101 protein-coding genes, 1 tRNA gene and 1 pseudogene (1 of these 103 only partly in view) are annotated in these 114878 nt (G+C 64.3%); 61 read left to right on the top strand and 42 right to left on the bottom strand.

What is annotated here, in order from left to right; translation table 11 throughout:
* The 8 genes and pseudogenes from SE92_RS27940 to SE92_RS27905 form a co-directional block, all read left to right on the top strand.
* Positions 1–269, top strand: partial view of an A24 family peptidase gene (locus SE92_RS27940; RefSeq protein ID WP_063200751.1) — the 3' portion only. Its footprint begins 256 nt before the window's first position; 269 of the gene's 525 nt are visible here — the last part of the coding sequence; the start codon falls outside the window, past its left edge; the stop codon is at positions 267–269.
* A gap of 128 nt (positions 270–397) precedes the next feature.
* The gene (gene cpaB, locus SE92_RS27935) at positions 398–1195 is read left to right on the top strand and encodes a Flp pilus assembly protein CpaB (RefSeq protein ID WP_063200747.1); all 798 of its coding nucleotides are present in this window, start codon (positions 398–400) and stop codon (positions 1193–1195) included.
* Between the two features lie 11 nt (positions 1196–1206).
* The gene (locus SE92_RS27930; protein ID WP_063203800.1) at positions 1207–2682 is read left to right on the top strand and encodes a type II and III secretion system protein family protein; all 1476 of its coding nucleotides are present in this window, start codon (positions 1207–1209) and stop codon (positions 2680–2682) included.
* Positions 2683–2702: 20 nt separating this feature from the next.
* Entirely contained in the window at positions 2703–3437 is a 735-nt protein-coding gene (locus SE92_RS27925) for a CpaD family pilus assembly protein (protein WP_063200744.1), read from the top strand.
* Positions 3434–4702, top strand: coding sequence for a CpaE/TadZ family protein (locus SE92_RS27920; protein WP_063200741.1), 1269 nt, complete (start codon positions 3434–3436; stop codon positions 4700–4702). The genes SE92_RS27925 and SE92_RS27920 overlap by 4 nt, the downstream gene beginning before the upstream one ends.
* Positions 4703–4723: 21 nt before the next feature.
* Positions 4724–6192: pseudogene (locus SE92_RS27915) on the top strand (TadA family conjugal transfer-associated ATPase).
* A 16-nt stretch (positions 6193–6208) separates the two neighbouring features.
* Positions 6209–7186 carry a type II secretion system F family protein gene (locus SE92_RS27910; protein WP_063200736.1) on the top strand — a complete coding sequence of 326 codons (978 nt, stop codon included), beginning with the start codon at positions 6209–6211 and terminating at the stop codon, positions 7184–7186.
* Positions 7187–7195: 9 nt separating this feature from the next.
* Positions 7196–8170, top strand: coding sequence for a type II secretion system F family protein (locus SE92_RS27905; protein WP_063200733.1), 975 nt, complete (start codon positions 7196–7198; stop codon positions 8168–8170).
* A gap of 54 nt (positions 8171–8224) precedes the next feature.
* On the opposite strand, the gene SE92_RS27900 is transcribed toward SE92_RS27905, so the two are convergent.
* The 3 genes from SE92_RS27900 to SE92_RS37480 all read right to left on the bottom strand — a co-directional run bounded on the left by SE92_RS27900 (position 8225) and on the right by SE92_RS37480 (position 11104).
* Positions 8225–9055, bottom strand: coding sequence for a tetratricopeptide repeat protein (locus SE92_RS27900; RefSeq protein WP_063200730.1), 831 nt, complete (start codon positions 9053–9055; stop codon positions 8225–8227).
* Between the two features lie 71 nt (positions 9056–9126).
* Positions 9127–10656 (bottom strand): metallophosphoesterase family protein, encoded by a 1530-nt coding sequence (locus tag SE92_RS27895; protein WP_063200727.1) that lies wholly within the window; start codon positions 10654–10656, stop codon positions 9127–9129.
* Between the two features lie 244 nt (positions 10657–10900).
* On the bottom strand, positions 10901–11104 hold the full coding sequence (locus SE92_RS37480) for a hypothetical protein (protein ID WP_063200724.1): 204 nt from the start codon (positions 11102–11104) through the stop codon (positions 10901–10903).
* Between the two features lie 200 nt (positions 11105–11304).
* Between SE92_RS37480 and SE92_RS27885 the strand changes: the two genes are divergently transcribed.
* A complete protein-coding gene (locus SE92_RS27885) occupies positions 11305–12678 on the top strand; it encodes a leucyl aminopeptidase family protein (RefSeq protein WP_063200721.1) in 1374 nt (457 codons plus the stop codon).
* Entirely contained in the window at positions 12671–13513 is an 843-nt protein-coding gene (locus SE92_RS27880; RefSeq protein WP_063200718.1) for a C40 family peptidase, read from the top strand. The genes SE92_RS27885 and SE92_RS27880 overlap by 8 nt, the downstream gene beginning before the upstream one ends.
* Positions 13514–13519: 6 nt before the next feature.
* Here the strand turns inward: SE92_RS27880 and SE92_RS27875 are convergent, their stop codons facing one another.
* From SE92_RS27875 to SE92_RS27850, 6 genes are all read right to left on the bottom strand, one after another.
* A complete protein-coding gene (locus SE92_RS27875) occupies positions 13520–15157 on the bottom strand; it encodes an ABC transporter ATP-binding protein (protein WP_063200715.1) in 1638 nt (545 codons plus the stop codon).
* Positions 15158–15161: 4 nt separating this feature from the next.
* Positions 15162–16340, bottom strand: coding sequence for an ABC transporter permease (locus tag SE92_RS27870; RefSeq protein WP_063200712.1), 1179 nt, complete (start codon positions 16338–16340; stop codon positions 15162–15164).
* A complete protein-coding gene (locus tag SE92_RS27865) occupies positions 16340–17449 on the bottom strand; it encodes a microcin C ABC transporter permease YejB (RefSeq protein WP_063200709.1) in 1110 nt (369 codons plus the stop codon). Before SE92_RS27865 ends, SE92_RS27870 begins: the two co-directional genes overlap by 1 nt.
* A gap of 2 nt (positions 17450–17451) precedes the next feature.
* Positions 17452–19326 carry an extracellular solute-binding protein gene (locus SE92_RS27860; RefSeq protein ID WP_063200705.1) on the bottom strand — a complete coding sequence of 625 codons (1875 nt, stop codon included), beginning with the start codon at positions 19324–19326 and terminating at the stop codon, positions 17452–17454.
* A 14-nt stretch (positions 19327–19340) separates the two neighbouring features.
* Positions 19341–21236, bottom strand: coding sequence for an extracellular solute-binding protein (locus tag SE92_RS27855; RefSeq protein WP_063200702.1), 1896 nt, complete (start codon positions 21234–21236; stop codon positions 19341–19343).
* 213 nt (positions 21237–21449) lie between these two features.
* Positions 21450–22004, bottom strand: a complete 555-nt coding sequence (locus SE92_RS27850; RefSeq protein ID WP_063200699.1) for a c-type cytochrome — start codon at positions 22002–22004, stop codon at positions 21450–21452.
* Positions 22005–22251: 247 nt separating this feature from the next.
* On the opposite strand from SE92_RS27850, the gene SE92_RS27845 reads away from it, so the two are divergent.
* Positions 22252–22992 carry a 3-deoxy-manno-octulosonate cytidylyltransferase gene (locus tag SE92_RS27845; RefSeq protein ID WP_063200696.1) on the top strand — a complete coding sequence of 247 codons (741 nt, stop codon included), beginning with the start codon at positions 22252–22254 and terminating at the stop codon, positions 22990–22992.
* Between the two features lie 39 nt (positions 22993–23031).
* Entirely contained in the window at positions 23032–23892 is an 861-nt protein-coding gene (locus tag SE92_RS27840; protein ID WP_063200694.1) for a prephenate dehydratase, read from the top strand.
* Positions 23893–24020: 128 nt separating this feature from the next.
* Here the strand turns inward: SE92_RS27840 and SE92_RS27835 are convergent, their stop codons facing one another.
* Complete coding sequence (locus SE92_RS27835; RefSeq protein WP_063200692.1) at positions 24021–25034, bottom strand: LLM class flavin-dependent oxidoreductase; 1014 nt, start codon at positions 25032–25034, stop codon at positions 24021–24023.
* A gap of 382 nt (positions 25035–25416) precedes the next feature.
* Here SE92_RS27835 and metF point away from each other — a divergent pair, with 382 nt between their 5' ends.
* Both metF and metH read left to right on the top strand, forming a co-directional pair.
* Complete coding sequence (metF, locus tag SE92_RS27830) at positions 25417–26328, top strand: methylenetetrahydrofolate reductase [NAD(P)H] (RefSeq protein ID WP_063200689.1); 912 nt, start codon at positions 25417–25419, stop codon at positions 26326–26328.
* A 6-nt stretch (positions 26329–26334) separates the two neighbouring features.
* A complete protein-coding gene (gene metH, locus SE92_RS27825) occupies positions 26335–30180 on the top strand; it encodes a methionine synthase (RefSeq protein WP_063200686.1) in 3846 nt (1281 codons plus the stop codon).
* 372 nt (positions 30181–30552) lie between these two features.
* Here metH and SE92_RS27820 read toward each other — a convergent pair whose 3' ends face one another.
* Positions 30553–31182 carry a glutathione S-transferase family protein gene (locus tag SE92_RS27820; protein WP_063203799.1) on the bottom strand — a complete coding sequence of 210 codons (630 nt, stop codon included), beginning with the start codon at positions 31180–31182 and terminating at the stop codon, positions 30553–30555.
* Positions 31183–31248: 66 nt separating this feature from the next.
* Between SE92_RS27820 and SE92_RS27815 the strand changes: the two genes are divergently transcribed.
* Positions 31249–31719 (top strand): DUF6636 domain-containing protein, encoded by a 471-nt coding sequence (locus SE92_RS27815; protein WP_245324727.1) that lies wholly within the window; start codon positions 31249–31251, stop codon positions 31717–31719.
* Positions 31720–31950: 231 nt separating this feature from the next.
* On the opposite strand, the gene SE92_RS27810 is transcribed toward SE92_RS27815, so the two are convergent.
* The 9 genes from SE92_RS27810 to SE92_RS27770 all read right to left on the bottom strand — a co-directional run bounded on the left by SE92_RS27810 (position 31951) and on the right by SE92_RS27770 (position 43673).
* On the bottom strand, positions 31951–32544 hold the full coding sequence (locus SE92_RS27810) for a GNAT family N-acetyltransferase (RefSeq protein WP_063200682.1): 594 nt from the start codon (positions 32542–32544) through the stop codon (positions 31951–31953).
* 236 nt (positions 32545–32780) lie between these two features.
* The gene (glpK, locus tag SE92_RS27805) at positions 32781–34286 is read right to left on the bottom strand and encodes a glycerol kinase GlpK (protein WP_063200679.1); all 1506 of its coding nucleotides are present in this window, start codon (positions 34284–34286) and stop codon (positions 32781–32783) included.
* Between the two features lie 295 nt (positions 34287–34581).
* Positions 34582–34989 (bottom strand): endonuclease domain-containing protein, encoded by a 408-nt coding sequence (locus tag SE92_RS27800; RefSeq protein WP_063200676.1) that lies wholly within the window; start codon positions 34987–34989, stop codon positions 34582–34584.
* A 119-nt stretch (positions 34990–35108) separates the two neighbouring features.
* On the bottom strand, positions 35109–35882 hold the full coding sequence (locus SE92_RS27795; protein ID WP_063200673.1) for an SDR family NAD(P)-dependent oxidoreductase: 774 nt from the start codon (positions 35880–35882) through the stop codon (positions 35109–35111).
* Positions 35883–36032: 150 nt separating this feature from the next.
* On the bottom strand, positions 36033–37175 hold the full coding sequence (gene pimD, locus SE92_RS27790) for a pimeloyl-CoA dehydrogenase small subunit (RefSeq protein WP_063200670.1): 1143 nt from the start codon (positions 37173–37175) through the stop codon (positions 36033–36035).
* A gap of 182 nt (positions 37176–37357) precedes the next feature.
* Positions 37358–38548 carry a pimeloyl-CoA dehydrogenase large subunit gene (gene pimC, locus SE92_RS27785; protein ID WP_063200667.1) on the bottom strand — a complete coding sequence of 397 codons (1191 nt, stop codon included), beginning with the start codon at positions 38546–38548 and terminating at the stop codon, positions 37358–37360.
* A gap of 16 nt (positions 38549–38564) precedes the next feature.
* Complete coding sequence (locus tag SE92_RS27780; protein ID WP_063200664.1) at positions 38565–39752, bottom strand: acetyl-CoA C-acyltransferase; 1188 nt, start codon at positions 39750–39752, stop codon at positions 38565–38567.
* Entirely contained in the window at positions 39749–41428 is a 1680-nt protein-coding gene (gene pimA / locus SE92_RS27775; protein WP_063200661.1) for a dicarboxylate--CoA ligase PimA, read from the bottom strand. Before pimA ends, SE92_RS27780 begins: the two co-directional genes overlap by 4 nt.
* Before the next feature lie 148 nt (positions 41429–41576).
* Positions 41577–43673, bottom strand: a complete 2097-nt coding sequence (locus SE92_RS27770) for a 3-hydroxyacyl-CoA dehydrogenase NAD-binding domain-containing protein (protein ID WP_063200658.1) — start codon at positions 43671–43673, stop codon at positions 41577–41579.
* 131 nt (positions 43674–43804) lie between these two features.
* On the opposite strand from SE92_RS27770, the gene SE92_RS27765 reads away from it, so the two are divergent.
* From SE92_RS27765 to SE92_RS27725, 9 genes are all read left to right on the top strand, one after another.
* Complete coding sequence (locus tag SE92_RS27765) at positions 43805–44671, top strand: IclR family transcriptional regulator (protein ID WP_063200655.1); 867 nt, start codon at positions 43805–43807, stop codon at positions 44669–44671.
* A gap of 66 nt (positions 44672–44737) precedes the next feature.
* Positions 44738–45535, top strand: coding sequence for an ABC transporter ATP-binding protein (locus SE92_RS27760; protein ID WP_063200652.1), 798 nt, complete (start codon positions 44738–44740; stop codon positions 45533–45535).
* Positions 45532–46245, top strand: coding sequence for an ABC transporter ATP-binding protein (locus SE92_RS27755; protein ID WP_063200650.1), 714 nt, complete (start codon positions 45532–45534; stop codon positions 46243–46245). Before SE92_RS27760 ends, SE92_RS27755 begins: the two co-directional genes overlap by 4 nt.
* A 12-nt stretch (positions 46246–46257) precedes the next feature.
* Positions 46258–47136 (top strand): branched-chain amino acid ABC transporter permease, encoded by an 879-nt coding sequence (locus SE92_RS27750; RefSeq protein WP_063200647.1) that lies wholly within the window; start codon positions 46258–46260, stop codon positions 47134–47136.
* Between the two features lie 2 nt (positions 47137–47138).
* Positions 47139–48158 carry a branched-chain amino acid ABC transporter permease gene (locus SE92_RS27745; protein ID WP_063200644.1) on the top strand — a complete coding sequence of 340 codons (1020 nt, stop codon included), beginning with the start codon at positions 47139–47141 and terminating at the stop codon, positions 48156–48158.
* 38 nt (positions 48159–48196) lie between these two features.
* The gene (locus SE92_RS27740; protein ID WP_063200641.1) at positions 48197–49432 is read left to right on the top strand and encodes an ABC transporter substrate-binding protein; all 1236 of its coding nucleotides are present in this window, start codon (positions 48197–48199) and stop codon (positions 49430–49432) included.
* Positions 49433–49553: 121 nt separating this feature from the next.
* On the top strand, positions 49554–50786 hold the full coding sequence (locus SE92_RS27735) for an ABC transporter substrate-binding protein (RefSeq protein ID WP_063200638.1): 1233 nt from the start codon (positions 49554–49556) through the stop codon (positions 50784–50786).
* 239 nt (positions 50787–51025) lie between these two features.
* Positions 51026–52255 carry an ABC transporter substrate-binding protein gene (locus tag SE92_RS27730; protein WP_063200635.1) on the top strand — a complete coding sequence of 410 codons (1230 nt, stop codon included), beginning with the start codon at positions 51026–51028 and terminating at the stop codon, positions 52253–52255.
* Positions 52256–52447: 192 nt separating this feature from the next.
* A complete protein-coding gene (locus tag SE92_RS27725; RefSeq protein WP_063203797.1) occupies positions 52448–53731 on the top strand; it encodes a glycerate kinase type-2 family protein in 1284 nt (427 codons plus the stop codon).
* 31 nt (positions 53732–53762) lie between these two features.
* Here the strand turns inward: SE92_RS27725 and SE92_RS27720 are convergent, their stop codons facing one another.
* Positions 53763–54296, bottom strand: coding sequence for a MarR family winged helix-turn-helix transcriptional regulator (locus SE92_RS27720; protein WP_063200632.1), 534 nt, complete (start codon positions 54294–54296; stop codon positions 53763–53765).
* Positions 54297–54475: 179 nt separating this feature from the next.
* Between SE92_RS27720 and SE92_RS27715 the strand changes: the two genes are divergently transcribed.
* Genes SE92_RS27715 through SE92_RS27705 form a run of 3 tightly spaced genes read left to right on the top strand, consistent with a single transcriptional unit; the run spans position 54476 to position 58019 of the window.
* Positions 54476–55516: a branched-chain amino acid ABC transporter permease gene (locus tag SE92_RS27715; protein WP_063200629.1), complete on the top strand. Its 1041-nt coding sequence runs from the start codon at positions 54476–54478 to the stop codon at positions 55514–55516.
* A gap of 5 nt (positions 55517–55521) precedes the next feature.
* Positions 55522–57291: a branched-chain amino acid ABC transporter ATP-binding protein/permease gene (locus SE92_RS27710; RefSeq protein ID WP_063200626.1), complete on the top strand. Its 1770-nt coding sequence runs from the start codon at positions 55522–55524 to the stop codon at positions 57289–57291.
* On the top strand, positions 57288–58019 hold the full coding sequence (locus tag SE92_RS27705; RefSeq protein ID WP_063200623.1) for an ABC transporter ATP-binding protein: 732 nt from the start codon (positions 57288–57290) through the stop codon (positions 58017–58019). The genes SE92_RS27710 and SE92_RS27705 overlap by 4 nt, the downstream gene beginning before the upstream one ends.
* Positions 58020–58181: 162 nt before the next feature.
* Here SE92_RS27705 and SE92_RS27700 read toward each other — a convergent pair whose 3' ends face one another.
* Positions 58182–58805 carry a pyridoxamine 5'-phosphate oxidase family protein gene (locus SE92_RS27700; protein WP_063200620.1) on the bottom strand — a complete coding sequence of 208 codons (624 nt, stop codon included), beginning with the start codon at positions 58803–58805 and terminating at the stop codon, positions 58182–58184.
* A 120-nt stretch (positions 58806–58925) separates the two neighbouring features.
* Between SE92_RS27700 and SE92_RS27695 the strand changes: the two genes are divergently transcribed.
* On the top strand, positions 58926–59810 hold the full coding sequence (locus tag SE92_RS27695) for a LysR family transcriptional regulator (RefSeq protein ID WP_063200618.1): 885 nt from the start codon (positions 58926–58928) through the stop codon (positions 59808–59810).
* 144 nt (positions 59811–59954) lie between these two features.
* Here SE92_RS27695 and SE92_RS27690 read toward each other — a convergent pair whose 3' ends face one another.
* Positions 59955–60374: a PaaI family thioesterase gene (locus SE92_RS27690; protein WP_063203796.1), complete on the bottom strand. Its 420-nt coding sequence runs from the start codon at positions 60372–60374 to the stop codon at positions 59955–59957.
* A 256-nt stretch (positions 60375–60630) separates the two neighbouring features.
* On the bottom strand, positions 60631–61800 hold the full coding sequence (gene pobA / locus SE92_RS27685; protein WP_063200615.1) for a 4-hydroxybenzoate 3-monooxygenase: 1170 nt from the start codon (positions 61798–61800) through the stop codon (positions 60631–60633).
* 265 nt (positions 61801–62065) lie between these two features.
* Here pobA and SE92_RS27680 point away from each other — a divergent pair, with 265 nt between their 5' ends.
* From SE92_RS27680 to SE92_RS27630, 11 genes are all read left to right on the top strand, one after another.
* Positions 62066–63082 carry a TRAP transporter substrate-binding protein gene (locus tag SE92_RS27680; protein WP_063200612.1) on the top strand — a complete coding sequence of 339 codons (1017 nt, stop codon included), beginning with the start codon at positions 62066–62068 and terminating at the stop codon, positions 63080–63082.
* Positions 63083–63288: 206 nt separating this feature from the next.
* Entirely contained in the window at positions 63289–63798 is a 510-nt protein-coding gene (locus SE92_RS27675; RefSeq protein ID WP_063200609.1) for a TRAP transporter small permease, read from the top strand.
* 2 nt (positions 63799–63800) lie between these two features.
* Positions 63801–65120 carry a TRAP transporter large permease gene (locus tag SE92_RS27670; protein WP_063200606.1) on the top strand — a complete coding sequence of 440 codons (1320 nt, stop codon included), beginning with the start codon at positions 63801–63803 and terminating at the stop codon, positions 65118–65120.
* A gap of 206 nt (positions 65121–65326) precedes the next feature.
* A complete protein-coding gene (locus tag SE92_RS27665; protein WP_063200603.1) occupies positions 65327–65788 on the top strand; it encodes a DUF3237 domain-containing protein in 462 nt (153 codons plus the stop codon).
* A 70-nt stretch (positions 65789–65858) separates the two neighbouring features.
* Entirely contained in the window at positions 65859–66155 is a 297-nt protein-coding gene (locus tag SE92_RS27660; protein WP_063200600.1) for a type II toxin-antitoxin system RelE/ParE family toxin, read from the top strand.
* A gap of 3 nt (positions 66156–66158) precedes the next feature.
* Entirely contained in the window at positions 66159–66458 is a 300-nt protein-coding gene (locus SE92_RS27655; RefSeq protein ID WP_063200597.1) for an addiction module antidote protein, read from the top strand.
* Between the two features lie 178 nt (positions 66459–66636).
* Positions 66637–67446 (top strand): crotonase/enoyl-CoA hydratase family protein, encoded by an 810-nt coding sequence (locus tag SE92_RS27650; RefSeq protein ID WP_063200594.1) that lies wholly within the window; start codon positions 66637–66639, stop codon positions 67444–67446.
* Positions 67443–69326 (top strand): feruloyl-CoA synthase, encoded by a 1884-nt coding sequence (locus tag SE92_RS27645; RefSeq protein WP_063200591.1) that lies wholly within the window; start codon positions 67443–67445, stop codon positions 69324–69326. The genes SE92_RS27650 and SE92_RS27645 overlap by 4 nt, the downstream gene beginning before the upstream one ends.
* 25 nt (positions 69327–69351) lie before the next feature.
* A complete protein-coding gene (locus SE92_RS27640) occupies positions 69352–70113 on the top strand; it encodes an SDR family NAD(P)-dependent oxidoreductase (RefSeq protein WP_063200588.1) in 762 nt (253 codons plus the stop codon).
* Positions 70114–70125: 12 nt separating this feature from the next.
* A complete protein-coding gene (locus tag SE92_RS27635; protein ID WP_063200585.1) occupies positions 70126–70545 on the top strand; it encodes an acyl-CoA thioesterase in 420 nt (139 codons plus the stop codon).
* Between the two features lie 78 nt (positions 70546–70623).
* Positions 70624–71775: an ABC transporter substrate-binding protein gene (locus SE92_RS27630; protein ID WP_063200582.1), complete on the top strand. Its 1152-nt coding sequence runs from the start codon at positions 70624–70626 to the stop codon at positions 71773–71775.
* 150 nt (positions 71776–71925) lie between these two features.
* Here the strand turns inward: SE92_RS27630 and SE92_RS27625 are convergent, their stop codons facing one another.
* Both SE92_RS27625 and SE92_RS27620 read right to left on the bottom strand, forming a co-directional pair.
* On the bottom strand, positions 71926–72654 hold the full coding sequence (locus SE92_RS27625) for a glutathione S-transferase family protein (RefSeq protein WP_063200579.1): 729 nt from the start codon (positions 72652–72654) through the stop codon (positions 71926–71928).
* A 37-nt stretch (positions 72655–72691) separates the two neighbouring features.
* Complete coding sequence (locus SE92_RS27620) at positions 72692–72952, bottom strand: hypothetical protein (RefSeq protein WP_063200575.1); 261 nt, start codon at positions 72950–72952, stop codon at positions 72692–72694.
* Positions 72953–73066: 114 nt separating this feature from the next.
* Here SE92_RS27620 and SE92_RS27615 point away from each other — a divergent pair, with 114 nt between their 5' ends.
* Positions 73067–73765 carry a helix-turn-helix transcriptional regulator gene (locus tag SE92_RS27615; protein WP_063200572.1) on the top strand — a complete coding sequence of 233 codons (699 nt, stop codon included), beginning with the start codon at positions 73067–73069 and terminating at the stop codon, positions 73763–73765.
* A 16-nt stretch (positions 73766–73781) separates the two neighbouring features.
* A complete protein-coding gene (locus tag SE92_RS27610; protein ID WP_063200569.1) occupies positions 73782–74096 on the top strand; it encodes a YkgJ family cysteine cluster protein in 315 nt (104 codons plus the stop codon).
* 83 nt (positions 74097–74179) lie between these two features.
* On the opposite strand, the gene SE92_RS36820 is transcribed toward SE92_RS27610, so the two are convergent.
* Both SE92_RS36820 and SE92_RS27600 read right to left on the bottom strand, forming a co-directional pair.
* Positions 74180–74578, bottom strand: coding sequence for a hypothetical protein (locus SE92_RS36820; RefSeq protein ID WP_063200566.1), 399 nt, complete (start codon positions 74576–74578; stop codon positions 74180–74182).
* Between the two features lie 258 nt (positions 74579–74836).
* The gene (locus SE92_RS27600) at positions 74837–75184 is read right to left on the bottom strand and encodes a DUF3307 domain-containing protein (RefSeq protein WP_063203795.1); all 348 of its coding nucleotides are present in this window, start codon (positions 75182–75184) and stop codon (positions 74837–74839) included.
* Between the two features lie 416 nt (positions 75185–75600).
* Here SE92_RS27600 and SE92_RS27595 point away from each other — a divergent pair, with 416 nt between their 5' ends.
* From SE92_RS27595 to SE92_RS27580, 4 genes are all read left to right on the top strand, one after another.
* On the top strand, positions 75601–77046 hold the full coding sequence (locus tag SE92_RS27595) for a TAXI family TRAP transporter solute-binding subunit (protein ID WP_063200563.1): 1446 nt from the start codon (positions 75601–75603) through the stop codon (positions 77044–77046).
* A 122-nt stretch (positions 77047–77168) separates the two neighbouring features.
* Positions 77169–77387 carry a hypothetical protein gene (locus tag SE92_RS27590; protein ID WP_063200560.1) on the top strand — a complete coding sequence of 73 codons (219 nt, stop codon included), beginning with the start codon at positions 77169–77171 and terminating at the stop codon, positions 77385–77387.
* 221 nt (positions 77388–77608) lie between these two features.
* On the top strand, positions 77609–78715 hold the full coding sequence (locus SE92_RS27585) for a cyclic nucleotide-gated ion channel (RefSeq protein ID WP_063200557.1): 1107 nt from the start codon (positions 77609–77611) through the stop codon (positions 78713–78715).
* Positions 78716–78728: 13 nt separating this feature from the next.
* Positions 78729–79514, top strand: coding sequence for an enoyl-CoA hydratase/isomerase family protein (locus SE92_RS27580; protein WP_063200554.1), 786 nt, complete (start codon positions 78729–78731; stop codon positions 79512–79514).
* Positions 79515–79610: 96 nt separating this feature from the next.
* Here SE92_RS27580 and SE92_RS27575 read toward each other — a convergent pair whose 3' ends face one another.
* The gene (locus tag SE92_RS27575) at positions 79611–80255 is read right to left on the bottom strand and encodes a glutathione S-transferase family protein (RefSeq protein WP_063200551.1); all 645 of its coding nucleotides are present in this window, start codon (positions 80253–80255) and stop codon (positions 79611–79613) included.
* Positions 80256–80343: 88 nt separating this feature from the next.
* Here SE92_RS27575 and SE92_RS27570 point away from each other — a divergent pair, with 88 nt between their 5' ends.
* A complete protein-coding gene (locus SE92_RS27570) occupies positions 80344–81324 on the top strand; it encodes a helix-turn-helix transcriptional regulator (protein ID WP_063200548.1) in 981 nt (326 codons plus the stop codon).
* A gap of 137 nt (positions 81325–81461) precedes the next feature.
* The gene (locus tag SE92_RS27565; RefSeq protein ID WP_063203794.1) at positions 81462–81710 is read left to right on the top strand and encodes a hypothetical protein; all 249 of its coding nucleotides are present in this window, start codon (positions 81462–81464) and stop codon (positions 81708–81710) included.
* 56 nt (positions 81711–81766) lie between these two features.
* Here the strand turns inward: SE92_RS27565 and SE92_RS27560 are convergent, their stop codons facing one another.
* The 4 genes from SE92_RS27560 to SE92_RS27545 form a co-directional block, all read right to left on the bottom strand.
* The gene (locus SE92_RS27560; protein WP_063200545.1) at positions 81767–82999 is read right to left on the bottom strand and encodes an EAL domain-containing response regulator; all 1233 of its coding nucleotides are present in this window, start codon (positions 82997–82999) and stop codon (positions 81767–81769) included.
* 273 nt (positions 83000–83272) lie between these two features.
* On the bottom strand, positions 83273–84238 hold the full coding sequence (locus tag SE92_RS27555) for a fatty acid desaturase (protein ID WP_063200543.1): 966 nt from the start codon (positions 84236–84238) through the stop codon (positions 83273–83275).
* Positions 84239–84253: 15 nt separating this feature from the next.
* A complete protein-coding gene (locus SE92_RS27550) occupies positions 84254–85264 on the bottom strand; it encodes an alpha/beta fold hydrolase (protein WP_063200540.1) in 1011 nt (336 codons plus the stop codon).
* A 151-nt stretch (positions 85265–85415) separates the two neighbouring features.
* A complete protein-coding gene (locus SE92_RS27545; RefSeq protein ID WP_063200537.1) occupies positions 85416–86219 on the bottom strand; it encodes an MBL fold metallo-hydrolase in 804 nt (267 codons plus the stop codon).
* Positions 86220–86393: 174 nt separating this feature from the next.
* On the opposite strand from SE92_RS27545, the gene SE92_RS27540 reads away from it, so the two are divergent.
* Positions 86394–87596, top strand: a complete 1203-nt coding sequence (locus SE92_RS27540) for an MFS transporter (protein ID WP_063200534.1) — start codon at positions 86394–86396, stop codon at positions 87594–87596.
* A 21-nt stretch (positions 87597–87617) separates the two neighbouring features.
* Here the strand turns inward: SE92_RS27540 and SE92_RS27535 are convergent, their stop codons facing one another.
* Entirely contained in the window at positions 87618–88469 is an 852-nt protein-coding gene (locus SE92_RS27535; RefSeq protein WP_063200531.1) for an outer membrane protein, read from the bottom strand.
* Positions 88470–88829: 360 nt separating this feature from the next.
* Entirely contained in the window at positions 88830–89015 is a 186-nt protein-coding gene (locus SE92_RS37225) for a hypothetical protein (protein WP_245324723.1), read from the bottom strand.
* Here SE92_RS37225 and SE92_RS27530 point away from each other — a divergent pair.
* Positions 89014–89703, top strand: coding sequence for a helix-turn-helix transcriptional regulator (locus SE92_RS27530; protein ID WP_245324721.1), 690 nt, complete (start codon positions 89014–89016; stop codon positions 89701–89703). The two genes, SE92_RS37225 and SE92_RS27530, sit on opposite strands and share 2 nt — an antisense overlap.
* On the opposite strand, the gene SE92_RS27525 is transcribed toward SE92_RS27530, so the two are convergent.
* The gene (locus tag SE92_RS27525) at positions 89700–90707 is read right to left on the bottom strand and encodes a zinc-dependent alcohol dehydrogenase family protein (protein WP_063200525.1); all 1008 of its coding nucleotides are present in this window, start codon (positions 90705–90707) and stop codon (positions 89700–89702) included. The genes SE92_RS27530 and SE92_RS27525 overlap by 4 nt on opposite strands.
* A gap of 14 nt (positions 90708–90721) precedes the next feature.
* Entirely contained in the window at positions 90722–92335 is a 1614-nt protein-coding gene (locus tag SE92_RS27520) for an acyl-CoA synthetase (protein WP_063200523.1), read from the bottom strand.
* Between the two features lie 210 nt (positions 92336–92545).
* On the opposite strand from SE92_RS27520, the gene SE92_RS27515 reads away from it, so the two are divergent.
* The 4 genes from SE92_RS27515 to SE92_RS27500 all read left to right on the top strand — a co-directional run bounded on the left by SE92_RS27515 (position 92546) and on the right by SE92_RS27500 (position 98951).
* The gene (locus SE92_RS27515; RefSeq protein ID WP_157095702.1) at positions 92546–93748 is read left to right on the top strand and encodes an ABC transporter substrate-binding protein; all 1203 of its coding nucleotides are present in this window, start codon (positions 92546–92548) and stop codon (positions 93746–93748) included.
* 252 nt (positions 93749–94000) lie between these two features.
* Positions 94001–95068: an HlyD family secretion protein gene (locus tag SE92_RS27510; RefSeq protein WP_063200517.1), complete on the top strand. Its 1068-nt coding sequence runs from the start codon at positions 94001–94003 to the stop codon at positions 95066–95068.
* Positions 95065–97836 (top strand): ribosome-associated ATPase/putative transporter RbbA, encoded by a 2772-nt coding sequence (gene rbbA, locus SE92_RS27505; RefSeq protein WP_063200514.1) that lies wholly within the window; start codon positions 95065–95067, stop codon positions 97834–97836. The genes SE92_RS27510 and rbbA overlap by 4 nt, the downstream gene beginning before the upstream one ends.
* 2 nt (positions 97837–97838) lie before the next feature.
* The gene (locus SE92_RS27500) at positions 97839–98951 is read left to right on the top strand and encodes an ABC transporter permease (protein WP_063200512.1); all 1113 of its coding nucleotides are present in this window, start codon (positions 97839–97841) and stop codon (positions 98949–98951) included.
* A gap of 153 nt (positions 98952–99104) precedes the next feature.
* Here the strand turns inward: SE92_RS27500 and SE92_RS27495 are convergent, their stop codons facing one another.
* On the bottom strand, positions 99105–102161 hold the full coding sequence (locus SE92_RS27495) for an ATP-binding protein (RefSeq protein ID WP_063200509.1): 3057 nt from the start codon (positions 102159–102161) through the stop codon (positions 99105–99107).
* A gap of 250 nt (positions 102162–102411) precedes the next feature.
* On the opposite strand from SE92_RS27495, the gene SE92_RS27490 reads away from it, so the two are divergent.
* From SE92_RS27490 to SE92_RS27480, 3 genes are all read left to right on the top strand, one after another.
* Positions 102412–102903: a hypothetical protein gene (locus SE92_RS27490; RefSeq protein ID WP_063200506.1), complete on the top strand. Its 492-nt coding sequence runs from the start codon at positions 102412–102414 to the stop codon at positions 102901–102903.
* A 77-nt stretch (positions 102904–102980) separates the two neighbouring features.
* Positions 102981–104384: an MATE family efflux transporter gene (locus tag SE92_RS27485; protein ID WP_245324719.1), complete on the top strand. Its 1404-nt coding sequence runs from the start codon at positions 102981–102983 to the stop codon at positions 104382–104384.
* 177 nt (positions 104385–104561) lie between these two features.
* Positions 104562–105107 carry a hypothetical protein gene (locus SE92_RS27480; protein ID WP_063200503.1) on the top strand — a complete coding sequence of 182 codons (546 nt, stop codon included), beginning with the start codon at positions 104562–104564 and terminating at the stop codon, positions 105105–105107.
* An 89-nt stretch (positions 105108–105196) separates the two neighbouring features.
* On the opposite strand, the gene SE92_RS27475 is transcribed toward SE92_RS27480, so the two are convergent.
* Both SE92_RS27475 and SE92_RS27470 read right to left on the bottom strand, forming a co-directional pair.
* Complete coding sequence (locus SE92_RS27475) at positions 105197–106201, bottom strand: quinone oxidoreductase family protein (protein WP_063200500.1); 1005 nt, start codon at positions 106199–106201, stop codon at positions 105197–105199.
* Between the two features lie 5 nt (positions 106202–106206).
* Entirely contained in the window at positions 106207–107310 is a 1104-nt protein-coding gene (locus SE92_RS27470) for an alkene reductase (protein WP_063200497.1), read from the bottom strand.
* 154 nt (positions 107311–107464) lie between these two features.
* Between SE92_RS27470 and SE92_RS27465 the strand changes: the two genes are divergently transcribed.
* Entirely contained in the window at positions 107465–107950 is a 486-nt protein-coding gene (locus tag SE92_RS27465) for a winged helix-turn-helix transcriptional regulator (RefSeq protein WP_063200494.1), read from the top strand.
* A 28-nt stretch (positions 107951–107978) separates the two neighbouring features.
* On the opposite strand, the gene SE92_RS27460 is transcribed toward SE92_RS27465, so the two are convergent.
* Both SE92_RS27460 and SE92_RS27455 read right to left on the bottom strand, forming a co-directional pair.
* Positions 107979–108830, bottom strand: a complete 852-nt coding sequence (locus tag SE92_RS27460) for a hypothetical protein (protein WP_063200491.1) — start codon at positions 108828–108830, stop codon at positions 107979–107981.
* Between the two features lie 910 nt (positions 108831–109740).
* A tRNA-Met gene (locus SE92_RS27455) sits at positions 109741–109817 on the bottom strand.
* Positions 109818–110177: 360 nt separating this feature from the next.
* Between SE92_RS27455 and SE92_RS27450 the strand changes: the two genes are divergently transcribed.
* From SE92_RS27450 to SE92_RS27435, 4 genes are all read left to right on the top strand, one after another.
* Entirely contained in the window at positions 110178–111554 is a 1377-nt protein-coding gene (locus SE92_RS27450) for a coniferyl aldehyde dehydrogenase (protein ID WP_502686799.1), read from the top strand.
* Between the two features lie 122 nt (positions 111555–111676).
* A complete protein-coding gene (locus SE92_RS27445; protein ID WP_063200486.1) occupies positions 111677–113269 on the top strand; it encodes a GMC family oxidoreductase in 1593 nt (530 codons plus the stop codon).
* Positions 113270–113367: 98 nt separating this feature from the next.
* Entirely contained in the window at positions 113368–113880 is a 513-nt protein-coding gene (locus tag SE92_RS27440; RefSeq protein ID WP_063200483.1) for a CvpA family protein, read from the top strand.
* A 125-nt stretch (positions 113881–114005) separates the two neighbouring features.
* Complete coding sequence (locus SE92_RS27435) at positions 114006–114788, top strand: SDR family oxidoreductase (RefSeq protein WP_063200481.1); 783 nt, start codon at positions 114006–114008, stop codon at positions 114786–114788.
* Positions 114789–114878 lie beyond the last annotated feature (90 nt).

The following is a 114878-nucleotide window of genomic DNA, read 5'->3' as shown; positions in this document are numbered from 1 at the left end:
CTTCCGTCGCGCTCTGGTTCGGGTTCGGCCCGTTGATGAACTTCCTGCTCTACGCCTCGCTGTTCGGCGGCGCGCTGACGCTGCTCCTGCTCCAGTTCCGGCAATGGCCGCTGCCCTATGGCCTCGCGGGTCAGGCCTGGCTCGCGCGACTGCACGCCAAGGAGAGCGGCATCCCCTACGGCATCGCGCTCGCCCTGAGTGCGCTGATGGTCTACCCCGAGACCGAATGGGTGAAGGCGATCGACCTCGCTCACCTCGCACTGCGCTGAACGTACCGGGTAAACCCGGCGTTAAGCCGATTTAGATACGCCTCATTAACCATGCTTTGACGAATAGCTGGTCAACTGCCGATTACGGCGGCGGCAGCGTCGCGGCGTTTTGTTGGAAAGTGAAGCGTATGAATAGGGCACGCATTGTCGTCCTGACGGTCGCCATCTGCGCCGGCGGCGTCGCCGCGTACCTGGCGAGCGGCTCGGACAATTCTGCGCCGCCTCCGGCCCCGGTCGCGCAGCTTCCGACCGTCGACGTCCTCGTGGCCAAGAACGACATCGGCCTCGGCCAGACCGTGAAGCTGGAAGACGTGCAATGGCAGACCTGGCCTGCCGCGACCGCCAGCGCCGCCTTCATCCGCCGCAACGAACGTCCCGAGGGCGCCACCCAGGTCGCCGGTTCGATTGCGCGCGCCCCCTTCATTCAGGGCGAGCCGATGCGCGACCAGAAGCTGGTCAAGCCGGAAGGTTCCGGCTTCATGGCGGCGATCCTGCCCACCGGCATGCGAGCAATTTCGACCGAGATCTCGCCGGAGACCGGCGCAGGCGGCTTCATCCTGCCCAACGATCGCGTCGACGTCCTTCTCACGCGCCGGCTGAAGAACCCGGACCAGAGCAGCGGCGCCCCCGACGTCGTCACCTCCGAGATCATCCTGGCCAATATCCGCGTCCTCGCCATCGACCAGGCTCCGAAGGAGAAGGACGGCCAGAACGCGGTGGTCGGCAAGACCGTCACCCTCGAGCTCAATCCCGCGCAGACCGCGACGCTCTCGGCGGCCCGCCAGAGCGGCACGCTGTCGCTGGCTCTGCGCAGCATCGTCGACGTCAAGATGAGTGAAATCACGCTCGATGACTCCGCGCAGAAGCGGGACGGTATTTCGATCATTCGCTACGGCATTCCGAGTCAGACGGCGAAGGCAAGATGAAGACAGTCGATATGAAATGCAGGGTGGATTTGGCGATGCTGCGAACCTCCATGGTCCGCGCCCTGTCGTTTTCGGCCGCTCTCGCGCTGACGCTCAACCCGGTCCTGACCCCCGTGGTCGCCGCCGATTACCGCCCCGTGGCGTCGGGCGCCGCAGACGGCCAGATGAACGCGCGCTTCCTCTCGCTCGGCGTCGGCAAGTCCATCGTGATCGACCTGCCGCGCGACATCAAGGACGTCCTGGTTGCCGATCCCAAGATCGCCAATGCGGTGGTCCGCTCGGCGCAACGCGCCTATATCATCGGCGCCGCGGTCGGCCAGACCAATATCGTGTTCTTCGATTCCGCCGGTCAGCAGATCGCAGCCTATGACATCGCGGTCAAGCGCGACCTCAACGGCGTGCGGGCCGCGCTCAAGCAGGTCCTGCCCAATGCAGACATCCAGATCGACGGCCTCGGCGACGGCATCGTCCTGACCGGCACGGCGGCGAACCCGCTGGAAGCGCAGCAGGCCAACGATCTCGCCGCGCGCCTCGCCGGCGGCGCCGACAAGGTGGTGAACTCGATCGTGGTCCGCGGCCGCGACCAGGTCATGCTCAAGGTGACGGTGGCCGAGGTCCAGCGCAGCATCATCAAGCAGCTCGGCATCGACCTGACCGCCAACCTCAACTACGGCACCTCCGTGGTGAGCTTCTCCAACTCGAATCCGTTCACGGCTCTCGGCAAGAACCTCGTGGACGGCAACAATCTGACGACGAAGTTCGGCGCCGCGCCGTCCGTGCAGGCCACCCTGCGCGCGATGGAAACCGCAGGCGTGATCCGTACGCTGGCCGAGCCGAACCTGACTGCGATCTCCGGTGAATCGGCAACGTTCATCGCCGGCGGCGAATTTCCGGTCCCGGCAGGCTATGCGTGCGATCCCACCACGCATGTCTGTACCACCCAGATCAGCTTCAAGAAGTTCGGCATCTCGCTCAACTTCACCCCCGTGGTGCTGAGCGAAGGCAAGATCAGCCTGCGGGTGATGACCGAGGTCTCCGAGCTGTCGAACGAAAATGCGATCACGCTGTCGCAGGCCGTGACCTCGACGTCTGTGAACTCGCTGACGGTGCCTTCGATCAGGACCCGCCGCGCGGAGACCTCGCTGGAAATTCCCTCCGGCGGCGCAATGGCGATGGCCGGCCTGATCCAGCAGCAGACCAAGCAGGCCGTCAGCGGACTGCCGGGACTGATGCAGCTCCCGATCCTCGGCACGCTGTTCCGCAGCCGCGACTTCGTCAACAACGCGACCGAGCTGGTCGTGATCGTGACGCCTTACGTGGTTCGCGCGGTGGCGCCGAAGGACCTGTCGCGGCCGGATGACGGCTTTGCCCCGCCCGCGGATCCGCAGGCCCAGCTGATCGGCAACATCAACCGCCTCTACGGCGTGCCTGGCCGGACCGAACCGGCCAAGAACTACCGCGGCACCTACGGCTTCATCACCGATTGAGGCGGAACGGGGATTTCACGATGATCACAAGACCACCCCAGCTTCGCAAACGCGCCATCCGCCTCGGTGGCGCGCTCGTCGGCATGGCGCTTGCGCTCGGCGGCTGCCAGCACGACGAAATCGCCACCGCCTCCATTCCCGACGACTACAAGAAGCGCCATCCGATCGCGGTCGAGGAGCAGAACCGCTCGATCGTCGTCTTTGTCGGCCATGCCCGCGGCGGATTGACCGCCGCCCAGCGCGCGGACGTGATGGGTGTCGCATCGGCGTGGTTGTACGAAGGCACGGGCGCGATCCGTATCGACGTGCCGTCCGGCACGCCCAATGCGCGTCCGGTCGCGGACACGATGCGTGAAATCCAGGCGATGCTCGCAGGAGCAGGCGTACCGCCGCGCGGCGTGAACGTTCGCCCCTACCAGCCTGAGGACAAACGCTTCCTGCCGCCGATCCGGCTCACCTATTCCAAGATCGCCGCGGTCGCGGGTCCTTGCGGCCTGTGGCCGGAGGACATCGGTCCTTCGATGAAGAACAAGAGCTGGTTCGAGAACAAGGACTACTACAATTACGGTTGCGCCTATCAGCGCAACCTCGCGGCGATGGTCGACAACCCGTCGGACCTCGAGCAGCCGCGGCCTGAAACGCCGTCCTACACGGCCAGGCGCATCACCGGTCTCGAGAAGTATCGCAAGGGCCTCTCGACGGCGACCACCTATTCCGACGCCGACAAGGCCAAACTCAGCGACACCGGCAAATGATCAGCTACGCTCGCCAGACACACGAAGAGCAGCCGGACGCAGCTCCTCCGCCGGTCGAGGAGCATATTGCGCCCGCGCCGCGCGTCTCCGTTCAGGCCTTTTGCGAGACCGTGGAAACTGCTGCCGCGGTCCAGTCGGCCGGCGAGGACCGCCGCCTCGGCAAGGCCCATCTGAAGATCCAGATGGGCGGCATGGCGGCCGCGATCGAAGCCTACCGCTCGGCTCCCACGCCGAACGTGATCGTGCTCGAGAGCGACGGCCGCAACGACCTCTTGAGCGGGCTCGACCAGCTCGCCACCGTCTGCGACGCCGGCACCCGCGTGGTCGTGATCGGCCGCATCAATGACGTCACGCTCTACCGCGAGCTGGTGCGCCGCGGCGTCAGCGACTACGTGCTCGCGCCGGTCGGCGCGATCGACGTCGTGCGCTCGATCTGCAACCTGTTCTCGGCACCGGAAGCCAAGGCAGTCGGCCGCATCATCGCCGTGGTCGGGGCCAAGGGCGGCGTCGGGGCTTCCACCATCTCCCACAATGTGGCCTGGGCGATCGCGCGCGATCTCGCAATGGACGCCGTCGTCGCCGATCTCGACCTCGCCTTCGGCACCGCCGGGCTCGACTACAACCAGGATCCGCCGCAGGGCATTGCCGACGCCGTGTTCTCACCCGATCGCGTCGACACCGCCTTCATCGACCGCCTGCTGTCGAAATGCACCGACCATCTCAGCCTGCTGGCGGCACCGGCGACGCTCGACCGGGTCTATGATTTCGGCAGCGACGCATTCGATTCCGTGTTCGACACGCTGCGTTCCACCATGCCTTGCATCGTGCTCGACATTCCGCATCAATGGTCGGGCTGGACCAAGCGCGCCTTGATCGGAGCGGATGACATCCTGATCGTGGCCGCCCCCGACCTCGCCAATCTGCGCAATACCAAGAACCTGTTCGATCTTTTGAAGGCCGCGCGCCCCAACGACCGGCCGCCGCTCTACTGCCTGAACCAGGTCGGCGTGCCCAAGCGACCCGAAATCGCGGCCGCGGAGTTCGCCAAGGCGATCGAGAGCCAGCCGATCGTCTCGATTCCGTTCGAGCCGCAAGTGTTCGGCTCGGCGGCCAACAACGGCCAGATGATCGCGGAGATCTCCGCCAACCACAAGTCGATCGAGATGTTCCTTCAGATCGCCCAGCGCCTCACCGGCCGCAGCGAGACCAAGAAGCAAAAGTCGTCCCTGTTTTCACCCCTGATTGACAAGTTGCGGGGAAAATAGGCCGCCGCATGGAGTTGTTAAGTGTTCGGTAAGCGTAGCGGAACAGACACCGACCTTCGGGCGCCCAAGCCCGGCGCCGTGTCGCCCGAGCCTGCTCAGGCTTCGGCGCCGACGGTGTCGCGCGCGCCGCCGCCGCCGGCCGTCGCCTCCCCGCCGCTTGCTCCTGCCAAGGCGCCGCCGCCCCGGCCATGGAGAGCCGGCGTTCGGACAATTATTACGAGGTCAAGGCGACCATCTTCGGCGCGCTGATCGAAGCGATCGACCTCGCCCAGCTCGCCAAGCTCGATTCGGAGTCCGCGCGCGAGGAAATCCGCGACATCGTCAACGAGATCATCGCGATCAAGAACATCGTGATGTCGATCGCCGAGCAGGAGGAACTGCTCGACGACATCTGCAACGACGTCCTCGGCTACGGCCCGCTCGAGCCGCTGCTGTCGCGCGACGACATCGCCGACATCATGGTCAACGGCGCCAACACCGTCTACATCGAAGTCGCCGGCAAGATCCAGCGCACGGGAATCCGCTTCCGCGACAACCAGCAGCTCCTCAACATCTGCCAGCGCATCGTCAGCCAGGTCGGCCGGCGCGTCGACGAATCCTCGCCGATCTGCGACGCGCGCCTCGCCGACGGCTCCCGCGTCAACGCCATCGTGCCGCCGCTGTCGATCGACGGCCCGACGCTCACCATCCGCAAATTCAAGAAGGACAAGCTGACGCTGGATCAGCTGGTCAAGTTCGGCGCGATTTCGCCGGAGGGCGCGGAGATCCTCCAGATCATCGGCCGCGTCCGCTGCAACGTGCTGATTTCCGGCGGTACCGGCTCGGGCAAGACGACGCTGCTCAACTGTCTCACCAACTATATCGAGCACGACGAGCGCATCATCACCTGCGAGGACGCGGCCGAATTGCAGCTGCAGCAGCCTCACGTGGTACGGCTGGAAACCCGTCCGCCCAACATCGAGGGCGAGGGTCAGGTCACCATGCGCGAGCTGGTGCGCAACTGCCTGCGTATGCGCCCTGAACGCATCATCGTCGGCGAAGTCCGCGGCCCGGAGGCGTTCGACCTGCTCCAGGCCATGAACACCGGCCACGACGGCTCGATGGGGACGCTGCACGCCAACAATCCGCGCGAGGCGCTGTCGCGCTGCGAATCCATGATCACGATGGGCGGCTTTTCGCTCCCCTCGCGCACCATCCGCGAGATGATCTGCGCCTCGATCGACGTCATCGTCCAGGCCGCGCGCCTGCGCGACGGCTCACGCCGCATCACCCACATCACCGAGGTGATGGGCATGGAAGGCGACACCATCATCACCCAGGACGTCTTCCTCTACGACATGGTCGGCGAGGACGCCAACGGGAAGATCATCGGCCGGCACCGCTCGACCGGCATCGGCCGCCCGAAGTTCTGGGAACGCGCCCGCTATTACGGCGACGAGAAGCGCCTTGCCGCTGCGTTGGACGCCGCGGAAGTCAAGCCGACGACGTGAGCAGGTCAGCACCGCCATGAACATGCAGGTCCTCGCCCTCGCATTCCTCGCCACCGCAGCGGTGGGCGGCATCGCCTGGGTCTTCCTCTATCCGCTGCTGTCCGGGGAACGAAAGGCGGAAAGCCGCCGTGCCTCGATCTCGCGCACCGAGGCGCCCACGGCACGCCAGGCCGAAAAGACTCAGCGTTCGCGCCGCGAGCAGGTCGAGACGACGCTGAAGGATCTCGAAGCGCGCCGCCTGCAGGAAAAGAGCGTTCCGCTCAGCGTCCGCCTGTCGCAGGCCGGGCTCGACTGGACGCCGCAGAAATTCTGGGTGGTGTCCGCCGTCGTGGCGGGCGTGTTCTTCGCAGCCGCCCTGTTCTCCGGCGGCGGCCTGATCGGCGCTGCCGGCCTTGCCTTTGCCGGCGGGTTGGGCCTGCCGCGCTGGGCGTTAAGCTTCCTGAAGAAGCGTCGCGAGACCAAGTTCCTGGCAGCACTGCCGGACGCGGTCGACGTGATCGTCCGCGGCATCAAGGCCGGTCTGCCGTTGTTCGAATCGATCAAGGTCGTTGCCGCCGATGCGCCCGAGCCGCTGCGCAGCGAGTTTCTGGCGATCATCGAGACGCAGGCGATCGGCATGCCCCTCGGCGAAGCCTGCTCGCGGCTCTACGATCGCATGCCGCTGCCGGAGGCCAATTTCTTCGGCATCGTGGTCTCGATCCAGCAGAAGTCGGGCGGCAACCTCTCCGAAGCGCTCGGCAACCTCTCCAAGGTGCTGCGCGACCGCAAGAAGATGAGGGAAAAGATCCAGGCGATGTCGATGGAAGCCAAGGCTTCGGCCGGCATCATCGGCTCCTTGCCGCCGATCGTGATGTTCCTCGTCTATCTCACGACACCACAATACATCTCGCTGCTTTGGACTCATCCCACCGGCCAGCTGATGCTGGTCGGCTGCGTCGTCTGGATGTCGATCGGCATCATGGTGATGAAGAAGATGATCAACTTCGATTTCTGACGGTGCCGTATGGTCGACTTCCTCGTCTCGAAATTGCACGACGTTCGCTTCATGACCATGCTGCTGGCGGCCATTGCCGCCAGTGCCACGGTGTATACGCTGGTGATGCCGCTGTTCGCCGGCGAAGGTCTCTCCAAGCGCATGAAGGCGGTGGCGAGCGAGCGTGAGCGGATCCGGCAGCGCGAGCGTGAGCGCCTTCACAAGAACGAGAAGGTCTCGCTGCGCCAGACCCCGAAGCAGCTCGTCTCCAAGGTCGTCGAGGACTTCAACCTCACCAAATGGCTCGCGCAGGAGGCCGCGCGGGACAAGCTCATCATGGCCGGCTACCGCGGTCACGCGCCCTACATCACCTTCCTGTTTGCCCGCATGGTCGCGCCGATCGTGCTTTTCATCGGCTCGGTCGTCTACGTTTTCGGGATCGCGCATCTGGAGCAGGCGATGCCGATCAAGATCGGCATCTGCGTCGGCGCCGCCTATCTCGGCCTCCAGGCACCGATGCTGTTCCTCAGGAACGCGATTTCCAAGCGGCAGCTCTCGATCAAGCGCGCCTTTCCGGATGCGCTCGATTTGCTCCTGATCTGCATCGAATCCGGCATGTCAGTCGAGATGGCGTTCCGGAAAGTCGCCACCGAGATCGTGGGACAGTCGATCGCGCTGTCCGAAGAGTTCACGCTGACCACGGCCGAACTGTCCTATCTGCAGGACCGCAAGGTTGCCTATGAGAACCTGGCGCGACGCACCGGGCTCGAGGGTGTCAAGTCGGTGTGTCTCGCGCTTCAGCAGGCGGAGCGCTACGGCACCCCGCTCGGGCATTCCTTGCGCGTCATGGCGCAGGAAAACCGCGACATGCGCATGAACGAGGCCGAGAAGAAGGCGGCCGCCCTGCCGCCGAAGCTGACGGTGCCGATGATCCTGTTCTTCCTGCCGGTGCTGTTCGTCGTCATCCTCGGGCCGACCGGCATCAAGATCACAGAGCTGCATTGAGGCGGAGCGAACCGCGCGGTTCGCTCCCGCCACAGGCTCTAAGGGATGATCTGATCAGTCGGCCTGGCTGAGCGAGGCGACGGGCATCCGCTTCGGCGCGCCGCGCGGGCCCTCGCTGCGGCTGAGCATTTCCTTGAGATAGGCGACGTTGGCCGCGGCCTGGTCCGGCGGCAGATCTGCCTTCACGATGGTCTCGGCCTCCGCAAAGCGGCCCTGAAGACCGACGACGAGGCCGAGATTCTGCCTCACACGCGTGCTCGCGCGCGGCGAGGCGTAGGCCTGCCGCAGCACCTCTTCGGCCTTCGGAAGATCTCTCGACAACATGTAGGACAGGCCGAGATTGGAGAGCACGCCGGGATCGCCCGGCGCGATTTTGAGCGCGCTCGCGTAATAGGAACGGGCTTCCTCGTGACGGCCCATCTGGTCCAGCGCAGTGCCCTGCACCGAGAGCAGGCGCCAGTCGGGATTGTCGGGCGAATGCGCTTTCGACAGGACGTCGTAGGCCTGCTGGAAATTGCCGTTGTCGGCGAGGGCGCGGCCGTACAGGGCGAGCAGGGCCTTGTTGCCGGGATTGGCAATGGTCGCCTGCTCGAGCACGGCGGCGGCCTGGGCGCGCTGGCCGTTGGCGCGCAAGGCCTGACCATAGGCAAGCGCGGCGTCAGCGTCCTTGGGATTAGCGCGGTAGCGTTCGCCATAGACCTCGACGGCACGCACCGGATCGGCGGGTGCGCGATCGGTGAGAGGTGCCTCCGCCCGTGGGCCGCCGACCGAGCCCGTCACTTCGGAGAGTTTCGACATGGCCGTGCAGCCGCCGAGGCCCATGGCCAATGCCGCGGCCACCGAGGTGGACGCAAGAAGCCTGGCAGGACTGAACCGTTGACGCATGACGCCTTGACTCTCGAGCCGATTGATCGAGCCGAACGCGCCAGCAATAGACTGTTAACCCTAACGGCGGGTTAACGCCGCTTCCCGGCCCCAACCTCCCACTGTGACGTCTGCGGCGGCGCCTCACCGCCGAGATCCAGCTCGAGGCCGAGCACCCTCAGCCGTTCGTTCAGGTCGCGCAGCAATTGCCGCCTTTGCAGCGCCGGCTGCCGAGCATCGACACCCGCGCCGGACAGCCTCGGCAGCTGGCGCAGGAAATCATCACGGTTGATCGAACGCCTGCGGTTGAGCTCATGGAGCTGCGCGCGGTCGACGCCGAGCACGCCGGCGGATTGCGCGATCAATCGATCGAGAAGCGCTCTCACCGCGGACAAAGCGTCGATATCGGACCTCGGCCCGGACCTCGCGAGCTTGCCTTCGAGGTCCGTCCAGGCATGAGACGAGACGACGTAAGTGTAGAACGCGCTTGCCCAGTCCGGCTGGGCTTCATCATAGAAGCCGCGACGCATGAACAACCGGGAGGCGATCACTGCGACCTGATCCCACTTCACTTGAGCGCATGAGGCGATCTCGATCGCCGACTGGACCGCCGGATCACGGGAAAAGTCCCGCCCTGCCGGCAGCCTGATGATCCCGTCCGGCAGGTTCGAATCGAGCAGCCTGAAAGCGACATCCTTGCGCGGCCTGGAATAGCGTGCGATCGCGAACTGGTGCTCCGTGCGGCCGGCATGGGACGTGGGACCGAAATGGATGATGTTGAAGCCGGCATCGTCGCCGGCCTGCCCGGTCGAGGATGGACAGGAGAGCACGTAGATCGTGCGCCAGAACGCTTCGCCGCTCGCGCTCGAGGTCGCGCGCGGATCGGGGATGGAATAACGGGTCAGCCCCTCGACATGCCGGTGACCGTGCAGCACCAGATTGACGTTGAGGGAGGTCGCCGCCTCCAGAAAGGTTCCGGGCGCTGCCAGATACATCAGCGGCTCGTCGGGCACGCCGAGAAAGCGCTTTCCTTCTCCCGTCGCCTGCGGCAGCGGATGATGATGCAGGGCCAGCACGCGCACCAGGTTTTCTGCCGGTTCGGCATAGCCGGCACGCCCCGCAGAACCCGTGCTGCCCGCGAGCTCGACGCTCAGCCGGGCGGAATCCGCGACCATCGCCTTGTACGCGCCCTCATCGATATGGCCGCTTGCAAGCGTCGTCAGGCTTGCGCGGTTGGAATCCAGCAGCACGAGGTCGAGACCGGCCTGCCGGTAATAGACGCTCTTCGAGGTCCGCGGCAGATGCAGGTAATCATAGACGTCGTGACGGCCGGTCCGCTGGCTCGGCCGCTTGACGTCGTGATTGCCGGCAACGGCCTGGATGTCCGTAAACAGTCCGGTCTGTCGGAAGGACCCGATGACGGCCAGCGCTTCGTCGAGCGCGCGCGGCGTCGGATCGTCTACAAGATCCCCCGTGATCAGCAGGATGCGATCGGGAACATCGGCAAGGTCCGCCATCCTCTCGCGGAGAGCGGCCCTGAGCGCCTCGATCGTCGCAAGCAGCCGGCCAGAGCCGTCCAGATGCAGATCGGAAATCTGCGCAATGACGAACGATCTATCCATTTTGCGCCGCTCATTTGCGAATGCTGCGCCGCCCAAACGATGCGAGAAATGCGTCGACGAACAGATTCAGGCCGGTCGCAGCCCGCTCGAGAAGCCCGCTCTCGATGCGCGCGACACAATCTAAAATATCAGCCGATAATGCCACAACCGCGACGCCAGTAAAGCCCGGCGACAGCGCTCGCGTGAACGGCAGTTCTCAACACGAGATACGAGACCTGCCATACAACGGTTTCGTCTTGCCCGATCAATATTCGATGGCAAGCCGCTTGCGGATTTCATCGATGCGCTTGTCCAGCGCATCGAACCGCGCGTGGACGGAGCGGTCGTGGAGATAGAAGACGTAACCGCCGGCAAGGAGCGCGAAGATCCAATGGTGGTGCTCGACATAGCCGAAAATCGCCTCAACGGCCTGGCCGATGAATGTGACCACGCTCCACACGAATTCCATTGCACTTCCTCCCGGCGCGCTTTGTCGTCGGCCGCCCGATTTCCATCCCTGGCGGCCGTTGCCGGAACCTAGCATAGCCCCCTTGCCGCGAGTAGCGGCTCGCCGAACGGTGACAGCAAAGCCGATTGCAGCGGCGGCCAAACTCTGCGAAGTCTCGTCCGTTCGTATGACCCGTTTGATCTGACGATCGGGACCCGCCAATGCCTTCTGTCTTCGAGACGTCGTCCACCGCCATCCCGATCACCTTCGTCACCAAATCAAGCTGGGATCAGGTCGCCGAGACGCTGCCGCCGCCGCAGCGCCTGTTCGCGACGGCCTGCGCCTTCAGCGCCAAGCCGGGCGCCTATCTGGCCCTGCCCGCACCCGACGGCGCCATTGCGCAGGTGCTGTTCGGCATCGAGGACGAGGGCGCAAGATCGCGCGACCTGTTCCGGCCTGGCGCCCTGCCGGGGTTGCTGCCAGCGGGCACTTATCGCTTTGCCAACGCACCACACGATGCGCGGCTGGCCGCGCTCTCTTTTGCTCTGGGGTGCTACCGCTTCGCGCGCTACCGCAAGGCTGACAGGCCCGACGTCCGGCTGCTGCCGCCCGACGGCGTCGATGCAACCGAGATCGAGCGGATCGCCGATGCCGCAATGCTGGCGCGCGACCTCATCAACACGCCGTCCAACGATATGGGGCCGGCGGAGCTCGCCGCTGCCGCGCAAGCACTCGCCGCCGAATTCGGGGCAAGCTATACCTGCACCATCGGCGAGGAGCTGGAGAAGAATTTCCCGCTGATCCACGCCGTCGGCATGGCCTCCAACCGCGCGCCGCGGCTGATCGACATCGGCTGGGGCGACCTTGACCATCCCAAGGTGACCCTGGTCGGCAAGGGCGTCTGCTTCGACACCGGCGGGCTTGACCTGAAGCCGTCGAGCGGCATGCTGATCATGAAGAAGGACATGGGCGGCGCCGCCAACGTGCTGGCGCTCGCGCGCATGGTGATGGACGCGAAGCTGAAGGTGCGGCTGCGCGTGCTGATCCCGGCCGTGGAAAACGCGGTCGCCGGCAATGCCTTCCGCCCACTCGATATCTTCACCTCGCGCAAGGGCATCACGGTCGAGATCGGCAACACCGATGCGGAAGGCCGCCTGGTGCTCGCCGACGCGCTGGCGCTCGCAGACGAGGAGAAGCCCGACCTGTTGATCGATCTGGGCACGCTGACCGGCGCAGCCCGCGTTGCGCTGGGGCCGGATCTGCCGCCCTTCTACACCAATGACGATGCCCTCGCCGCTGACGTCGCGCGCTGCGCGGTGAAGGAGAACGATCCGTTGTGGCGCATGCCGCTGTGGCCGCCTTACGATTCCTGGCTGGACTCCAAGACGGCCACCATCACCAACGCACCGTCCGGCGGCTTTGCCGGCTCGATCACTTGCGCGCTGTTCCTGCAACGCTTCGTCGAGCACGCCGGGAGCTGGCTGCATGTCGACATCTACGGCTGGACGCCGTCGGCGAAGCCGGCGCGACCGGAGGGCGGCGAGTGCCAGGCCGCGCGCGCCATCTACACCTTGCTGAGCGAGCGCTATGCATGATCCGCGAATAACACCGGCGCGAGGCGACCTCGCCGCGAAATACCTCGAAGGCAAGGTTGAGGCGGATCGCTTCGTCACCGGCGAGGAATTCGAGGTGATCGAGCCCGTCGCACCGGTGCGCGAGCAACCGTCGTCGAACGCGATGCTGATGACGGAGGCGCTGCGCGGCGAACGCTTCACCATCTACGACCGCAATGGCGAGGGCTGGGCCTGGGGCCAGCTCAATGGCGACGGCTATGTCGGCTGGCTGCCGGAAGCGGCGCTGGCAAAACCTTCGGCGGTTCCAACACACGTGGTCAGCGCGCTCAGGACGTTTGCCTTCCCCGGTCCCTCGATCAAGCTGCCGCCGGCCGAGACGCTCGTGATGGGATCCAGGCTCGCGGTGGCGCGCGAGGACGGCAGCTTCGCCGTGACGCGCGACGGCCAATATCTGCCGAAGTCCCATCTCGCGCCGCTCGACCATCGCGAGCCGGATTTCGTCACCGTCGCCGAACGCTTCGTCGGCACGCCTTATCTATGGGGCGGCAAGAGCAGTTTTGGCATCGATTGCTCCGGCCTCGTCCAGGTCTCGCTGACATCAGCGGGGATCGGTTGCCCACGCGACAGCGACATGCAGCTGGCGGGGCTCGGCCGCGCCCTGGAGCCGCATGAGCAACGCGGCTTGCAGCGCGGTGATCTGATCTTCTGGAAGGGCCATGTCGCCATCGTTCGCGACGCCAGCACCATGGTTCACGCCAACGCGCATCACATGGCGACCGCGATCGAGCCGATCGAGCCGGCCACAGCGCGGATCAAAGCGGCCGGCAGCGAAATTATCGCGATCAAGCGGCTCTGACGGCGCTTATGTCGCCACCGACCCGTTGCCCGCCGTCTCCAGCCGGAACGCCGCCGCGAACAGCGCCCGCGTGTAATCCGTCTTCGGGGACTTGAACAGCTCGGCGGCCTGGCCTTCTTCGACCACCTTACCGCCGCGCATCACGATCAGGTGGCTCGCGAGCGAGGCGACGACGCGAAGATCGTGCGAGATGAACATGTAGGTGAGGTCACGCTTGCGCTGCAGCTCACGCAGCAGATCGACCATCTGCGCCTGGAACAGCATGTCGAGCGCGCTGGTCGGCTCGTCCAGCACGACGAAATCCGGCTCCAGCACCACCGCGCGTGCGATCGAGATGCGCTGGCGCTGGCCGCCAGAGAATTCATGGGGATAGCGATAGCGGGTGTCCGGCTTCAGCCCGACGTCTTCAAGCGCCTTGACGACGCGCGCCTCGCGCTCCTCGCGCGACAGCTTCGGCTGATGCACGGAAAGCCCTTCGGCGATGATGTCGGCGACCGACATGCGCGGTGAGAGCGAGCCGAACGGATCCTGGAACACGATCTGCATGTCGCGCCGGAACGGGCGCATCTCCTTGAAGCGCAGACCCTGGATGTCTTGTCCGAGGAATACGATGCGCCCGTTCGAGGAGATCAGCCGCAACAGCGCCAGCCCCAGCGTGGTCTTGCCCGAGCCGGATTCGCCGACGACGCCGAGCGTCTCGCCCTTGCGCACGGCGATGCTGACGCCGTCGACCGCCTTGATGTGGCCAACCGTCTTGCGCATCAGGCCGCGCTTGATCGGAAACCAGACTTTCAAATCATCGGCCGACATCACCACCGGCGCGTCCGGCTGCGGCGGTGCCGGATCCGGCTTCGGCTCGGCTGCGAGCAAATCGCGCGTATAGGGATGCTTCGGAGACCTGAAGACCTGCTCGACCGGGCCTTGCTCGACGATCTCACCGCTCTTCATGACGCAGACGGTATCGGCGATGCGGCGCACGATGCCGAGGTCGTGGGTGATGAAGAGCAGGCTCATGCCGAGCCGCGAGCGAATCTCGGCGAGCAGCGCCAGGATCTGCGCCTGCACGGTGACGTCGAGCGCCGTCGTCGGCTCGTCCGCGATCAACAGATCCGGCTCGTTGGCAAGTGCCATCGCAATCATCACGCGCTGGCGCTGACCGCCGGAGAGCTGATGCGGATAGCTGTTCAGCCGCGTCTCCGGCTCGGGGATGCCGACCTGCGTCAATAGCTCCAGCGTCCGCTTGCGCGCCTGCGCATTGCTGGTCGGATTGTGCAGCTGGATGATCTCGCCGATCTGCGCCTCGATCGTGTGCAGCGGATTGAGCGAGGTCATCGGCTCCTGGAAGATGATGGAGATGTCGCTGCCGCGGATTTCCCGCATCTGCTGCTCGGAGCGGTCGATCAGCTCCTGCCCCTTGAAGCGGATGCTGCCCGAGGGGTGCGAGGCGTTCGGATAAGGCAGCAGCTTGAGGATCGAGAGTGCGCTGACCGACTTGCCGGAGCCGGATTCGCCGACCAGCGCCAGGCATTCGCCGCGCTTGATCTGGAACGAGACCTTGTCGACCGCGAGCGTGGTGGCACCACCCTGGTGGAAGGCCACCGAGAGATCGCGCACGCTGAGCAGGGGCTGGTTGATCGCGTCCATGGACTTACCTGAAGGTCTTGCGCGGATCGAAGGCATCGCGCACCGCTTCGCCGATGAAGATCAGGAGCGACAGCATGATCGCGACCGAGAAGAATCCGGAGAAGCCGAGCCAGGGGGCCTGCACATTGGATTTGGCCTGGGACAGCAATTCGCCGAGCGAAGGCGATCCCGGCGGCAGGCCGAAGCCCAGGAAATCCAGCGCCGTCAAAGTCATCACCGAACTCGACACGATGAAGGGCAGGAACGTCATGGTCGCCACCATCGCGTTCGGCAGCAAATGGCGGAACATGATGACCGCATTGGAAACGCCGAGCGCCCGCGCCGCCTGGATATATTCGAAGTTGCGCCCGCGCAGAAATTCGGCGCGCACGAGACCGACCAGCGAGACCCAGGAGAACAGCAGGAGGATACCGAGCAGCACGAAGAAACCGGGCACCAGGACCGAAGACAAGATCAGGAGAAGATAGAGCGAGGGGATCGCCGTCCAGATCTCGATGAAACGCTGGAAGATGAGGTCGACCCGCCCGCCGAAATAGCCCTGCACCGCGCCCGCGGCGATGCCGACGACGGACGAGACGATGGTGAGGCAAAGACCGAACAACACAGAGATGCGGAAGCCATAGATCAGCCGCGCGACCACGTCGCGGCCCTGATCATCGGTCCCGAGCCAGTTATATTCGAGATCGCGGCAGCTCTTCAGCCCCTTCTTCTCCACCACTGGCTGGCACTGTTTCTCCGTCAGCATCCAGGTCGGCGGCGACGGCGCCGGCGTCGGCAGGTCGAGATTGTGGGTGTCGTAGGAATAGCGGATCAGCGGCCAGACGATGATGCCGCTCTTGTCCTTGATCAGCTTCTGCAAATAGGGATCGCGATAGTCGGCTGCGGTCTCGAAGTCGCCGCCGAAGGTGGTCTCCGAATAGGTCACGAAGGCGGGCCAGTAGAGACGGCCGTCGAACTTGATCAGGAAGGGTCGATCGTTGGCGATCAGCTCGGCGAACAGCGAGATCACGAACAGCGCGATGAAGATCCAGAACGACCAGTAGCCGCGGCGATTGGCCTTGAAGTTCTGCCACCGCCGCTTGTTGAGCGGTGACGGCGCGAACGGCTTGCGCGTGATCGGAACGACCTCGCCCAGTGGAGCCTGGGTCGTGGTCTCGATCGGTGTCGGGGCGGTGATCGTCATCAGACCTCCCGCGCTTCGAAATCGATCCGGGGGTCGATCCACATATAGGTCAGGTCGGAGACCAGATTGATCACGAGGCCGACCAGCGAAAAGATGTAGAGGGTGCCGAACACCACGGGATAGTCGCGGTTGAGCACGCTCTCGAAGCTGAGCAGCCCGAGCCCATCCAGCGAGAAGATGGTCTCGATCAGAAGCGAACCCGAAAAGAAGGCATGAATGAAGGTGCTGGGAAAGCCTGCGATCACGATCAGCATCGCATTGCGGAAGACGTGCCCATAAAGCACCCGGTTCTCGCTACAGCCCTTCGCGCGCGCGGTCATCACGTACTGCTTGCGGATTTCGTCCAGGAACGAGTTCTTGGTCAGAAACGTCATGGTGGTGAACGCACCGAGCCCCATGGCGATCAGCGGCAGCGTCAGATGCCAGAAGTAATCGATGATCTTCCAGTACCAGGGGAACTGCGACCAGCCGTCCGAGGTCAGTCCGCGCAACGGGAACCAGTTGAAGAAGGAGCCGCCGGCAAACAGGATGATGAGGAGAATTGCGAACAGGAAGCCGGGAATCGCATAGCCGAGCACGAGCACGGTCGACGTCCAGGTGTCGAAGCGTGTGCCGTCCTTCACCGCCTTGCGGATGCCGAGCGGGATCGAGATCAGATAGGTCAGGAGCGTCAGCCACAGGCCGAGCGAGATCGAGACCGGCAGCTTCTCCTTGATGAGCTGCAGCACGCTGACGTCGCGGAAATAGCTCTTGCCGAAATCGAAGCGGGCGAAATTCCAGACCATCAGGGCAAAGCGCTCCGGTGCCGGCTTGTCGAAGCCGAACTGCTTTTCCAGCTTTTTGATGAAGTCGGGATCAAGGCCCTGCGCGCCGCGATATTTCGAGTTGATGGCGTCGCCGCCCGCCCCCAACTGCCCCGGCGCACGCTGCGCAAAATCGCCACCGCCGGAAATGCGCGAGCTGCCGCCGGTGTCGGCCCCCGACAGCTGCGCGATCACGCGCTCGACCGGGCCGCCCGGCGCGAACTGCACGACGATGAAGGAGACGAAGAGGATTCCGAGCAGCGTCGGGATCATCAGGAGGATGCGGCGGGCGATATAGGCGCTCATGATTATTTCGCCTGATCGAGTTTGGCGGCCTTGGCGGGTTCATGCCACCAGATGTCTGGCGCGCCGACACCGTTGGCATAGCGCGGCAACTTCTGCGGATGGCCGAACTGATCCCAATAGGCCAGCCGGTGCGTCTTGTTGTACCATTGCGGCACCCAATAACGGCCGGCGCGGAACAGGCGATCGAAGGCGCGGCAAGCCACGGTCAATTCCTCGCGGCTGTCGGCCGCCATGATCTTCTCGATCATGGCGTCGATGGCCGGGCTAGCGACGCCCGCGAGATTGTACGAGCCCTTGGTGTTCGCGACCTGCGACGAGAAGAACGCGCGCATGGCATCGCCCGGTGTCGCCGACATGCTGAAACGCTGGATCGTCATGTCGAAGTCGAAATCTTCCTGGCGCGCCTTGTACTGCACTGCATCGACGAGCCGGATGTTGGCCTCGATGCCCAGCGTCCCCAAATTCTTGATATAGGGCGCGTGGTGCGGCTGGAACGAGGGCTCGTCCAGCAGGAATTCGATGCGGAATACCTCACCGTTCGGCAGGACACGCTTGCCGTCCTTGATCGGCACACCGGCCTCGGTCAGCAATTGCTGCGCCTTGCGCAGCAGGGTGCGATCCTGTCCGGATCCGTCCGTGGTCGGCGGCGAGAAAGGCGCTGCGAACACCTCGTCGGGGACTTGGCCCCGGAACGGCTCGAGCAGCTTCAGCTCTTCCGGCGAGGGCGGCGCATTGCCCGCCATGAGGTCCGAATTCTGGAACGGCGACACCGTGCGGGCATAGGCGCCGTACATGATGGTCTTGTTGGTCCATTCGAAGTCGAAAGCATCGATCAGGGCCTCGCGCACGCGCGGATCCCTGAACTTCTCGCGTCGCGTGTTGATGAACCAGCCCTGCGCGCCGGACGGCGTGTCGTCGGGCACGATTTCGAGCTTGACGCGCCCTTCCTTGACCGCGGCGAAATCATAGCGCGTCGCCCAGATGCGCGAGGTGAACTCCTCGCGGTAGAGATAGTTCTTGCCGGTGAACCCCTCGAAGGCGACGTCGCGATCGCGATAGAACTCGTACCGCACGACATCGAAATTATAGGTGCCGCGGCAGGGCGGCAGATCGGCCGCCCACCAGTCCTTGACCCGTTCATACTCGATGTAGCGGTTAACCTCGAACTTGCCGACCTTGTACGGACCCGAGCCCAGCGGGATCTCCAGAGACGATTCATCGAACGGGCGAGAGGCATAGTAGGCCTTCGAGAAGATCGGCAGGCTTGCGGCATAGAGCGGCACGTCGCGCGCCCGTCCCTTGGCAAAGGTGACGACGAGCGTTGCGTCGTCGACTGCTTCCGCACTGACCATGTCGCGCAGCTGCACCAGGATCAGGGGATGTCCCTTGGTCTTCAGCGCCGTCAGCGAAAACGCCGCATCATGCGCGGTGAGCCTGGTGCCATCGTGGAATTTCGCCTCGGGCCGCATCTTGAAGCGATAGACCAGCTTGTCGGGCGATATCTGCACGGATTTGGCGGCAAGCCCGTACATCGCGTCGGGCTCGTCGTTCGCGCGCACCATCAGCGGCGCGAAGGTCATGTCCATGCCTTGCGCGCCATCGCCCTTCAGGATGAAGGCGTTGAGCGAATTGAAGGTCTGGTAGGACTGGTTGTAGGCGCGCACCGACGGGATCAGCGAGAACGTGCCGCCCTTCGGCGCATCGACCTTGACGTAGTCGAAATGGTGGAAGTCGGCGGGATATTTGAGATCGCCGAAGGCCGAAATGCCGTGCGCTTCGGTCCCCGCTTCCGATGCCCGCGCGCTGCGCGACAGGACGACGCCGAGCGCACCGCCGGCACCCAGGACCAATACATGCCGGCGTGAAAGTTGCGCCATGCGCGATTGCTTCCTCAAGAGCGTTTTCCGACGCGCGCCGCCTTGTCCGCGTCGTACCACCACAGCACCGGCAGGCCAGACCGGCCGTATTTCGGGAGCGGCTCAGCATGGCTGAAGCGGTCCCAGCGAGCGTAGCGCGCGAACGGATAGGTGAACTGGGGCACCACGTAGAAATTCCAGAGCAGCACCCGGTCGAGCGCGCGCGTGGCAGCGACAAGACCTGGGCGATTCTTGGCGAAGATCACCCTCTCGATCAGGGCATCGACGGCCGGATTCTTGATACCGATGGTATTGCGCGCGCCGGGTACATCCGCCGTCGCCGAGCTCCAATATTCACGCTGCTCGTTGCCGGGCGAGAGTGACTCGCCCCACTGGTCAATGATCATGTCAAAGTCGAAACTGCGCAGACGGTTCTGATACTGCGCATCATCGACTATACGAACCGACGTATTGACGCCGATACGCTCCAGCGACGGCTTGTAGAACAGCGCGATACGCTCGGATGAGGGATCCTGCACCAGGATTTCGACTGTCAGAACCTTGCCCGACGCATCGACCAGCTTGTGGTCCCGCACCTCGAAACCGGCCTCCTTCAGCAGCTTTGCCGCTTCGCGCAGATTGGCACGCACGGCCTCGGGATTGCCGCCGACCGGATTCTGGTAAGGCGTGGTGAAGACTTCCGGCGGGACCTTGTCCTTTACGGTCTCGAGGATCTGCAGTTCCTCGCCCTCGGGCAAGCCAGTCGCGGCGAGGTCCGTGCCTTCGAAATAGCTGTTGATGCGCTTGTACTGACTGAAGAACAGCTGCTTGTTCATCTCCTCGAAGTCGAAGGCATAATTGAAGGCGCGGCGCACCCGCGCGTCCTTGAATTGATTGCGCCTGTTGTTGACCACGAAGGCCTGCATGCGACCGGAATCGTTGATCGGAAACTCCTCCTTGATCACCCGCTTCTCCACAACCGCGGGGAAGCCATATCCCGTCGCCCATTGCTTGGCGGAGTTTTCCGCGATCCAGTCGGCTTGGTCGGCCTTGAAGGCTTCCAGCGCCACGGTGTTGTCGCGGAAGAACTCGAAGCGCAGCTCATCGAAATTGTTCTGGCCGATCTGGCTCGGAAGATTGGCGCCCCAATAGTCCTTGACTCGCTCCAGCTTGACCGAACGTCCGGCCACGAATTCCTTGATCCGGTACGGTCCGGAGCCGAGCGGGATCTCCAGCGTGGTCGAACTGACGTCGCGCTTGCGGCCCTGCGCGTCGGCGCCTTCCCACCAATGTTTCGGCAGCACGGTCAGTTCGCCGACGATGGTCGGCAATTCGCGGTTGCCCGGCCCGTCGAAGCTGAACTTGACGTCACGCTCGCCGACCTTCTCCGCCTTGGTCACGTGGCGATAGTAGGACGCGTACATCGGGCTATGCTGCTTGAACGTCTCCAGCGAGAAAACGACGTCCTCGGGCGTCACCGGCTTGCCGTCGTGCCAGCGGGCTTCCTTGCGCAAGCGATAAACCACCCAGGAAAAGTCGTCCGGATGCTGGGCCGCTTCGGCGAGTTCGCCGTACTCGGTCGCGACCTCATCCTGCGCCCGGGTCATCAGGGTCTCGTAGATCATCGCCGCTGCCGGGGCGAGCGAGCCCTTGATACCAGCGACCGCGAGATTGAAATTGTCGAACGTCCCAATCGAGATCAGGCGGGCGATACCGCCCTTGGGCGCATCGGGATTGACGTAGTCGAAGCGTTTGAAATCGGAGGGGTACTTGATGTCGCCGAACAGCGACAGCGCATGACGCCAAGGCAGTTCGTTGGCCGATTGCGCCTGCGCCGCGCCGACGACGGGAACACCCGCCACAAAACCGAGGGTGGGAAGCGCTGCTGCAGCAGTGCCGGTGAGCAGGAGATCGCGTCGGGTAATGGCCAAATCAACATCCCTGTCTTGAAGGAGGCTACTCCTTTAAGTTCCCAATATAGGCGAGGTTTCGACCGAATATGTTGCTTTTTCCTCATCTTGGAAGGCCGGACCGCCTGTCAGATGCGGCCAAACGCCCCGATAAATTCACCGGGAGGTCCGGATAGCGAAACGGCCAGGCTTTTCAGCCCGGCCGTGTCGTCCAAAACAGGGATTTTGACGCCTCTACTTCGACGCGGTCGGCAGCGGCTGCGGATGCTCCGACAGCGAGTTCAGATAGGCAATGACGTCAGCGCGCTCGGAATCCTTCTGAATACCGGCGAAGCCCATCGCGGTGCCCGGGATGAAGCCCTTCGGATTGGCGATGAACTTGTTGAGGTCATCGAACGTCCAGGTGCCGCCCTTGCCCTTCATGGCTGCGGAGAAGTTGAAGCCACCACGGCCCTCACCCCTCTTCTCGCCGACGACGCCATAGAGATTCGGACCGACGCGATTAGGGCCGCCCTTCTCGAAGGTATGGCAGGCGCCGCACTTCTTGGCAGCGGCAGCGCCCTTCTCGACGGACGCGGTCTGGAGCAGCTTTTCGATCGGCTCGGCAGCCGCGGCGGCAGCGCCGCCTTCCTTGCCGTGGCCGGCATCTTCCTTCACGGCGATCTCGAAGCCCGGCTTTTCCGGCATCTTGGGCGAGAACAGCGCATTCGCGGTGAAGCTCGTCACCAGCAGAAGGAGACAGGTGCCGAGCACGGCACCGAGAATTTTATTGAGTTCGAAAGAGTCCATTTCCGGCCAGGCCCCACACCGCGAGAAGGATCGAGCGGCCGGGCGGCCGCCAGGACGAGCCTCGGGAGAATCAATCGTTCCCTATCGTTTCCCCGAGTTTTGCCATTGAGATATCGGTTTGCCCGGGGTCTGGCAACCCGTATAAGCGACCCGGCTTTCGACCCGTCCCCACGCCATTTCCCGGCGCGGAAAACGCTCCGTTTTCAGGCCCTTGACCCCGAGAACTTGACCGCAAGAACTTGACCTCATGATCGATCCTCGCATCCTGGTGCTGATCCCGGCCCGCATGGCCGCCACCCGCCTGCCCGGCAAGCCGCTCGCCGATATCGCGGGCCAACCGATGATCGTGCATGTGCTGCGCCGCGCCGAGGCCGCCGGCATCGGCCGGGTCGCGGTCGCAACCGATACGCCGGAGATCGCCTCCGTCGTCACCGCCCATGGCGGCGAGGCCGTGATGACGCGCGCCGACCACCCCTCCGGCTCGGACCGCATCCACGAGGCCATGCAGAAGCTCGATCCCGAAGGCAAGGCGGAGATCGTGATCAACCTCCAGGGTGATTTTCCGACGATCACGCCGGCCACCATCCGCGAGGTGCTGCCACCCTTTACCGATCCGGTGGTCGACATCGTGACGCTGGCCTCGCAGATCCACACCGAGGAGGAGGATCTCGCGCCGAGCGTCGTGAAGGCCATCGGCTCGCCGATCGGGCCTCGGCGGCTGCGGGCACTATATTTCACGCGCGCCACCGCGCCTTACGGCAACGGACCGCGTTACCACCATATCGGCCTCTATGCGTACCGCCGCGCGGCACTGGAGCGGTTCGTTGCGCTGCCGCCTTCGCCGCTGGAGCGTCAGGAGAGCCTGGAGCAGCTCCGGGCAGTGGAGGCCGGCATGCGCATCGACATCATGATCGTCGACAGCGTGCCCCGCGGCGTCGACACGCCGCCAGATCTCGAAACCGCGCGCAGCATCCTTTCCAAATCCTGAGCCGCTGTTACAAGGCCGACCCAGGAGCACTTTTAAGACATGAGCAAGATGAAGATCGCATTCCAGGGCGAGCCCGGAGCCAATTCCCACATCGCCATCGTCGAGGCCTATCCCGACGCCGAGCCGATGCCCTGCGCCACCTTCGAGGATGCGCTGTCCGCGATCTCGTCGGGCGAGGCCGATCTCGGCATGATCCCGATCGAGAACTCGGTCGCCGGTCGCGTCGCCGACATCCATCATCTCCTGCCGGCCTCCGGTCTCTTCATCATCGGCGAATGGTTCTTGCCGGTTCGGCATCAGCTGATGGCGGTGAAGGGCACCAAGCTCGACGACATCAAGAGCGTCGAGAGCCATGTGCATGCGCTCGGCCAGTGCCGCCGCATCATCCGCAAGCTCGGCATCAAGCCGATCGTGCACGCCGACACCGCCGGCAGCGCCCGCGACATCTCCGAGCGCAAGGACAAGACCGTGGCCGCGATCGCCTCGCGCCTCGCCGCCAAGATCTACGGCCTCGACATCCTCGCCGAGGACATCGAGGACGAGGCGCACAACACCACGCGCTTCGTGGTGCTGGCGCGCGAGCCGAAATGGGCGGCGCAGGGCTCCGGCCCGCTGGTCACGACGTTCGTCTTCCGGGTGCGCAATCTGCCGGCCGCGCTCTACAAGGCGCTCGGCGGCTTCGCCACCAACGGCGTCAACATGACCAAGCTCGAAAGCTACATGGTCGACGGCAATTTCTTCGCCACGCAGTTTTATGCCGACGTCGATGGCCACCCCGAGGACAAGGGCCTCGCTTTCGCCATCGAGGAGCTGAAATTCTTCTCGCGCGAATTCCGCATCGTCGGCGTCTATCCGGGCCACCCCTTCCGCGCGACGTTCAGCGAATCGCAGCAGGATTAGTCGCGTGTCCCGGACGCGCGAAGCGCGAGCCGGGACCCAGGAGCGGCAATACTCATAGGCGCGATGGGCCCCGGCTCAGCAGCGCACCGCCGAAGAGGCGCTGCGCTGCGTCCGGGGCACGAGAAATTCTAAGTGGCTGCTTTGAGCCCGAACGCCTCCGCCAGCAGCGAATACGACTTCTTTCGCGCCTCGTGATCGTACACCGCGGTGATCACCATCACCTCGTCCGGCTTGCTCGCATCGATCAGCGGCTGCAGCTTCTTTTGCACCGTGGCGGGATTGCCGACGAACAGGCGGGAACGGTTGCGCAGGATCGAGGTGCGCTCGGAGTCGGTATAGGGATAGGCCAGCGCCTCCTCGACACTCGGTAGCGGCAGATACTGGCCGCGGTCACGGCGCAGGCGGTTGAGATCGAACGAAGAGGCGAGCCTTTCGGCCTCTTCATCAGTATCGGCCGCGATGGCGGCGACCGCGAGGATCGCGTGCGGGCTCGCACGCCAGGCCGAGGGCTGGAAGCGATCGCGGTAATGCACCATCGCGTCGACCGCATCGTGGGACGCGAAATGATGGGCGAAAGCGAAGCCCATGCCGACTTGCGCCGCCAGCTCCGAGGAATAATCGCTGGAGCCGAGCAACCAGATCGGCGGCAGCTTGGTGTCGTCGGGCATGGCGACGACGTTGTTATAAGGATGCCCTGCAGGGAATTCGCGGGTCTCCCATAAAATGAGTTCGTGCAGCCGCTCCAGGAAATCGTCGCCTTCACGGCGGTCGAGACGGCTGCGCAGCGCGTAAGCCGTCGCGCCGTCGGTGCCGGGCGCGCGGCCGAGCCCGAGATCGATGCGGCCAGGAAACAGTGCCTCCAGCATCTTGAAGCGCTCGGCGACCACCAGCGGCGCATGGTTGGGCAGCATCACGCCGCCGGAGCCGACCCGGATATGCTTCGTCACCGCCGCGATCTGGCCGATCATGACATCGGGCGCGGGGCTGGCGACCGAGGCGAGATTGTGATGCTCGGCGAGCCAGTAACGGACATAGCCGAGCCCGTCGACATGGCGCGCCAGGTCGATGCTGTTACGCAGCGCCGCGGCGGGCTTGGTGCCTGATGTGACGACGGAGAGGTCGAGGACGGAGAGAGGGATCATGGCGGCTCAAGGTAACGGAGGGCCGCGCGGCGACAATGGGTCGGCTGCGCAGACCTGAGGTGTGCCGAACCACGAGCGGGAGCGGCCGGCTGAAGCGACCTGATGGGCCAATTAACGTCTAGATAACACCCACACCGCCCTGCCCACTACTGTCAGCCCTCCCCAAATCTCGCACAACTTGTCTAAAATACTGATATTCTTTGATTTTACTTGAAGCTGCGATGTCCCACCCAGATCTGAATATGACCAGTAATTCCAGTATTTCTGGCGTAAGTGGGCCATTTCCCATCTTGGATGGGCTGTCGGTCAACCCGTCTTTAGCCTATCTTGTGCACAAGCGAGACCTGACCGCGGGCCGCCAAAATCTGGAGTGAGTGGTGCCATGACCGATCTGACGAGATCTGCCCGAGCCGACGGGCAAGACGGGCACCCTGCGATCTCCTTCGAGTTCTTTCCGCCCAAGACGGAAGATATGGAGCGCAATCTCTGGGAGACCATCAACCGGCTGGCCCCGCTCGACCCGAAATTCGTCTCGGTGACCTATGGCGCCGGCGGCTCGACCCGCGAGCGTACCCATTCCACCATTGCCCGTATCCTGAAAGAGACCGCGCTGCTGCCGGCCGCGCATCTGACCTGCGTCGGCGCCTCGCGCGGCGAGATCGACGAGATCGTCGACCGCTACCACGAGGTCGGCGTCCGCCACATCGTGGCCCTGCGCGGCGATCCCGCCGGCGGCATCGGCACGCCCTATGCGAGCCATCCGGACGGCTATCAGAGCTCGGCCGAGCTCGTCGCCGGGATCAAGAAGCGGCATGCCGACATCGAGGTGTCGGTCTCGGCCTATCCCGAGAAGCACCCCGAGGCGCGCGACTTCGATGATGATATCGACACGCTCCAGGCCAAGGTGGACGCCGGCGCAAGCCGCGCGATCACCCAGGTGTTCTTCGATAACGACCTTTACTTCCGCTATCTCGACCGCGTGCGCGCGCGTGGGATCAACATCCCGATCGTGCCGGGCATCATGCCCATGCACAATTTCAAGCAGGCGCGCAATTTCGTCACCCGTGCCGGCACCACCGTGCCGGACTGGTTCGCCGCGAAATTCGAAGGCCTCGACGAAGATGCCGAAACGCGGAAACTGGTGGCCGCGACCGTCGCAGCCGGCCAGGTGCAGAAATTGGCAAAACACGGCGTCGACACCTTCCATTTTTACACCATGAACCGCGCCGATCTCGTATTCGCGATCAGCCATTTGCTCGGCATTCGCGCCAAGAGCGCGCAGAAGGCGGCGTAAGACAACATGACCGTATCTACCTCTCCCAAGCGAACCGCCCTGCTCAACGCCGCGCGCGAGCGCATCCTGGTGCTCGACGGCGCCATGGGCACGATGATCCAGAACCTGCAGTTCGACGAGAAAGCCTTCCGCGGCGAGCGCTTCAAGAACTTCCATCGCGACCTGCGCGGCAACAACGATTTGCTGATCCTGACCCAGCCGCAGGCGATCGAGGACATCCACGCCGCCTATTTGCGCGCCGGCGCCGACATCGTCGCCACCAACACCTTCTCGACGACATCGATCGCGCAGGCCGATTACGACCTCACCGACATTGTGTATGAAATGGCGCGCGAAGGCGCCCGCCTCGCCGGCAATGCTGCGCGCCGCGTCGAGGCCGAGGACGGCAAGCCGCGCTTCGTCGCCGGCGCCATCGGCCCGACCAACCGCACCGCGTCGATCTCGCCTGATGTGTCCAATCCCGGCTACCGCGCCGTCACCTTCGACGATCTGCGCAAATCCTATGGCGAGCAGATCCGTGGCATGCTCGACGGCGGCGTCGATCTCCTGCTGGTCGAGACCATCTTCGACACGCTGAACGCCAAGGCGGCGCTCTATGCGATCGCCGAGATCACCGAGGAGCGTGGCATCGACATGCCCGTGATGGTCTCGGGCACCATCACCGACAAGTCCGGCCGCCTGCTCTCGGGCCAGATGCCGGAGGCGTTCTGGAATTCGGTGCGGCACGCAAAGCCCGTCACCATCGGATTCAACTGCGCGCTCGGCGCCGAAGATCTGCGCGCCCATATCGCCGACATCGGCCGCGTCGCCGATACGCTGGTCTGCGCCTATCCGAACGCCGGCCTGCCCAACGAATTCGGCCAGTATGACGAGACGCCCGAATACATGGCGCGCCTGGTCGGCGAGTTCGCCCGCGACGGCCTCGTCAACATCGTCGGCGGCTGCTGCGGCACCACGCCGGAGCATATCGCGGCGATTGCCGCCGCCGTTGCCCCGCACAAGCCGCGCATCGTGCCCGAGATCGAACCGCGCCTGAAACTCTCCGGCCTCGAGCCATTCATTCTGACCGACGCCATTCCCTTCGTGAACGTCGGCGAGCGCACCAACGTCACGGGATCGGCCCGCTTCCGCAAGCTGATCACGGCCGGCGACTACACCGCGGCTCTCCAGGTCGCGCGCGACCAGGTCGAGAACGGCGCACAGATCATCGACGTCAACATGGACGAGGGCCTGCTCGATTCCGAAGCCGCGATGGTGACCTTCCTCAACCTCGTCGCCGCCGAGCCCGACATCGCCCGCGTCCCCGTGATGGTGGACTCCTCGAAATTCTCGGTGATCGAAGCCGGCCTGAAATGCGTGCAGGGCAAGCCGGTCGTCAATTCGATCTCCATGAAGGAGGGCGAGGAGAAGTTCATCCACGAGGCCAAGATCGCCCGCCGCCACGGCGCGGCGGTGGTCGTGATGGCGTTCGACGAGGTCGGCCAGGCCGACACGTTCGCGCGCAAGACCGAAATCTGCAAGCGGGCCTACGACATCCTGGTGAACAAGGTCGGCTTCCCGCCCGAGGACATCATCTTCGATCCCAACGTGTTCGCGATCGCGACCGGCATCGAGGAGCACAACAATTACGGCGTCGACTTCATCGAGGCGACGCGCTGGATCCGCCAGAACCTGCCGGGCGCACATATCTCGGGCGGCGTCTCCAACCTCTCGTTCTCGTTCCGCGGCAACGAGCCGGTGCGCGAGGCCATGCACTCGGTGTTCCTGTATCACGCCATCAAGGCCGGCATGGACATGGGCATCGTCAATGCCGGGCAGATGATCGTCTATGACGACATCGATGCCGAGCTGCGTCAGGTGTGCGAGGACGTCGTCCTCAATCGCGATCCGGGCGCATCCGAGCGTCTGCTGGCGCTGGCCGAGAAGTTCCGCGGCAACAAGACCCAGACCAAGGAAGCTGACCTGGCCTGGCGCGAATGGCCGGTGGAGAAGCGGCTGTCGCATTCGCTGGTGCACGGCATCACCGAATTCATCGAGCAGGACACCGAGGAAGCCCGCAAGACGTCCTCGCGCCCGCTCGACGTCATCGAAGGCCCGCTGATGGCCGGCATGAACGTGGTCGGCGACCTCTTCGGCGACGGCAAGATGTTCCTGCCGCAGGTGGTGAAATCCGCCCGCGTGATGAAGCAGGCGGTGGCCTGGCTGATGCCGTTCATGGAGGAAGAGAAGGCGCGCAACCTTGCGAACGGCATCGGCACCGAGGGCTCCTCGTCCGCCGGCAAGATCGTGCTCGCGACCGTCAAGGGCGACGTCCACGACATCGGCAAGAACATCGTCGGCATCGTGCTCCAGTGCAACAATTTCGAGGTCATCGACCTCGGCGTCATGGTGCCCGCCGCCAAGATCGTCGAGACCGTGAAGGCGGAGAAGGCCGACATCGTCGGTCTCTCCGGCCTGATCACGCCCTCGCTCGACGAGATGGCGTTCTTCGCCGGCGAATTGCAGCGCGAAGGCCTCAAGCTGCCGCTCTTGATCGGCGGCGCCACCACGAGCCGCGTGCACACGGCGGTGAAGATCGACCCGAGCTATCGCGCCGGTCCCGTCGTCCACGTCAACGACGCCAGCCGCGCCGTCGGCGTTGCGTCATCGCTGCTCTCGCCCGAGAAGCGCGAGGCCTATGCCGCCGAGGTGCGCGCCGAATACGCAAAAATCTCGGACGCGCATCTGCGCGCGCAGGCCGACAAGAAGCGGCTGAAGCTGGCCGCCGCCCGCGCCAACCGCGTGCCGGTCGATTTCACCGCAAACAAGCCGGTGAAGCCGACCTTCCTCGGCATCAAGAGTTTTGACGATTACGATCTCGCCGAGCTCGTCGACTGCATCGACTGGACGCCGTTCTTCCAGACCTGGGAGCTCGCGGGGCGCTTCCCCGCCATCCTCGACGATGCCAAGGTCGGCGAGGTCGCGCGCTCGCTCTATGACGACGCACGCAAGATGCTCGACACCATCGTCAAGGAAAAGTGGTTCCGGGCGCGCGCGACGATCGGCTTCTGGCCTGCGAACGCCGAAGGCGACGACATCGCGCTCTATGCCGACGAGAGCCGCACGAAGAAGATCGCGACGCTGCACACGCTGCGCCAGCAGCTCGAGAAGCGCGAGGGCCGCTTCAACGCCGCGCTGGCCGACTTCGTCGCGCCTGCCGGCGTGCCCGACTATGTCGGCGGCTTCGTCGTCACGGCGGGCATCGGCGAGGACGCCGTCGCCGACCGCTTCAAGATGGCCAATGACGATTACTCCTCGATCCTTTGCAAGGCGCTGGCCGACCGTCTCGCCGAGGCCTTCGCCGAGCGCATGCATGCCCGCGTACGCCGCGAGTTCTGGGCCTATGCGCCGGACGAGGCGCTCTCGACCGAGGACCTGATCCTGGAGAAGTACCAGGGCATCCGCCCCGCGCCGGGCTATCCCGCCCAGCCTGACCACACCGAAAAGGCGACACTGTTCGAGCTGCTCGACGCCGAGAACACGGCCGGCGTGAAGCTGACGGAGAGCTTTGCGATGTGGCCTGGCTCGAGCGTATCGGGGCTCTATTTCGCGAACCCCGAGAGCTATTATTTCGGCGTCGGCAAGATCGAGCGCGATCAGGTCGAGGACTATGCCGCGCGCAAGGGCATGAGCGTGGCGGAGACCGAGCGCTGGCTCGCGCCGGTGCTGAACTACATCCCGTCGCAACAGGACAAGGCCTTCGCGGCAATGCCGGCGAATGATGAGACCCCGGCGGACCTCGCCTCGCATCCGCCGGGCTGCACCTGCGCGGTGCATCTGGTCTGGCAGAAGAAGCGCGCGGGCGCGGGATAGGCCCGCCTGCCCAAACAAAAAATGCGAAAACAACCCCATGCACAGTAGAATGGGGTTGAAAAGATTGAGTGATTTCGGGCGCGTCGGAGCCGTGTTTGCGGCGTCGGGCAAAACAGGGGTAGTATTGCATTATCGCTCGTCGCGTCAGGGGCGTGCTCCCCGGATGCGAGTGCCGCTCATCTCTTGCAACACGCGCGCAGCCCATCCTCCCCTGGAGGGGGAGGATCGGTTCGCATGCAGCGAAGCGAAATGCGAATCGAGGTGGGGTGACGGTCCCTCAACATCCGACGCTGCCCGTGTTGAAAGATCACCCCACCCCGCTCGCGCTTCGCGCGATCGACCCTCCCCCTCCAGGGGAGGGTAACGTGTGCCTCACCCCTTCGGCGGGGCCAGCGGCTGTACGATCTCCCTGAACGGCGCCAAGGCCTCGCAGCGGTCGGCGTGGGCCGCGAGCGCCGGATAGCGCGCGGCGTCGAACAGCTGCGGATGCGCCTCGCGGGTAAAGCGGACGACGCAGGCCACCGCGACGTCGGCGTGGCCGATGCGCTCACCCAGCCAATACGGCGTCGTCACCTTGGCGCGCTCGGCCTCGAGGACCTTCAGGACGTCGCCGATCTGCGCCTGGCAGCGCTCGACCCACAGCGCGAGCTGCTCCTTCCGCAGCACGCGCTCGTAGAGCAGGCTGACAGCCTTGTCGCCGAGGCCGGACGCGAGCGCGCAGATGCGCAAATGCCTGCGCCGTTCCGCGCCGCCGCGCGGCAGCATCGCCGTGTCTGCGCCCACGAGTTCATCGAGATAGTCGAGGATGACCATGCTCTCGATCAGCGCTTCGCCATCGTCGAGCACCAGCGTCGGCACGCGGCGCAACGGATTGTAGGCCGCGATCTTGTCGGCATCGCCGAAGGTCGACCACGGTCTGTGCTCGAAGGCGAGCCCGTAAAGCCTGAGCGCAATCGCGACACGGCGGACGAAGGGGGAATCATATTGGCCGATCAGGAACATGGTCTTCTCTCGCTCGTCATGGCCGGGCTTGACCCGGCCACCCATCTCGCTTCAGACTAGAGTTTGATGGATGCCCGGATCAAGTCCGGGCATGACCATCTGAGCGGAAAGACACGCATGACGCGGCGATTAGCGACGCTGGCATTTGGACTCTGCCTGCTCGCCGCAGGCTCCGCCCGCGCGCAGGATCGCCCGATCGGCTTCCAGACCCCGTCAAAGAACATCGCCTGCCAGTTCTTCACCGATAATGGTCAGGGCCTGCTCCGCTGCGACATCATGAACCTGGAAAGCCGCCCGCGCCGGCCCGCCGATTGCGAGCTCGACTATGGCCACGCCTTCGAGATGAGCGCGAAGGGCGCCGCAGGGCGCATCTGCGCCGGCGACACAGTAATAGATCCGTCGCTGCCGGTGCTCGCCTATGGCGAGGTATGGCAGCGCGGCGGATTCACCTGCCGGTCGGAGCAGACGGGGCTGACGTGCTTCAATGCGATGCAGCGCGGATTTTCCCTGGCAAGAGGGAAGCAGGAAGTTTTTTAAGGGTCACCCGCATAGAGCGCAGCCGAATGTGGGGACTGTGGCCCCGGATGTCGCTCCACTCATCCGGCCTACGATGGCGCCCCGCATTGATATTGCGATTCGAAAAGCAACGGCTGCGCCCACACCGTCGTTGCGAGCGTAGCGAAGCAATTCAGAGTCCTTCCGCCGCGACAATCTGGATTGCTTCGTCGCGAGTGCTCCTCGCAATGACGGTGAGGATATAGTCGCGTACTACTCGATGATCGGCACATGCTTCGCCGCCGTCCGCGGTGCCGTCCCATCGAGGCGCGGATCGTCGGCGATTTCGATCTGGCGGCGGAAGGGGCGGAAGCCGGAGCGCTGGTAGAAGGCGACGGCGGAGGGATGGTCGTGGGTGCAGGTGTGGACCCAGACGCGGCGGACGTCGCGTGACCAGGTGCGCTCCAGCGCGCGGTTCATCAGGAAGCGGGCGGCGCCGGTGCCGATCAGGCCAGAGGTGACGCCGAAATAGGCCAGCTCGCACTGGCCGGGCTCACGGAAGTCGAGCTCGAGCAGGCCTTCGTCGCGGCCGTCTGCGACCAGTGCATAGACCTCGATATCAGGCGCGTGGATGATTGCTGCGAGCTCGGTGTCGCTCATGCGGGCGCGCGAGAACCATAGCCAGTCCTCGCCGACGCGGCGGAAGAGATCGCGGTACCAATCAAGCGCGGGCGCATCGATCTTGCGCATCGACCATGCGCCGGGCGGATCGTCGCGACGCGCGGGAGGCGCGGTCATTTCCAGATGGGTGACGACGGCGGCGATCTTGCCGGCGGGGACGTCGGAATAGCCGTCGGGGAGGATCATGGTTGGTTGCTCTGCTTCATTCCGAGAAATGCCAGAACTGGCGCCACACATTCCGTTGTCGTCCCGGACAAGCGAGCGTAGCGAGCGCTGATCCGGGACCCATAACCCCAGGGAGTGGTTTGGCGAAGACTCTGAGTGCGGTACTGCTACCGCCGCTTCTGGATAGATCACGCGGTATGGGTCCCTGCGTTCGCAGGGACGACCCGGCGAGAGAGCCCCGGCTCCCGGCTCCCGGCCTACCCCTCTCCCTCGTCACTCGCCAGCACGCCCTTCACCGCGCGCGCCCAGCCCGCCAGCTTCCGCTCGCGCGTGGCCTGGCTCATGTTCGGCTTGAAGCGGTGCTCGAGGCGCCAATTGTCGGCGAACTTCGTCGGCTCGGGATAGACGCCGGCGTTGAGGCCGGCGAGGTAGGCGGCCCCTAAGGCCGTAGTTTCCTGGATCACGGGGCGGTCGACCGGGGCATCGAGCAGATCGGCGAGGCGCTGCATGGTCCAGTCCGACGCCGTCATGCCGCCGTCGACGCGCAGCACGACGCTGGCGGTTTCCGAGCTCGGCCAATCGGCGCGCATCGCGGCCCAGAGATCGAAGGTCTGGTAGCAGACGCTTTCCAGTGCGGCGTGGGCGAGCTCGGCGGGGCCGGTGTTGCGGGTGAGGCCGAACAGCGCGCCGCGCACGCGCGGATTCCAATAGGGCGCGCCCATGCCGACGAAAGCCGGGACGAGATAGACGCTCTGCATGGAGTCGGACTGATCGGCGAGCGGGCCGGTTTCCGCGGCGTGCTTGATGATGCCGAGGCCGTCGCGCAGCCATTGCACCGCTGAGCCCGCCACGAAGATCGATCCTTCCAGCGCGTAGGTGCGTTTTCCGTCGAGCTGATAGGCAACGGTGGTGAGCAGCTTGTTCTTGGAGACAACAGGCGTGGTGCCGGTGTTGAGCAGCGCAAAGCATCCGGTGCCGTAGGTCGACTTCATCATGCCCGGGCGGAAGCAGGCCTGGCCGATGGTCGCGGCCTGCTGGTCGCCGGCGATGCCGGAGATGGCGATGGCGCCGCCGAACAGATCGGGCGTGCTCTCGCCGAAGCGGGCGGAGGAATCCTTCACCTCGGGCAGCATCGAGCGCGGCACGCCGATGATCTCCAGGAGCTCGTCGTCCCACTGGCCGGTGTGGATGTTGAACAGCAGCGTGCGCGAGGCGTTGGTGGCGTCGGTGGCGTGCACCTTGCCGCCGGTGAGACGCCAGAGCAGGTAGCAATCGACGGTGCCGAACATCAACTCGCCGCGCGCGGCGCGGGCACGGGCGCCAGGGACGTGGTCGAGGATCCAGGCGACCTTGGTGCCGGAAAAATAGGGATCGATGATCAGGCCGGTCTTCTGCGAGATCACGCCCTCGCGGCCGTCTGCCTTGAGCTTGGCGCAGATGTCGGCGGTGCGGCGGTCCTGCCAGACGATGGCGCGATGCACGGCCTGGCCGGTGGCGCGGTCCCACACCACGGTGGTCTCGCGCTGGTTGGTGATGCCGATCGCAGCGATGTCCTTTGCGCCGATGCCGGCCTGCTCGATCGCCTCGCGGCAGACCATCACGGTCGAAGTCCAGATGTCCTCCGGCTCGTGCTCCACCCAGCCCGATGCCGGAAAATGCTGCGGGAATTCCTGCTGCGCTTTGGCAGCAATCGAAATATCGCCGCGGAACACGATCGCGCGCGAGGAGGTGGTGCCCTGGTCGATGGCAAGGACGAAAGACATGGCGGCGAATCCTGGCGTTTATCTCGGTGTTTTCCGGTGAGGGCTCATTGTGTCGCGCCAAAGAAACGGGATTGCCAGCGCGAGGTCAAGGCGCTCTTCCTTACCCTCCCCTGGAGGGGGAGGGTCGGCTCATATGGAGCGCAGCGGAATGTGAGACGGGGTGGGGTGACGGTCTCTCCACAGCCAACAGTGCCCGTGGGGAGAGATCACCCCACCCCGTCACGCAATCTCGCTTTCGCTCGATCGCGTGCCGACCCTCCCCCTCCAGGGGAGGGTAAGAAAGAGCACGGCTCGATCAGGTTGACGTTTTTCGCTTGCGCCGGTGCTCAAGGTGTATCGCTCCCGCTTCGCGCGAGCCGTAGAGCTCGACGTAAATTCGCTCCATCACCGCTGTCATGTCGCTCGAAACCTCCGAGTTCCAGAATCGGACGACGCGATAGCCTTCGTTCTCGAGCCAGCGTTGGCGTTCGAGGTCGCGGGAGGCCATCTCGTCTTGATTGTGATGCCCGCCATCTAGCTCGATGATGAGACGCTTGGCCGGACAGAAAAAATCGACGATGTAGGGGCCGATCGGTGTTTGGCGGCGGAAGTGCGAGCCGTCCATCGGGAGGTCCTTGAGGGCGCGCCACAGCATCCGCTCGTGGGGCGTCGTATTCGCTCTCAGCTTTTTTGCGGTCGCGCGTCGGATTGATGTTGAGACCATTGCTGTGGCTTCACCCCACCCCGCTTCGCGCTGCGCTCCGCGCAACGCGAAACGACCCTCCCCCTCCAGGGGAGGGTAAGCGAAGCTGCGCCTCGATGCAATTTCAAGTCGTGGGCGAACTACACCGCCGCTGTGGTCACGCCGCCGTCGATGACGATGGTCTGTCCGGTCATGAAGCTCGATGCGTCCGAGGCGAGGTAGGCTACGGCGCCGGCGATTTCGTCGGGTTCGCCGATGCGGCGGAGCGGCGTGGTCGCGGTGCGGCGCTTCAGCATGGCTTCGTCTTCCCACAGCGCGCGGGCGAAATCGGTCTTGACGAGGCCGGGCGCGATGCAGTTGACGCGGACGCCTTTCGGGCCCCACTCGCCGGCGAGCGAGCGGCACAGCGCGAAGTCGGCCGCCTTGGAGATGCCGTAGGCGCCGATCACGGTGGAGCCGCGCAGGCCGCCGATCGAGGAGATGATGACGACGGAGCCGCCTCCACGTTCGGCCATCTGCGGGATCGCCAGCGCGGAGAGCCAGATGTTGCTCTTCACGTTGCTCCCCATGATCTTGTCGAAGGCTTCGTCGGTGATGTCGAGCAGCGGGCCATAATAAGGATTCACCGCGGCGTTGCAGACGAGGATGTCGATCTTGCCGTAATGCTTCGTGGCGCCCGCGATCAGTGCCTCGACCTCGGCCTTGCGGGCGATGTTGCAGGGGATGACGGTGGCATCGCCGCCGGCCGCGATGATGCCGTCGGCAACCTCCTGGCAGGCGTCGGCCTTGCGGGAGGACACCACGACCTTGGCGCCGAGCTTGGCGAGGAGTTCCGCGGAGGAGCGGCCGATGCCGCGGCTGGAGCCGGTGACCACGGCGACCTTGCCGGTGAGATCGAACGGGGTGTTTTTCATTTCGTTAGGCTCCGCTATGTCCCCATACTCGGTGTCATCGCCCGACTTGATCGGGCGATCCAGTACTCTGCGGCGGACGTTGCGTGAACTCATTGCCGCCGCGGCGTACTGGGTCCCCCGCCTTCGCGGGGGACGACAGTCATGGCGTGGCTAGATCAACCCGCCCGCGTCGGCGACGCGGCGCTGGTGGTAGTCGGTGTCGCCGAACGTGTTTTCGATCATGGTGAGGCGCTTGAAGTAGTGGCCGATCTTCGCCTCCATGGTCATGCCGATGCCGCCGTGCAGCTGGATCGCCTGCTGGCCGACGAATTTCAGCGACTTGCCGATCTGCACCTTGGCCGCGGCGATGGCGTTGCTGCGCTCCTTGGGGTTCTCGAAATCGCCCGCCATGGTCGCGAACATCGACATCGAACGGGCCTGCTCGGCGGCGACGAACATGTCGGAGGCACGGTGCTGCAGCGACTGGAACGAGCCGATCGCGACGCCGAACTGTTTTCGCGTCTTGATGTACTCGACGGTCGTCTTCAGCGATTCATCCATCAAGCCGACCGCTTCGGCGCAGAGCGCGACGCGGGCTTCGTCGACCACCCGCTCGATCAACGCGAGGCTGTCGTCGGGATTGCCGAGCGCGGCATCCGCGCCCACCTCGACACCGGTGAAGGTGATGTCGGCGGCATGCAGGCCGTCCTGGGTCGGGTAGGACTTCTTGGCGACGCCCTTGGCATTCGCTGGGACCAGGAACACGCCGATTCCGGTCTTGTCGCGGCGCTCACCCTTGGTGCGTGCGGTGACGACCAGCGTGTCGGCATTCTCGCCGTTGAGCACGACGAACTTCTCGCCGTCGATGACCCAGCCGTCGCCCTTCTTCTTCGCGGTGGTGGAGACGTCGAACAGGTCGTAGCGCGAATTCTTCTCGAGCTGGGCGAACGCCAGCGTCTTGCTGCCGTCGATGATGGCAGGAACATGCGCGGCCTTCTGCGCATCGGAGCCGGCATGGCGCAGGAAGCCGCCGCCGATCACGACCGTCGCCAGATAAGGCTCGAGCACCAGCGCCTTGCCGAGCGCTTCCATCACGATCATGGTCTCGACGCCGCCGCCGCCGAAGCCGCCATCGGCCTCTGCGAAGGGCAGGCCGAGCAGGCCCTGCTCGGCGAGCTTGAGCCAGACGGCTTTGCTCCAGCCACCCTTCTCCTTCATGTACTTCTTGCGCTGCTCGAAATCGTAGGAATCGCTCAAGAGGCCGTCGATGCTTTCCTTGAGAAGCCGCTGCTCCTCGTTCAGATCAAAATCCATGTCTTTGGTTCCTCGTACCCGGACTATTTGGCTTCGTCATTCCGGGATGGCCCGAAGGGCCAGGCCCGGAATCCATTTCGCCTCAGCGTATGCGGCCCGATGGATTCCGGGTTCGCGACTTCGTCGCGCCCCGGAATGACGGTGGAAAGATTGCCTCCCCGCCTTCGCGGAGAGGAAGCAGTTCACAGCCCCAGCACCGCCTTGGCGATGATGTTGCGCTGGATTTCGTTGGAGCCGCCGTAGATCGAGACCTTGCGATTGTTGAAGTAGCTCGGCGCGATCTGGGCGGTCCAGTCCATGGCCTCGTTCGAGCCGTCGTCGCCATGCACGTCATAGGGCGCGGCGAACGGGCCGATCACTTCCATGAGCAGCTCGGTGGTGGTCTGCTGGATCTCGGAGCCCTTGATCTTCAGCACGGAAGAAGCCGGATTGGGCTTGCCCTTGCCGTGCTTGCCTTCGTCGGCGACGACGCGCAACTGCGTCAGCTCGAGCGCCTTCAGCTCGATCTCGCAGGCCGCCAGCTTCTCGCGGAAGGCAGGATCCTGGATGATCGGCTTGCCTGATGATTCGACCTTGCCGGCGAGATCCCTGATGCGGCGCAGCCGCTCCTTGGAGACGCCGACCCGCGCGATGCCGGTGCGCTCGTTGCCGAGCAGGAATTTGGCGTAGTCCCACCCCTTGTTCTCCTCACCGATCAGATTCTCGACGGGCACCTCGACATTGTCGAAGAAGACCTCGTTGACCTCATGGCCGCCGTCGATGGTCTGGATCGGGCGCACGGTGACACCCTTCGACTTCATCGAGAACACGATGAAGGAGATGCCCATCTGCTTCTTGGCGTTGTTGTCGGTGCGGCAGAGGCAGAAGATCATGTCGGCGTGCTGGGCCAGCGTCGTCCAGGTCTTCTGGCCGTTGATGATCCACTTGTCGCCCTTGCGCTCGGCCTTGGTGCGGAGCGAAGCGAGGTCCGAGCCGGAGCCGGGCTCGGAGAAGCCCTGGCACCACCAATCGTCGACATTGGCGATGCGCGGCAAATACTGCTTCTTCTGCTCCTCGTTGCCGAAGGTGTAGATGACGGGGCCGACCATGCTGACGCCGAAAGCGAGCGGCTGCGGCGCCGGATAGGACTGCAGCTCCTCGTTGAAGATGTAGTGCTGCACGCTGGTCCAGCCCGTGCCGCCATATTGCTTGGGCCAATGGCTGACGCCCCAGCCCTTCTTGTTGAGGATGCGCCACCAAGTCACCATCTCGTCCTTCGAGAGGTGGCGGCCTTCGACCATCTTGCGCCGCGTATCCGGCGGCACGTTGTCGCGGAAGAACTGCCGCACTTCCTCGCGAAAAGCCTGCTCTTCTTTCGTGAATGCGAGATCCATCGGATCCTCCTGTGAATTACTGCAAAATCTCGAACAGCCCGGCCGCGCCCATGCCGCCGCCGACGCACATGGTGACGACCGCGTATTTGGCCTTGCGGCGGCGGCCTTCGATCAAGGCGTGGCCGGTGAGGCGGGCGCCCGACATGCCGTAGGGATGGCCGACCGCGATCGCGCCGCCGTCGACGTTGATCTTCTCGGGGTCGATGCCGAGCTTGTCGCGGCAATACAGCACCTGCACCGCGAAGGCTTCGTTCAGCTCCCAGAGGCCGATGTCGTCGACGGTGAGGCCGTGGCGCTTGAGCAGGCGCGGCACGGCGAAGACCGGGCCGATGCCCATCTCGTCCGGCTCGCAGCCGGCCGAGACGAAGCCGCGGAAGATGCCGAGCGGCTTGAGGCCGCGCTTGGACGCTTCCTTGTCGCTCATGATGACGCTGGCGCTGGCACCATCCGAGAGCTGGCTGGCATTGCCGGCGGTGATCGAAAAGCCTTCGCCGCGCACCGGCTTGAGGCCGGCGAGACCTTCAGCAGTGGTCTCGGGACGCGGCCCCTCATCCTGCGACAGCGTGATGTCCTTCATCGAGACAGTGCCGGTCGCCTTGTCGGTGACCGCCATCTGCGTCGTGATCGGCGCGATCTCGTCCTTGAACTTGCCGCCCTGCTGAGCCGCGGCGGTGCGGCGCTGGCTCTCCAGCGAATATTCGTCCTGCTTCTCGCGCGAGATGCCGTAGCGCTTGGCGACGACTTCCGCCGTGTCGATCATGGGCATGTAGACCTCGCCCTTGATCTTGAGCAGCGCCGGGTCCTGGGCGTGGAAGCCGTTCATCTTGTCGTTCTGCACCAGCGAGATCGACTCGCCGCCACCGCCGACCGCGATCTCGACGCCGTCGAAGATCACCGAGCGCGCGGCGAGCGCGATCGCCTGCAGGCCCGAGGCGCATTGCCGGTCGATCGTGGTCCCGGCGACGGTGACGGGAAGGCCGGCGCGAAGCAGCGCCTTGCGCGCGATGTTGCCGCCGGTCGCGCCCTGCTGCAGCGCGGCGCCCATCACGACGTCCTCGATCTCCTTCGGATCGACCTTGGCGCGCGCGACGGCTTCGCCGATGGCGTGGCCGAGCAGCGTGGCGCCCTCGGTGGCGTTGAGCGCGCCGCGATAGGCCTTGCCTATCGGGGTACGGGCGGTGGAAACGATGACGGCGTCGGTCAAGAACGACCTCCTGATGCGTGGGTGGATTGTGACGGTTTCTGCTGCTGGCGCAATTCGTGGCGCGACAATTTTCCGACCGGCGTGCGCGGCAGGTCGGCGACGAATTCGGCCGCGGCCGGCAATTCATGCTTGCCGAGCTTGCCGGTGAGCTGGGTGCGCAGCTCGTCGAGCGAGAACGGCTTTGCGTCCGGCTTCAGCTTGATGAAGGCCTTTGCGGCTTCGCCCCGATATTGGTCGGGAATGCCGAGCACGATGACCTCGTGCACGCCCGGAATGGTGTAGATCGCCTGCTCGATCATCTGCGGATAGACGTTGAAGCCGCCGGAGATGATCATGTCCTTCTTGCGGTCGACCAGGAAGAAGTAGCCGTCGGTGTCGACATAGCCGATGTCGCCGGTGAGGAAACGGCCGTCGACGAAGGCATCCGCGGATCCCTCCGGCTTGTTCCAGTAACCCTTGGTGACGTTGGGGCCCTTGATACGGATCTCGCCGACCTCGCCCGGCGGCAGCACGCGCCTGGGATCATCCAGCGCGACGACATCGAGCTCGATGCCGGGCAGCATCAGGCCGATCGAACCGGGCTTCTCCGGCCCCGTGGGCGGATGGCCAGTGCCGGGCGAGCAGGTCTCGGTCATGCCCCAGCCGCTGCGCAGCTTCTTGCCGACCTTGCGCTCGAAGAAATTCGCGATCTCCACCGGCAGCGGCGCGCCGCCGGAGCCGATGGTGGCGAGCGACGAAAAATCGCGCCTGTCGAGATCGGGGAGCGCGGCGATCGCGATCCACATCGTCGGCACGCCCGGGAAATAGGTCGCGCGCTTGACCTCGATGTCGCGCATCACGGCCTCGACGTCGAAGCGCTGATGCAGCGAGATCAGATTGCCGCGGCTGAGCGAGGACAGCAGCACGACGGTGAGCGCGTAGATGTGGAACAGCGGCAGCACGCAGATCACGCGCTCGATCACCTCGCCGCGCGCGGCGCGGGAGGGCTTGCCCCAGACATCGTAGATCGACACGGCCGAGGTGAGATTGCCGTGGGTGAGCATGGCGCCCTTGGGCAGGCCAGTGGTGCCGCCGGTATATTGCAGCAGCGCGACGTCGTCGGCGGTGACCTTTGGCCATTCTGCCGGCGCGGTGGCACCCTCGACGAAGGCTCTGAAGGTGACGATACGGGGATCATCGGGGATCGGCGCCTGCGGCGTGCCGACCTTGCCCCAATCATCGTCCTCGCAAACGATCAGCTTGTCGATCAGGCCCTTCTCGAGGAATTTCAGCGCGGTCGGCAGCAACGCCTGCAGGTTCGAGGTGACGAGCAGGCGCGAGCCGGAGTCGGAGACCTTGTGCGTCAGCGCGATCTCGCCATCGAGCGGGGAGAGATGCGCGAGACGGACGCCGGCCTTCAGCGCGCCGAAGAAATTGACGGGGTGATCCGGCGTGTTGCCGAGAAACAGCGCGACGGACGTGTTCTTGCCGCAACCGGCACGCAGGAACGCCGCGGCCGCGCGCTCGGCCATGGCGGCAAGCCCGGTGTAGGTGATCGGGCGATCACGAAACTCCAGCGCGGTGCGTGGGCCGTAATCGGCGGAAGCTTTCGACAATAGGTCGGGCAGCGTGCCCTGGGCGATCGGATCGTCCCAATGCACGCCCTCGGGGTAAAACTGTTCGCCGGGATGGGTCATAGCTTGCATCACACTCGGTCGTCATTCCGGGGCGATGCGAAGCATCGAACCCGGAATCCATCGCGCGGCACGCTCAAAGGTGAAATGGATTCCGGGCCTGGCCCTTCGGGCCATCCCGGAATGACACCCATCGACGTGCCAGCCCTCATCAAGCCGCCTTCGACGACGCCGCGAGCGAGGCAAACGTCTTGCCTTCCGCCGCGAGCTTCTTCAGCAGAGGGGCAGGCTCGAGGCTGGGGTCGTTGGTCTCCTTGGCGTAGAAGGCCAGACGATCGGCAATGTGCTTGAGGCCGACGCTGTCGGCCCAGAACATCGGGCCGCCGCGATAGATCGGCCAGCCATAGCCGTAGAGCCAGACCACGTCGATATCGCTGGGGCGCGCCGCGATGCCCTCTTCGAGGATCTTCGCGCCCTCGTTGATCATCGGATACATCATGCGCTCGAGGATCTCCTCGTCGCTGACAACGCGCTTCTTGCGGCCGAGACGCAGCAGCGTCTCGTCGATCAGCTTCTCGACCTCCGGATCGGGCAGCGGCGCACGCGAGCCGGCTTCGTACTTGTAATAGCCCTTGCCGGTCTTCTGGCCGAAACGGCCGGCTTCGCACAGCGCGTCCGCGATCTCCGACTTGATGCCGCGGTCCTTGCGCGAGCGCCAGCCGATGTCGAGGCCGGCGAGGTCGCCCATCGCGAACGGCCCCATCGGCATGCCGAACTTGGTGACGACGGCATCGACCTGCTGCGGCAGCGCGCCTTCGAACAAGAGCTTTTCGGACTGCTTGCCGCGCTGGGCCAGCATGCGGTTGCCGACAAAGCCGTCGCAGACGCCGACCACGGCCGGCACCTTCGCGATCTTGCGCGCGATGGTCACCGCCGTCACGAGAGCGTCCGGCGCGGTCTTGTCGGCGCGCACGATCTCGCACAGCTTCATGACGTTGGCCGGTGAGAAGAAGTGCATGCCCAAAACGTCCTGCGGACGCTTGGTCGACTTCGCGATCTCGTCGATGTTCAGATACGAGGTGTTGGAAGCGAGCACGGCGCCGGGCTTGACGTATTGGTCGAGCTTGCCGAACACTTCCTTCTTCACCGCCATGGTCTCGAACACGGCTTCGATGACGAGGTCGGCGTCGCCGACATTCTCGATGCCGACGACACCGTTGATCAGCGCCATGCGCTTGGCCGGCGCATCCGCGGGAATGCCGCCGCGCGCGGCCGTTGCTTCCCAGTTCTTCTGCATGATGCCCATGCCGCGCTTGAGCTGCTCCTCGCCGGTCTCGATCAGGGTGACGGGAACGCCGGCATTGGCAAACGACATCGCGATGCCGCCGCCCATGGTGCCGGCGCCGAGGATGGCGACGCGGTTCACGGGGCGCGACTTGGTGCCTTCGGGGACGCCGGCGATCTTGCTGGCTTCGCGCTCGGCGAAGAAGGCATAGCGCTGCGCCTTGGACTGGTCGCTGGCGACGAGCTTCAGGAAGCCCTCGCGTTCCTTCTTCAGACCTTCGTCGAAAGGTAGGTCAATGGCGTAGCCCACGGCGTCGGCGGCGGCGAACGGCGCCTCCAGGCCGCGCGACTTCTTGGTCATGGCGGCGACCGCGTTGGTGAAGATCGAACGGTCGGCCTTGGCGGCCGCGATCTTGGAATCGTCATCGCGCAGGCGGCGCAGCGGACGCTTCTCGGCCAGCAATTTTCGCACGAAGGCTTCGCCGCCCGAGGCCGGTCCCTCGACGATCTCCTCGATCAGGCCGTTCTTGAGCGCTTCCGCGGCACCGATGGGATCACCGCCGACGATCATCTTGACTGCGAGCTCGGGGCCGACCGCGCGCGGCAGGCGCTGGGTGCCGCCGGCGCCCGGCAGCAGGCCGAGCTTCACCTCGGGGAGGCCGAGCTTGGCCTCCTTCACGGCGACGCGGTAATGACAGGCGAGCGCGACTTCGAGGCCGCCGCCAAGTGCGGTGCCGTGGATCGCAGCGACCACCGGCTTCGGCGAATTCTCGATCTCGGACAGAACGTCGTTGAGGGCCGGCGGCTTCGGCGGCTTGCCGAATTCGGTGATGTCGGCACCCGCAATGAAGGTGCGGCCGGCACAGGTCAGCACGATGCCCTTGATGGCGGGATCGGCGATCGCGGCCTTGACGCATTCCAAGATACCACCGCGGACTGCGGCACTCAGCGCATTGACCGGAGGGCTGTTGACCGTGACGATCCCGACTTCGTCATGACGCTCAAGCTTGACCACTTCGCTCACGGTGTCCCTCCTTGGTGGGGCTATATACTTTTGTCGATTTCGCGGTGCGGAATTTAATTCCGCATCTTGACGGCAGGGTTATTTTGAAGCACGGACGTTGTCAACGACTCCGCGCAAGAAGCAGATCTGGGATGAAGCGTACAGGAAAGAAGACCGCGACCGATCGGAACTTCGTCGTCGCGCTTTCCCGCGGACTGGACGTATTGCGCGCATTCCAACCCAATGACGGCCTTCTCGGCAATCAGGAAATCGCGGCGCGGACCAACCTGCCGAAGCCGACCGTATCGCGACTGACCTATACGCTGACCAAGCTCGGTTATCTGGCGCCGGTTCCCCGTTTCGAGAAGTACCAGCTCACGCCCGCCGCAATGTCGCTCGGCTATGCAGCGCTCGCCAATCTCGGTGTTCGGCATTTGTCCGAGCCGTTTCGCGAGGATGTGATGCGCGCGACCGGCGGCGCCGTCGCCGTCGGCGGCCGCGACCGTCACAGCATGATCTATTTCGGGCAGAGCCGCGGCACCGAGACGGTCGGCGTTCAACTTGACGTCGGCGCCCGCGTGCCGATTGCAACCAGTGCGATGGGTCGCGCCTATTTCTGGTCGCTCGACGCCGACGATCGCGCGGAGCTCTCGCGCCTGTTGCGGGAGCATTACGGCAGCCGGTGGCCGAAGATGCGCGAAGGACTGGAACGTTCAGGCGAAACCGTCGCGAAATACGGCTTTGCGATTTCGGTCGGCGACTGGCACGACGACATCGGCGCGGCCGGTGTCGCGCTCAAGCTCAACGACGGAACTGGTCCTTACGCGTTCAATTGCGGCGCACCGGCATTCCGTTTCACGGAAGAGCGTTTGATCAACGACATTGGACCGCGTCTCGTAGCGATGGTAAGGAACATCGAAGCGGCGCTCGGGGGTCTGATGCCGCATTCCAAAAAAGACGTCAGCAAAAAGCTGAAATCAGGAGGGAAAGTTGCTCGTGTGGCCGAGGGGATCAGATAGCTTTTGTCATCGCCGGGAGCGGTTCGCATCGCCCCTTCGCTCACTGAACGACGTGAGCGAGACGAGATGACGCAGGCACAGCTCGCGCAGGGCACTTCGCCCCTGCTCGCGGTTCGCGACGTCAGCGTCGTGTTCGGCGGCATCATCGCGCTCAACGGCGTGTCCTTCGACATGCACAAGGGCCAGATCCTCGGCTTGATCGGCCCCAACGGCGCCGGCAAGACGACGCTCTTCAACTGCCTGTCCCGGCTCTATCAGCCGTCGTCCGGCGACATCCTGATGGAAGGCGCGAGCATCCTGTCGCGGCCGCCGCACCGGATCGCCGAGATTGGCATCGGCCGCACCTTCCAGAACGTGGCGCTGTTTCCGAACCTCACGGTGATGGACAACGTCCGCGTCGGCGCGCATTCGAGGACCTCGAGCGACATCATCAGCGACTCGCTCCGCTTGGCCTGGGTTCGCCGCAGCGAAACCAGCGTCAACAAGAAGGTGCACGAGATCCTCGCCTATCTCAACCTCGAGGACGTTGCCCACACCGTGGTGTCCGGCCTGCCCTTCGGCACGCAGAAGCGCGTCGAGCTGGCGCGCGCTCTCGCGGCCGACCCGAAGATCCTGCTGCTCGACGAGCCCGCCGGCGGCCTCAACCACGAGGAAGTCTACGTGCTCGGCGACCTCATCCGCAAAATCCGCGACGAGCGCCACATGACCGTGCTGCTGGTCGAGCATCACATGGGCCTCGTGATGTCGATCGCGGACCACGTGGTCGCGCTAAATTTCGGCAAGAAGCTCGCGGAAGGCACGCCTGCCCAGGTGCAGGCCGACCCGGACGTCATCAAGGCCTATCTCGGGAGCAAGGACCAATGACGCAACTTCTCAACGTCAAGGACCTGCGCGCCTATTACGGCCAGGTCCAGGCGCTCCATGGCCTGTCCTTCTCGCTCAACGAAGGTTCGCTGACGACGCTGCTGGGCGCCAACGGCGCCGGCAAGACCACCACGCTGCGCGCGATCTGCAACATGGTGCGCTCGACCGGCGGTATCGAGTTCGACGGCAAGCCGCTGAACAACCGCTCCACCGAAAGCATCGTGCGGTTCGGCATCGCCCATGTTCCGCAGGGCCGCGGCACTTTCACGACCATGACGGTGGAGGAGAACCTCCAATTAGGGGCCATCACCCGCAAGGACAGCGCCGGTATCGTCTCCGACATCGAGCGCATGTATGCGCATTTCCCGGTGCTGAAGCAGCGCCACACGCAGCAGGCCGGCACGCTCTCCGGCGGCGAGCAGCAGATGCTCGCGGTCGCCCGCGCGCTGATGCTGCGGCCGCGGCTGATGCTGCTGGACGAGCCGTCATTCGGCCTCGCGCCGCTGGTCGTGCGCGACCTATTCGGCATCCTCGGCAAGATCAACCGCGAGGACAAGGTGTCGATCCTGGTGGTCGAGCAGAACGCGCAGCTCGCGCTCGAGCTCGCCGACCAGGCCTATGTGATCGAGACCGGACGCATCGTGATGTCGGGCAATGCCAAGGACATCGCGAACAACGAAGAAATCCGCAAATCCTATCTGGGTTACTGAGGAGCCGGCACGATGGAGCTGTTCACCAACCAAGTGCTGGCCGGCATCGCCACGGGCGCGATCTACGCCTGCATGGCGCTCGCCGTGGTCATGATCTACCAGGCCATCGACCATCTCAACTTCGCGCAGGGCGAGATGGCGATGTTCTCGACCTTCATCTCCTGGCAACTGATGCAGTGGGGCCTGTCCTATTGGACCGCGTTCGTGGTCACGCTGGCATTCTCTTTCGTCGCCGGCATCGCGATCGAGCGCATCCTGTTCAAGCCGCTCGCGAAAGCGCCGGTACTGACCAACGTCGCCGGCTTCATCGCGCTATTCGCGATCATCAACTCCTCGGCCGGCCTGATCTGGGACTTCACCATCAAGCAGTACCCGACCCCGTTCGGCTCCTCGCCGTTCCTGGGCAGCCAGCTGATCTCGACCCACCAGGCCGGCATGATCGGCGTCACCGTGCTGCTGCTGCTCGGCCTCTATTTCTTCTTTCAATACACCCGCATCGGTCTCGCCATGCGCGCGGCCGCCTCGGTGCCTGAATCGGCGCGCCTCGTCGGCATCAACACGAGCTGGATGATCGCGCTGGGCTGGGGCATGGCGACGGCGATCGGCTCGATCGCCGGCATGCTGATCGCACCGGTGGTGTTCCTGGAGCCCAACATGATGGGCGGCGTGCTGATCTACGGCTTTGCCGCCGCGGTGCTCGGCGGATTGTCGAGCCCGTTCGGCGCCGTGGTCGGCGGCTTCCTGGTCGGCGTGTTCGAGAACCTCGCCGGCACCTACATCCCCGGCGTCGGCAACGAGCTGAAACTCCCGATCGCGCTCGCGCTGATCATCTCCGTCCTGGTCGTCAAACCCGCTGGCCTGTTCGGCCGGCAAATCGTCAAGCGAGTTTGATCATGAGCGCAGCAGAAGAAGTCGTCGGCGAAGGCCACGAGGCGGTCGAAGCGGTTCCGAAGCGGGCCATGACGCTGGGCACGGGCACCTCGCTGCTGGTGCTCGCGGTGCTGTTGATCGTGCCGGTGTTCGTCAAGAACTTCATCATCTTCCAGATGACGATGCTTCTGATCTACGGTCTCGCCGTGCTGGCGCTGAACATCTTGACCGGCGGCAGCGGCCAGTTTTCGCTCGGCCAGAGCGCGTTCTACGCCGTCGGCGCCTATACGTCGGCGGTGCTGATGGAGTACTTCAACGTCAACTACGCCCTGACGATTCCGATTTCCGCGACGGTCTGCTTCGGATTCGGATACCTGTTCGGCAAGCCGGCGCTGCGGCTGTCGGGTGTCTATCTCGCGCTCGCGACCTTCGCGCTCGCCACCGCAATGCCGCAGCTGCTGAAGCTGAACTTCCTGGAGCACTGGACCGGCGGCGTGCAGGGCCTCGTCGTCACCAAGCCCGACGCGCCGTTCGGCCTGCCGATGTCGCAGGACATGTGGCTGTACTACTTCACCCTCCTCGTGACGCTCGCGATCTATATCTTCTCGGTGAACCTGCTGCGCTCCCGCTCGGGCCGCGCCTTCATGGCGATCCGCGACAACGAGATCGCGGCCTCCTCGATGGGCGTCAACGTCGCGCTGTACAAGACGTTGGCCTTCGGGGTGTCCGCCGGCATCACCGGCGTTGCCGGCTCGCTCGGCGCCATCGCGGTGCAGTTCGTCGCGCCCGACAGTTACACGATCACGCTGGCGATCTCGCTGTTCCTCGGCATGGTCGTCGGCGGCGTCGGCTGGCTGCCCGGCTCGTTCGTCGGCGCCGCCTTCATCATCTTCGTGCCGAACATGGCGGAGAGCATCTCCAAAGGCCTGTCCGGCGCGGTGTTCGGCGTGCTGCTGTTCCTCGTCATCTACCTCGTGCCGCACGGCGCAAGGCAGATCGCGATCCTGGGCCAGCAATTCGCCGGCAAGCTCAGAAGAAGCTGAACCTCTCGAAGACTGTTGTTTGAACCAAGGAGACCGAATTGCGTTTTGGAAGAAAACTGCGAGCCGCCGCGCTGCTCACGGCAACGGCGGCCATTGCCCTCACCTCAGGCGCTGCACTCGCCCAGAAGAAATACGACACCGGCGCGTCCGATACCGAGATCAAGATCGGCAACATCATGCCGTACAGCGGTCCGGCATCGGCTTATGGCATCATCGGCAAGACCGAAGAAGCCTATTTCAAGATGATCAACGACAAGGGCGGCATCAACGGCCGCAAGATCAACTTCGTCACCTATGACGACGGCTATTCGCCGCCGAAGGCCGTCGAGCAGGTGCGCAAGCTGGTCGAGAGCGACGAGGTTCTGGTCGTCTTCAATCCGCTCGGCACGCCGTCCAACAGCGCGATCCAGAAGTACCTCAATTCCAAGAAGATCCCGCAGCTGTTCGTGGCCACCGGCGCCACCAAGTGGAACGATCCGAAGAACTTCCCCTGGACCATGGGCTGGCAGCCCTCCTACCAGAGCGAAGCGCAGATCTACGCCAAATGGCTGATGAAGGAGAAGCCTGACGCCAAGGTCGCGATCCTCTACCAGAACGACGATTTCGGCAAAGACTACCTCAAGGGCACCAAGGACGGACTCGGCGCCAAAGCTTCGTCCATGATCATCATGGAAGAGAGCTATGAGGTCTCGGAGCCTTCGATCGACGGCCACATCGTCAAGATCAAGGCGGCTAATCCCGACGTGCTGCTGATCTATACGACGCCGAAATTCGCGGCGCAGACCATCAAGAAGACCGCCGAGCTCAGCTGGAAGCCGCTGCAGATCCTCACCAACGTGTCGATCTCGGTCGGCAGCGTGATGAAGCCGGCCGGCTTCGAGAACGCGCAGGGCGTGTTGTCGGCTGCCTATGCCAAGGATTCGACGGATCCGCAGTGGGCCAACGATCCCGGCATGAAGAGGTGGAACGAGTTCGTCGACAAGTACATGCCGGGCGCCGACAAATCCGATACCAGCATGGTCTACGGCTACGGCGCTGCTTCGACCCTCGCCAAGGTGCTCGAGATGTGCGGCGACGATCTCACCCGCGCCAACATCATGAAACAGGCGGCAAGCCTGAAGGACTTCGAACCGGACACGCTCCTGCCCGGCGTCAAGATCAACACGAGTCCCACCGACTTCGCTCCGATCGCCCAGCTCCAGATGATGCGCTTCAAGGGCGAGAAATGGGAACTGTTCGGCGAGATCATCAGCGGCGACCTCAAGACCGAGTGACACGCTGACGCAATAGTCCGAGCCTCGAGAAGCCCCCGCGCGCGACCGCGGGGGCTTTTTGTTGACGGCACGCGTCAATCTTGTTCAATGCGGCGCCGATCCAACTCGGGGTAGGAGAACAATGACCGCCGTTCGTTTTCAGGTTGCGGCCCTCTGGACCGCGCTCGTGTTGTGCACTGCGATGAGCAACCCGGCACTGGCGCAGAAGGAGAAAAAGTACGACAGCGGCGCGTCCGACACCGAGATCAGAATAGGCAACATCATGCCCTATAGCGGCCCGGCCTCGGCCTATGCCGCGATCGGCAAGGCCGAGGAAGCCTATTTCAACAAGGTCAACGCCGAGGGCGGCATCAACGGCCGCAAGATCAGATTCATCTCCTATGACGACGCCTACTCGCCGCCGAAGACGGTGGAGCAGGCACGCAAGCTGGTCGAGAGCGACGGGGTGCTCCTGATCTTCGGCTCGCTCGGCACCTCCACCAACGGCGCCATCCGCAAATACATGAACGAGAAGAAGGTCCCGCAATTGTTCGTGGCGAGCGGCGCCTCGAAGTGGAACGATCCCAAGCAATATCCCTGGACCATGGGCTGGCAGCCGAGCTACGCAAGCGAGGCGCGCATCTACGCCAAGTACATCATGAAGGAAAAGCCGAACGGAAAGATCGGCGTGCTCTACCAGAACGACGATTTCGGCAAAGACTATCTGAAGGGGCTGAAGGACGGTTTTGGCGCCAAGGCCTCGATGATCGTGCTGGAGGAAGCCTACGACACCTCCGAGCCCGCGATCGACGAACACGTCGTGAAACTGAAGGCCTCTGGCGCCGACGTGTTCATCAGCATCACCACGCCGAAATTCGCCGCGCAGGCGATCAAGAAGGCGGCGGAGATCAACTGGCATCCGGTCCACATCGTCTCCAACGTCTCGGCCTCCGTCGGTGGCGTGATCGAGCCGGCCGGCCTCGAGATCTCGCAAGGCCTGCTGTCGGCGAGCTACCTCAAGGACGGCTCCGATCCGCAGTGGAATGCCGATGACGGCATGAAGAGGTTTTATAATTTCGTCGCGCAATACGACCCCAAGGCCAACAAGCTCGATGCCGGCGTCGTGTTCGGCTATGCCGCGGCGCAAACCATGGTGAAGGTGCTGCAGATGTGCGGCGACGATCTCACCCGCGAGAACGTCATGAAGCAGGCCGCTTCATTGAAAGACTTCGAACCCGACACGCTGCTGCCCGGCATCAAGATCAACACCGCACCGGACAATTTCGCCCCGATCGAGCAGCTCCAGATGATGCGCTTCAAGGGCCGGAAATGGGAGCTGTTCGGCGACATCATCTCCAGCGAAACCGGCCACTGAGGCTGCGCAACTCAAAATCGCTCCTGGATCAGTTAAGCAACTCAAGACAGTCGGACCTTCTCGCAGTCGCACACGAGAGCCGGCGGCCCTTGACTACTAAAGACGCAGCCCCTGCGACGCCGTCGCGGGGGCTTTCTGTTGAAGGCATCAGCCAAATCGTATTCAATTGCGGCCGCGCCGCCAAAAAGATCAAGTCAAGAAAAGGGACGCACACACACCAAGAAAATAGGGAGATAGGAATGCCCGCTGTCATCGGCAAGTTTGCGGCCGCGTCACTGGCGCTCGCGCTCATTGCGGCCACGACCTCCACTGCGTCGGCCCAGAAGAAATACGATACCGGCGCGACCGATACCGAGATCAAGATCGGCAACATCATGCCCTACAGCGGACCGGCCTCCGCCTATGGCATCATCGGGCGGACCGAGGCCGCCTATTTCAAGAAGATCAACGACGAGGGCGGCATCAACGGCCGCAAGATCAACTTCATCTCCTACGACGACGGCTATTCGCCGCCGAAGACGGTGGAGCAGGCGCGCAAGCTGGTCGAGAGCGACGAGGTGCTGTTCATCTTCAACTCGCTCGGCACGCCGCCGAACTCGGCGATTCACAAATACATGAATTCCAAGAAGGTGCCGCAGTTGTTCGTCGCCACCGGCGCCACCAAGTGGAACGATCCGAAGGACTTCCCGTGGACGATGGGCTGGCAACCCAACTACCAGAGCGAAACGCAGATCTATGCGAAGTGGCTCTTGAAGAACAAGCCGGATGCCAAGATCGCCGTACTCTTTCAGAACGACGATTACGGCAAGGATTACCTGAAGGGGCTGAAAGACGGCCTCGGGGCCAAGGCCGCCTCGATGATCGTCATGGAGGAGAGCTATGAGACCTCCGAGCCGACGATCGACAATCACATCGTCAAGCTGAAGTCGACCGGCGCCGACGTCTTCATGAACATCACGACGCCGAAATTCGCGGCGCAGGCCATCAAGAAGAACGCCGAGATCGGCTGGAAGCCGCTGCACTTCCTCAACAACGTCTCTGCCTCCGTCGGCAGCGTGCTCAAGCCCGCCGGGTTCGAGAATGCCCAGGACATCATTTCCGCCGACTATCTCAAGGACGTCTCCGATCCCGAGTGGAACAACGACCCGGGCATGAAGGATTTTCTCGCCTTCATGACAAAGTACTTCCCCGAAGGCGACAAGCTCGACCATGGCACGATCGTCGGCTATGGCGTGGCGCAGACTCTCGTCCAGGTGCTGAAGCAGTGCGGCGACGATCTCACCCGCGCGAACATCATGAAGCAGGCGGCCAACCTGAAGAACTACCGCACCGAAGTGCTGCTGCCGGGCATCCAGATCAACACCTCCGCGACCGACTTCGCACCCATCAGCCAGCTCCGGCTCGAGAGGTTCAAGGGCGAGAAGTGGGAGCTGTTCGGCGACGTGATCAGCGCCGACGTCGGCGGCTAGCCGCCTGACGATTTGACGGCGAAGCCCCCTGCGAGACCATCGCAGGGGGCTTTTGCTTGCGCGCCGACTATGATCACGCGATTGCACAATCGAATGATGGCAAAGCCGGCTTACGCTTTGACGCCCAATGCGGTAGGCAGGTGAACAGCGGCGTTGGCCGCCCGTTTCTTCCGTTCGCCGAAGGCCATCGTCATGACCGACCGACGTCCTCTGCTCCGCGCACTCTACGACGCTGCCGTCGCCGCCGCCCATCCGAGCACAATTCTGGCGCCGCACTTGCCGCGCGCGCCCAAAGGACGCGTGATCTGCCTCGCCGCCGGCAAGGGCGCCGGCGCCATGGCCGCGGCCGCCGAGCGGCATTATCTCGACACGCTCAAGCTCGCGCCGGAACGCATCGCCGGTATTGCCACCACGCGCCATGGCTACGGCGTGCCGACCCGCCGCATCCGCGTGGTCGAAGCCGGACATCCCGTGCCTGACGAGGCCGGCCTCAAGGGCGCAGCCGACACGCTCGCGCTTGCCGGCGAGGCCGGGCCGGACGATCTGCTTTTGGTGCTGCTCACCGGCGGCGGCTCGGCGAACTGGATCGCACCGAGCGAGGGCATCAGCTTCGCGCAGAAGCAGGCGGTCAACAAGGCGCTGCTGCGCTCGGGCGCGCCGATCGGCGAGATGAACACGGTGAGAAAGCATCTGTCGCGGATCAAGGGCGGCCGCCTCGCCCGCGCCGGCAGGAATGCCGCCGAGATCGTGACGCTGGCGATCTCGGACGTGCCGCATGACGATCCTTCCGCGATCGCCTCCGGTCCGACCGTGCCCGATCCGACCACGCTGGCCGACGCGCGCGCCATCGTCGCGAAATACCGGCTCGACATCGACGACGCCGTGCGCCGCGCGCTCGACGATCCCGCCAACGAAAGCTGCAAGCCTGACGATGCCGCCTTCGCGCGCGCGCATTTCGAGCTGATTGCGCGGCCCAGGCAGTCGCTCGACGCCGCGGTGAAGCTCGCGCGCCAATCCGGCTACGAGACGATCGATCTCGGCGCCGATCTCGAAGGCGAGGCGCGCGAGGTCGCCGCCGCTCACGCCAGGATGGCGTTGGACGCGCGCGCGCAGGGCAAGCGCCTGGCGATCCTGTCCGGCGGCGAGCTCACGGTGACCGTGCGCGGCAATGGACGCGGCGGGCCGAACCAGGAATACGCGCTGGCGCTCGCCAGCCTGCTCAAGGACACGCCGGATATCTCGGCGCTGGCGGGCGACACCGATGGTGCCGACGGCGGCGCCGGCAACCCGACCGACCCCGCCGGCGCGCTGATCGATGCCGCGACCTTCGCGAAGATGAAAGCGCAGGGCCTGCAACCACAGGCCTATCTGGACAACAACGACGCCACCGCGTTCTTCGAGGCGACGGGGGATCTGCTGCTGCCCGGCCCGACGCTGACCAACGTGAACGACATCAGGGTGATCCTGGTGGATTGAGGCTGATCTTACCCTCCCCTGGAGGGTAAGATCAGAACTCGCTCGCGACCTTCGAGAGCATCGCGATCAGGGCTTCGCGGTTGGCCTGGCCGAGCAGATCGTTCAACCGGGCCTCGTGTTTGGTGGCGACGAGCTTCTTAGCGCGGGCCAGCACCGCCTTACCCTTGTCGGTCAGCATCAGGATGTGCGAGCGGCGGTCGTTGGTGGAACGGATCCGGGCGCAAAGGTCGCGGCTCTCGAGATTGTCGAGCAGCGCGACGAAATTCGGCCTGAGGATGCCGAGGGTGGAGGCAATCTCGGTCTGGTTACGGCCGGGATTCTTCTCGACCAGCAGCAGCACGGAGAACTGCGCCGGCGTCAGCTGGAGCGAGGCCATGCAGCGCAGGAAGTTCTCGAACACCTTGAGCTGCGCCCGCTTCAGGACATAGCCGAGCTGCTCCGAGAGCTCCCCGAGCTGGAGGGCTTCCGCAGAACCCGGACCTTGCGGCTCGCTTGCGTCCTTGCGGCCCTTGGTCGCCTCGCCGGACTTTTCGGAGGACTTCTCAGCGGTCTTGGAAACGGTCATCTCCTCGTGCTCGTAATCCCGCTAAATTCGGGACAGGTCGTTCGCCCCACCCTTGATGTTATATTTGATAATTGTTATGGACCATATCAAATATCGCATGCGTTTTTCAATGGCTGTGAGCGGACCGTCCACCGCAATCGAGGGGACCGGTCCGTAATCTTTAGGGGGAGCGTCCGGTCTTGAATACCACCATCATGCTGTTCCTGGTGCAGGACGGCATCACCAATGGCGCGATCTATGCGCTGCTCGGCCTCGCGCTGGTGCTGGTGTTCGCCGTCACGCGCGTGATCCTCATTCCCCAGGGCGAATTCGTCACCTATGGCGCGCTGACCTATGCCTCGCTGGCGGCGGGCCAGATGCCGGGCACGGCCAAGCTCGCGCTGGCGCTGGGCATCGGCGCCTTCGCCTTCGATTTGTTCGTCGCACGCAAGGCGCTGCACGGCCGGCTGATCCTGCGCAGCATCCTCACCAATATCGCGCTGCCGGCCATCGTGCTGGCGCTGACCGTGTATTTCGCGGCCCAGAAGCCGCCGGTCGCGGTCAGCATCGCGCTGTCGCTGGTGATCGTGGCGATGATCGGCCTCTATCTTTACCGCATCGCATTCCAGCCGCTGGCCCACACCTCCGTGCTGGTGTTACTGATCGCCTCGGTGGGCGTCCACCTCGCGCTGCAGGGCCTCGGCCTTCTGTTCTTCGGTGCCGAAGGCCAGCGCGGGCCTGCCGTGCTGTCCGGCGCCTTCACCGCCGGCGCGCTGCGCTTCACCGGCCAGAGCCTCACCGTCTACGGCATCACCATCGCCTTCATCGTCGGGCTCTGGCTGTTCTTCGGCCTGACGCTCTACGGCAAGGCGCTGCGCGCGACCGCCGTGAACCGGCTCGGAGCGCGACTGGTCGGCATCCGCACCACGCTGTCGGGGCAGATCGCCTTCCTGCTGGCATCCGTGATCGGCGCGCTGTCGGGCATCATGATCGTGCCGATCACGACGCTCTACTATGACTCAGGCTTCCTGATCGGCCTCAAGGGCTTCGTCGCCGCGATCATCGGCGGCCTGGTCAGCTACCCCCTGACCGCGGTCGCGGCGTTGGTCGTCGGCCTCGTCGAGGCGTTCTCGTCCTTCTATGCCTCGAACTACAAGGAGGTGATCGTCTTCATGCTGCTGATCCCCGTGCTGCTGCTGCGCTCGCTCGCCGCGCCCGCGGTCGAGGAAGAGAAGGACTGAGCACGATGCAGAGCCGGCTTCCCATCATCGTCTTTGCGCTCGTCATGGCGGCGATCCCGTTCGTTCCGGGCATGCCGCCGTTCTGGATCGTGCTGCTCGACAATATCGGCCTTGCGGCCCTGGTCGCGATGGGCCTCGTGCTGCTCACCGGCGTCGGTGGCCTGACCTCGTTCGGACAGGCCGCTTTCGTCGGCTTCGGTGCCTACACCACCGCGGTGCTGTCGACGGCCTACGGCCTGTCGCCCTGGCTGACGCTGCCGCTGTCGCTGGTGGTCAGCGGTTCGCTGGCGGTGCTGCTCGGCCTGATCACCGTCCGCCTCTCCGGCCACTACCTGCCGCTCGGGACGCTCGCCTGGGGGCTCGGCCTGTTCTACCTGTTCAGCAAGCTGGAATTCCTCGGGAGAAACGACGGCATCTCGGCGATCCCGCCGCTGTCGGTCGGATCGTTCAAGATGCTCTCGCCCGGCTCGATCTATTACGCGATCTGGGTCGCCGTGATCCTCTCGGCGCTGCTGACGATGAACCTGTTGGATTCCCGCACCGGCCGCGCCATCCGTGCGCTGCGCCGCGGCCATGTCGCGGCCGAGGCGTTCGGCGTGCACACGCCGCGCGCCAAGCTGCTGGTGTTCATCCATGCCGCGGTGCTCGCCGGCCTCTCGGGCTGGCTCTATGCGCATCTGCAGCGCGCGGTGAATCCGACGCCGTTCGGCGCACAGGCCGGCATCGAATATCTCTTCATCGCGGTGGTCGGCGGCGCCGGCTATGTCTGGGGCGGCGTGCTGGGCGCGGCGATCGTCGTGGTCCTGAAAGAGGTGCTGCAGAGCTATCTGCCGCTGATCCTGCCCGGCTCCGGCCAGGTCGAGACCATCGTGTTCGGCATCATGCTGGTGGCGCTGCTGCAGCTTGCGCCCGGCGGTCTCTGGCCGTGGCTGATGTCGTTCCTGCCGGAGCGGACCAGCGGCAAGAAGCCCGATACCTCGCTGAAGTTGGAGCAGCGCACCCGTTCGCCCGGGCAGTCCAGCATCCTGCTCCAGGTCGACAAGGCGCGAAAGCAGTTCGGCGGCGTCGTCGCCGTCAACAACGTCTCCTTCGACGTCCAGGCCCGCGAGATCGTCGCGCTGATCGGCCCGAACGGCGCCGGCAAGAGCACGACGTTCAACCTGATCACCGGCGTATTGTCGGCCAGCTCAGGGTCGATCTCGGTGCTTGGCAGCAAAGTCGACAGGGCACCGCCGCAGGAGATCGTCAAGCTCGGCATCAGCAGGACGTTCCAGCACGTCAAATTGGTGCCCGACATGACCGTGCTGGAAAACGTCGCGATCGGCGCGCATCTGCGCGGCCATTCCGGGCCGATCGCCTCGATGCTGCGGCTCGACCGCGCCGACGAAGCCAAGCTGCTCGCCGAGGCCGCCCGCCAGATCGAGCGTGTCGGCCTCGCCGACCAGATGCACCAGCTCGCAGGCAGCCTGTCGCTCGGCCAGCAGCGCATCGTCGAGATCGCCCGTGCGCTGTGCGTCGATCCGATGCTGCTGCTGCTCGACGAGCCGGCCGCCGGCCTGCGCCACATGGAGAAGCAGCAGCTCGCCACACTGCTCCGTGAATTGCGCGACGGTGGCATGAGCGTGCTGCTGGTCGAGCACGACATGGGCTTCGTCATGAACCTCGCCGACCGCATCGTGGTGCTCGATTTCGGCACCAAGATCGCCGAGGGCACGCCCGCCACGATCAAGACCAATCCCGAAGTGATCAAGGCCTATCTCGGAGTGGCGGCATGAGCGCGTTGTTGTCCGTCACCGACGCGCACGTCGCCTATGGCAAGGTCGAGGCTGTGCGCTCGGTCTCGCTCGAGGTCGGCGCCAATGAGATCGTCACCATCGTCGGCGCCAACGGCGCCGGCAAGACCACACTGCTCTCGGCGATCATGGGCATCCTGCCGCTGAAGGGCCGCGTCGCCTTTGCGGGGCAAGATCTGGCCCGGCTCGACATCGAGGACCGCGTCGCGATGGGGCTCGGCCTCGTGCCGGAGCACCGCGAATTGTTCGTGACCATGAATGTCGAGGACAATCTCGAGCTCGGGGCCTTCCGCATCGAGCGCAACAAGGCGAAAGCCTCGATCGAGCGCGTCTACACGCTATTCCCGCGGCTGAAGGAGCGCCGCAAGCAGCTCGCAGGCACACTTTCCGGCGGCGAGCAGCAAATGCTCGCGATGGGCCGCGCATTGATGGGCGAGCCGAAGCTGTTGATGCTGGACGAGCCGAGCCTCGGCCTCGCCCCGATCATCGTCGCCGACATCTTCCGCATCGTCGGCGAGCTCCGCGCCGCCGGCGTCTCCGTGCTGCTGGTCGAGCAGAACGCGCAGGCCGCGCTGAAGATCGCGGACCAGGCCTATGTCATGGAGCTCGGAGAGTTCGTGCTCAGCGGCAAGGCGAGCGACATCGCGGCGAACGAGCGGGTCGCGGCGAGCTATCTCGGCTTCCAGCATGAAGGTGAGAGCGTGATCTAGCTTCAAGGCGCCGCGACAGATGCGCTGTCATCGCCCGCGGAGGCGGGCGATCCAGTACTCCGAGGCGACTATGATTGAGCCGAGATGCCTTGGCGTACTGGATGCCCCGCCTTCGCGGGGCATGACACCGAAGAAAGCGGCGAGAGAGGAGGGAAAGCCTCCTCAACCCGTCCCCTTCTCACCCTTCAACGCCGCGACCTCCGCTTCCAGCTCTGCGATCCTGGCATCTCTCGCCGCCAGCGCGGCAGCGACATCGCCCGCGTCGAACTTCTGCGGGATGTGCTGCGGGCAGTTGGTGTCCCAGGCTGCGATCTTGAACAGGATCACCTGCTCTGGCCGTGCGCGGTAGCCTTTCGGCATCAGCGACGTCGTCAGCGCCTCGTCGTCCTCGACGATTCGCGCCTCGCCCCAGATCTTCACCCGGCGGCGGTGGGCATAGTCCATCACGAAGATGTAGGCCTTGGGATTCTCCGACAGGTTTCCTTGCGTGATGTATTGCCGGTTGCCGGCGTAGTCGGTGAAGGCCAGCGTCTGCTTGTCCAGGACCTTCAGGAAACCCTTGGGCCCGCCGCGGTGCTGGATGTAGGGCTGGCCGTCGGCCGACGCCGTCGCAAAATAGAAGCTGTTGGCGTCAGCCAGGAACGCCGCGAGGTTCTCATCGACCTCGGTTCGCCATCCTCGCTGCTCGGCGTGGGCGTAGCCTTCGCGCGATCCCTTCCGGGTCTGGATCGCTTTCACCGCCGGCGAGAAGGCGACGTCGCTGGCGTAAGTGTGAGTTGCGGTCATCGGAATAGCTCCTGAAATTCCGGCGCATTGCTGCGTCTTCGAGTGCTAATCTGGACCACTCCGCCGCTAAAACAATCGAGCGGCTTGACACTTCATAATTGCAGTATATGCAACAATGCCATGGACCGCCTCGACGCCATGCACGTGTTCGTCACCGTCGCCGACCTGCGTGGGTTTGCGCCGGCAGCGCGAAAACTGCGGCTGTCGCCCTCGGCGGTGACGCGGATGATCGCGGCGCTGGAGGAGCATCTCGGCGCCCGGCTGCTGCAGAGGACCACACGGCAGGTGGCGCTCACCGACGTCGGCACGCGCTATCTGGAGCGCGCGCGGCGCATCCTCGCCGATGTCGAGGAGGCCGACGGCTCCGCGCGGGAAGAGCGCAACCTGCCGAGCGGGCGGCTGGTGGTCTCGGCCCCGGTCGGCTTCGGCCGGCTCCATGTCGGATCGATCATGACCGCCTATCTCAAGCGCTATCCCGAGGTCACCGCAGAGCTCAGGCTATCGGATAACCTCGTCAATCTCGTCGAGGACGCGGTCGACGCCGCAGTGCGGATCGGCCACCTCGCCGATTCTTCGCTGGTGGCGCGCCAGGTCGGCGAGATGCGGCGGATCGTGGTGGCGACGCCGGGCTATCTGAAACGGCATGGCGAGCCGAAGACGCCACAGGAATTGCTCGCGCATCAGACCATCGCATTCGGCCCATCCACGACCTGGCGCTTCGTGCAGGACGGCCGCGAGATCGAGGTGGCGCCGGCTCCGCGCTTCTCCAGCAACAGCGCCGACGCCGCCCTGCAATACGCCGAGGCCGGCGGCGGCGTGACGCGCGTGCTGGCCTATCAGGCCGCCGAGGGGCTGAAGCGTGGGCGGCTCAGAATCGTGCTCGCGAAATACGAGCAGCCGGCGCTGCCGATCCACATCGTCTATCCGACCTCGCGCCTGCTCTCGGCCAAGGTGCGCGCGTTCATCGATCTCGTGGTGGAGACGGCGGAGTGGCGGTTCGGCTAGGTCTCGTGTCCCGGACGCGCTGCAACGCGTAGCGTTGCTGCGCAGAGCCGGGACCCAGACGGCGGTACTGTAGCATGTCGATGGATGGGCCCCGGCTCTGCGGAGCGGCACTTCGCGCCGCACCGCGTCCGGGGCACGAGAGTATCACCCCTTCTTCGGCACCACGCGGAACGTGCCGCTCGCTCGTGCGATGGCGACGTCGTCGGCCCTGATCAGGCACTGCGCGAAGCAGATCGTCTTGCCGGTCTTGATCACGTCGCTCTCGATCGCGCACCACTGGCCGATGTCGGCGGAGCCGGCGAAATCCACCGTGAGCGAGACCGTCACGAACGACGTGGCCCAGCCCGTCGCCTGCGCGCAGCTATAACCCATGGCATTGTCGGCTAGCGCCGCGATGAGGCCGCCATGGATCAGGCCACGGCCGTTGGTGTGCGGTTTGGCCAGCCGCAGGCCGATGATCACGGCCGTGTCGGTCTTCTTCGCGTAGAGCGGCTCCCAGGGCTCGGTGAGCGGGCTCTTGCGGAACAACGGCTCGAAGCCGTCGGGGATGTCGGTGCCGGTCATGATGATCTCGCGTTGCCGTGTCGGGCGCATTGAACGCGATGTGGACGACAGTTTCACCGCCTACAAAGTTTTAAACGGGATTTGCGCGGGTGTTTGAGATGGGGCGCGCGCCGTTGCCACACCACAGCTGTCATCACCCGCGAAGGCGGGTGATCCAGTATCCAGTGACGGCCGTGATTGAATCGAGAGACCGCGGCGTACTGGATGCCCCGCCTGCGCGGGGCATGACAGTCTTGGTCAAACCGGCAGCGCCTCCCTAAAACGGCAACCCCACGTAATTCTCCGACAATGACGTCATCGCGGCCTGCGACTGCGTGACGTAATCGAGCTCGGCGAGCTGGATGCGCGCGCCGATGGTGCCGGTGTCGGGGAATTTGTGCAGCATCGAGGTCATCCACCAGGAGAAGCGCACGGCTTTCCAGACCCGCGCCAGCGCGGTGGCGGAATAGGCCTCGATCCCGGCGCTGGATTTCTCGTCGTAGAACTCGCGCAGGGCACTCGACAGATAATGCGCATCGGAAGCAGCCAGATTCAGGCCCTTGGCACCGGTCGGCGGCACGATGTGGGCGGCATCGCCGCACAGGAACAGCTTGCCGAAGCGCATCGGCTCGGCGACGAAGCTGCGCAAGGGCGCGATGCTCTTCTCGATCGAGGGCCCCGTGACGAGGCTGTCGGCCGCCTCCTGGTCGAGCCGGCGCTTCAATTCGTCCCAGAACCGGTCGTCCGGCCATTGGTCGACATGGTCGTCGAGCGAACACTGCACGTAATAGCGGCTGCGTCTGGTCGAGCGCATGGTGCAGAGCGCGAAGCCGCGGGCGTGGTTGGAGTAGATCAGTTCGTGGCTGACCGGCGGCGTCTCCGACAGAATGCCGAGCCAGCCGAACGGATAGACCCGCTCGAACTCCTCGATCGCCGTGGCCGGCACGCTGGCGCGGCTGACGCCGTGAAAACCGTCACAGCCGGCGATGAAATCGCAATCGAGCGTATGGGTGACACCGTCCTTGACCCAGGTTACGCGCGGGTGACTGCCGTCGAAATCATGCGGCTGCACGTCCCTGGCCTCGTAGACCGAGACGAGACCCGCTGATTTCCGCGCATTCATCAGGTCCAGCGTGACCTCGGTCTGGCCGTAGATCATGACTGTCTTGCCGGTCGCGCCCTTCATGTCGATACGGTGACGGCGGCCGGAAAACGCGAGCTCGATGCCCTCATGCACCAGGCCTTCGGCATGCGCCCGCGCCCCTGCACCAATCTGATCGAGGAGCCCTACGGTTCCCTCCTCCAGCAGGCCGGCGCGGATGCGCCCGAGCACATAGTCAGGGCTCTGCCGCTCCAGAATGACATTGTCGATGCCGTAAGCGTGCAGCAGTTGCCCAAGCAACAATCCGGCCGGTCCGGCCCCGATGATTGCGACTTTTGTCCGCAATACTTGCTCCTCCCGATCCTGTAGGCTTTGCCGCGGCCCGCTTGTCGCGCCGGCCCGCAGACGATAATTATATCATATAACGTTTGGGCAAAAAGGGGAGCGGTGGTCGCCCGGGCAGCGACAAATCCATGCAACATGGCTGTCGTAGACAGCGCGACAAGCCGCGCGTCAGTTCCGGCTTGAACGCGCCGGCCAATTAGATAACATGTTAATTAAAGAGACCGGGCCGTCGAAGCCCGCCGTCGAAAACAGGGAGAGACGCGTGATGAGAAGAGCCTGTCTGGCATTGCTGCTGGCCGCGAGCGTGACGCCTGCCTTGGCGCAGGACAAGACCTTCGATCTGAAGATCTCGCACTGGGTGCCGGCCTCGCATCCGCTGCAGAAGTCGCTGGAGGACTGGGCCGCGGCGGTCGAGAAGGATTCCGGCGGCACCATCAAGGGCAAGGTGTTTCCGGCCCAGCAGCTCGGCAAGGCGTTCGACCATTACGACATGGCACGCGACGGCATCGCCGACGTCACCTACGTCAATCCCGGCTATCAGCCCGGCCGTTTCCCGATCGTCGGTGCCGGCGAGCTGCCGTTCCTGATCTCCGACGCCAAGGGCGGCTCGATGGGGCTGGACGCCTGGTATCGCAAATATGCCGAGAAGGAGATGAAGGACGTCAAATATTGCCTCGCCTTCGTTCACTCGCCCTCCTCCTTCCATTCCAAGACCAAAAAGATCGTGATGCCCGAAGACGTGAAGGGCATGAAGATCCGCCCGGCGCACGCCACCATGGCGAACTTCGTGACCTCGCTCGGCGGCACCAACGTGCAGTCCTCGGCACCGGAGGTGCGCGACATCATCGAGCGCGGCGTCGCCGACGGCGTCACCTTCCCCTGGGGCTCCCTGGTGCTGTTCGGCATCGACAAGGTGACCAAATACGACATGGAGGCGCCGCTCTACACCACGACCTTCGTGTTCGTGATCAACAAGGACAAGTACAATGCGATGTCCGACAAGCAGAAGGCCGCGATCGACAAGAACTGCTCGGTCGAGATGGCGGGCGTGGTCGGCGAGCACTGGGGCAAGTTCGAGGATGCCGGCATCGACAAGGTGAAGGCGGAATCCGGCCACGAGGTCTACAAGCTGACACCCGAGCAGACCGCTGCCTGGAAGAAGGCCGCCGAACCGCTGGTGAAGACCTGGAGTGAGGGTGCCAAGAAGGCCGGCGCGGATCCGGATGCCGCGATGGCGGAGCTCAAGGCTTCGTTGAAGAAATACAACGCGCTGGCGGAGTAGGCGCCGCGACGCGATCGCTCGCTTGTTGCACCTCTCCCGCTTGCGGGAGAGGTCGCGCCGAAGGCGCGGGTGAGGGCTTTCTCCTCTTGGGGGTTCTCGATTGTGGAAGCACCCTCTCCCCAACCCTCAAGCGGGGGAGGGAGCGCACGTTCTTCGCGGCAACAGCTGAACCCAGCTTCGCTAATTCTAGATAGGACTCATCGCCCATGAAGCGCTCCTGGATGGACCGCATCATCGACACCATCGAATGGATCGCGGCCGGTTTCGTCGGCATCGTCGCGCTCGACATCTTCCTGTCGGTCCTGCTGCGCAACACGCTGAACTATTCGATCCCCGACAGTTTCGACATCGGCCGCCTGCTGCTCGGCATCCTCATTTTCTGGGGCATCGCGGCGACCTCTTATCGCGGCACCCACATCACGGTGGATCTGGTCTGGGGCAATGTCGGGCCGCGCCAGCAGCGCTGGATCGACGTGTTCGCCACCCTGGTGCTGCTGTTCGTCGTCACCGTGCAGACCTGGACCTTGTTCGACAAGGTGCGCGGCACCTACAACGACAACGTCCAGACCTTCGACATGCACATGCCGACCTGGCCGTTCTTCGCGGTCGCGTGGATCGGCGATGCCGCGGCCGTGCTGCTGATCGCGATTCGCACCTACCGCCTGATCTTCCATCCCGAAGACATGCACGACCCCAAATTGAAGGCGACGGAGTAACCATGAGCACCGATGCCGTCGCCTTAATCGGCTTCGTTTCCTTATTTCTTCTGATGCTGCTGCGGGTGCCCGTCGGCATGGCCATGGGCCTCGTCGGCGTCTCCGGCTTCGCCTATCTCGTCAACGGCAATGCGGCGCTGAAGCTGGTCGGCCAGACCTCGATGCGCACGGTGACCGACTATACCTTCGGCGTCATCCCGATGTTCCTGCTGATGGGCTCGTTCGTGTCCAATTCGGGCATGAGCCGCGAGCTGTTCCGCGCCGCCAACGGCTTCGTCGGCCATTTGCGCGGCGGCCTCGGCATCGCCACCGTCGGCGCCTGCGGCGGTTTTGCCGCGATCTGCGGGTCGTCGGTCGCGACCGCCGCGACCTTCTCCGCCGTCGCTTATCCCGAGATGCGCCGGTTCGGCTATCCTCAATCGTTTGCCACCGGCGTGATCGCGGCCGGCGGCACGCTGGGGGCGATGCTGCCACCCTCCACCGTGCTCGCGGTCTACGGCATCATCACCGAGCAGGACATCGGCAAGCTTTTCATCGCCGGCATCATCCCCGGCCTGCTGGCGATGAGCATGTACATGATCACGATCTTCCTGATCGGTTATTTCCGGCCCGACTTCCTGCCCAAGGGCAAGGCGACGCCGTGGCGCGAGCGCTTCGCGGGCCTGAAGGAGATCTGGGCGCCGGTACTGCTGTTCGTGTTCGTGATCGGCGGCCTCTACGGCCTGCCGTTCCTGCCGCGCTTCACCCCGACGGAGGCCGGCGGCGTCGGCGCCGCGGGCGCCTTCATCATCGGCGTGGTCACCCGGCGGCTCGACCGCGAGAAGATCCTGGCCTCCCTGCTGCAGGCGACGCGCACCGCAGCAGCCGTGTTCACCGTGCTGATCGGCGCGCTGATCTTCGGCTATTTCCTCACGGTGACGCAGACCCCGCAGAAGGTGACGGAGTTCCTCACCGGCCTCGGGCTCGGCCCCTATGGCGTGCTGGCACTGATCATGGTGATGTATCTCGTGCTCGGCTGCCTGATGGACGCCATGGCGATGATCATCCTCACCGTGCCGATCATCTTCCCCGTGATCACGCATCTCGGCTTCGACCCGATCTGGTTCGGCGTCATCATCGTGATGACCGTGGAGCTCGGCCTGATCCATCCGCCGGTGGGGATGAACGTCTTTGTCATCAAGAGCGTGGTGAAGGACGTGTCCTTCTCCACGATCTTCAAGGGCGTGATCCCATTCGTGGTCACCGACTTGATCCGCCTCGTCATCCTGATCGCCTTCCCGCTGCTGGCGACCTGGCTGCCGACACGGATGATGGCGAATTAGGAGACGTGCTGGAGCGGCGAGTTATCTTCCCCTCTCCCCTTGTGGGAGAGGGTGGCTCGGCCGCGATAGCGGCGAGACGGGTGAGGGGTCTCTCTCCGCATGCACCTGCGTTTGCGGAAGCAACCCCTCATCCGGCGCTTCGCGCCACCTTCTCCCACAAGGGGAGAAGGAAGGGCAGCGCGTTAGTTCGATAAAGAGGTGAAGCGATGACCACACCGATGCTCGAAACCAAATACGTCTTCACCATCACCGCGCGCATCGGCGATGTCGTGACCGCCGGCGAGACCGGGATCGGCGTTCGCCGTATCATTCCAATCATCGGCGGCGAAGTGACGGGCGCGATATCAGGCAAGGTGCTGCCGTTCGGCGCCGACTTCCAGACCATCCGACCCAACGAGCTGATCGACCTCGAGGCAAAATACGCCTTCGAGACAGATGACGGCGCCGTCGTCTATGTCGAGAACAAGGGCATGCGGTTCGGCCCGGTCGAGCTGCTGCAGAAGCTCAAGCGCGGCGAGCCGGTCGATCCCAAGCTGATCTATTTCCGCACGGTCCCCAGGTTCGAGACGGGACATGAGAAGTATCGCTGGCTGATGGAGCACATCTTCATCGGCTCGGCCGCGCGGCATGCGGACCGCGTCGTGATCGACGTGCATCAGGTGGTGTGAATGCGTGGCACCGCACCGCGGGGCTGATAGTCCATTGACATTTCGATCAATGTAGCGTATACGCTACAAAATACTGACGATCAAGAGAACGGACGAATTCTCTGACTGGCTCAGAAACCTGCGAGACCGGAGAGCAAAGGCGAAAATCCTTGCCCGGATCGATCGCCTGGCACTCGGCAATCCCGGAGACGTTGCTCCGGTCGGAGGCGGCATCAGCGAAATGAGAGTCCATGAGGGCGCTGGATACCGAATCTACTACGTTCCGCGGGGCCAGGAGATCGTCGTTCTGCTTTGTGGTGGTGACAAGGGCTCTCAGCAAAGGGACATCGCCTTGGCAAGGCAGATCGCAAGTGATTTGGAGGACTGAACGATGGCAAAAGCAAAATCATTTGACGCTGCGGAGTACCTCGACAGCCCCGAGATGATTGCGGCCTATCTCACCGAAGCCTTCGAATCCGACGATCCGTCCGCAATAACGATGGCCATCGGCGCGGTGGCCCGCTCTCAGGGAATGGGCGCCATTGCCGAAAAGGCCGGCCTATCCCGTGAGAACTTGTATCGGTCGCTTGGCGGCGAGGCCAAACCTGAATTCGGCACCGTAATAAAAGTTCTCCATGCCATGGGCATCAATCTGGTGGCGCAACCCCAAGGCGGAACGAAGGCTGCGTAGCGCGCCCGACGGCATCAACGTCCGCCAGTCCATCCCAGTTTTTGGCGCGGACGTTCGGGCATCGGCACCGCTTCCGGACTGCGGTCTTTTCCGGGACCATGCATCGCTTTCACGCGGCCAGCCTTATTGACTCCCCCAGAATTCGTTATACAACATAACTATTCTGACAAGGACGCAAATGACACAGGGAAACGCCGATACCGCTGACGCGGGTGCCTCCGGGCTGCTCCGGATCGAGAGGGCGGACCGGGTTCTGACCGTGGGTCTGAACCGGCCGGCCAAGCGCAATGCGCTCAACGATGGCATCATCCTGGAAATCGGCGAGTGTTTCGCGAACCTGCCCGAGGATATCGGCGCGGTCGTCATCCACGGCATCGGCGACCATTTTTCGTCCGGCCTCGATCTCTCCGAGCTGACTGAGCACGACGCGACCGGCGGCCTGCTGCATTCGCAGATGTGGCACCGGGTGTTCGACCGCATCCAGTACAGCCGCGTCCCTGTGATCGCAGCGCTCAGGGGCGCCGTGATCGGCGGCGGGCTGGAGCTTGCCTGCTCGGCGCATATCCGCGTCGCCGAGCCCTCGACCTATTTCGCACTGCCGGAGGGACAGCGCGGCATCTTCGTCGGCGGCGGCGGCTCGGTGCGGCTGCCGCGGCTGATCGGCGTCGCCCGGATGATGGACATGATGCTGACGGGCCGCGTCTACAGCGCGACCGAAGGCGCCTCCTACGGCTTCGCGCAATACGTCACGGAAGCCGGCAATGCGCTGGGCAAGGCGATGGAGCTGGCGACCAAGGTTGCTTCCAACGCGCCGCTGACCAATTTCGCTGTGATCCAGGCGCTGCCGATGATCGCGGAGGCCAATCCGCAGACCGGCCTCCTGATGGAATCGCTGATGGCGACCGTCGCGCAGAGCGACAAGGAGGCCAAACGCCGGATCCGCGAATTCCTCGAGCACAAGACCGCAAAGGTAAAGCCGAAATCATGAGCGCACAGCCGTCCTCTTCCAGCATGGAGCGCGGCGCGAGCACTTTCCCGCTGCGGCCCATCTCGTTCGGCGATCCCGTCGTCGACATCGAGCGTCGCGACGACGGCACGATTTACCTGCGGCCCAAACAGCCGCTCGGCGACTACCCGGTCCGCATCACTGACCGTCTGCATCATTGGGCCAGCGCCACGCCGGACCGCGTCTTCATGGCCGAGCGCGAAGGCAGCCGCTTCTGGCGCAAGATCACCTATGCCGAGCTGCTGGTCGCGAGCCGGCACATTGCGTCAGGCCTGATCGCACGCGGCCTGTCGGCGGAACGCCCGGTCGTCATCCTCTCCGGCAACTCGATCGACCACGCCTTGCTGGCGTTCGGCGCGTTCTATGCCGGCATTCCGTTCTGCCCGGTGTCGCCGGCCTATTCGCTGGTGTCGAAGGATTACGGCAAGCTGTCTTACCTGATGAAGCTGCTGACGCCGGGCCTCGTCTTCGCCGAGGAAGCCGACAAATTCGCCGATGCGCTTGCCGCCAATGTCTCGCTCGGCACCGAGATCGCGGCATCCTACGGCGGCGTGCCCGGCCGCGACGTCACCCTGCTCGCCGACCTCATGGCGACGCCGATCCGCGGTGATCTCGACGAGGTCCACGGCCGGATCGGACCCGACACGATCGCGAAATTCCTGCTGACCTCGGGCTCGACCGGCAATCCCAAGGCCGTCATCAACACCCAGCGCATGATCTGCGCCAACCAGGTGATGCTGCGCGAGACGCTGGCCTTCCTCAAGGACGAGCCGCCCGTCATCATCGACTGGCTGCCGTGGAATCACACGTTCGGCGGCAACCACAATATCGGCCTGACGCTCTACAATGGCGGCTCGATGTATCTGGACGCCGGCAAGCCGATGCCCGGCGGCATCGAGGAGACCGTGCGCAATCTCCAGGAGATCTCGCCGACGGTCTATTTCAACGTGCCGAAGGGCTATGAATCGCTGCTGCCCTATCTGCGCGACGACCAGGGCCTGCGCGCAAAGTTCTTCGACCGGCTGCACGCGATGTTCTTCTCGGGCGCGGCGCTCTCACCGTTCATCTGGGACAGCCTCGACGAGCTCGCGGTAAAGGAAAAGGGTTATCGCGTGCCGATGCTGACCGGGCTCGGCGCGACCGAGACCGCGCCGTTCTTCATGTCGGTCAACCCGCGCACCAGCCGCTCCGGCCATGTCGGCCTGCCGGTGTCGGGCAACGACGCCAAACTGGTGCCGAACAACGGCAAGCTGGAAGTGCGCGCCAAGGGGCCGAACGTGATGCCCGGCTATTGGCGCCAGCCCGACATCACCGCGAAATCCTTCGACGAGGAAGGATTTTACAAGATGGGCGACGCGCTCAAGCCGTCCGATCCCGATGATTTCAACGCCGGCTTCGATTTCGACGGCCGCGTCGGTGAAGACTTCAAGCTCGCCAGCGGCACCTGGGTCAGCGTCGGACCCTTGCGCGCCCGTCTCACGGCGGCCTGCGCGCCGCTGGTGCGCGACGTCGTCATCGCCGGCATCAACCGCGACGAGGTCTCCGCGCTGGTCGTGCTCGACCTCGACGGCTGCCGGCTGATCAATCCGACGCTGCCGACCGACGATCTCGTGGTCGCGACGCGCGACCGGCTGGTGCGCGAAGCTTTTCGCGAGCGCCTGACTCGTTTCCTCAGCCAGGCCACGGGATCCTCGACGCGGATCACGCGCGCGATCCTGATGGACGCACCGCTCTCGATCGACAAGGGCGAGGTCACCGACAAGGGCTCGATCAACCAGCGCGCCGTGCTCGAGCACCGCGCCGAATTGATCGAGGAGCTCTACGCTGCCAATCCGTCGGGCCGTGTGATATCGGTCGGATAAGAAATCATCGCATCAGGAGAACGCCATGTTGTTGAAGGATCAGGCAGCCATCGTCACCGGCGGCGCATCGGGACTGGGCGCTGCCACCGCGCGTAAGCTGGCGGCGCAGGGCGCCAAGGTCGCGGTGTGCGACCTCAATACCAAGCTTGCCGAGACGGTTGCCGCCGAGATCAAGGGCGTGGCCGTGACCTGCGACGTCTCCGATGCCGCCTCCGCTGAAGCTGCGGTCGCGCAGGCCGCGAAAGCTCACGGCCCGGCGCGCGTGCTGGTCAATTGCGCCGGCATCGGCGTTGCCAAGCGCGTGGTCGGCCGCGACGGCCCGATGGCGCTCGCCGATTTCGACAAGGTGATCAAGGTCAATCTGATCGGCACCTTCAACATGCTGCGCCTTGCCGCGACCGAGATGTCCAAGCTGGAGCCGCAGGCGACCGGCGAGCGTGGTGTCATCATCAACACGGCCTCCGTTGCCGCCTATGACGGCCAGATCGGGCAATCCGCCTATTCGGCGTCCAAGGGCGGCATTGTCGGCATGACGCTGCCGATCGCGCGCGAACTGGCGCAGTTCGGCGTCCGCGTGCTGACCATCGCACCCGGCCTGTTCCTGACGCCGCTGCTCGCCAACCTGCCGCAGGAAGCGCAGGACTCGCTCGCCGCCGCGATCCCCTTCCCGCGCCGGCTCGGCCAGGCCGACGAATTCGCCGCGCTGGCGCTACACATGGTCGAGAATGCGTACCTGAACGGCGAAGTGGTGCGCCTCGACGGCTCGCTGCGCATGGCGCCGAAATAGGACGACACCCGCATGTTCGTGAACCGGCGCGAGGTCCAGATCCAGTGGGGCGATTGCGACCCCGCCAATATCGTCTATTACCCGCGCTATTTCGCGATGTTCGACGATTCGACCTCGACCCTGTTCGAGGTCGCCGGCTTCTCCAAGCAGGATCTGGTCCGCAAATACGGCCTGGTGGGCATTCCCATGGTCGACACGCGGTCCAAGTTCTACATCCCCTCGACCTATGGAGACTGGATCACCATCGAAACCAGGATCGAGAGCATCAAGCGTTCGAGCTTCGAGGTGAAGCACAATGTCTACAAGGGGGAGGCTCTGGCCATCGAGGGGTTCGAGACCCGCGTGCTGGTCGGCCGCGATCCCGTTAACCCCGACAAGCTGAAATCGGCACCATTCCCGGCGGAAATGGTAGCCAAGTTTACCGGAAGCTAAATCGCCGCATCACCAAAAGAGGGGGCTGAATTACCCCCCGATTTCTGCTTTCAAACAAACACGAAAAGGGAGGAAACAATGAAGCGCTTTTACCTGACCGCTGCCATCACGGCTGCGGCGCTTGCCCTGCCGGCGCTGCCGGCATTGGCCCAGACCAGCGAAATCACCATCGGCATCACCACCACCACGACCGGCCCCGGCGCGGCACTGGGCATTCCCGAGCGCAACGCGCTGGAGTTCGTGCCGAAGGAGATCGGCGGCGTGCCGCTGAAGGTGATCGTGCTCGACGACGGCGGCGATCCCACCACCGCGACCACCAACGCCCGCCGCTTCGTGACCGAATCCAAGGCCGACATCATCATGGGCTCGGCGCTGACGCCGCCGACCATTGCGGTCTCCAACGTCGCCAACGAAGCCGGCATTCCGCATTTCGGCCTCGCCCCCTTCCCGATCACGCCCGAGCGCATGAAGTGGTCGGTGGCGATGCCGCAGCCGATCCCGATCGTCGGCAAGGTGCTGTACGATCACATGAAGTCCAAGGGCGTGAAGACGCTCGGCTATATCGGCTACTCCGATTCCTACGGCGATCTCTGGTTCAACGACCTCAAGGCTCAGGCCGTGCCGATGGGCATGACCATCGTCGATGAGGAGCGCTTTGCCCGCCCCGACACCTCGGTGACCGGCCAGGTGCTGAAGCTCGTTGCCGCCAATCCCGACGCCATCCTGGTCGGCGCGTCCGGCACCGCGGCCGCGCTGCCGCAGACCGAGCTGCGCGAGCGTGGCTACAAGGGCCTGATCTACCAGACCCATGGCGCCGCGAGCATGGACTTCATCCGCATCGCCGGCAAAGCGGCCGAGGGCGTGCTGATGGCCTCGGGCCCCGTGATGGATCCCGAGGACCAGCCGGACGAAGCCGCGACCAAGAAGCCGGGCCTCGCGCTGAACTCGGCCTATGAAGCCAAGTACGGCCCGAACAGCCGCAGCCAGTTCGCCGGGCATTCCTACGATGCCTTCGAGATCCTCAAGCGCATCATCCCGACCGCGCTGAAGACAGCCAAGCCGGGCACGCCGGAGTTCCGCGAAGCGATCCGCCAGGCGCTGCTCTCCGAGAAGGAGCTCGCGGCCAGCCAGGGCGTCTACAATTTCACCGAAAAGGACCGCTACGGCCTCGACGAGCGCTCGCGCATCCTGCTGACGGTGAAGGACGGCAAGTACTCGCTGGTGAAGTGAGCGCTGCGGAAATTCCGAGACCACGAGAGCCGGCCCGATGGGCCGGCTCTTTTGTTTTGAGCGTCTGGATTTAGGACGCCGCCACGACATCGCTGCGCTCCCTCTCCCGCTTGCAGGAGAGGTTACACGGTGCCCGCGGAAACGTCTCGGCTACGCCGCCTGCCGCAGTGGCGTCCAGGCGAACTCGGGATAGTAATTGTCCATCATGCGATCGACGTAAGCCGTGAGGTTCGGAAATCCCTCGGCGCGCTCGCGAAAGGTCGATTCGAAAAACGGCGAGAGGATGCCGGCGAGCATGCCGAAGGCGGTGGCATCGACGCCGCAGGGCTTGTTGCCCATCAGATAGGTCTTGTCGCCGAGCTGCACCGACAGCGCGAACAGCGAGCGCACGGCGAGATCGACGTCGTCATCGGGCGCGTGACGGCCGAGGCCCGAGAGCAGATAGTTCTCGGCGACGCGGAACTGTGCATCCTCGCGCAGCTTCCCGCGGTTGTGCTCCGGCGCGCCATCGAAGAAATGCGCAGGTCCCTTGGCGAAGTTCACCGGGTCGACCCAGCGCGCCCCGACCAGCCCCCAATAGACATGGTGCTCGATCATCCGTTCGAACGCCCAGGCCTGCGCCCGCTCGGCCAGCGACAGGCCGGCGTCGAAATCGAAGCCGTAGCGGCGCTCGATATGGGCACGGATGAAGGTGGAATCGGCCACCGCCTCACCGCCGTCGTCGATGAACGGCAGCTGCCCCTTGGGCGAGGCCGGCGGCATCGCCCGCTCCTTCCGGTAGGGCAATCCCGCCATCTTGAGCTGCACCTCCGTCTTGGTAACGAAGGGGCTGATTTCCGGCAGGCCGAAGCCGGTGCCAAATCCGTAAAGCGTGATCATGAAGCTTCTCCTGAACCACCGAAAAAGTTGACGGAACCTAGTGACGGGCTGCTGCCACCATGGTGGCAGCAGCCGTGATATCTTCTGCGAAACGGGCCCCCCGCCAGGCACGGCCCATCACATGGCGGACCAGCGCGTCCGCCGCCTGGGTCAGCGAGCGTGTCACCACGCTTGCGAGAGCAAACCGGAGGTCGACGGCCATGAGATCGAGCGAAACGAGGCGGCCGAACACCGATACCGGCCACGCCTGTGCCCGCAGCATCGGAATGGCCGGGCCGAAATGGGTTGGAATGATCATGGACAAATCCTCTTCAGTCGCTGTGTTGTCCCGGTATAGAACCCCCCCTGCTGCCAACATCCTGTCAGCAGCCGCGCGCCGTTTCCTGAAAAGACCTCCAACGAGAGACCCGTCATGAGACGCGCCGACCGGCTGTTTCAGATCATCCAGGTGCTGAGACGCACGCGTAAGCCGCTGACGGCGGACGCCATCGCGGCCGAGCTCGAGACCTCGAAGCGCACGATCTATCGCGACATCGCGACGCTGATCGGCCAGCGCGTGCCGATCCGCGGTGAAGCCGGCATGGGCTACATCCTGGAGAAGGGTTTCGACCTGCCGCCCTTGATGCTGACACCCGACGAGATCGAGGCGGCGGTGCTGGGCGCACAATGGGTCGCCGGCCATGCCGATTCAGCACTGGCACGCGCGGCCGAGGATCTGATGGCCAAAATCGCCGACACCGTGCCCGAGCGCCTGCGCCCCTTCGTGCTGGAGCCGGCGAGCCGGGCACGGCCGAGCTGGAACAGGGAGCCTGATAGACTCGACATGGTACGCACGCGCACCCAGATCCACGAAGGCAAGAAGATCATGCTGCGCTATCGGGACGAGCAGGGTCGCGCCAGCGAGCGCATGATCTGGCCGATCTCGGTCGGCTATCTCGAAGCCGTGCGGCTGCTCGCGGCCTGGTGCGAACTGCGCGGCGACTTCCGCAGCTTCCGCACCGACCGCGTGGTGGAGGCGAACTATCTCGACGAGAAATATCCGGAACGACGCGACGTGCTGCGCGCCAGATGGCGGCAGAGCCTGGTCTGGGGCCCGCCCAAGGACACGTGAAGGATACGTGACGACGATGGAAGAAACCGATCTGTCGAGCTGTTGCCAGAGCTGCGGCGCCTGCTGCGGCTATTCGCAGAACTGGCCGCGTTTCTCGATCGAGAGCGACGAGGAGCTTGCCGCGATTCCGGAGGCGCTGGTCAACGAACGCCAGTCCGGGATGCGTTGCGAAGGCGATCGCTGTTCGGCGTTGCAGGGGGACATCGGGAAAGCGACGGCGTGCGGCATCTATGCGGTGCGGCCGGAGGTGTGCCGTACCTGCATGCCCGGCGATGCCGAATGCGCGATGGCGCGGCGGAAGTTCGGGCTGCCGGAGATCGCTAGCGCATGATCCGGATCCGGAGGGCCGCGCAGCGGTTTTCGGCGCCACAAACGCAAAGCGTTTGCGCGGAGATCATGCGCCAATAAAATGCACTAGGCCGGAACAGCTTCGCTGATCTCGTCGTCGAACTCGTCCTCGAGCGGTGCGAGCACCGAGAGCGGCTTGGTCGACAGCGTGATCGGCTTGCGGCCGCCCGACAGCGACGGCGAGGATTTCGCCGCGCCTTCGCGCGACAGCGCGTAAAGCGTCGAGCCGACACGGCCGCCGTTCTCGATCAGGTCGCGCTCGTTGCAGCTCGCAGCGATGGCGACCGCCAGCGAGTGCAGATGGCTGCGGCGATAGCAGAACAGCGCCAGCCTGGCGCGTGCGTCAGGGGAAACACTCTCAACCAACCTCGGCAGGCCACTCTCGCTGGCGCGATACATCTCGCCAAGGAGCTCGTCGCGGACCGGGCAGAAATCGCTTTCAAAGGCGTCGCGGCTTGAAAACATTGTAGTTCTCCCTCGTGTGAGGAAGATGCAGTGCAATTCTCTAATGAAAGGTTAACCACGCCGCCCTGTAGTCACCCGGGGTGGTTGCGCCTGTGGACGAATCAGGGGCGGCAGGAAGAAGCTCGTGGGGAGCTGCGTAGCCCGGATGGAGCGCAAGCGTAATCCGGGACCAGGCTAACCGCATCGCTCGGCTTCCGGTCTGGAACGAATCCGGGATTGCGCTTCGCTCCATCCGGGCTACGGGATCAATCGCCGGTCTCAGTTCGCCGCCATGAAGATGGAGAGGCCGAAGCCGGTGAGATGGTGCAGCGCCTGGTCGACGCCGATCAGGGTCCAGAACCAGGGGTGCTGCAGGTCCACCCCGAAATTCGCCGAGACGAACCCTTTGGCGCGGTCGATCGTGATGTGGATCACGAAGTCGATGAAGGCCACGAACCAGAATTTCGGCGCCACGATCAGGATCAGCGGCAACGCAACCGCAAGGTGAACGAGGCAGTGCACCAGGAGGGGCAGAGCCCAGCCGTGCTTCTGGTCTTTGCCATGCGCCATCCAGGCGGTCTGGAGGACGAAATCGGCGATGATGTGCTTGAAGGTGAGCAGCAACATCCAGCCAATGAGCGCTTCGACCGGAACCGCCGATGACATGGGTGGAAACGACAAAGCTGACGCCCTCATTGACGTGACAAGGAAAATTGGAGCGTTCAGCGCAACTTCTTCTTGGACCGGCTCTTCGACCGGTCAAATCGCCGGGACGTGCGATTTATGACATCTCCCGCGGCGGAATGCAGCCGGGGGGAACCGGAAAATCGCCAAGTGTGGCTAACCGGTGATAGCATGACCAATCGCCGCGCTGGCCTTGCGTAAGGTTACCTCCGGCTCGGAATTTGCATTCCGTGACCTTCGCGCTATCATTGTCGATAGAGAATATCGTTCTTTTTTCAGACGTTTAGGAATTGCAGGGGCCCCGCCGCGATCACGTCCGCAGGCCGCCCGTCCTCCGAGAATAAGGCCAGAGTGCTGCCATGAGTACTGAAGGCCCCATTTCATCACCGACCGAGCCGCCGCCGCGGCGTCCCAAGGTGATCAAGACCAATCAGCAGCAGGTCTTCCTCTACGTCGTGCTGACCCTGCTGTTGTCGCTCGCCACCGTCTGGGGCGGCCGCGCCTTGCTGCACAATTCGGAAACGCTGACCTTTGCCGTCGGCGCTCCCAACAGCGACGAGGCGCTGTTTGCGACCAAGCTCGCCACCGTGCTGAAGTCCAACGCCTCGCGCTTCCGGATCAAGGTCGTCAACAACGCAGACAACGCCAAGGCGCTCGCACAGTTCGACCGCAAGCAGGCTGACCTCGCCGTCCTGCGCACCGACGCCAAGGTGCCGCTGCGGGCGCGCACCCTCGCGATCCTCGAGCACGATCTCGTGCTACTGCTCGGCCCCGGTAACAAGAAGATCAAGTCGATCGCCGAGTTGAGGAAGAAGAAGGTTGCGGTCGTCGCCGAGAACGAGTCCTCCCTCGCCTTCGTCCGCGGCATCCTCGACATCCCCGACGGCCCCGACGCCGCGAAGATCCAGATGGCGCCGCAGGGCGCAACGCTCGACAAGCTGTTTGCGCCGTCGAATGGCTTCGGCGCGGTGATCGCCATCGTTCATGCCTCCAGGGCGGTGCGGGACAAGGCCTATGAGCAACTCGCCAAGCGCGGCGGCTTCACGCTCAACGCGATCGACGAGGCCAAGGCGCTGGCACGCAGACTCCCCGGCATTTCCAGCGAGACGCTGACGGCGGGCACGCTGTCGACCTCGCCGCAAATTCCCGACGACGATCTCGATACGATCGGCCTCGAATGGCTGCTGGTCGCGCAATCCAGGATGTCACCGAGCACGGCAGGCGAGCTCGCACGCATCGTCTACGAGAACAAGTCGGCGCTCGGGCTCGACAACAGCTTTGCCACCAGGATCGAGCCGGCCTCCGTCGAGAAGGACGCCTTCGTGATGGCTCATCAGGGCGCGGCCGACTACATCAACGACGACACCAAGTCGTTCATGGATAAATACAGCGACCTGATGTATCTCGGCGCTGCCGCGCTTAGCGTCATCGGCTCGATCTTCGCCGCGATCTACGCCAAGATCACCCGCATCGCGCCGGAGAAGGCCAGCGAGCTCTCCACCGCCATCCTCGACATCGGCGAGCGGATCGAGCACGCCCACTCCCTGGATCAACTCGAATGCCTCCAGGACGAGCTGGAGGGTATTTTGCGCGGGGCCGTCATTGGGCTTCGAGACGGCACGATCAGCACCGACGGGCTCGACACCTTCAAGCTCGGCTACGAATTCGTCCGCGACGAGATTGGCATGCGCCGCGACTATCTGAAACGTCATGCCGGCGAGACCGAAAAGGCGGCGCGCGACGCGGCCCCTGCCCAGCACGACGACAGCAATGTCGTGATGGTGAAGACCGCCCAGAGCGCCTGAGAGAGCCGGCGCAGGGCTCCCGCCCCGGAGCCTTGCCGGATTTTCCCGTGAGCACGGGGCGAAATTCGGGAACCGTCGCGATTTGCAACCGTTGGTTCCCGGTTACAACCGGAGACCGCAGCATGCGTGCACTCCTCATCATCCTCCTTCTGGGAATGCTGGCCGGGGCCGGCTACTTCGCCTACTCCGCAATGGCGGTCGAAGGTGAGCCGATCCCGACGGAAGGCTATGTGGCGCTGGCACTGGGCGCGGGGTTCTCCATCATTGTCGGCGTCGGGCTGATGGTGCTGCTGTTCTTCAGCAGCCGCCGCGGCTACGACGAGCCGCCGCATTTCAGGTAGACAGGCTCGCCAGACGGCCCCGCTGGTCCGAGGGCTCGGCGCGGTAGCGCTGATCACGCTGCCTGCCCCTGTCGTTGACGGCCTCCGCCCGGGCAGGCACTTTGGCGCCGGCGTCCCAGCCGGGACGCCGAAGACTTGTCCCAGACCGATCCCAAGATCGATCCCAAGACCGATCCCAAGACCGATCCGAGACTGATCCCGAGACCGAGCCACCTTCCCGCATGTCCAAGCCGCTGATCTCCGCTCTGGCCCAGTTCGCGGCCGCCACGGCCGGCCGCAACATGACCAAGGCGGCCTATGTCGCGGTGGTCGTCGGCGTGCTCGGCATGGTGTTGCTGTCGGACAAGCGGGCCCATGAGGCGCACGGCTGGATCGGCGCTCTGCTCTGGGCATGCCTCGCCTATTTCGTCTTCGAATGGCTGGTCCGGCTGCGCCATATGGGGCAGCACGGGCGGCTTTCGCTCTACATGTCCTCTTCTGCCGGGGTGGTCGACGCGATCGGGGCTCTGGCGGTGCCGGTCGCGCTGTTTCTCGGCGCCGAGCCCGGGACGGCTTGGCTGCTCGGCGTGCTCTGGGTGCTCAAGGTGGTCCCGGGCATTCCGGGGTTGCGGCAGCTCCGCCGCGTGCTGGTGCTGGAATCGGGGCCGCTGGTCAGCGTGCTCGTGATCTTCCTGATGGTGGTCTTCCTCGCCTCGGTCGCCGAATATTTCCTGGAGCGGGACGTGCAGCCGCAGACCTTCGGCAGCGTGCCAGCCGCGCTGTGGTGGGCCGTCGTCACGCTGACGACCACCGGCTATGGCGACGCCGTGCCGGTGACGCCGCTCGGGCGCCTGGTGGCGGCCGCGGTGATGATCTCCGGCCTCGGTGTGTTCGGCCTCTGGACCGGTATCCTGGCGACCGGGTTTGCCGCCGAGACCCGGCGCGACAACTTCCTCAAGACCTGGGAGGCCGTCAGCAAGGTGCCGTTCTTCGCGGCGCTCGGCCCCGCTGCGATTGCCGACGTCACCCACATGCTGCGGACCATGGAGCTGCCGGCGCGCACCATGATCATCCGCAAGGGGGCGCAGGGCGATTGCATGTATTTCATCGCCGCCGGCGAGGTCGAGGTCGACCTGCCCGGCAAGAAGGTGCAACTCGGCGAAGGCGCCTTCTTCGGCGAGATGGCACTGCTCGGCAACAACAAGCGCGGCGCCAACGTTTCGACCACGAAAGTATCGCGGCTTCTGGTGCTCGACCTCGTCGACTTCCGCGTGCTGATGGCACGGCACCCGGATCTCGCCGAGACCATCGACGCCGAGGCGAAACGCCGCGCGCTCGAAAACAAGTAAGATGGAGACAAGAATGTCGGACATCACCGACGCAGCCACCGGCCCCCTGCTCGAACGCGACGGCGCGCGCGCCACCATCCGCCTCAATCGGCCGAAGCATCTCAATCGGCTCCAGGCGGAGGATCTCGACGAGCTCGTCAGACTGTTTGACGTGGTCGAGGCCGACCCGGCCATCCGCGTGCTGGTGCTGACCGGCACCGGCCGCGCCTTCTCCGCGGGCTACGACCTCAACTCGGTCGCCGAGCGCGCCGTCAGCGCGAACGAGCAGCAGAGCGCGGGCTCCGCCTTCGAGGTGGTCGTCAACCGGCTGGAGGATCTGGGCGTGCCGACGATCTGCCGGCTCAACGGCGGCGTCTATGGCGGCTCGACCGACCTCGCGCTCGCCTGCGATTTCCGGATCGGCGTCGACACCGCCGAGATGTTCATGCCGGCGGCGCGGCTCGGGCTGCATTATTACCCGAGCGGCATCAAGCGCTACGTCACCCGGCTAGGTCTCGACAATGCAAAGAAGCTGTTCCTGACCGCGCAAAAGATCAGCGCGCCGGAAATGCTGCGCATCGGCTATCTCACCGCGATGGTGGCGGTCGAATTTCTGGACGAGGAGGTCGACCAGCTTGCCGGCATCCTCGCCGGCAACGCCCCGCAGGCGATGGCCGGCATGAAGCGCGCGATCAACGAATTCGCCCGCGGCGAGATCGACGATCGCGCCGCCGACCAGCGCCACCGCGACAGCATGCGCGGCGACGAGATCAAGGAAGGCATCAAGGCGTTCGCGGAGAAGAGAGCGCCGAAGTTTTAGCTCCGAGTCTTCGCAAAACACCACCCTGTGGTTATGGGTCCCGGGTCTGCGCTTACGCTTGCCCGGGACGACACTGAATGTGAGGCACGCGCGCCCTCAGCCTCCGACCGCCTTAGCATGCTCCGCCGCCATCTCCTCGTCCGCCGCGTTGATGCGCTGGAATGCCGGGCGCGAGGTCATGCGATCGGCATAGCGGACGAAGACGTCCTTTTTCGGCACGATGCCGAACATCATGGTCCAGCTGAAGGCGACGCCCCACAGCACATCGGCAGCCGTCATGCGTTCGCCGAGCAGATACGGTCCCGTCGACAGCTGCGCTTCGAGCGCTCCTAACATGGTGTCGTAATCGGCATAGGGCGACTGCGTGATCGGCGCCGGCTCGCGCTGCATGAACTTGTCGATCAGCGCCGGCTCGAACGACGAGCCGTAATAGGTGATCCAGCGCAGATAAGGCCCGCGCAGGGGATCGTTCAGCGCGGGCGTCAGCCCCGCCTGCGGAAACAGATCGGCGAGATAGATTGTGATCGCGACCTGCTCGGTCACGAGCGCCTCGCCGTGGCGAATCGCGGGCACCTTGCCGAGCGGGTTGATGGCGAGATAAGCGGGCTGACGTTGCTCGCCGGCCTTCATGTTGAGGACTTGGAGATCATAGGGCGCTCCCAGCTCCTCCAGCAGCACCCGCGTGCCGGTGGCGCGCGTCTGCGGCGAGTAATACAGCGTGATGCGGTTCGGATCGGTCATGGCAAATCTCCTGGGGCGCCGTCTGGCGGGGCCCCAGCTCTACGCGACCATACCTGACATCCTGTGTCAGGTATGATTTAAAGCGATCATGCGCGCGAGCCGGATGCTGTCGATCCTCACCACCCTCCAGGCCAGGGGCCAGGTCACCGCGCCCGAGCTGGCCGAGGCCTGCGAGGTCTCGGTGCGCACGATCTATCGCGACATCGACGCACTCGCCGCCTCCGGCGTGCCTGTCTATGCCGACCGCGGCGCCGAGGGCGGCTATCGTCTGCTCGACGGCTATCGCGTGCGGCTGAACGGCCTGTCGCAGAGCGAGGCCGGCGCGCTGTTCCTCGCAGGACTGCCGGGCCCCGCGGCGGCGCTTGGGCTCGATGCGGCGATGATCGCCGCGCAGAACAAGTTGATGGCGGCGCTGCCCATCCACCTGCGTCAGGATGCCAGCCGGATGCAGGAGCGGTTTCACCTGGACGCACCCGGCTGGTTCGGCGAGGCGGAACAGCCGGAGCATCTGCGCACGATTGCCGGCGCGGTGCTGCGCGGGACATCGATAAAAATCCGCTACCAGAGCTGGCGCGCGGAAAAGCAGCGCCGCCTCGCACCGCTCGGCCTCGTGCTGAAGGGCGGCAGCTGGTATCTGGCAGGCCGCGTCGATTCCAGCGTGCGCACCTATCGCGTCGCGCGCGTGCTCGACTGCACGGCGCTCGACGACCGCTTCGAGCGTCCCAGCGATTTCGATCTCGCCGCCTATTGGCAGGCCGCGACGCTTCGGCTCGAGGCCGAGATGCATCCTGTTGTCGCGGTCGTGCGGCTGTCGCCATTCGGCGTCAAGCTACTCGACGCACTGAGCCAGCCCTACGTCAAGGCGCGCACGCAGCTTGAAGAGACCGCCGATGCCGACGGCTGGCGCATTGCGCGCGTGCCTGTCGGCAAGACGTCGTGGCACGCCGCCGCCGAATTGTTGCGGCTCGGTCCCGAGGCCGAAGTGCTGGAGCCCGCCGATCTCCGCGACAAGATGAGGGAGATGACGCGGGCGATGGACGCACGCTATCGCGCGGCGCGGAAAGCCTGACCGCGGCACATTATGACGCAGGCCATGAAACAATCCTGAAACACGATTCTCCCCATCGCCTGTGAACGCGATCGCATCTCGGCTCGACCGAAATGCAGGGACACAACAACGGCCTTAGCGCCAATTGGAGAATGAAGATGTTTCGTAAGCTTGCTCTTGGTCTGATCGCTGCCGGTTCGCTCGGTGTTGCCGCGCTCGCCCCCACCGCCGCTTCGGCCGGCGGCTTCCATTACCATGGTCATCACAACCATTGGGGTCCGGGCTGGGGCTTTGGCGGCGTCTACGTCAACACCGGCGTCAGCAACTGCTACCAGGAGCGCGTCGTCCAGACCCGCCATGGCCTGCGCGTGCGCGTCGTGAATGTCTGCGCCTACGGGATTTACTGAGCCCGCTTGCACTGGTTGACGCAGCCCCGGTCGTTCCGCGACCGGGGTTCGTCGTCTCAGCTCGCCAGGGCCGTCGGTGTCGCGGAAGCGGCTTGCTCGTCCGCCAGGGCATTACGCTCGGAGATCCATCGTTCGGCCCGCGAACGCCGCAGCGAGGGCGCAAAGAGGAATCCCTGGGCGACGTCGCAACCGATCCGGCGGATGATCTCGAGCGCCTCCGGGCTTTCGACGCCCTCGGCCACCACCTTCATGTTGAATGCCTTCGCAAGCGCGACAGAGGCATCGACGATCTTCATCATGTCCTCGTCGGTTTCGCAGCCCTTGATGAAGGATTGGTCGATCTTCAGCTCGCTGAAGGGAAGACGCGCCAGGGCCGCGAGCGACGAATAGCCGGTGCCGAAATCATCGATGGCCGTCCCGATCTTCTTGATCCGCAGCCGCACCAGAATGTCGTTGGCACGATCGACGTCGGCCATCGCCGAGGTCTCGGTGATCTCGACGGTCAGCGACGTCGGCGAAATGTTTTCGCGGCGCAGGATCTCCTCGATCCTGTCGGGCAGGGTCAGGTCCGACATCAGCGAGCCCGAAATATTGACGGCGATGGTGAAGCCGGGATTGCGTTCGATCAGCTTGCGACCCTGCGACATCGCCGATGACAGGATGCAATCGGTCACCTCGCGCATGAGTCCGGCCTGTTCGGCAATCGGGATGAAGATCATCGGCGAGACCATGCCGAATTCGTCGGTGCGCCAGCGTGCGAGCGCTTCGGCGCCGACGACCCTCCCGGTCACAAGCGCGATCTTCGGCTGAAACTCGACGAAGAACTCGCGGTTCTCCAGGCCACGCACGATCCGTTCGGGCGTGATCAGGAGCTGCGGCGAGGCGGAGGTCGCGGCCGGCGGGGCGCGCCGCTGCAATTCCAACGCACTGCGCAGACGGTTCAGATCGAGCGGCTTGGTCAGGCATGCGCCGACCGAGAGCTTCAGCCCGTTCGCGACGCGGCGTGTGGCCTTCATGATACGATCATCGCAGCCGCTGATGATCACGATCGACATCGCGCGCAGGCCGCGCTCGGCCACGAAACGCAACAGCTCTACCCCGTCCCGCTCGCCGAGCGACAGGTCGAGCGCCATGATTTCGAAGGCCTCGCGGGCCAGAAGTTCGGTAGCGGCCTCGTAAGATGAAGCAACCACCGTCTCGTAACCGAGCTTGGCGCCGATTTTGCCGATCAGAACCCGTTGCACCAAATCGTCGTCGACCACCAGAAGACGGCCCCTCGTCGCATTCATCACCAATCTCTCCAGACGTCGCAGCGTTGATGGCGTGACGCTTAGAGCAGCGGCCTCGCTTGGTTATGAAGACAAGACGGCTAAAACTTTCCCGATCCGGAAGCATTTGTTAGGCATGTTTCCGGAGCAGCCAAGTGACTGATTTTCATCACGTTTATGCAACGCCTGACGAGACGGTATCGGGATGTTCGACGCCATCCCTAAGTGCAATGAACACGCCGTAAAGTGCGCTATCGGAAGCCGGCAAAGCCACGTCAAATTACGGGAACGGCGTCACCGGCGCTCGTGCATCTGCGTGGCCTGCCGCTGCCGGCGAAACCAGGCCCAGGTCTGGCGCGTCGTTCTGATGTAGCCGCGGCCGCGATGAACAATCTCGCCGTCGACGATCCCGTTCAGCTTCGGCAGCGCGTGAAACGGAATCGAGGGATAAGCGTGGTGCTCGACATGGTAGGGCATGTTCCACGCGAACCATTTGACGACCGCGCCGGTGTAGGTGGTGCGGGTGTTCTGGAACGCGCTGCGGGTGCGGTCGCAGCCGGTGTGCTCGGCATAGAGATAAGGCCGCAGGAAGAACTGCCCGATCACCAGCGGGACAATCCAGACCCAGAGCAGCAAAGCTGACGAGAACCACAGCGAGAGCGCCAGCAGCAGCGCGTAGAGCGCGACATAGGCACGCGCCTCTGTCACGATGGTGGCGCGCTTGTTCTCGGGGATCCAGGGCACCACGACCTTGCCCGTGACGGCGTGGCCGAGCATCAGGCGGAGCCGGCCGGCGACCTGGAGCAGGCCGCTATAGGCGATCGCGAGCTGCGTGTCGGACGTCGGCTTCACCCCGACGATCAGCTCGGGATCCTTGTCGGGATCCTGAGTGTAGCGGTGATGGTCCCAGTGAAACAGGCAGTAATATTCGTAAGGCAATCCGATGATGAAGGACGAGAGATGGCCGACGACGAGATTGAGGCTGCGACTCCTGAACGCGGTCTTGTGCGCGGTCTCGTGCACCGCCATGAACAGGAAGGCGACGATATAGCCCTGCACCGCCATCAGCGGCAGCGCCCAGAGCACGCCGCGGCGGGAAGCGACCATCCAGATCAGCGCGCCCACCAGCACGATCACGCCGTAATGGCCGAGGCTCTGCGCCGCGCCCCTGAGATTGGAGCGTGCCGACAATTCGCGCAACATCGCCGGCGTCAGCGGCTTCAGGCGATGGCCGGGTTCTGAAACGGTCGCGTCACTCATGATCGGTTGCCTGCCCTATTTACCGAGAAGCGCTGCGATCTCGGCCTTGATGAAGGCCTGGTCGCGCGGATTGCCGACGGGGTTGCCGGCGCGATGGCCATGCAACGACGGGATCGGATGCAGCACGGCCGATTTGGCGCTGGTCAGACGGCCGAGCTCAGCTTCGTTGTCGCGGACGTCGAAATAGCGATCGGTCGCGCCCGGCATCAGCAGCATGTGCGCCTTGATCGCCGCCAGCGCCCGATCGAGATCGCCACCGAATGCCGCACAACGACTGATGTCGCCGCGCTGCCAGATGCCAATCTGCGCCAGCAGATCGTTGGCGTCGCGCCGCGCGAACGTCGCGTCCCAGGTGCGGACGAGATAGTCCTCCAGCGAGGTGAAGCCGGCCTCGCGCCACAGCTCGTCGCGGTAGAAGCCGTGCGACATCGCCCAGCCGGCATAGACGCGCCCCATGGCGCGATAGCCTGCAACGGGCTTCTCCACGAAGCGGCCGTCGCGGAAGGCGGGATCGGCGGTGAGCGCGGCTTTCACGCTCTCCAGGAAGACGTAATTGTAGGGCGCGCAGCGCGCGACGCCGCAGACCACGGCGGCCCGCTCGACCATATCGGGATGCAGCGCTGCCCAGTGATAGGCCTGCATGCCGCCCATCGACCAGCCATAGACCAGAGCCAGCTTCGAAATGCCGAAGCGCTCGGTGAGGAGCCGGTGCTGGACCGCGATCGCGTCGTGATAGGTCATCTCGGGAAACGGCGCCGCGCTGTTCGACGGCGAGGATGACAGGCCGTTGCCGAACAGGTTCGGGATGATGATGAAATAGCGCGTGGGATCGAGCACGCCGTCCGGGCCAATCAGCCACTCGATGTCGGTGTGCTGCGCGCTGAACGAGGTCGGGTAGAGGATGACGTTATCTCTCGCCGGACTCAGCGTGCCGTAGGTCTTGTAGACGAGCTTCAGCGAGGAGAAGACGGCCCCGGACTGGAGGGGGACGTCGCCGGCCTCGAAGATATCGTCGTGCGCCGTCATAAGCCGAACTCCCGCTCGCGCCCCAAAACGCGCCGCTGGCGCGGTGATGCATCGATCATGCCGAGCCCGCAGACGCGCCATCGCGCCGCGATCAATAACTGTACTTATAGTACAGTTATTTTATGCCGGCAAGATAAATCCGTTCGCCCGCTCAGGCGATGGCCGCGATGTAGCGCTCCACCGACGCCGCGAACGCGGCCTTGGCACCGCCAGCGATGTTGCGGCCCCACCAGGCGCCATAGATGCGATCGAAGGCGAGCGGCTCGACGGCAGCCGCGATCCGCCGCACCGCGGCGGCGTTGAGCGGCATATAGTTCGGATAGGAATACATGAAGCTGACGAAGCGGCGGTCCATCGTCACCTGGGCGATGTCGCCGGTGAGCAACGCGCCCCGGCCCTCCGCACTGCGCGCCGAGTGCAGCATGGTGGCGCCGGCGAAATGACCGCCGGTGCGCAGCAGCAGCATATCGTCGGAGATGCGGTGGCTTTCGCCGGTCCAGTGCACGATCGAGGGATGCGGCCGCGTGACGAAAGCGCGATCGTCGGCATGCAGGTAGACCGGCACGCCGCCAAAGGTGTCGCTCCAGTCGGCGAGCGCGCCGTAATAGTGCGGATGCGAGATCGCGATCGCCTTCAGCCCGCCGAGTGCCGCAACGTGTTGGATGGCCTCATCGGTCGCCAGCGGAATGCAATCCCACATCACGCAGCCGTCGCCTTGAGGCACCAGCAGCGCGCGCTGCCCGATGGCGAAGCTCGGCTCGAGGCCAATGCCGGTGAGGCCGAGATCGTCGCGTCCCACCAGCCGGTGCCCCCGCGCGAGCTCCTCGCGCGTGAGAAAGCTCTGCCCTTTCCAGTTCACGAACTGCCGCTCGTCCTCGCAAATCAGACAGGAGGCGGGCGGATTTCCGCCGTTCGGAAATTGCGCGCCGCAGGTTTCGCAGGTCCAGAGAGGCATGAAGAGAGAGCTCCGTGGGAAGATCGCAGGATGACATCGCGAACGCGCTGTCAGCAAGATCGATCAGCGGCGCGGTAACTGGAACCAACGCGGTGAGCGCCCGTTACGTTCGGATCGACGCCAGAACGATTGGCCAAGAGGATCACGGCACACGAAGAGCATGTTTGGGTATCGATGACTTCGCGGCCTCCCTCACAATCCCGTATCTGGCCCCTGTTCGCGCTCAACTTCTTCATGGCCGACATGCAGTCGGGCATCGGTCCGTTCGTCGGCGTCTTCCTCCAGGAGCGCGGCTGGGCGACCGGTCTGATCGGCACCGCGCTGACGATCGGCAATGTCGCGGGCATGCTGATCACGACGCCGATCGGCGGCTTCATCGATGCCAGCCGCAACAAGCGGCTATGGGTCGTCATTCCCGGCATCTGCGTCGTCCTTGCCTCCGCGATCATCCTGATCTCGCAAAATTTCTGGGCGGTGACGTTCTCGCAAGTGGCGCAGTCGCTGGCGAGCGCCGCCATCGTGCCGGCGGTCACCGGCATCACGCTGGGCATCGCCAGGCAAAAGGGCTTCAACGCACTCAACGGTCGCAACCAGGCGTTCAACCACGCCGGCAACATGGTCGGCGCGGGGCTGTCGGGCTATCTCGGTTACACATACGGCTATGTCGCCGTGTTCGTGCTCGCGGCCGTGTTCGGTGCGATCGCGATCGCCTGCGTGCTGATGATCCCGGCCAAGGCCATCGACGACCGTGCCGCGCGCGGCAGCAAGGAGGATGACTCCAAGGCTGCGCCGGATGCGATGACGATGCTGCTCAAGCACAAGCCGCTGCTCGTGCTGGCGCTCGCGCTCGCTCTTTTTCATCTCGGCAATGCCGCCATCGTGCCGCTCTACGGGCTTGCGGCGGTCGCCGAGGGGCAGGCCAACGGCCCGAGCTTCGTTGCGACCACCGTGGTGATCGCACAAGGCGTGATGATCGTGACCTCGCTGATCGCGATGAAGGCCGCGAGCAAGCGCAATTACTGGCCGGTGATCCTGGTATCCTTCATGTTCCTGCCCATTCGCGGCGTGCTGGCCTTTTTCGTCACGGGGTGGTGGGGCGTGGTGCCGATGCAGGTGCTCGACGGCATCGGCACCGGACTGCAGACGGTCGCCGTTCCCGGCATGGTGGCGCGGGCGCTCAACGGCACCGGCCGCATCAATCTCGGCCAGGGCGCCGTGATCACGGTGCAGGGCGTCGGCGCCAGCCTCAGTCCCGCGCTCGGCGGTTGGATCACGCAGTGGATCGGCTACGGTCCGACCTTCCTGCTGCTCGGCGGCTTCGGGCTTGCATCGATGGTGCTGTGGTTCGCGTTCGGAGCGACAGTGAAGAAGTATTGAGCTTCATCGCCGCCATCGGTGTCATGGCGCAAATTGCTGGTTCAGGCCGACCCTGAAGGTGTGAAGCTCGATGTCGCCGGCCGGCATGCTGGTCGCTGGAATGGACAGGGAGAGCTGGCGGCCAAGATTGAGATACAGATACTCCGCCTTGAACGACCAGTGCGGCGCGAACGCCCATTCTCCGCCGCTGCCGACCGCATAGCCGATATTGTAGCCGCTTGCGGAGGCATGACCGTCCAGCGCGCCGGGAAAACCGGGCATCGGGAAATTATTGGTCAATCGGACATGAGAACTGTCGAGGCTTGCCTTGACATGGGCCCAGGCGAGACCGCCCGTGGCATAGAGCAGCCAGTTGTTGCTGGCATAGCCGAGACGGCCGCGCAGGGTACCGAGATAGTCGATGTCCTGGGTCACCCTCACGGTGCCGGTGTAATTGTCGAAATCGCCGACCAGGAAAACGGGACGAAACGCATATGAGCCCGATGCCCGCCCGCCGATCCCGGCAGCGCTCACATCGGCTTCGACGCCGGCGACCAGATGCCCGCTCTGCCAGTTGTAGCCTGCCTGCAATCCGCCCAGCCAGCCGGACTGATCGACACCCAGCGTAAACGGCGCCGATGCCGTCGACGTGAGATTGTTCACGCCGGGAAACTGCGCCGGCAGTGCACCGGGATCGACCCTCGCCGCGTTGCCATCCCCGGTGCCGTAGCCGGCGTGAACACCCGCATAGAAGCCCGTCCAACTGAAGCCGACCGGCAGCGGCGCAGGCGGAGCCTTGAGCGCGATGTCGGCGGCCGTTGCATCGGTGGCACAAGCCGCGCCAAGGCCAAGCGCCAGCAAAGCCGGCAGCAGATCGCGCGCACGAGGTGTCATCCGGTCATTTCCTTCCAGTCGGTCGATCACTCGCTGGCGACGATAGGCGGGAAGCGATCCGCGTTCGTGGCAGGGCACGAACCCTCGAATGGACTGAGCTGAAACGCAGAGACAGCGGCTGTGCCTGTTGCGATCCGGGCACACCGGACTGCGGCACCTGGTCGCGGTCGCAGCGCGTCATCGCAAGTGGCTTATCACGCAATTTCCCGCTTTTGCGGTTGCGGCGCAGCAGCGTGACGATACAACCTGTCGTAATCGCCAACAGACCTGCCCTTCCCGATCGATGATCCAGCCTCAACTCTCCTTTGATGGCGACCCGAACGGCCCGGCCTATGAAAGATGGCGCGAGCAGTTTTGCCGTCAGGTGGCGAATGTCGATTTCGTGCCGGTCGGGGAAGGGCGCGTCCACCGGACCATTGCGCCGGCCATTCTTCCCCGCATCAGACTCTCGGCCTCGTTCGGCTCGCCGATATCTTTCGTGTCGTTGGGGACGAACGACGAATTGGTGATTACGACGTCGCCCAATTCGGCGTTGAGCGGGACCATGGGAAAACGCCCGCTGGAGATCGCGGCGGGCGACGTCACAATCGGAGATCCCTCGATCAAGGGCGCCTACATCACCCAGACCGGGAACGGAAATTTTCGGACCGCGCTGCTGCCGCGCAAGGCGTTGCTACGCGTTTGCCCGAATGCCGAGGACCTCATTGCGCGGTCGATCCCCGGCGCCAATCCGATCACGTCGATGTATCTGCGCTATTACGACCTCGCGCATGCTTATGCCGACAAGCTCGCCCCCGCGGAGCTCGATGCGGTCTCGCAGCATTTGTTCGACCTGTCGGTGCTGATGATCGGAGCCCGCGGCGATGTCGCCGAGGAAGCTCGGACGCGCGGCCTTGCCGCTGCGCGTCTCGAGACGCTCAAATCCGACATCATGGCGCAATTGGACAGCCCCGCGCTGTCGCTCACCGTCCTGTCAGCCGCGCACCGGGTCAGCCCGCGCACGATCCAGCTGCTGTTCGAGCAGGCCGGCATCACCTATAGCGGCTTCGTGCTGGAGCAGCGCTTGCTGCGCGCCGAGCGGCTGTTGCGAAATCCCGCCATGCGCACGCGCAAGATCATCGAGATCGCGCATCTCGCCGGCTTCCACGACGTCTCGTACTTTCACCGGGCCTTCCGCCGCCGCTTCGGCCAGACGCCGGACGACGTCCGGCGGCTGGCCGGCGATGCCAATTAGGCGAACTCCACCACGATCTTGCCGAAATGGCCGCCTTGCTGCATCAGGCGCAGCGCGTCCGGCACCGCATCGAAGCTGAAGAGGCGGTCGATCACCGGCTTCATGCCATTGCGTTCGATCGCGGCTGTCATGCCTTCGAACATACAACGACTGCCGACGGAGAGGCCGATGACGTGCAGGTTCTTGGCGAACAGGCTCGGAATCGCGATCTGCTGCGAGAAGCCCGTGAGCACGCCGATCACCAGGATGGTGCCGCCGACTCGCGCGGCCTCGAGCGATTGCGCAAAGGTGTCCTTGCCGCCGACTTCGACGACGTGGTCGACACCTCCGCCGCACCACTCCGCTGCGGCCTTGCCCCAGTCCGGCACCGCCCGATAATTGATGGTGTGGTCGGCGCCGAGCGTTTTGGCGCGTTCGAGCTTTTCGTCACTCGACGACGTCACGATCACGCTCGCACCGGCGAGCTTGGCGAATTGCAGCGCGAAAATCGAGACGCCGCCGGTGCCCTGCACCAGCACGGTATCGCCGGGCTTCACATCAGCTTCTTCGAACAGCGCGCGCCAAGCCGTGAGCCCGGCGCAGGGCAGCGTCGCGGCCTCCTTGAACGAAAGATGTGCGGGCATGCGGCTGACGCCCTCGGCATCCAGCACCATGACCTGCTGCAACACGCCGGATCGCGTGCCGCCGAGCGCGTAACGGCGGCTGGCCGCCGAAACTTTGCCGTCAATCCAGGACTGAAAGAACATTGGACAGACGCGATCGCCGACCGCAACGCGCGTGACGCCGTTTCCGACCGCGATCACCTCGCCCGCACCGTCCGAGAACGGGATCAGCGGCAATCGGGTGGCGCCGCCCTTTCCTTGCACGGTGAGCAGATCGCGGTAGTTGAGCGAGGCCGCCCTCATGCGCACCGCGACCTGGCCCGGTCCGGGCACGGCCTCCGGCAGGTCGGCCAGCTCCATCCCCTCGATCGACCAGCCGCGCGCAACCTGCCAGGCCTTCATGGGGGCGCTCCGTCTCAGGTGCCAAAGCTCTTCTGCACCGCCTTGTCCAGCGTCTCGCCGCCGACGAAGCGCTGGCGCAGTTCGCGCTTGAGCAGCTTGCCGCTCGGATTCTTCGGCAGGGCATCCACAAAGATGACGCGCTTGGGCACCTTGAAATGCGCCATCTGGCCTGCGCAGTGCTTGATGACGGCGTCCTCGTCCAGCTTCTCGCCGCTTTTGACGACGACAATGGCGGTGACCGCCTCGATCCAGCGCGGATCGGGCAGGCCGACGACGGCGACCTCCGACACGGCGGGAATGCGATAGACCATCTCCTCGACCTCGCGGCTCGCGACATTCTCGCCGCCGGTCTTGATCATGTCCTTGACGCGATCGACCACGGTGATGTGGCCCTCGTCGTCGACGGTGGCGAGATCGCCCGAGTGAAACCAGCCGCCGGCGAAGGCCGCCGCGGTCTTGACGGGATCGTTGTAGTAGCCGGAAAGCAGATGCGGCGAGCGGTGTACGATCTCGCCGACCTCACCGACTTTCACGTCCTCCATCGCGGTATTGACCACGCGCGTCTCGACATTCAGCACCGGCTTGCCGGCCGAGCCCGCCTTGCGCAGCTGGTCCTCGGGGCGCAGCACGGTGGCGAGCGGCGCGATCTCGGTCTGGCCGTAGAAATTCCAGAACTTCACGTTGGGCAGGCGGCGCTGCAGCTCGAGCAGCACTTCTACCGGCATGATGGAGGCGCCGTAATAGCCCTTCTGCAGCGTCGACAGATCGGTCTTGTCGAAAGACGGCGAGCGCAGCATGGCGATCCAGATCGTCGGCGGCGCGAAGAAGGACGTGATCTTGTGCGCCTGGATCAGCGCCAGAATATTGTCGGCCGTCGGCTTGCCCGTGATCACGCCGGAAGCGCCGAGATAGATTTGCGGCCCCAGGAAGACGTCGAGCTGGGCGCAATGATAGAGCGGAAGCGCGTGCAGGAACTTGTCCTCCACGCTCATGCCGCCGTCGATGATGCAGCTGACATACTGCCACATCACCGCTTCATGGGTCAGCATCGCGCCCTTGGGCAGGGATTCGGTGCCAGAGGTGTAAACGATCTGCGCGAGATCACGGCTGTCGGCTGACGCTTCCAGGAACGAGCCGTCGGCATCCAGCAGACCATCGAAGGTGGTGAGACCCGCGGGCGCCGCGGCGGGATCCTCGCCCGGCAACCAGACCATCTTCTCGACCGCGCAATCCTTGGCGCTTGCGGCCTTGGCTGGCTCGACGAAATCAGGGCCGGTCGCAAGCAGCTTCGCGCCGGAGCTCTTCAGGATGAAATTGATCTCGTCCGGGTTGAGCATGAAGTTGATCGGCACCAGCACCGCGCCGATCCGCGCCGCCGCAAAGCGCAGCGCGGCGAAGGCGTGCGAATTGCGCGAGAGCACCGCGATGCGATCGCCCTTCCTGACGCCGAGACCGAGCAGGCCGCGGCCGAGCCGGTTGCAGATCGCATCCATCTCGGCAAAGCTCCAGCTCACTTCGCCGCAGCTCACCGCGAGCTTGTTCGGCTCGCGGCCCGCCGAGCGGCGCAGCAGATCGCCGATGGAATGCTCGCGGGCTTTGGCGATGGTGGCTGCGGTGTCGGCGGTCATGTCTTCTCCCTGAATCTTTGTCTTGCGTGAATGGTGGCCTGAGCGCTCGTCGGCCCGCCGCATTCAGACGTATTTGCATTTCCGCGAACGTAATCGGCGCGATTGGCTGCGTCAAATCAACCGGCCGCCGCGGCGCCAACACGCAAGAATTGACCGCCCAAAGCAGCAAACCTGGTTTCGTGCACCAACGATAATATTGGGGGAAATACCATGCGCCGGATTATGTGCGCCGCATTTGCGGCTGCACTCGCTGCGTTTGCCGTCGAACCTTCTCGTGCCCAGCAGGCGCCGCTCAAGATCGGGGTGCTCTCCGACTTCTCCTCGGTCTATTCCGACATCGGCGGCCAGGGCAATGTCGAGGCCACCCGGATGGCGATCGAGGATTTCGGCGGCCAGATGTTCGGCAAGCCGATCGACATGGTCTCGGCCGACGTGCTCAACAAGCCCGACGTCGCCTCCACCATCGCCCGCAAATGGTGGGAGACCGAAGGCGTCGACATGATCATCGACCTGCCGACCTCGGCGACCGCGCTCGCGGTGATGGAGCTGTCGAAGCAGTACGAGAAGATCATGATCGTGACGGACGCGGCCAGCTCCGACATCACCGGCAAATCCTGCTCGCCCTACACCGCGCACTGGACCTACGACACCTATGCCAACGCCCACACCGTCGGCAGCGCCATCGTCAAGAACGGCGGCGACACCTGGTTCTTCCTCACCGCGGATTACGTGTTCGGCCATTCGGTCGAGCGCGACACCGGCGATGTCGTGAAGGCCGCCGGCGGCAAGGTGCTGGGCAGCGTCAAGCATCCGCTCAACACCGCGGATTTCTCGTCCTTCCTGCTCCAGGCCCAGGCTTCCAAGGCCAAGATCATCGGGCTCGCCAATGGCGGCGGCGACACCATCAACGCCATCAAGCAGGCCGGCGAGTTCGGCATCGTCGCCGGCGGCCAGAACCTGGCCGCGATCGTGATGTTCATCTCCGACGTGCACAGCCTGGGCCTCAAGCTTGCGCAGGGACTGATCATCACGGAGGCCTATTACTGGGATCTCAACGACAAGACCCGCGCCTTCGGCAGGCGCTTCATGGAGCGCGTCAAGCGGATGCCGACTATGAACCAGGCCGCGACCTACAGCGCGACGCTGCATTACCTCAAGGCGGTGCAGGCCGCCGGCATCAGGGACACCAAGACCGTGATGGCCAAGATGCGCGAGCTGCCGGTGAAGGACGCCTTCACCGACAATGGCGTGCTGCGCGAGGACGGCCGCATGGTGCACAGCATGTACCTGTTCCAGGTGAAGAAGCCGGAAGAATCGAAGGCTCCGTGGGATTACTACAAGCTGCTCGCCGAGGTGCCGGCCGATCAGGCGTTTCGTCCGCTGAAGGACGGCGGCTGCCCGCTGGTGAAGTGAAACAGCCCGGATCGAGCCGATCGTCTTCCGTTCAACAGGCCTCGCTCGTCCGCTTGACCATTTTGGGCGGACGAGCGGCGACGACCACATGCAGCTCAAAATAAAGGCAGGAGAGCCTCGCACCGCCATCTGATCTGCATCAAGTTGCGATGCAAAAATTCGCTGCAATGTTGAGGCCGTCCCTTCCGCGCGATCAGCCGGCTGGGCGCGCGTTTCTCAACAGTGGGCGCCGTTTCACGGCGTTTTGAACAGATGAACTTCACTCCGGGTCGCGTCATCGCCGCGATCGCCGTGCTCGTTGCAGGCGGCGGCTATTACTATTGGCAGCACCGCGATACCAACACGCTGCCGGCAGGCTTCGCCCGCGGAAATGGCCGCATCGAAGCGGTCGAAATCGATATCGCCACCAAGACTCCGGGACGGATTCGCGAGATCCTGGTCGGGGAAGGCGACTTCGTCCGTGCAGGCCAGGTTCTGGCGCGCATGGACACCGAGCAATTGCAGGCCCAGCGCCGCCAGGCCGAAGCGCAGCTCCAGCGCGCAACCATCAACGTCGAGACCGCAAAGAGCCTGGTGAACCAGCGCGAGGCCGAGCGCAAGGCCGCGGAGGCCGTGGTCGACCAGCGCGTCGCGCAGCTCGACAGCACGAGCCGCAAGCTCGATCGTTCCGAACAATTGATCAAGACGAGCGCGGTGTCGCAGCAGGTCCTCGACGACGACCGCTCCGCCAACGCCACCGCAAAGGCGGCGCTCGCCGCGTCCCACGCCCAGGTCGCAGCATCCGAGGCCGCGATCAGCTCCGCGCGCGCGATGGTGATCGACGCCGGCGCTTCGGTCGATGCCGCAAAGGCCGCGATCGAAAGCATCAATGCCGACCTCAACGACAGCGTACTCAAGGCGCCGCGCGACGGCCGCGTGCAGTATCGGGTATCGCAGCCCGGCGAGGTGCTTGCTGCCGGCGGCCGCGTTCTCAACATGGTCGATCTCGGCGACGTCTACATGACGTTCTTCCTGCCGACGGCCGATGCCGGCCGCGTCGCGATCGGCGCCGAGGTTCGCCTGGTGCTCGACGCCATCCCGCAATATGTGATCCCCGCCAAGGCCACCTTCGTCGCCGACGTCGCCCAATTCACACCCAAGACCGTCGAGACCGAGGAGGAGCGTCAGAAGCTGATGTTCCGGATCAAGGCGCATATCGCACCCGAGTTGCTGCGCCAGCACATCGAGCATGTGAAGACCGGCCTGCCCGGCATGGCCTATGTGCAGCTCGATCCGGCCGCGCAATGGCCCGGCAATCTCACCATCAAGCTGACGAGATGAGCACGACGGCCGCAGCCGAGCCAGCTGCCGGGCGCGGCAGCGTGGTGCATCTCGACGGCGTGGGCTTGAGCTACGGCAAGACCCGCGCGCTGGAGGCCATCACGCTGGACCTGCCGTCCGGCTGCATGGTCGGATTGATCGGCCCCGATGGGGTCGGCAAATCCAGCCTGCTCTCGCTGATCGCCGGGGCCCGCGCGATCCAGCAGGGGCGCATCGAAGTGCTCGGCGGCGACATGGCGAATTCGCGCCATCGCCGCAACGTGTGTCCTGATATCGCCTACATGCCGCAGGGGCTCGGCAAGAACCTGTATCCGACGCTGTCGGTGTTCGAGAACATCGATTTCTTCGGCCGGCTGTTCGGACACGACAAGGCGGAGCGGAACAGGCGGATCGCCGGCCTGCTGCGCGACACCGGGCTGACGCCCTTCGCCGACCGGCCCGCGGCAAAGCTCTCCGGCGGCATGAAGCAGAAGGTCGGCCTGTGCTGCGCCCTGATTCATGATCCAGAGCTCTTGATCCTGGACGAGCCGACCACCGGTGTCGATCCCTTGTCGCGGCGCCAATTCTGGGAATTGATCGCCTCGATCCGCGCCGGCCGGCCCGGCATGAGCGTGATCGTCTCGACCGCCTACATGGAAGAGGCCGCGCAGTTCGACTTCCTGATCGCGATGAATGCCGGCCGCGTGCTGGCGACCGGAACGCCGGCCGCGCTCAAGCAGCAGACCGGGGCCGATACGCTCGACGAGGCCTTCATCCGCCTCTTGCCCGAAGCCGATCGCGGCAACCATACCGAGGTCGTCATCCCGCCGCGCGGCGAGGGCCATGACGAGATCGCGATCGAGGCTGATCATTTGACCCGGCGGTTCAACGGCTTCGTCGCCGTCGACGACGTCAGCTTCCGCATCAGGAAGGGCGAGATCTTCGGCTTCCTCGGCTCCAACGGATGCGGCAAGACCACCACGATGAAAATGCTCACCGGCCTGTTGCCGGTGAGCGAGGGCACCGCGCGGCTGTTCGGCAACACCATCGATGCCGGCGACATGTCGGTGCGGCGGCGCATCGGCTACATGTCGCAGGGCTTTTCGCTCTATTCGGAGCTCACGGTCGCGCAAAATCTCGATCTGCATGCGCGCCTGTTCGAGCTGCCGGCGGAGACCATTGCCCCGCGCATCAGCGAGATGATCACCCGGTTCGATCTCGCCGACGTCGCCGATTCCCTGCCCGACGCGCTGCCGCTGGGCTTGCGGCAGCGATTGTCGCTGGCGGTCGCCATGATCCACGCGCCCGACATCCTCATCCTCGACGAGCCGACCTCCGGCGTCGATCCGGTCGCCCGCGACGGCTTCTGGCAAATCCTCGCCGAGCTCTCGCGCAAGGACAATGTCACCATCTTCGTCTCGACCCATTTCATGAACGAGGCCGAGCGCTGCGACCGGATCTCGCTGATGCATGCCGGCAAGGTGCTGACATCGGACACGCCCGCGGCGATCGTGGCTGCGCGCGGCACCGCCACGCTGGAGCAGGCCTTCATCGCCTGCCTGGAGGAGGCGATCGCGGACACGCCGGAGCCGGCCAGCCAGCCGGCGGACGCCCCGGCCGTGGCAACCGAGACGACGGCGGCGCCACGCAAGCGCAGCGCGGCGTTCAATCCGACGCGCATGCTCGCCTATTCCCGGCGCGAGACGCTCGAGCTGCGGCGCGATCCGATCCGCGCCACGCTCGCGATCCTCGGCAGCGTGCTGCTGCTGTTCGTGCTCGGCTACGGCATCAGCATGGACGTCGAGAACCTGACCTTCGCCGTGCTCGACCGCGACGACAGCGCGATCAGCCGCGACTACAGCCTCCAGATCGCGGGCTCGCGCTACTTCACCCAGAAGCGGCCGATCACGGATTATGGCGACCTCGACCGCCGCATGCGCGCCGGTGAGATCGGCCTCGCCATCGAGCTGCCGCCCGGCTTCGGCCGCGACGTCAGCCGGGGCCGCCATGTCGAGATCGGCGCCTGGGTCGACGGCGCCAATCCGACCCGGGCCGAAACGCTGCGCTCCTATGCGCAGGCGATCCACGCGACATGGCTTGCCCAAAAGGGCCGCGAGCTCTATGGCGAGGCGGCGATCGCCGGCTCTTACCAGCTCCAGCTGCGCTACCGCTACAACCCCGATGTCATCAGCGTCGTCGCCATGGCGCCGGGCATCATCCCGCTGCTGCTGATCATGATTCCGGCGGTGCTCGCCGCGCTCGCGGTGGTGCGCGAAAAGGAACTCGGCTCGATCGTCAATTTCTACGTCACACCGGTGACGCGGCTGGAATTCCTGCTCGGCACGCAGCTGCCCTATGTGGTGCTGGCGTTCGCCAACTTCCTGCTCCTGGTCGGCTTTGCCCTCGCCGTCTTTCGCGTGCCCTTCACCGGGAGCTTTCCGACCTACGCGCTCGCCGCGCTGCTCTACGTCACGGCGACGACCGGCATGGGGCTGGTGATCTCGGCCTTCATGAACAGCCAGATCGCGGCCCTGTTCGGCACGGTGCTGATCACGCTGATCCCGGCGATCCAGTATTCCGGGCTGATCGATCCGGTGTCGTCGCTGCAGGGCGCGGGCGCGGTGATCGGGCGGCTCTACCCCACGACCTATTTCGTCACGATCTCGCGCGGCACCTTCTCCAAGGGCCTGGCGTTCGACACCCTGCACAACGATCTCCTGGCGCTCGCCATCATGGTCCCCGTCCTGGTGATCGCCGGCACGATGCTGCTGAAGAAACAGGCCCGCTGACCATGCGCTTCGACAACGTATTCCAGCTCGGCGTCAAGGAACTGCGCGGCCTCGTCCGCGACCCCATGCTGCTCGTGCTGATCGTCTATTCCTTCACGCTGGCGGTCTATGCCGGCGCGAAGGCGCTGCCCGAAACGTTGAACCACGCCGCCATCGCTGTCGTCGACGAAGACCGTTCGCCAATCTCGACCCGCATCGAGATGGCGTTCACGGCGCCTTATTTCTCTGCGCCACGCCTGATCTCGCAGGATGAGATGGACCGGAGAATGAACGCCGGCCTCGACACCTTCGCACTCGACATCCCGCCGGACTTCCAGCGCGACCTCTTGGCCCGCAAATCGCCCACGATCCAGCTCAACATCGATGCGACGCGCATCTCGCAGGCGTTCAACGGCGGCGGCTATGTCGAGCAGATCGTCAGCGCGGAAATCGCGGAGTTTCTGGCGCATGCGCGCGGTGCGCAGACCACGCCGGTCGAGCTCGCGCTGCGGGCGCGGTTCAATCCGGAACTGAAGAAATCCTGGTTCGGCGCCATCGACCACGTGATCACCTCGATCACCATGCTCTCGATCATCCTGACCGGCGCGGCGCTGATCCGCGAGCGCGAGCACGGCACGATCGAGCATCTGCTGGTGATGCCGGTCACGCCGCTGGAGATCATGGTGAGCAAGGTCTGGTCGATGGGCGCCGTGGTGCTGGTCGCCTCGGCGCTGTCGATCGCCTTCGTCGTCAAGGGATGGCTGGCGGTCACGATCGACGGCTCGCTGGCGCTGTTTCTGGTCGGCGCCGCACTGATGCTGTTTGCGACCACCAGCATGGGCATCTTTCTTGCCACCGTCGCCGGCTCGATGCCGCAGTTCGGGCTGCTGCTGATCATGATCCTGCTGCCGCTGCAAACCCTGTCGGGCAGCATGACGCCGCGCGAGAGCATGCCGCAATTCGTCCAGGACATCATGCTGGCGGCGCCCAACACGCATTTCGTGATGCTCGCCCAGGCGATCCTGTTCCGCGGCGCGGGCCTGGAGGCGGTGTGGCCGCAGCTCGTCGCGCTCGCGGTGATCGGCGGCGTCTTCTTCGTGATCGCGCTGCGCCGGTTCCGCGCGTTTCTGGCGTGAGGCACGGGGGCCGCGCTGTCAAAAACGCGAAAACAACCCCATGCACAGTAGAGGCGATCTCGTAAGGGCTTGCTTGCGCTACGAAACTCAAATGACCCGTCGGGCAGAAAAATCGGCGCAACGGTATGATCGCACGCCAACGACGAGCAAAGGTCAGGTGGACTGGTCGTCCCGCGCCAGCACCTGGTTCAGCATCGCCTCGGCCTTGCTCCGAAGCGGCGTCGCGCCGCATTCGGACGCGATCGCGATTGTCCCGCGCAAGGACGCAAGGATAGCCGCCTCGTTGCCCTCGGAGGTCACGGGCGTCACGACGGCTTCGCCGAACAGGGCCTCGGCCTCGAGGCCTGAAAACCCCTGCTGGCGGGCGGTGTTGCGCGCCTCGCGGAGCATGTTCTGCGCGGTCTGGACATCGCCAAGGCGAGAGGTCGCGAGCGCAAGGTAGATCGAGCTGCGCAGCACCGCCGAGGTATAGCCGACCGCCTTCGCCTCCTCGCGCGCCTCGGTCAGCATGCCGCGCGCCCGCTCGAACAGCCCCTGCTCCAGATAGGCCATGCCGAGCTGGCAGGCGAGCACCGGCACGAACAGCCGGATGCCGTGCTTCTGCGCCAACACAAAACCCTCTTCGAGAATGGCGGCGGCCGCCGCCGGCTCGCCCCGGCCAAGCTTCAGCCAGCCACCGCTGTAAGCGGCGGCGACGCGGTCGTAGGGACGGCCGGTCTCCTCGGCGATCGCGGCCGCTTGTTGCTGGAGCTGCCCGGCGGCATCGAGTTCGCCCATCACGGTGTGGGTGATGCTGTTCATCATGCAGCAGAGGAGGAGTGTATATTTCGGGGGCGTTCCGATCGGCGGACAGGCATCCTGCCCCTGCAGTTGGGCATGGACTCGTGCAAATGCTCGCTCCGCCTCTCGATAGCGCCCCGCGAGAAAATAAGCTTGGCCAAGACCATATTCGGCGGCATTCAGCCACCCGAGATTGCCCGACTCCTTGGCGAGGACGATGACTTCTTCGCCGATCGCAACTGCCTCTGCAGGCGTACCGTAGAAGTTTTGAGCAGCAGCCGAGACCGTCATCGCAGCGACCTTACGCTCGATATCATCGATCTCGTTGGCGCGCCGCTCGGCTTCCTTTCCGTAATCCAGCCAATCGGAGACCTGACCGGATGCCATGAACGCCAAGCGCGCCTCTAGTCGCAGGTCAATGGCGCTTGCCTCCCGCGAACGCGTCAGATCCGTCCTGTCCAAAGAATTCATCGCGATAACAAAATAGTTGGCGGCATCGGCAAACGCCGAGCGAGCCAAACATTTCTGCGCGGCTCCCCTGCCGTGGCGAAACGCCCTCTGCCAATCCTTTGCCCGCACCGCGTGGTAACACAGCGTGTCCGCGCCATCGGCCCATGTCTCGTCAGCCTCCAACGCCGACAGAATGCCGGCATGTATGGCTTCGCGCACCTTTTCGACCATGGAATCGTAGGTCACTTGCCGGACCATCTCGTGCCGGAATTCGAGCGAGTCCTCCAACTCGCTATCGATCCGGACCAGCAGCTCGGCGCGATCGAGTGCGCTGAGGCAATCCTGCAGGACGTCTTCCGGCAGGGCCGCGACTTTCCGCAAGATCGCCTGGCTGGTTCGGGGCCCGAGCGCCGCAGCGACCTGGAGAAGCGACCGTTCCTGACGTGACACCCTGTCCAGCCGCGCCGCGATAACGCCTTGAATGCTGCTGGGAATGCCGAGCTCGTCGACGGGGCGTGCCAGGGAAAGGTCGCCCCACTGCCCAAGGAGCACACCGGTGTCCTTCAGATTGCGGCAGACTTCCTCGATGAACAGCGGAATATTGGCTGTGTGCGAGATAATGCGATTCTTCAGGTCCCCGTTCGTCGTAGAGGGACCAAGCATCTCCGCGAGCATGGCCCGTCCTGATTCGTCATCGAGCGGGCGCATCGCGACGATTTCCGCGTGGCATCGCGCGATCCACACCGGCATTCCATTGGGCCTGGCCGTCAGCAGCACGAGCAAATCTGGGCTTTGCAGCGCGGCCAGCGCAGCAACAACCGCATCGCTGGCCCTATCGATCCAGTGCACATCCTCGATCAGAAGAACAGTACGCCGGCGACGGGCGGCACTCTCGACCAGCGCGCAACTCGCTTCCAAGATCGCGCGCCCGCGCGCGTAAGGTCCCAATTCGTCCCATTGCGGATCAGAGACTGGCTGATCCAGAACCGCATCGAGGGCTCGCTGGAGCATCAGCGGCAACTCGCCTTTTGGATCATCCAACCGGTCCGAATCCTGCGCGGCAGCATCAAGGATCGAAAGCAACAGGCGCTGGAGGGCACTGTACGGCGCGCCTTGTAGATTCGGGCTGCATTCGACGTTGATCAGCCGCCATCCGCCGGCCCGGAGGTCCTGCACAAATTCGTGTGCGAGCCGGGACTTTCCAATGCCGGCATCGCCCATCAACAGAACCGTTTGCCGGCTTTCCGCAGTTCGTTCCGTAGCGCGCCACAGCAGCGCCCGCTCTGTCGTGCGATCGACAAACCGCGAGACGCTGCGCGCGCGCCGCACCCGCCAGCTCGAAAGATCACTGGCACCTAGAAGTCGGTAAATGGGAAGCGGTTCATTAAATCCGCGCAGGGCCTTCCGACCAAGAAAGTCGAAACGAACGTGCCCTTCTGCAAGCTTTTGGCAAGCCTCGGATACGTAGATCTGATTTGCCTCGGCGGCCGACTCCAGCCGCGCGGCCAAATGCTGCGCGGCACCGCCTATTTCGTAGACCTTCGAGAACTCGCTTGCGACCATATATGCAACCACATGGCCGGAGTGGAGGCCAACGCGCACCTGAAGGTCCGGATCGCCCAGGCTGACGACGCGCCGGACCAACTCGATCGCCGCGTGGCACGCAAGCGGAGCGTGATTGTCGTCGGCGATCGGCGCACCGAACACAGCGGCCAGCCCGTCCCCCAGTTCCTTGCTGACGATCCCACCAAACTGGCGCACCGCTCCTCGCATGGCTGCAAGTGCCGGCTCGAGCCGCGAGACAGCTTCTTCCGGCTCCAGCTCGGCGACCAATCCGGTCGAATCCACGACGTCGGCGCGAAGAATAGTAACGAACCTGCGCTCGCTCTCTGGGTCTCCCCGCCAATTTACCAAGGCACCGCACCTCGGACACCGACCGTCATCCGGATCGATCTTCGACTGACACGCCAAGCAATGCATCCGAGCGCCTTCAATGTCTGAGGAGGACGGTCGGCCATCCCCAAGGGTAAGATTACCAGTCGAAGACTCGTTCGCAATGAGCCCTCCGGGCGGCCCGACACTGCTGGCTTGCTGGACGAAGCAGGGGCCCCGATGATACTTTGCCAGAGTCGACCAGTAATGAAGCATGAGTTTTCGCCGCGCCAGGGCACCGCTGGGCGGCAATTTTTGTTGTTTCCCGGGGCAACGAATTCACAATAGGAATGGGGCAATGGGCACTAAAACCTACAACGGCAAGCAGTTCAGAGACTTGATGAACAGCAATTACTACCCTCTGGCGAACATGAAGAAGAGCGTCGCCAAGCTCAGGGCATCGGACGACATCGATCTGCCGACCCTAGAATACGGCCAATACCATCTGATTCTGACACCCGCCTCGAAGTGGCCGCAGGGAAGCGCCAAGTACTGGCACAAGGAGAAGGGCCGGGCCCGTCTCGACCTCAGCACCCAGCCGAACACCGTCCCGCTGTCCAGAGACGAGCCCGGCGTCATCCCGCTGACCCGATGCGACCTGCTCGATGCCTGCGTCCGGAAGTGCTTCAACTCCGAGCCGCCGATCCCGATGAAAACCAACATCATCGTCCACGCGCCGAACGACGCTTATGCCCACCGGCACGAGATCCGACTGGAGTGGGAGTACAAGAAGGGCTCTGACAAGCCGACGCTGCTCAATCTGACGATGGTCTGCCCATACCGGGAGTGATCGCCAACTGCCTCCGGGAGGCGAATGCCCTCCGATACAAAGCATCCGCCTCATCAGAAAGGAAAAGGAGAGGTCCGTTGCCGCCGCCCGCGCAACCAGCCGCAAATCCGCTGCTCGACGGACCGATCCTGCGCATATTGCTCTCGCTGGCCTGGCCAAATGCTATCGCGTTCTCGGCCGGCACGTTCGTCGCAATTGCCGAAACTTCCTACATCGGCCGGATCGGCGTGGAGGCGTTGGCTGCGATGGCGCTAGTTTTTCCCTGCGTCATGCTCACCATGAGCATGTCGGGGGCTGCCATGGGTGGGGGCGTAGCCTCCGCCATTGCCCGCGCGCTCGGTGCGGATGACCGCGACCGCGCCGAAAGCCTAGCCACCCACGCACTTCTGATCGCGGTCATTTTTGGCCTCATCTTCATGCTAGGCATGCTGGCCGGAGGTCCTCGGCTGCTGGAATTGCTCGGCGGTCGCGGCAACGTGCTGGCGCAAGCGATCGCCTATAACCAGGTTTATTTTGGCGGCGCCGTACTCACTTGGCTGCTCAACATCATGGCGGGCATCCTGCGCGGCACCGGCAACATGAAACTGCCATCGCTGATGATCGTGAACTCCGCGATTTGCCAAACCATCCTGGGCGGCACGCTCGGTCTCGGCCTCGGACCGATCCCGCGATTCGGGATGCCGGGAGTCGCAGCAGGGACTTTGATTGCCTTCTCGATCAACATCGCGATCATGGCCTGGTATTTGTTCTCCGGCCGGGGCCGCATCACTCCCCGGCTGCGCGGGTTTCGCATGCAACGGCCCTTGTTTGTCGACATCCTCAAGGTCGGCATGGTCGCCTGCTTCTCCCCGCTGCAAAATGCGCTGACCAACCTCATCTTCACCCATATGCTGGCCGTGTTCGGCACCGCGGTTCTCGCTGCCTATGGCATCGGCGCTCGGCTCGAATATGTGCTTGCGACCATTGCCTTCTCCGTTGGCATCGGGTCGGTACCGATGATCGGCGTTGCGATCGGCGCGGGACGCATCCCGCGAGCCCGCCGTGTTGCCTGGACGACCGGCCTTGTCGCGCTCGTTGTGGTCGGAGGGCTCGCTTGCGCGGTCGCGCTCTTCCCGGATCCCTGGGTTAGCCTCTTCACCGACAATGCCGAAGCGCATGCCGCCAGCCGGCAATTTCTGCGGACCGTTGCCCCGTTCTACGCTTTCATCGGGCTTGCCTCGGCGATGTATTTCTCGTCGCAAGGCTCTGGCGACGTGCTAGGTCCCGTGCTGGCGCAGACGGCGCGCCTGCTCTTCATCATCCTTGGCGGCTGGTATTTGACATCACAGGCGGCAACGGCCGAGAGCTTCTTCATGCTGACGGCCGCGTCGATGATATTGCTCGGCCTTCTCTCTTGGGCAGCAGTTGCGTTTACACGCTGGGGGCCGCGTTCGCGCGATGCTAAGGGCTCGCTGAGTTTGGCCAGCGCGGCCGAGAAATAACGCCGCAAGGTCACCCCACGTCGCTCTCAGGTTGCCTTCGTTGACGTCGCATCTTCACGAATGATAGCGTTGGCAGCGTAAGCTTGGGGCACAAGCGAGGTTCATCGTGGGCCGCGCTGCTTTGGAATATCTTGCCGGCACTTGTGCCAGTGTTCAGGCGAAGATCGGGAGAAATCGATGGGCGGAATTTACGACGACCAAAATTACAAGAACCTGATGAATGCCAACTACTACCCGCTCGAAAACATGAAGAAGAGCGTCGCCCGGCTGAAGGCCTCCAAGCAGATCGACATCGAGACGATGGAATACGGCCAGTATCAGCCGATCCTGTCGCCGCTCGACACATGGCCGAACGGCAGCGGCAAGGTGTGGTTCAGGGCGCTCGGCCATGCCCGCCTTCAGCTCACCGCGCAGCCCAACACAACGCCGCTGTCGAACGACGAGCGCGTCGTGGTCCCGCCGACGAAATGCGCGCTGCTGGATGCATCCATCCGCAAATGCTTCAACTCGGAGCCGCCGATCCCGATGAAGGCGGACATCCGGCAGCACCAGCAGGACGACGCCAATTCCGACCAGCACGAAATCCGTCTGGTCTGGGAATACGGCAATGGTGAAGACAAGGCGCCGACGCTGCTGAACCTGACCATGGTCTGCCCTTACACGACCAAGTCACGGAAGGCCGAGGCCTCGGCAGAGGCTCGGCAGGAGCACTCCGAGAGGTAAGCTCGGCGACGTCACGCCCTGCTCTGGCGCGAGCCGGCGCTTTGCCGGCCCGCGTTGCTGGCGGTCCCTCGGAGACCGCACATGTGCCCTCACACGGCCTCGCCCCAAGGCTTCAGGATGATCTTGCCGGCACTGGCCCGCTCGGCCAGGATCCGATGCGCCTCTGCCGCCTTGCTCAGGGGGAGGATGTGGCCGATCTGAACGTCGATTTCGCCGGACCTGATGAAGCCGATCAGCTTCTGCAAGGCGGCGATCGCTTGTTGCGGCCGTGACTGAAACCAGCCGCCAACATAATACGTGATCAGCGACTGATTGAGGCCAAGCATGGCGTAGGGATTGACCGGCTTGCGTTCGCGCGACGCCGCGCCGTAGACGACGATGCGACTGAATGGCCCCATGGCCTGAAGACTCTGGTTCAGAACGTCACCACCGGTGGCTTCGAGCACCACGTCGATGCCCTTGCCAGCGGTGAGGTCGCGCGCCTCCTTGACCCAATCGGGCTTGGTGTAATCGATGGCGGCGTCCGCTCCCAACTTCAAGGCGAGCTCGCGCTTGGGGGCCGTGCTGGCCGCGGCGATGACCTTGCCGGCACCCAGCAGCTTGGCAAGCTGCACCGCGTAGGTGCCGACACCGCCCCCGGCCGCCTGCACCAGAACGGTTTCGCCCGGCTGCAACCGGGCACAATCGGCAAGCGTTTGAAATGCGGTCATGCCGGCCACCACCAGCGAACAGGCCTGGTCCGGGGTCAGGCCATCAGGGAGAGGAATGACCTTGCCGACCTTGGCGACCGCATATTGGGCGTAGCCCCCGGCCCCACCATTTTCGAGCGAGGCAAAGACCTTCGCTCCGACCGGGATGGTCGTCACACCATCGCCGAGAGATTCGACGACGCCCGCGACCTCGCTGCCGGGAATGAACGGAAGCGGCGACGGAAACGGATAGGGATCGTTGTTGCGCCTGACGACATCGGCAAAATTGACGCTCGCGGATTCGACCTTGATCAGGACCTCACCGGCGCTGGGTGCCGGCTTTAGCGCGTCCTCGTAGAGCAGAACGTCCGGGCCGCCATACTGGTGCAATTGCGCGACTTTCATTGCACTCACTCCGCAGCTTCGGCCGTCTCTAGCGCGGGGTAGTCGACGTAACCGCGCGCGCCGCCGCCATAGAAGGTCGCGCGATCGTAGGGATTGAGCGCGGCGCCGAGCTGCAGGCGGCGCGGCAAATCCGGATTGGCGATGAAGTGGCGCCCGAAGGCGACGGCGTCGCCCTGCCCGGCGCGGATCGCCGCATCGGCCGACGGACCGATGAAGCCGCCAGCGAGAATCAGGGTGCCGGGCCAGAACTGACGCAGGTCGTTGATCGCCAGCGGCGCGCCGGCCTCCCCCGCATCGGTGTTGCGGGATTCGATCAGGTGGACATAGGCGATATCGAGCGGAGCAAGCCGGGTCAGGACGTGGCTGTAAAGCCCGATCGGGTCCGCCTCGCCGGCGTCATTGACCACGCCGAAGGGCGACAACCGGACGCCGACGCGGTCTCCGCCCCAGATCTCGACCAGCGCCGTCATCACCTCGATCAGCAGGCGGGAGCGGTTTTCGACCGAGCCGCCATAAGCGTCGGTGCGCTGATTGGTCTTGCTGTGAAGGAATTGCTCGATCAGATAGCCGTTCGCGCCGTGAAGCTCGACACCGTCAAAGCCGGCAGCCAGCGCATTGCGCGCGCCTTCGCGGTAGGCCTCGACGATCCCCGGAATTTCGGCGAGATCGAGCGCGCGCGGCGTCTCGAACGGCACCATCGCGAACGAGGGCGTGAACGCCTTGCCCGCGGGGGTGATCGCCGACGGCGCGACAGGCTGCACGCCGCCCGGCTGGAAGCTCGAATGGGACACCCGACCGGTGTGCCAGAGCTGCAGAAAGATGACGCCGCCCTTGGCATGGACCGCGTCGGTGATCTTCTTCCATCCCGCGACCTGCTCGGTGGAATGAATGCCTGGCGTTGCCGGATAGCCCTGTCCGTAAGGCGTGACCTGCGAAGCCTCGGTGATGATCAACCCGCCGGATGACGCGCGCTGCGCGTAATATTCGACGGCGAGGTCCGTCGGCACATTGCCGGTCGAGCGCATGCGCGTGAGCGGCGCCATCACGACGCGATGGGCGAGCGTGTAGCGGCCGAGCTCGAGCGGGGCGAACAAGTGCGCGGAAGTCATGGCGTCATCCTTGGTTTGGGCGGGAAGCCCGCGGGACGGGGTCTCTCATTCTGGTTTCATATTAAAACCATCGACAACATGATGTGGCTGGTTTAAATTTGCAACCAAAATGTCATCACATCGCCGTGGGCGCCGCGGCGGACGAGGCCAATGGATGAAAGGCAAGCGGACCAACCTTGATGATGCGGCCTGCGCCATCGCGCGCTCGCTCGGCGTGATCGGCGATTGGTGGTCGCTCCTCATCATCCGCGATGCGCTGGCCGGAAAGCGGCGGTTCGGTGAGCTTCAGAAAAGCCTTGGCATGGCCAAGAACATCTTGTCGGCCCGGCTGCAGAAGCTGGTCGAGCACGGCATCCTCGCCACCGCTCCAGCTTCGGACGGCACCGCTTACAAGGCCTATGTCCTCACCCCCAAGGGAAAGAAGCTCTACCTGGTCCTGGTAGCGCTCTGGCAATGGGGCGAGGAATTCTGCTTCGCGCCCGGCGAGCTCACCTATGACATGGTCGACAGACAGACGCAGAAGCCGTTTCAGCCGCTCGAACTCAGAGCGCGCGATGGAGGCGTGCGCGGACCAGGCGACCTGTGGGCATTGCCGCGCCGGGCGCCGAAGGCGCGGAGGGGGACTTCATCGCGAAGATAGATGCGTGCCGCGTAGCGGTCGACGCTCCTTAGAGCTTTGGCGCCGCCGGAGGATTGCGCTGCAGCCTGGCCTTTTCCTCTGCGAAAGCCGCTTCGATGGCATCGTTCATCTGAGACCTGAGGGCTTGTATGCCCGCAGCACAGAGATTGGCGTCGAAGAGATCGCTTTGAATCTCGTGGACATGGCCGCCGATAGCCCGAATGACGACCTTGAGGATGGTGTCGTAACCGTTGAATTTTGCACTATCCATGCAATCAGGCCGCTTGTGAAACGGACCATTGATCACGGCTTTATCAACCGACCTGCTGCCGCTCGACGAAACCCCATTCGTAAAGCGCCAAGCAAAAATGAGCGTACTATACAGCCCCGCCTGATCCGATTTCTGGTCAGAGGCGGGACCGTACTTTGCCAGGACCGCATCAACGACTGTCTGAAGGTCGGGGTTTTGATCGACCGTGTTGTATGAGACCTTCCGCTGGATCTGGAAAACGGGGTTTCCGACGAACACCGGGAGCGTGTTGATTTTGATGCTGTGGCTCGCCGAGATCCCATTTTCCGAATACGTCTCCGCCAAATCGAGCGTTACGATTGCGGGCTGGGAAGATATGGCAATTTGGATCGGCGGCTCGTTTTTGGTCCATGTGACCGATTCAAGATTCTGCTGAACCTTCTTGTCTGATGACACTCCCATAATTCGCGACGCCTCGGCCAACGACATGCCAAGCTTTACACCCAAGACATCTTTGTCCTGGAGCGGCCCGTTGAGCTGCGGCACAGGGCTTTCAACCAGCTTGATGGTCTTTTGTGCGAGAGCAGACGACGAGAGGACAAGGGCGAAGAAGCCAACAGCGACAATCTTCCTGCAGAAAGCTCGAACCATACGCGATCTCTAATGACAAAGACTGACCAAGGCGGTCGATAGCTTAGTTGCGAGGAAGGGTACCACGACAACTCTCCCCCATAGACGGCCTATTTTTCCTTCTCGGGACTCCGCTCCCGATCCTTGCACACGATCGGTCCGGGGTGACAAGCAACTCCAATGTTGCTGCACATGGCCTTTTCGTCAGGGCCCGCCTTACAGCTGACGCAGCCGTCACTCCAGGAAACGCAAGTTTTGTCAAAGGACCCATAACGTTGAACCGACAAATGGGCTGGATACGGCGCGGCCTGCTGGGCTCGTGCCGAAGGCGTACCTGCCAGTAGATTGAGTGTTTCGAGAGCGGCGACGAGGATGGCTATTCGCTCTCGTCGCATCGGACGTCGAGATTCTCTGTACATCGTCCCCTGACCGACCCGTACCAATTGCAAAGGAGACCCGGTTCCATGCCAAGGATATTCGGAGGAAAGACGCTGTGTCTAGACGGCCTCGGCACCCAACGCAGCTTATGAGCTTGGCCGAGTTTGACGGTCCCGTCGCTTTCGCGGCAAAGGCCGACGTACGGCGTGCGTCGATCGCCAAGACGACATCGCTCGCGCCTCACGTCGTCAAAGGCTTCCGTCCGACAGGCAGCCGGCTTGCGCCACAGCGTTCACTGGGCGCGCGCCGCTCCCGCTCAAGAGCGGCAATTTCCGTGACCCGACTTTCCGACCGCCAGCAACTCCAGACGGCCGCAAGCCACTCAACTTGACCAACTTGACGTTGGGCAATCGCGCTGACTGCAATCCCAGTAAGACCGACCGAGTTGGTGGCTCGGAAGCATCACTCTCCAAAACAATCGGCGATATCCCTAAAACAAAAATGGCCCGCATCAAGCGGGCCATTTTCGTCTCGGATCCGGTCAATCCGAATTTGGTTGCGGGGATAGGATTTGAACCTATGACCTTCAGGTTATGAGCCTGACGAGCTACCGGGCTGCTCCACCCCGCGTTAAACACTTGCTTTGCCTTCGGTTAAATCCCGGGGACGGTCGGTTGAGGCCGGCGCTGTTCGCGTGGCTTGTCTCGTCCGTCCCAAAGGCTTCCTTGGAAGGCAACCCCGGGGCAGTGCCCATCGGGTGCGGGGCGTATGTATCAAGGTGGGGTGGCTTTGGAAAGGGCTGTGGGAACGTTTTTTTCGACTTTATGACAGGCGAATGGACCGATTTCCTGTGCTCTTGCCAGAAGTTCCACAAAGGGCCAGCTTGCGGCAACAAGATTAAGGCTGAAACGCCGCTTTGAGGGAGGGAACGCCGTGGACAAATCCCTGACGAGCGCCCCGGTCGGAGCGCTGGAGGAGGCCTTCCACGCCATGGTCGCGCGGTCGCGGGATGAGCCGGCGCCCGGCCTTGCCGAGCGGCTCGACCGGCTGGCGCGGCTGCGCAGCGTGGTCGCCGACAACGAGGAGCGCTTCCGGCAGGCGATCTCGGCCGATTTCGGCCACCGCTCGGCGGTCGAGACCAATATCGCCGAGACCATGCTGCTGTTCTCCGAGATCCGCCATGCCACAAAGCACCTGAAGAGCTGGATGGCGCCGCAGCGGATCGCGACCGCACTGCAATTCCTCCCCGCGCGCAACCGGCTGATGCCGCAGCCGCTCGGCGTCGTCGGCATCATCGCGCCGTGGAATTATCCGCTGCAGCTCACGCTGGCGCCCGCGATCGGCGCGCTTGCCGCCGGCAATCGCGTTCTCATCAAGCCGAGCGAGCTGACGCCGCATTTTTCGGCGCTGCTGAAGGAGACGGTCGCAACCAGGTTCGATGCTGCGGAGCTGATCGTTACCGGCATCGAGGGCGGGATCGCGGAAGCCTTTGCGCGCCTGCCGTTCGATCATCTCGTGTTCACCGGCTCGACCCGGGTCGGGCGGCTGGTCGCGGAGGCCGCGGGACGTAACCTGACGCCGGTCACGCTCGAGCTCGGCGGCAAGTCGCCCGCGATCATCGATGCCTCGGCCGATCTCGAGGAAGCCGCCGAGCGCATCGCCTACGGCAAGCTGCTCAATGCCGGGCAGACCTGCATCGCGCCGGATTACGTGCTGGTGCCGGAGCCGTCCTTGCAGGCCTTTGCCGAGAAGGTCCGCGCCCACATGCGGCGGATGTTCGGCACCGATCCGTCGAATAAAGACTACACCTCGATCGTCTCGGACCGGCATTATGCGCGGCTCGAAGGCCTGGTCGCGGATGCGGCGCAGCGCGGCGCAAAGATCCTGCAGCCGGCGAAAGCCGACGATCCGAACTGGAAGGCACACCGAAAATTCCCGCCGACGCTGATCGTCGGTGCCACCGCAGCGATGACCGCGATGCAGGAGGAGATCTTTGGGCCGGTGTTGCCGATTCTCGGCATTCGCGATTCCGCGGAGGCCATCGATTTCATCAATCATCGCGACCGGCCGCTGGCGCTGTACTGGTTCGGCAAGGACGGCGCCGCGCGCGACGAGGTGCTGGCGCGCACCGTCTCCGGCGGCGTCACCATCAACGACTGCCTGTTTCACTTCACGCAAATCAACCAGCCGATGGGCGGCGTCGGCGCATCCGGCACCGGGGCCTATCACGGCGAATGGGGCTTTCGCACGTTCAGCAAGCTGAAGCCGGTGTTCTACCGCTCCAAGTTCAACCGCCTCGCCGACCTCTATCCGCCCTATGGCGGCAAGATCGCGCGGCTGGAGAAGCTGATGCGGTTCATGTCGTAGGTAACAGTCATTCCGGGGCGCGAAGCGAACCCGGAATCCATCTATCGGCATCAATGTCGTGACATGGATTCCGGGTTCGCGACTTCGTCGCGCCCCGGAATGACGATCAATGGGGGAAACAAGTGACGGACACATTCGATTTCGTCGTCGTGGGCGCGGGCTCGGGCGGCTGCACCGTGGCGGGGCGGCTGACGGAGGATGCGGGGACATCCGTCGCGTTGCTCGATGCGGGCGGACGGAACGACAGCTGGCGGATCACCACGCCGTTCGGGCTCGCCTTGCCCTACAGCCCGGCCAACTGGGCCTTCGAGACCGTGCCGCAGGAGGGATTGAACGGCCGCATCGGCTATCAGCCGCGCGGCAAGGGCCTCGGCGGCTCCTCGGCGATCAACGCCATGGTCTACATCCGCGGCCATAAATGGGACTACGACCACTGGGCCTCGCTCGGCAATGAAGGCTGGTCGTATGCGGACGTGCTGCCCTATTTCAAGCGTTCCGAGAACAACGCCGATTTCGACGGCGAGTATCACGGCAAGGGCGGCCCGCTGCATGTCAACAGATTGCGCACAGCCAATCCGATCCACGACGTCTTCCAACAGGCGGCGCGCGAGGCGCAGTTTCGCATCCGCGACGACTTCAATGCCGAGGACCACGAAGGGCTCGGCAGCTACCAGGTGACGCAGCACAATGGCGAGCGCTGGAGCGCGGCACGCGCTTATCTCGATCCGCACAAGGGTAAGCGCGCCAATCTACGTGTCGAGACCGGCGCGCTTGCCACCAAGATCCTGTTTGAAGGTAACCGCGCGGTCGGCGTCGAATATATGCAAGGCAAGCAGACCAAGCAGCTGCGCGCCCGGCGCGAGGTGATCCTTGCCGCCGGTGCCCTCCAGTCACCGCAATTGCTGATGCTGTCGGGCGTCGGCGACGGCGATGCGCTCGGCGCGCATGGTCTTGGCGTCGTGCATCATCTGCCGGGCGTTGGGCGCAATCTGCAGGACCATCCGGATTTCGTGTTCGTCTACGCCTCCGACTATCCGCACTTCGTTCATTCCTCGCTCGGCCGGCTGCCGTCCCTGCTCCGCGCGATCCAACAATACCGCCGCGAGCGTCGTGGCCTGATGACGACCAATTTCGCCGAGTGCGGCGGCTTCCTGAAGACGCAGGCCCAGCTAGACGTCCCGGACATTCAGCTGCACTTCGTCATCGCGATGCTCGACGACCACGGCCGCAAGAAGCACAAGGAGGCGGGTTTCTCCTGCCATGTCTGCCTGCTCCGGCCGAAGAGCCGCGGCAGCGTCTGGCTGAAAAGCGCTGACCCGCTCGCAGCGCCGATGATCGATCCGAACTTCCTTGGCGAGGAAGAGGACGTCGAGAGGATGGTTGCAGGTTTCAAGACGACCCGGCGGCTGATGGAGACGCCCGCGCTCCGCGCGCTGCAAAAGAAAGACATGTTCACGGCGAACGTGAAAACCGACGACGATATCCGCGCCATCCTGCGCGAGCGCGTCGACACCGTCTATCACCCTGTCGGCACCTGCAAGATGGGAACGGATGCGATGGCCGTGGTCGATCCGGCGCTGAAGGTGCACGGCGTCGAGCGATTGCGCATCGTCGACGCCTCGATCATGCCGACGCTGATCGGCGGCAACACCAACGCGCCGACGATCATGATCGGGGAGAAGGCGGTGGATATGATCAGGGGGGAGAAGCGGTAGGGTCGCGCTGGAGCCCTCGATACAGACGATTTTATCGATCTGAAACCGGAATGATCGGACTTGCGTTAACTTGCTTTATCAAGGCAAGGTTGCGCTCCATGAACAGTTTCGATCTCGCAGTCTATGCCGCGCTCGCCATCGCGGTCGGCTTCGGTTTCAGGACCGGCCTGCTGCGCAGCGCCATGACCATCCTCGCCTATCTCCTCGCCGCGCCGATCGCCGTTGCGCTGATGCCGCTGATTGCGCCGCAAATCGCAGGCAACCCGAATTCGCCACTGCTGCAGAACTGGATCTGGTTCTTCGCCATCTTCGTCGTGGTCGGCATGCTGTTCGGGCATATCGGCCGCATCGCGCTGAACGACACCATCGGCGAGGCCGGCATCGGCGACCGGCTCGGCGGCGCAGCGCTCGGCGCCATCAGGGTCGGGCTCGTCGCCACCACGCTGGTGCTGGTGTTCGACCAGATCGTGCCGGCCAATCGCCAGCCGCCGTTTCTCGCCGGCTCGCATCTGCGGCCGCTGTTCTCCACGGCAGGGCAGATGGGCTTCAGATCGCTGCCGCCGGAAGCGGCCTCAGCGATCGACCGCCTCAAGCAGGAACAGCGGATCTAGAACGCATTTGCATCGCTAGCCCCCAGCGCATGCATTTTGGTGCGAGCCTGTCCCTTATCAGCGGCGCCGCGATTGGCTAAAGTACCACCATCGAAAACCTGCCTGACATTTACGGGAGTGAAACAGTGGATCTTGGGATCAAAGGTCGCCGCGCCATCGTCTGCGCATCCAGCAAGGGCCTCGGGCGTGCCTGCGCCATCTCGCTTGCGGAGGCCGGCGTACACGTCACGCTGACCGCGCGCGGCGCCGAGGCACTGAAGAAAACGGCTGACGAGATCCGGAAAGCCTATCCTGATGTGACCGTCACCGAGATCGTCGGCGACATCACGACGCCGGCAGGCCGCGAGGCGGTGCTGAAGGCCTGCCCCGAGCCCGACATCCTGATCAACAATGCCGGCGGCCCGCCGCCCGGCGATTTCCGCAACTGGACCCGCGACGACTGGATCAAGGCGATCGACGCCAACATGCTGACCCCGATCGAGCTGATCAAGTCGACGGTTGACGGCATGATGGCGCGCAAGTTCGGCCGCATCGTCAACATCACCTCGGCGGCGGTGAAGGCGCCGATCGACATCCTCGGCCTCTCCAACGGTGCGCGCGCCGGCCTCACCGGTTTCATCGCCGGCCTGTCGCGCAAGACCGTGATCAACAACGTCACCATCAACGGCCTGTTGCCGGGCCCGTTCGAGACCGACCGCCTGACCAGCACCGCGAAGGGCGAAGCCGACAAGCGTGGCGTCACGCCGCAACAAATCCTGGCCGAGCGCGCCAAGCTCAATCCCGCCGGCCGCTTCGGCCTGCCCGACGAGTTCGGCTATGCCTGCGCCTTCCTGTGCGGTGCCAAGGCCGGCTTCATCACCGGTCAGAACATCCTGCTGGATGGCGGCGCGTTCCCGGGAACGCTGTAGCCGGTCCTCTCCCTCTCCCCGTTCTTACGGGGAGAGGGTTGGGGTGAGGGGCTGCTTCGGCAAACACGGTGAGAGTTGGATTCGCGGAGA

Source organism: Bradyrhizobium sp. AT1 (assembly GCF_001590795.1).
Taxonomy (GTDB): domain Bacteria; phylum Pseudomonadota; class Alphaproteobacteria; order Rhizobiales; family Xanthobacteraceae; genus Bradyrhizobium.
The sequence above is the reverse complement of the archived record's forward strand: the minus strand, read 5'-3'. Positions and strand labels throughout refer to the sequence as shown.

Excerpts from the sequence above, each read along its gene's own strand:
- cpaB (WP_063200747.1), top strand. The coding sequence starts at position 398 with ATGAATAGGGCACGCATTGTCGTCCTGACGGTCGCCATCTGCGCCGGC.
- SE92_RS27930 (WP_063203800.1), top strand. The coding sequence starts at position 1,207 with ATGAAATGCAGGGTGGATTTGGCGATGCTGCGAACCTCCATGGTCCGC.
- SE92_RS27925 (WP_063200744.1), top strand. The coding sequence starts at position 2,703 with ATGATCACAAGACCACCCCAGCTTCGCAAACGCGCCATCCGCCTCGGT.
- SE92_RS27920 (WP_063200741.1), top strand. The coding sequence starts at position 3,434 with ATGATCAGCTACGCTCGCCAGACACACGAAGAGCAGCCGGACGCAGCT.
- SE92_RS27910 (WP_063200736.1), top strand. The coding sequence starts at position 6,209 with ATGAACATGCAGGTCCTCGCCCTCGCATTCCTCGCCACCGCAGCGGTG.
- SE92_RS27905 (WP_063200733.1), top strand. The coding sequence starts at position 7,196 with ATGGTCGACTTCCTCGTCTCGAAATTGCACGACGTTCGCTTCATGACC.
- SE92_RS27900 (WP_063200730.1), bottom strand. The coding sequence starts at position 9,055 with ATGCGTCAACGGTTCAGTCCTGCCAGGCTTCTTGCGTCCACCTCGGTG.
- SE92_RS27895 (WP_063200727.1), bottom strand. The coding sequence starts at position 10,656 with ATGGATAGATCGTTCGTCATTGCGCAGATTTCCGATCTGCATCTGGAC.
- SE92_RS37480 (WP_063200724.1), bottom strand. The coding sequence starts at position 11,104 with ATGGAATTCGTGTGGAGCGTGGTCACATTCATCGGCCAGGCCGTTGAG.
- SE92_RS27885 (WP_063200721.1), top strand. The coding sequence starts at position 11,305 with ATGCCTTCTGTCTTCGAGACGTCGTCCACCGCCATCCCGATCACCTTC.
- SE92_RS27880 (WP_063200718.1), top strand. The coding sequence starts at position 12,671 with ATGCATGATCCGCGAATAACACCGGCGCGAGGCGACCTCGCCGCGAAA.
- SE92_RS27875 (WP_063200715.1), bottom strand. The coding sequence starts at position 15,157 with ATGGACGCGATCAACCAGCCCCTGCTCAGCGTGCGCGATCTCTCGGTG.
- SE92_RS27870 (WP_063200712.1), bottom strand. The coding sequence starts at position 16,340 with ATGACGATCACCGCCCCGACACCGATCGAGACCACGACCCAGGCTCCA.
- SE92_RS27865 (WP_063200709.1), bottom strand. The coding sequence starts at position 17,449 with ATGAGCGCCTATATCGCCCGCCGCATCCTCCTGATGATCCCGACGCTG.
- SE92_RS27860 (WP_063200705.1), bottom strand. The coding sequence starts at position 19,326 with ATGGCGCAACTTTCACGCCGGCATGTATTGGTCCTGGGTGCCGGCGGT.
- SE92_RS27850 (WP_063200699.1), bottom strand. The coding sequence starts at position 22,004 with ATGGACTCTTTCGAACTCAATAAAATTCTCGGTGCCGTGCTCGGCACC.
- SE92_RS27845 (WP_063200696.1), top strand. The coding sequence starts at position 22,252 with ATGATCGATCCTCGCATCCTGGTGCTGATCCCGGCCCGCATGGCCGCC.
- SE92_RS27840 (WP_063200694.1), top strand. The coding sequence starts at position 23,032 with ATGAGCAAGATGAAGATCGCATTCCAGGGCGAGCCCGGAGCCAATTCC.
- SE92_RS27835 (WP_063200692.1), bottom strand. The coding sequence starts at position 25,034 with ATGATCCCTCTCTCCGTCCTCGACCTCTCCGTCGTCACATCAGGCACC.
- metF (WP_063200689.1), top strand. The coding sequence starts at position 25,417 with ATGACCGATCTGACGAGATCTGCCCGAGCCGACGGGCAAGACGGGCAC.
- metH (WP_063200686.1), top strand. The coding sequence starts at position 26,335 with ATGACCGTATCTACCTCTCCCAAGCGAACCGCCCTGCTCAACGCCGCG.
- SE92_RS27820 (WP_063203799.1), bottom strand. The coding sequence starts at position 31,182 with ATGTTCCTGATCGGCCAATATGATTCCCCCTTCGTCCGCCGTGTCGCG.
- SE92_RS27815 (WP_245324727.1), top strand. The coding sequence starts at position 31,249 with ATGGATGCCCGGATCAAGTCCGGGCATGACCATCTGAGCGGAAAGACA.
- SE92_RS27810 (WP_063200682.1), bottom strand. The coding sequence starts at position 32,544 with ATGATCCTCCCCGACGGCTATTCCGACGTCCCCGCCGGCAAGATCGCC.
- glpK (WP_063200679.1), bottom strand. The coding sequence starts at position 34,286 with ATGTCTTTCGTCCTTGCCATCGACCAGGGCACCACCTCCTCGCGCGCG.
- SE92_RS27800 (WP_063200676.1), bottom strand. The coding sequence starts at position 34,989 with ATGGTCTCAACATCAATCCGACGCGCGACCGCAAAAAAGCTGAGAGCG.
- SE92_RS27795 (WP_063200673.1), bottom strand. The coding sequence starts at position 35,882 with ATGAAAAACACCCCGTTCGATCTCACCGGCAAGGTCGCCGTGGTCACC.
- pimD (WP_063200670.1), bottom strand. The coding sequence starts at position 37,175 with ATGGATTTTGATCTGAACGAGGAGCAGCGGCTTCTCAAGGAAAGCATC.
- pimC (WP_063200667.1), bottom strand. The coding sequence starts at position 38,548 with ATGGATCTCGCATTCACGAAAGAAGAGCAGGCTTTTCGCGAGGAAGTG.
- pimA (WP_063200661.1), bottom strand. The coding sequence starts at position 41,428 with ATGACCCATCCCGGCGAACAGTTTTACCCCGAGGGCGTGCATTGGGAC.
- SE92_RS27765 (WP_063200655.1), top strand. The coding sequence starts at position 43,805 with ATGAAGCGTACAGGAAAGAAGACCGCGACCGATCGGAACTTCGTCGTC.
- SE92_RS27760 (WP_063200652.1), top strand. The coding sequence starts at position 44,738 with ATGACGCAGGCACAGCTCGCGCAGGGCACTTCGCCCCTGCTCGCGGTT.
- SE92_RS27755 (WP_063200650.1), top strand. The coding sequence starts at position 45,532 with ATGACGCAACTTCTCAACGTCAAGGACCTGCGCGCCTATTACGGCCAG.
- SE92_RS27750 (WP_063200647.1), top strand. The coding sequence starts at position 46,258 with ATGGAGCTGTTCACCAACCAAGTGCTGGCCGGCATCGCCACGGGCGCG.
- SE92_RS27745 (WP_063200644.1), top strand. The coding sequence starts at position 47,139 with ATGAGCGCAGCAGAAGAAGTCGTCGGCGAAGGCCACGAGGCGGTCGAA.
- SE92_RS27735 (WP_063200638.1), top strand. The coding sequence starts at position 49,554 with ATGACCGCCGTTCGTTTTCAGGTTGCGGCCCTCTGGACCGCGCTCGTG.
- SE92_RS27730 (WP_063200635.1), top strand. The coding sequence starts at position 51,026 with ATGCCCGCTGTCATCGGCAAGTTTGCGGCCGCGTCACTGGCGCTCGCG.
- SE92_RS27725 (WP_063203797.1), top strand. The coding sequence starts at position 52,448 with ATGACCGACCGACGTCCTCTGCTCCGCGCACTCTACGACGCTGCCGTC.
- SE92_RS27720 (WP_063200632.1), bottom strand. The coding sequence starts at position 54,296 with ATGACCGTTTCCAAGACCGCTGAGAAGTCCTCCGAAAAGTCCGGCGAG.
- SE92_RS27710 (WP_063200626.1), top strand. The coding sequence starts at position 55,522 with ATGCAGAGCCGGCTTCCCATCATCGTCTTTGCGCTCGTCATGGCGGCG.
- SE92_RS27705 (WP_063200623.1), top strand. The coding sequence starts at position 57,288 with ATGAGCGCGTTGTTGTCCGTCACCGACGCGCACGTCGCCTATGGCAAG.
- SE92_RS27700 (WP_063200620.1), bottom strand. The coding sequence starts at position 58,805 with ATGACCGCAACTCACACTTACGCCAGCGACGTCGCCTTCTCGCCGGCG.
- SE92_RS27695 (WP_063200618.1), top strand. The coding sequence starts at position 58,926 with ATGGACCGCCTCGACGCCATGCACGTGTTCGTCACCGTCGCCGACCTG.
- SE92_RS27690 (WP_063203796.1), bottom strand. The coding sequence starts at position 60,374 with ATGACCGGCACCGACATCCCCGACGGCTTCGAGCCGTTGTTCCGCAAG.
- SE92_RS27680 (WP_063200612.1), top strand. The coding sequence starts at position 62,066 with ATGAGAAGAGCCTGTCTGGCATTGCTGCTGGCCGCGAGCGTGACGCCT.
- SE92_RS27675 (WP_063200609.1), top strand. The coding sequence starts at position 63,289 with ATGAAGCGCTCCTGGATGGACCGCATCATCGACACCATCGAATGGATC.
- SE92_RS27670 (WP_063200606.1), top strand. The coding sequence starts at position 63,801 with ATGAGCACCGATGCCGTCGCCTTAATCGGCTTCGTTTCCTTATTTCTT.
- SE92_RS27665 (WP_063200603.1), top strand. The coding sequence starts at position 65,327 with ATGACCACACCGATGCTCGAAACCAAATACGTCTTCACCATCACCGCG.
- SE92_RS27655 (WP_063200597.1), top strand. The coding sequence starts at position 66,159 with ATGGCAAAAGCAAAATCATTTGACGCTGCGGAGTACCTCGACAGCCCC.
- SE92_RS27650 (WP_063200594.1), top strand. The coding sequence starts at position 66,637 with ATGACACAGGGAAACGCCGATACCGCTGACGCGGGTGCCTCCGGGCTG.
- SE92_RS27645 (WP_063200591.1), top strand. The coding sequence starts at position 67,443 with ATGAGCGCACAGCCGTCCTCTTCCAGCATGGAGCGCGGCGCGAGCACT.
- SE92_RS27640 (WP_063200588.1), top strand. The coding sequence starts at position 69,352 with ATGTTGTTGAAGGATCAGGCAGCCATCGTCACCGGCGGCGCATCGGGA.
- SE92_RS27635 (WP_063200585.1), top strand. The coding sequence starts at position 70,126 with ATGTTCGTGAACCGGCGCGAGGTCCAGATCCAGTGGGGCGATTGCGAC.
- SE92_RS27630 (WP_063200582.1), top strand. The coding sequence starts at position 70,624 with ATGAAGCGCTTTTACCTGACCGCTGCCATCACGGCTGCGGCGCTTGCC.
- SE92_RS27625 (WP_063200579.1), bottom strand. The coding sequence starts at position 72,654 with ATGATCACGCTTTACGGATTTGGCACCGGCTTCGGCCTGCCGGAAATC.
- SE92_RS27620 (WP_063200575.1), bottom strand. The coding sequence starts at position 72,952 with ATGATCATTCCAACCCATTTCGGCCCGGCCATTCCGATGCTGCGGGCA.
- SE92_RS27615 (WP_063200572.1), top strand. The coding sequence starts at position 73,067 with ATGAGACGCGCCGACCGGCTGTTTCAGATCATCCAGGTGCTGAGACGC.
- SE92_RS27610 (WP_063200569.1), top strand. The coding sequence starts at position 73,782 with ATGGAAGAAACCGATCTGTCGAGCTGTTGCCAGAGCTGCGGCGCCTGC.
- SE92_RS36820 (WP_063200566.1), bottom strand. The coding sequence starts at position 74,578 with ATGTTTTCAAGCCGCGACGCCTTTGAAAGCGATTTCTGCCCGGTCCGC.
- SE92_RS27600 (WP_063203795.1), bottom strand. The coding sequence starts at position 75,184 with ATGTTGCTGCTCACCTTCAAGCACATCATCGCCGATTTCGTCCTCCAG.
- SE92_RS27595 (WP_063200563.1), top strand. The coding sequence starts at position 75,601 with ATGAGTACTGAAGGCCCCATTTCATCACCGACCGAGCCGCCGCCGCGG.
- SE92_RS27590 (WP_063200560.1), top strand. The coding sequence starts at position 77,169 with ATGCGTGCACTCCTCATCATCCTCCTTCTGGGAATGCTGGCCGGGGCC.
- SE92_RS27585 (WP_063200557.1), top strand. The coding sequence starts at position 77,609 with ATGTCCAAGCCGCTGATCTCCGCTCTGGCCCAGTTCGCGGCCGCCACG.
- SE92_RS27580 (WP_063200554.1), top strand. The coding sequence starts at position 78,729 with ATGTCGGACATCACCGACGCAGCCACCGGCCCCCTGCTCGAACGCGAC.
- SE92_RS27575 (WP_063200551.1), bottom strand. The coding sequence starts at position 80,255 with ATGACCGATCCGAACCGCATCACGCTGTATTACTCGCCGCAGACGCGC.
- SE92_RS27570 (WP_063200548.1), top strand. The coding sequence starts at position 80,344 with ATGCGCGCGAGCCGGATGCTGTCGATCCTCACCACCCTCCAGGCCAGG.
- SE92_RS27565 (WP_063203794.1), top strand. The coding sequence starts at position 81,462 with ATGTTTCGTAAGCTTGCTCTTGGTCTGATCGCTGCCGGTTCGCTCGGT.
- SE92_RS27560 (WP_063200545.1), bottom strand. The coding sequence starts at position 82,999 with ATGAATGCGACGAGGGGCCGTCTTCTGGTGGTCGACGACGATTTGGTG.
- SE92_RS27555 (WP_063200543.1), bottom strand. The coding sequence starts at position 84,238 with ATGAGTGACGCGACCGTTTCAGAACCCGGCCATCGCCTGAAGCCGCTG.
- SE92_RS27550 (WP_063200540.1), bottom strand. The coding sequence starts at position 85,264 with ATGACGGCGCACGACGATATCTTCGAGGCCGGCGACGTCCCCCTCCAG.
- SE92_RS27545 (WP_063200537.1), bottom strand. The coding sequence starts at position 86,219 with ATGCCTCTCTGGACCTGCGAAACCTGCGGCGCGCAATTTCCGAACGGC.
- SE92_RS27540 (WP_063200534.1), top strand. The coding sequence starts at position 86,394 with ATGACTTCGCGGCCTCCCTCACAATCCCGTATCTGGCCCCTGTTCGCG.
- SE92_RS27535 (WP_063200531.1), bottom strand. The coding sequence starts at position 88,469 with ATGACACCTCGTGCGCGCGATCTGCTGCCGGCTTTGCTGGCGCTTGGC.
- SE92_RS27530 (WP_245324721.1), top strand. The coding sequence starts at position 89,014 with ATGGGAAAACGCCCGCTGGAGATCGCGGCGGGCGACGTCACAATCGGA.
- SE92_RS37225 (WP_245324723.1), bottom strand. The coding sequence starts at position 89,015 with ATGGTCCCGCTCAACGCCGAATTGGGCGACGTCGTAATCACCAATTCG.
- SE92_RS27525 (WP_063200525.1), bottom strand. The coding sequence starts at position 90,707 with ATGAAGGCCTGGCAGGTTGCGCGCGGCTGGTCGATCGAGGGGATGGAG.
- SE92_RS27520 (WP_063200523.1), bottom strand. The coding sequence starts at position 92,335 with ATGACCGCCGACACCGCAGCCACCATCGCCAAAGCCCGCGAGCATTCC.
- SE92_RS27515 (WP_157095702.1), top strand. The coding sequence starts at position 92,546 with ATGCGCCGGATTATGTGCGCCGCATTTGCGGCTGCACTCGCTGCGTTT.
- SE92_RS27510 (WP_063200517.1), top strand. The coding sequence starts at position 94,001 with ATGAACTTCACTCCGGGTCGCGTCATCGCCGCGATCGCCGTGCTCGTT.
- rbbA (WP_063200514.1), top strand. The coding sequence starts at position 95,065 with ATGAGCACGACGGCCGCAGCCGAGCCAGCTGCCGGGCGCGGCAGCGTG.
- SE92_RS27500 (WP_063200512.1), top strand. The coding sequence starts at position 97,839 with ATGCGCTTCGACAACGTATTCCAGCTCGGCGTCAAGGAACTGCGCGGC.
- SE92_RS27495 (WP_063200509.1), bottom strand. The coding sequence starts at position 102,161 with ATGCATTGCTTGGCGTGTCAGTCGAAGATCGATCCGGATGACGGTCGG.
- SE92_RS27490 (WP_063200506.1), top strand. The coding sequence starts at position 102,412 with ATGGGCACTAAAACCTACAACGGCAAGCAGTTCAGAGACTTGATGAAC.
- SE92_RS27480 (WP_063200503.1), top strand. The coding sequence starts at position 104,562 with ATGGGCGGAATTTACGACGACCAAAATTACAAGAACCTGATGAATGCC.
- SE92_RS27475 (WP_063200500.1), bottom strand. The coding sequence starts at position 106,201 with ATGAAAGTCGCGCAATTGCACCAGTATGGCGGCCCGGACGTTCTGCTC.
- SE92_RS27470 (WP_063200497.1), bottom strand. The coding sequence starts at position 107,310 with ATGACTTCCGCGCACTTGTTCGCCCCGCTCGAGCTCGGCCGCTACACG.
- SE92_RS27465 (WP_063200494.1), top strand. The coding sequence starts at position 107,465 with ATGAAAGGCAAGCGGACCAACCTTGATGATGCGGCCTGCGCCATCGCG.
- SE92_RS27460 (WP_063200491.1), bottom strand. The coding sequence starts at position 108,830 with ATGGTTCGAGCTTTCTGCAGGAAGATTGTCGCTGTTGGCTTCTTCGCC.
- SE92_RS27450 (WP_502686799.1), top strand. The coding sequence starts at position 110,178 with ATGGTCGCGCGGTCGCGGGATGAGCCGGCGCCCGGCCTTGCCGAGCGG.
- SE92_RS27440 (WP_063200483.1), top strand. The coding sequence starts at position 113,368 with ATGAACAGTTTCGATCTCGCAGTCTATGCCGCGCTCGCCATCGCGGTC.